Here is a 107,632-nt window from a genome sequence, read left to right as displayed (position 1 = left end):
TACTCCACCACCTTCGCGGCACGCCGGACGGCCCGGCGTACCTGGCGGCGCACCCACGTGAACGGCGAGGAACGCCCGGCCCTCGACGCCTTCGGCCGACCCGACGACACCGACGAAACCGTGATCATCCCCACCTGGCGGTACCACTCCTCCGGCTACACCAACAACGGCGACCGATGGCTCGCATCCATGGCCGCAGACCAAGCCCGGTCACGGAGAGAGGTTGCCCGTGATCATCGTTCGGCGGCGTGAGAGGAGGGGATCGGGAGTGCGTGATGGTGAGATTTCCGTGGCATGGTACACGGTCCGTCAGGTGGCGGACATGCTCGGGTTCGGGCTGAGCAAGACAAAAATGCTGGTCAAGACGGGTGAGCTGCGTTCTCTGAAGGATGGAGGGCATCGGCGCATCCTCCCCGAGTGGGTGGATGAATACGTGGCGCGTCGGGTGGAGGAGGCCGCTGTATGAACGAGTCGAAACAAAAGCGGACTCGCGCGAACGGTGAGGGATCGATTTACCCGTACCGGAATGGCTTCGCCGCGTACGTGTGGGTGACCACACCTGATGGGAAGTCACGGCGGAAGTACGTGTACGGGCAGACCAGGGAGATCGTTCACGAAAAGTGGATCAAACTACACTCGACGGCTCGACAGGGACCCATGCCGACACGATCGGTGACGGTGGCGGTATTCGTTGCTCGGTGGCTGAGTGAGGTGGTGGAGCCGAACCTTGCTCCGCTGACGTACTCGACATACGAGACGCTGGCGAGGCTGTACATCGTTCCGGGTCTGGGTGCCAAGCGGCTCGACCGGCTGACGGTCCGGGACGTACAGAAGTGGGTCAACGGGCTTCAGCGGGCCTGCCAGTGCTGCGCACAGGGCAAGGATGCTCGGCGGCCGGAGAGGCGGCGTCGGTGCTGTGCGCTCGGCCGGTGCTGTGGGCAGACCATCTCCGCCCGGACACTGAAGGACGTTCGGGGCGTGCTGCGGTCCGCGTTGACGCACGCTGGTCGCGAGGAGTTGGTGTCCAAGAACGTTGCCGGCCTGGTCAAGGTTCCGAAGGTCAGGGCGCGACGTCGGAAGGCGTGGACCACGGATGAGGCGCGGATCTTTCTGGAGTCGGCCCGTGGTGATCGGTACTACGCCGCGTACGTCCTGATCGTCGTTCTCGGCTTCCGTAAGGGGGAGGCGCTGGGGCTGCCGGACGTGACCGATGACGGGCCGGAGGAGTTGGCGGTGGAGTGGCAGCTTCAACGGGTCCGGGGGCAGCTTCTGCATCGAGAGACGAAGACGGCGGGATCGGACGCCACGCTGCCCCTGCCGCAGATCTGCCGTACGGCGATCGCTGAGAGGCGGAGGCTGCGGGCGGAGGATCGGAAGGCTGCGGGGGCTGCCTGGCAAGAGTCAGGACTGTTCACCACGGGACGCTTCGGCACCGCGGTGGAGCCTCGGACGTTCGACCGGGCGTTCGCTCTGCGGGTACAGAAGGCGGGGGTGCCTCGGATCACAGTGCACGACGCCCGGCGGACCTGTGCGTCGCTGCTGGTGGATCTCGACGTGCACCCACGGGTGATCATGCGCATCCTGCGGCACGCGAACATCGACGTGACGATGGAGATCTACGCGCAAGCGTCGTCCACGGCCACGCGGGAGGCGTTGAACCGGCTAGGCGAAAGTCTTGATCGGTAGGGCCGTTGCTGTACTTCGCTGCTGTACACGCGTCAGGGGTATGATCCAAACTTGCGGATCATGACCCTGACCTGGGTCGGGGTGGCGGGATTCGAACCCACGACCTCTTCGTCCCGAACGAAGCGCGCTACCAAGCTGCGCCACACCCCGCGACCGAGATGAAGCATACCCGACGGCTCAGTGGTCCGACGGGGTGGGGTCGCCGGCCGGCACCAGGGTGAGCAGGGTCGCCTCCGGCCGGCAGCCGAGGCGCAGCGGCGCGAACGGGGACGTGCCCAGCCCGGACGACACGTGCAGCCAGGACGACCGCCCGTCGACCTCGTGACGGGACAGCCCGCGAACCCGGGCCCGGTCCAGCCCGCAGTTGGTCACGAGCGCCCCGACCCGGGGCAGCCGGATCTGACCCCCGTGCGTGTGCCCCGAAAGGGTGAGCCCCACCCCGTCCGCTGTGAACGCGTCGAGGACCCGCGGTTCCGGGGTGTGCGACAGTCCCAACGCGAGCTCAACGCCGGGCTCCGGGGGGCCGGTCACGACCGCGAGCTGGTCGCGGCGCAGCCGGGCGTCGTCCACGCCACGCAGGTCGATCCGGCGACCGCCGACCTCGATGACCGCCCGCACGTTGGTCAGCTCGGTCCACCCGCTGGCGGCGGCGAGACCACCGGCGAAAGCCGCCCAGTCCAGCGGAGCGCCCCTGGGATGGGCCTCGTCGCCCCGCCGGAGGTAGCGGTGCGGGCTCTTCAGGGTCGGGACGAAGTAGTCGTTGTTCCCCGGTACGAAGACCCCGGGAAACGAGTAGAGCGGCTCCAGCGCGGCGAGCAGGGGATCCCGGGCATCGGCCGCAGACAGCACGTCACCGGTCAGGGCGACCAGGTCGGGGACGAGCCGGGCCAGGTCCCCCAACCAGGCGAGCTTGCCGTACTGACGGGGGGTGACGTGCAGGTCGGAGATGTGCAGCACGCGCAGGGGGCGCGCGCCGGCCAACAGCACCGGGATCCGCACCCTCCGCAGGGTGTACGCCGTGCGCTCGTACAACCCGCCGTAGGCCGACACGAGCGCCCCCACCGCCGCGACACCCACGAGAGTCCTCGCCGCTGTGTGACGTGCGTTCATCGTCCCAGTCTCACCCACCGCGGGCGGGGACCTGCCGCCACCCGGCCCGGTTCCGCGCGCCGCGCCGCGCACCACCGGGCGCCGCGCACCACCGGGCGCCCCGCCGACGGAACCGGCGTGACCACCCTGCCCGCAGACCATAGGCTCCGGTGGTTATGAGCACCCTCAAGGAACGTCTGCGCGCCGATTTGACCGTCGCGATGAAGTCCCGTGACGAGCTGCGGACGTCCACTCTGCGGCTGGCCCTGGCCGCGGTGAAGGATGCGGAGGTGGCCGGCAGCTCCGCGCGGGTCCTCGACGACCCGGAGGTCTCGAAGGTCCTGACCCGCGAGGTGAAGAAGCGCCGGGAGGCGGCCGACGCCTACGCCGCGGCCGGTCGCGGCGACCAGGCGGACCGAGAGCGGGCCGAGGGCGAGGTGCTCGAGGAGTACCTGCCGAAGCAGCTCGGCGACGACGAACTGGCCACGATCATCGACCAGGTACTCGCGGGTCTGGATGTCAGCGGTCCACGAGCGATCGGTCCCGCCATGAAGTCCGTGCAGGCCGCGGTCGGCGGCCGGGCCGACGGCGGCCGGGTCGCCGCACTCGTGAAGGCCCGGTTGGCGGGCGGCTGAACGAGCCGCGTGGCCCGCTCAGCGCCGCCGGCGCCCGCCCTGGCCCCGGCCATCCGTCCCGTCCAACGGCCCCGAGCCGCCTGAAGCGTTCAGCTGCCGACGCAGATCCGTGCCCGGCTGGCCGCCCCCGGCCGGTTGGCCGTCATTCGGCTGGGCGAGCGCTCCGAAGCCGGGTAGCGTCGATCCACCCGGCAGGACGGCCGTGCCGGTCAGCCCCCCGGAGATCTGCAGGGTGACCTCGGTGTTGAGCGAGACCTCGCTGCCCGGGGCGGGCGACATCGCCACGACGGTGCCGGGGGGCGCCGGATGCGGGACCGGCTGCGACCTGACATGGAAGCCCAGCTGGACGAGCGTCTGCTCGGCGACCTGCTGCGGCTGCCCGACCACGTCCGGCAGTGCCTTCGTCGGCACCTCGGGTTGGGTGTCGTCCGGGGTCGGCAGCGGTTCGACCGGTAGTCCGAGACCGGCGATCGTCCGGATCATCGTGCGGGACCACACCTGGGCGGGATATCCGCCACCGAAGACGTTGCGACCCTTCACATTAATCAGGGGATGCGACGTCGGTCCGCGCGGGTCCGCGAGGGTCACCGCCGCGGCGAGCTGGGGGATGTAACCCGCGAAGGAGGCGGTGCTGAACCCCTCCGCGGTGCCGGTCTTGCCGGCGGCCGGCCGGCCGATCTGCCCGTTCCCGCTGGCCGTCCCGTGGTTGATAACCCCCTGCAGCACGGCGCTGACCTTGTCCGCAATCTTCGGGTCGAGCGCCTGCTGGCAGGGAGCGCCGGTGTCGAAGGGAAGCGGCCGGTCCGTCCCGCCCACCCGCTGGGTGATCGCGAGCACGGCCCGCGCGTCGCACTTCCTGCCCCGCGCGGCCAACGTCGCGTAGGCGGTCGCCAGATCGAGGGTGCTGATCTCGTTGGATCCGAGGATGGAGGAGCCGTCGACCCGGGTGATCCCGTCCACCCCCCTGCATTCGGGATCGTTGTTGTTGTGCTGCCGGATCCGGCACGAGGTGACGCCCATACGGCGGGCCACCTCGGCCGTCTTCAGCACGCCCAGCTTCTCGGCGAGCTGGATGTAGTAGGTGTTGACCGATGACCAGGTTGCGGTCGTCAACGAGTAGAAACCGTCCTCGCTGGGATCGGCGTTTCCGTAGCAGTTCTTGCCCTGGGGATCCGGGTTCGGGAAGACGTTCGAGTGGTAGCAGAGGGGGGCGTGCAGCGTCGTGGAAAGCGGTAGTCCCGATTCGAGCGCGGAGATCAGAGTGAACACCTTGTAGGTCGATCCCGGGGAGAACGAGTCCTCGTCGACGGGATAAATCTCCTTGGTGTGGACGAAGTCCGTGGACAGGGCGGCGGGCTGTCCGTCCGCCGTCGGTCCGTAGACCCGGTTGATCGCCAGGGCGAGCACCTGGCCGGTGTTCGGCTGCACCATCGCGACGCTCGCCGCCACCCGGTTCCCGATCGGGATGACCTCGGTCGCGGCCGACTGCGCCGCCTGTTGCGCCACCGGGTCCAGCGTCGTTCTGATCGTGAGGCCGCCCTCGAACAGTAGTCTGCGCGCGTCCTCCTCCGTCGGGGCGAAGGATCTGTCGTTCAGCAGCCGCTGGCGCACGAGGGCGCAGAAGAACGGCGCGGTCGAGTCGGCGCAGGGATCGGCCGAGTGGGGCTGCCGGTTGAGCACCACCTCGCCATCGTGCGCCTGATGAAAGGCCGCCGCGTCGATGTGATGAAGTTCGAACATGCGGTCGAGGACTACGTTGCGCCGTTCCCGTGCCGCCTGCGGATGTATCGCCGGGTTGAAGGCGTTCGGGTTTTTCACCAGGCCGGCCAGCAGCGCGGCCTGCGGCAGGGTGAGCTTGTCGACGTCGACGTTGAAGTAGTGCCGCGCGGCTACCTGGACCCCGTACGCACCATCGCCGAAGTAGGCGATGTTGAGATAACGCTCGAGAATCTCGTCCTTGCTCAGATGGGCTTCGAGGTACAGCGCATAACGCGCCTCCCGAAGCTTGCGCTGGACGGTCTGCTCGGTCGCGGCCTTCTTCGCCTCAGCCGTCGTCGCGGACATCAGAAGAACGTTCTTGACGTACTGCTGGGTCAGGGTCGAGCCGCCCTGGGTGACCTCGCCGTTCTCCCGGTTGGTGAGATACGCCCGGACGAGACCCTTGTAATCCAGCCCGTCGTGCTCGTAGAACCGGGAATCCTCGATGTCGATGATCGCCTGACGCATCACCGGCGGAACCCGGCCCAAGGACACGACCTCACGGTCCTGCTCCCCGCGCAGCACGGCGAGGACGTTCCCCCGCGCGTCGAGGACGCGCGACGCCTGGGCCAGCGGGGGGACCGTCAGGTTGGCCGGCAGGTCGAGGAAGTCGTCCGCGCCGCCCTTGACGGTCAGTCCGGCCGCTCCCACCACCGGCAGGGCCAGCATGCCGACGAGCACCCCCGCCACCACGCTGATCACGCCGGCGCCGAGCAGCCGCGTGGCCACGAACCCCAGCCGGCGGGCCGATGATGCGATGGGACGAGGCTCAGGCCGGTCGACGTCGCCGAAGCGGAGTTCGTCAGGCCCGTACGGGCGCCCCGGTACACGGTCGCGGGCGGAATCCTCGAACCGCCCACGACCGGGCGTGGGGTGCCCAGGGGGCGCGGTCATCCAGGGACCTCCGTCCAGCCAGGCTGGGACACCCGTCGGAGCATACGGGCCAACATTTGATCAACAAGCGCCACCCCCGCCGCCCCGATTTCCACGAACGCCACAAGGCGGCGGCCCATCGCAGCCGATAATGCCGTGAGCTGGGACGCCGCAGTTCCAGCCCCGGCCGGCGACCCTGCCGGTCCCGGGCGCGCCCCGGACGACCGTGACAACCTCCACACCCGCTGCCCCGCCGCCCACGCTCCATACCTCCACTTTCGGGCGTCATCTCAATTCCGGCCCCACATTAGGGCAATCTCGTCAAAACGGAAACGAAGCGATGAAAAACCTACATTATCTCTGAGTCGATACCTCATTGTCACGCAACAGACATACGGAGGTCACAGACCGCACTACCATGGCGATCCGGATCAATGGCCCGGACTAGTCATTTGGACAACCACCCGTGTGGGGTCTGTGCCGTGGCCACGCCACTCCGTACGGTTTCGGGTCAACGCCACGTCACCACCCGCACGGGCCCCCTGACCCGGACTCGAGAAGAAAGGCAGGTGGCATGACCAGAAGCCTGACCTCCACCGTCAGCACGCCACGCCGTGCCAACACGACCCATCTCGTGGGTTCCGCCGTCGACGGCGACTGGACGGCTCACGCCGCCTGTCGCGACCTCGACCCGGATGAGCTGTTCGTCCAGGGCGCCGCCCAGAACCGGGTGAAGACCCGGTGCTTCGGCTGCGCTGTCCGCACCGAGTGCCTCGCGGACGCTCTCGACAACCACGTCGAGTTCGGCGTCTGGGGGGGCATGACCGAACGGGAACGTCGCGCGCTGCTACGTCGCCGCCCAGACGTCACGTCCTGGCGGAAGCTGCTCACGGACGCCCAGGCCGACCACAGATCGGCCTCCGCCGGCTGATTCAGCGGTGGTCCGACCAGTCCCCAAGGCCGATCGGATCCTTCGCCGGCTATCCCCCGCCCGAGGACAACGTCGTCCCGGTCCGGGATCACGCACATCCGCTGTCGACCGCGTTCTCTCACCCGGATGAACCGGGCTCGCCGATCAAGCTGATCAAGCGGTCCGATCCAGCCGTTCGTCACGCGCGAGCGCATCGCCGATCTCCCGCAGTCCGACGAGATCGTGCACGTCTTCCGACAACGCCTCCACCTCCACTATCGGGGTGTCGGGGTGGGCGCTGGTGAACCGCTCCCGCAGCCGCGCCTCCCGGCTCGCCAACCGGACCCGATCGGCGTGGATGCGCAGCACCGCGGCGGCAAGCGGATGCTCCCCGTGCTCCTCGAGGTTCTCGGCGGCGGCAAGGCTGCGCTCGATGTTGAGCGCCTCGGCATCGCTGTGGTGCATCCGGTTCACGACCAGTCCGGCGAGGGGCATCCCCTCCGCATCGAGCCGATCGACGAAGTAGGACGCCTCCCGTAGCGCCGCGGCCTCGGGTGCGGCGACCACGATGAACGAGGTGCCGGGATCGCCGAGCAGGCGGTAGGTCTCCTCCGCCCGCGCCCGGAAGCCACCGAACATCGTCTCCAGCGCCGCCACGAACTGGCTGACGTCGGTCAGCAGCTGGGCGCCGAGCACCTTGGTGAGGACTCGGGTGAACACGCCGAGGCCGGCGCCGAGCACCTTCACGTACGCCCGCCCGCCGGCCTTCGCCGGCGCGAGCAACAGTCGTAGCAGCCTTCCATCGAGGAAGGCCCCGAGCCTCGTCGGAGCATCGAGGAAGTCCAGCGCCGACCGGGTCGGGGGCGTATCGACCACGATCAGATCCCACGTGCCGGTGGCGTCGAGCTGGCCGAGCTTCTCCATCGCCATGTACTCCTGGGTGCCGGCGAAGGAGGACGACAGCGACTGGTAGAAGGGGTTGGCAAGGAGGGCCTCGGCCCGCTCGGAGGTGCTGTGCGCCAGGACGATCTCGTCGAACGTCCGCTTCATGTCCAGCATCATCGCGTCGAGACGACCACCGGCGGCACCGTCGACCCCGGCCACCTCGCGTGGGGTGTTGTCGAGCGCGGTCAGGCCCAGGGCCTGGGCGAGTCGCCGCGCCGGGTCGATCGTCAGGACGACGACGTTGCGCCCGCGCTCGGCCGCCCGCAGCGCGAGCGCCGCGGCCATGGTCGTCTTGCCGACCCCACCCGAGCCACAGCAGACCACGATCCGTTCCGTGTCGAGCATCGCGTCGACGTCGAGCAGTGGCACGCCGGCCGGATGCGGACGCGTCCGGCGCGCTCCCGGCCCGCCGCGACGCGCCGCCGACTGCCGGACGCTCCCCGCTGCCGGCCTTCGCCGCCCGGCGGACGGTGCCCCGGGTTCCCGCCGTGGTGCACCGGGTGACGGGCGCGCGGGGCTCATGCCACCATCTGCTGCGCCCGCAGCATCTCCGCGAACCGGTAGACGGTGCCGAGGTCGACGCCATCCGCGACCAGCGGCACCTCATACACGGGACGACCCAGCCCGGCAATCTCCGCACGCTCAGCCGCCTCCAGCGCGACGCGATCGGCGTGCTGGGCCGCCTCCCAGGCCAGCGCCTCGACCAGCTCAGGGGTGGGCTCCATCCCAGCCTCCTTGATCCCGGCGGCAATCTCCTCCCGGTCCAGCTCCCCGCGCCGGGCCAGACGGGACTCCTTCGCGCGCAGCAGGGGTGGGCGGGTCATGTTGACCACCACACCGCCGAGCGGCAGGCCGGCGCGGGTCAGCTCGGCCACGCCGTCCACCGTCTCCTGCACCGGCATCTCCTCGAGGAGGGTGACCAGATGCACGGCGGCCCGATCGGGCGCCAGCACGGCCATCACGCTGTCGGCCTGGGCCCGGATCGGCCCGACCTTGGCCAGCCCCGCCACCTCCGCGGTGACATTGAGAAACCGGGTGATCCGGCCGGTGGGCGGCGCGTCGAGCACCACCGCGTCGTAGGCCAGCCCTCCCGGGCGGGTGGCGTCGGGCCGGTTGACCGCCTCCTTGACCTTGCCGGTGAGCAGCACGTCGCGAACCCCGGGAGCGATGGTCGTGGCGAAGTCCACCGCGCCGATCCTGTCCAGGGCCCTCCCGGCCCGCCGCAGGTTGTAGAACATCTCCAGATACTCCAGCAGGGCCTCATCCGCGTCGATCGCCAACGCGAACACCTCCCCGCCGCCGGGGGCGCTGGCCACCTTGCGCTCCCGGTAGGGCAACGGAGGGGTGTCGAACAGCTGCGCGATCTGCTGCCGACCCTCGACCTCGGTGAGCAGGACTCGACGACCACCGCTCGCAAGCGCCACGGCCAGCGCGCCGGCCACGGTCGTCTTGCCGGTCCCGCCCTTGCCGGTGACGATGTGCAACCGCCGGTCCCACGGACCGGCCACCTCGCCGCTCGCTTCCTTGATCACGGTGTTCTCGCTGTCGATCACAGCGTTCTCGCTGTCGGTCACGGTGTTCTCGCCGTTCACAAGCTTGACCGTACCCGCGTGCACGGTCCCCACCACGGTGGTGAGCCGGGAGAAAACCCGCGGCGCACCGCGGGGCGAGCCAAGGTAGGGGATGTGGGGAGAGGTGACCGGAACGATGCGGCGGCGAAGGCTCGGGCCCGGTGACACGGGTGTCCGGAACCGTCGGCGCGATGCTCTAAGGTCCGGTGTCATGCAGACGAAGTGGGAGTACGTGACGGCGCCGGTACTGATCCACGCCACCAAGCAGATTCTCGACAACTGGGGTGAGGACGGCTGGGAGCTGGTCCAGATCGTTCCCGGTCCCAACCCCGAGAGCCTCGTCGCCTACTTCAAGCGTCCCAGGAGTCAGTCCTGACATGGCCGCACCGAGCGAACGCCTGGCGGCGCTGGGCCTGACGCTGCCGCCGGTCCCGACCCCGGCCGGCGCCTACCTCCCCGCGGTCCGGGCGGGCAGCCTGATCTGGACGGCCGGTCAGCTTCCGCTGGTGGACGGCCGGCTGGCCCGAACCGGCCTGGTGGGCGCGGGCGCCGAGGTAACCGTCGAGCAGGCCGCGGAGCTCGCCCGGACGGCCGCGCTCAACGCGCTGGCGGCGGCGTCGTCGGTGGCCGGCGGACTCGACGGGATCACCCGGATCATCAAGGTGGTTGGATTCGTCGCGAGCGCCCCCGGCTTCACTGGCCAGCCAACGGTCGTCAACGGGGCGAGTGAGCTGCTCGCAGCGGTCTTCGGCGAGGCCGGTCAGCATGCCCGCTCGGCCGTCGGCGTCTCGGCGCTGCCGCTGGGCGCACCGGTCGAGATCGAACTGGTGCTCGGGGGGTAGGCCAGTCCCGCCGGTGCCGGCCTCGGGGTTGCGGCGGCGCGCCGCGGCCAACAGGACAAACAAACCCCGCCTCGCCACCAACGGCTCTAGCATCTGGGCAATGGTCGACCACAAGGCTGCCCTGATCGCTCGGCTGCGCTGGTCCCCGGCCGACGGAGGCCGCCGCGACGGGGTGACGGCGCGCCATCCGTCCGCGCCGCCCGCAGCGGTGCGCGACGCCTCGACGGTCGTGCTGCTGCGCGACGCGCCGGGTAACCAGGGGATCGAGGCCTACCTGCTGCGCCGGGCGGCGACCATGGCATTCGCCGGTGGGATGTACGCATTCCCAGGTGGACGAGTAGATCCGGCCGATATGGGGCCAGACGTGCCCTGGGCGGGCCCATCGGTCGCCGAGGTCATGCACGCGCTCGACGCCGATCCCGCACTCGCCCGCGCGCTCGTCTGTGCGGCCGTACGGGAGACCTTCGAGGAGTGCGGGATCCTGCTGGCCGGCGCGGTGGCGGGCGAGGACGGCAGGCTCGGCGGCGGCCCGGAGGCGCTCAGCGATCAGGTCCGGGCCGCCGAGCGCCTCGCACTGGAACGGCACGAGCTCGGCCTGAGCGCCCTGCTCCGCAAATACTCCCTCGTGCTGCGGGCCGATCTCCTCGCGCCCTGGGCCAGATGGGTGACGCCCGAGATCGAGCCGCAACGGTACGACACCAGGTTCTTCGTCGCGGCACTTCCCACCGGCCAGCATCCCGGCCAACCCTCCAGCGAGGCGGACCGGATGCAGTGGATACGCCCTGCGGACGCCCTCGAACGCCATAGGGCCGGGACCATGGACATGCTGCCACCCACCGCGTTCACCCTCGCCGAACTATCCGAATACGCCGACGTCGCGGCGGTGCTGGCCGCCGCCCACGCCCGCGACCTGTCGCCGATCATGCCGAGGATTCTGGTCAGCGGCGGCGAAGCACGCCTCCTGCTGCCGCATGACGAGGCGTACGACGACCCGGGAAACCATGACGACCTGCGGGATGCGGGCCCCGCCGACCCGGCGTGGCAATAGCCATGGCCGTGCCCCGACAGATCACTCCCCTGGCCGCCGTGCTTCTCGCTCCGAATCCGGGCCCGATGACGCTCGACGGCACCAACACCTGGATCCTGCGCGCCGCCGGCGAGGAGGGGTGTGTGGTCGTGGACCCCGGCCCGGACCACGCCGGACATCTGGCGACGGTCGCGGCGGCCGGCCGCGTCGATCTGATTCTGCTGACCCACGGCCATGTCGACCACAGTGCCGGCGCGGCCACGTTGCACGATCTCACCGGCGCCCCGGTCCGGGCGCTCGACCCCGTCTTCCGGCTGGGATCGGAGGGGCTCACGGCCGGCGATGTGATCGCCACGGCCGGCGTCGAGCTCCGGGTCCTCCCCACCCCGGGGCACACCGCCGACTCGTTGTCGTTCCTTCTACTCGGGGAAGACAAGCCGCTCGGGGAAGACAAGCACTCCGCGGATTGCCGGGACCGGGCGGAGTCGGGCCCGACCTCCGGCGACCTCCCGCCCGGTCCGGCGGTGCTGACCGGAGACACGATTCTCGGGCGTGGCAGTACCGTGGTCGCTCACCCGGACGGCCGTCTCGGTGACTACCTGGACAGCCTGCGGCTGCTGCGGGAACTCGGCGAGACCACCGTGCTGCCCGGCCACGGCCCCGAACTGCCCGCGGCTGGCCGCGCGGCCGAGCGCTATCTGGCTCACCGCCACAACCGGCTCGACCAGGTGCGGCGTGCTCTGGTGGACGCCGGGGTCGACGCCGCGGAGGCGGACGCGGCCGACGTGGTCCGCCGGGTCTACGCGGACGTCGACCGCGCCCTGTGGTTCGCGGCGGAACTGTCGGTCCGCGCCCAGCTGACCTATCTGCGGGAGCATCCCGACGGCGCCTGATCAGCCCAGTCGACCAGCCGATGGCGAGCGGCACGTCCGTGGCAGCGGTAGCCGGACGGCCGCCTCACGCCACCGAGAGGTTCCGGGAGGCCACTAAGAGATACCGGGCCGATATCACGCAGCGGTATCGCAGCAGCATCGACGCGGCTGCGGTCGGTCATCCGACAAGACGGGATTCGAGGAAGGAGACCCAGGCCACTAAACTCTGGCACGGAGGGAACCGCCCGTGCGCAGGATGACGATTTCGACCAGCCGAAAACCGGGCGACCGGTCCGGCCCCCTACCCACCGGCCACCCGGACGGGAGGCCCCAGCCATGGTGATCACAGCTCCGCACACGGGCCCGCTACGGTGCCCCCGGTGCAGCTCGGCGGCCGTTCCGGGCGGACGATTCTGCTACCACTGCGGCTTGGAGTTCACCTCGGTCGAGAGTCCCGCGGTGGATGCTTCCGAGCGCCGGGTCGTCACCGTTCTGTTCGGTGATCTGTCCGACTTCACCGCCTGGGCGGAGGATCGCGATCCGGAACGCGTCGGGGAGATGACCGATCGGGTCCTCGCCGCCCTCGCCCACGAGATCGACGAGGTCGGCGGCCGCGTCGACAACCTTACCGGTGACGGCATCATGGCCGTCTTCGGGGCTCCCACCGCCCATGAGGACGACCCTGAACGTGCCGTTCGGGCCGCCGCCGCGATGCAGGAGACCGTTCGTCGGCTGGTGCTCACCTCCACGGGGGGTGACGATGACGGCCGGCTCGGCCTGCGGGTGGGCGTCAACACCGGCGAGGTCCTCGCGGGGGTGCAGGCCGCGCTCTCCTACACCGTGATCGGCGATACCGTGAACACCGCCGCCCGATTGTCGGCCGCGGCCACGATCGGCACCGTCTACGCCGGTCGGGAGACCGCGCTCGCCACCCGGTCCGTGGCCACCTGGCGAGAGCTGCCCGACCTGGTCCTCAAGGGCAAGCGGGAGCCCGTCCCAGCCTATGAGCTGGTGAGCCTGCGCCCGTCGAACGTCGCCCGCCCCGGACTCGCCGACGACGCCATGTTCCTCGGCCGGGACGCCGAGCTCGCCTCGCTGACCGATCTGTTCGACCTGGTCGTCGCCAACCAGTCACCCGAGGTGGCACTGATCACCGGGGAGGCCGGGATCGGCAAGACCCGCTTGGCCATCGAGCTCGCCTGTCGGGCGGAGCGGACCCCCGGCACGACGGTGCTCTGGGGACGGACGGTCCGGCACGGTGACGGCCGCGGGCTGGCGCCCCTGGTCGACGTCGTTCGCAACGCGTGCGGGGTGACCGACGGTGACTCTCTCGACCGGGTGGCCAACCGCGTCCGGCGAACTGTGGCGGGGCTGGCGCATCCGCACAGCGGTGCCCGGCTGCCACCCGGCATCGCCGACCGGCTGCTGCTGCTGCTCGGCGTTCCGCTCGACCGGCGGCCCGCCGTCGCCACCGCGGCGGCTCCGGGGGATCCGGCAGCCCGGGCCTCGCACATCGCGGAGGCCGAACAGCGGTCCGTCGACGCGACGGTGGACGCGGTCGCCCTGCTCCTCGGCGCGCTCGCGTCCTCCGGGCCCATCCTGGTCATGATCGACGATCTGGAATGGGCGACCAGCCAGCTCAGCGACGCGATGAGCCGGCTGGCCTCGGCGTTGTCCGGGCCGATTCTGCTTGTGCTGCTGGACCGGACGGGTCCACGGCTCGCCGGACTGCCCCACATCCATCGCATCGCCCTGCGACCGCTGAGCCTCGAGGCCTCCAGCCGCCTGTTGCAGGATCATCTCGGCGGGGTGCAGCTGGAGCCCCGCGGCCGGGCCGATCTGCTCTCCCGGGTGCATGGCAACCCCTTCTTCCTGGTGGAGCTGCTCAACCTGCTGATCGACCGCGGAATGCTGCACCAGTCGGCCGAGACGACCAATGGGGAGTGGCCGGGCTGGGTCCTCGAGGGCTCCCTGACGGAGGCGACTCTTCCCGCCGGGGTGCAGTCGGTGTTGGCCGCCCGCATCGACGATCTCGACCCGGTGGCCAAGGCGGTACTGCGCGCGGCGGCGGTGCTCGGCCCGCGGTTTCCCGCCGAGGCGCTGCCGGTGGTCGACGAACGGCCCGCCGAGGAGGTTACCCGCGCGCTGCGGGTACTGACCGAGCGCCAGCTCGTCCGGCCGCCCCGGGCGACGGAGACGAGGTGGCGGTTCGTCCATCCCATGGCCCGCGACGCCGCCTACGCCGGGCTACCCAAGGTCGAGCGGGCCCGTCGGCATGCCACGGCGGCGCGCTGGGGGGTGACAGCGATGGTCGGCAGCTCGCGGGCCGTCTCCACCTTCGTTGCGAACCACGCCCTGCGGGCCTATGACCTGGCCGCATCGATGAACCTTCCCGTCACCGATCCAGCCTGGTCATCCCGGATGTCCGGGTTCCACGCACATGTCCGGCTGGCGCGCGAGGCGCTAGCCCGAGACGATCATCGAGCTGCCGCCGACCTGCTGGCCAACGCGCGCCGTCTGGGCCGCGGCATCATCGACACGAACGAGGACAACGTCGTGCGGGTGCTGCACGCCGAGGCCCTGGTCGCGCTGCGCCAGCTCGATGAGGCCGAACGCACGCTACGCCCCGCGCTACGCGCCGACGCACCCGTCCGGCGGGCCGCCGCCTTCTCCGTGCTCGGCGAGCTGCGCCAGAAGCAGGGACGCGCCGAGGAGGCGGCGCAGTGCCTGCTCACCGCCCTGGAATCGGCCCAACAGGCCGGTGACGACCGTGCGGAGGCCGCCGCGTTGCGCCGGCTGGGCATGCTCGAATACAACGCTGGCCGTATCGACGCGGCGGAGGAGCGCTACCGCGAGGCCCTCGCGATCGCCCGCCAGGTCGACGATCCCCGCGGGGTCGGTTGGGCGTTGCAGCACCTGGCCTGGAGCGCCACCACCCGGGGGGACTATCCCCGCGCCGAGCGGACGCTGCGCGAGGCGTCCGCGGTGTTCGACCGGCTCGAGGACACCGGCGGCCTCGGCTGGTGCCGGGGCACGGAGGCGCTGGTGCTGCTGCTGTCCGGGCAGCTCACCCGGGCCCGCAAACTCACCCGCGAACTGATCGAGCTAGCCAGTTCCGTGGGCGAGCAGTGGGGGATGGCCGTCTGCCTCACCATCGACGCGATAGCGGCCGCCGAGCTGGGCGACATCGCCACCGCCGAGACCCACGCGGAGCGGGCCGCTGAGCTGTTCACCAGCATCGGCGACGCGTGGGGAACAATGCTGACCCTGGTCGCCCGTGGGCTGGCGGCCCGTGGCACCGGCGAATCGGCCCGCGGGGCGGAGTACCTGGAACAGGCGTGTGCCGAGGCGGCCGCCCGCGGGCACGTCGTCGTCGGCGCGCTGGCCCGGGTGCTGCTCGGGCTGACCTGGCTCGACGCCGGCGAAGTGGACAAGGCTGGGCAGGCCGCCGAGATCGCGCAGGCGGACCTCGCGCAGCTGGAGCTGCGCCCGCATGCCCAGCTCGGGGCAAAGGTACTGGTCGCGCAGATCGCCCGGGCCCGCGGGCGGCTCGATGAGGCGACCGAGCTGTTGCGGGAGGCGTTGTCGGCAAGCGAACCGGCAACCCTGATGTTCCCCCGCCGGCAGGCGTACGCCCATCTCGCCGGCATCCTGTTGGATGCCGGGCAGCCCACCCAGGCTCTCACCGTGGCCCGGCGCGCGGTCAACGTGGATGCCGAGGACGTACGCGCCCAGGTGCTCGGTTACCGCGCGCTCGGCACCGCGCTGGTGGCCAACGGCGATCTGGAAGGCGGTCGTGCCGCCTATCTGCGGGCGCTGGCGGCCGCGACCGCCACGGGGGCTGTCAGCGAGGCGCCGCAGACCCGCAGGCTGCTGGCGAGACTGCCGGTCAGCGGGGCCGCCGACGGCGCGACCATCACTCCCGCGGGCCTGGCCGGGACGGCCGGATGAACCGCTGGAGCGGTCACCTCCCGTGGCCGGGCCTTGCGCGCGTCAACCGGCGCTCGAGGCCCCGGCGGGACCTCGAGCCGGTCGCCGGTCGCCGGTCGCCGGTCTCAGCGTGCGCGGCGGGAGAGGCGTTCGCGATCGAGCAGCACGACCGCGCGGGAGTCCAGGCGCAGCCAGCCCCGGGTGGCGAAGTCGGCGAGCGCCTTGTTCACCGTCTCCCGGGACGCGCCCACCAGCTGGGCCAGTTCCTCCTGCGTGAGTCCGTGCTCGACACGGACACCGGCGGCCTCGTTGCCGGGCTGTGCCGGCTCGCCGAAGCGTTCCGCCAAGTCGAGGAGGGCTTTCGCCACTCGCCCCGGCACATCCGTGAACACCATGTCGGCAACGTTGTCGTTGGTACGCCGCAACCGGCGGGCCAGCTCCCGCAGGAGCATCGCGCCCGCCTCCGGGCGTGATCGCAGCCAGGGACGCAACGCGGTATGTTCCAGCAACAGCAACGATGCATCCGTGACTGCCGTAGCGGTAGCCGTGCGTGGGCCGGGGTCGAACAACGACAGCTCCCCGAACAAGTCTCCGGGACCCATCACGGACAGCAGGTTCTCCCGGCCGTCGGCCGACTGACGTCCTATCTTCACCTTTCCGGACAGGACGATGAAGACCCGGTCCCCGACATCTCCTTCACGGAACAGCACGTCCCCACGGGTGACATCCTGCCGATCAAGATGGTCGGAGAGGGCCATTCGGTCCTGCTCGGACAGCCCTACGAACAGTGGTACACGGGCAAGCAGATCCTCCACGGTCCTGAGCATGCCAGGACTATCGGCAGAGAGCACGGCCAGGGACCCCCAGATGGCCCCGACAGGCCGATCGACAGGGCTCCGACGGGCCGATCGACACGGCCCGACCCGGACCCGACGGGCCGATCGACACGGCCTAGCCCCGCGCGGTCAGGCGGCTCGATGCTTGCCCGGCGGCGGTCGGCGCAGGCGCCGCCGGTAGCGCTCCAACGCGGCGGGGAGGCCCTGATTGACGAAGGTGCTGACCTCGTCCGGCCGGGCGTTGTCGAGGAAGCCCTCGAGGCCCTTACCGGTGTCGGCGGCATTCAACGGACGTTCCACCCGTTCCATCGCCAGCAGAAGGCCGAGAAGCAGCAGGGGAAAGGTGACCGCGGCAATGACAAACATGACCTCTCCATGGTGGCCGACCGGCGACCATCGCATGCGACCGGGGGTGGGTGTGTCGCGCATTGGCCACCTGGCCGGGGCCCGTTCGGACCACCCGGCCGCGGCGCCGGACGGGCGGATCGACCGGCAGATACGCTGCCAGACATGCCCGCAACCGTCGACGCCGCGGCCGAGACCCCGCTCGCGAAGACCCGGCGGGCTCGCCGGATAGTGCGTCTGCTGGGCGATATCCATCCCGACGCCCGCATCGCGTTGCACTTCGACAACGCTCTCGAACTGCTGGTTGCCACCGTCTTGTCGGCCCAGTGCACCGACAAGAAGGTCAACGAGGTCACTCCCGGAGTGTTCGCCCGTTATCGGACCGCAGCTGGCTATGCGGGCGCGGACCGCGCCGAACTCGAGGACATGCTGCGGCCGACCGGGTTCTTCCGTGCCAAGGCGAACTCGCTGATCGGCATCGGCGCGGCCCTGACCGAACGCTTCGACGGTGAGGTTCCACGGTCGCTGGCGGCCCTGGTGACCTTGCCGGGCGTCGGTCGCAAGACGGCGAACGTCGTGCTCGGGCATGCGTTCGACATGCCCGGAATCACCGTCGACACCCACGTCGGGCGGCTGTCCCGCCGCTTTGGGCTGACCACTCAGACCGACCCCGTCAAGGTCGAGTCGGACCTGGCGGCGCTCATCGAACAGCGGGACTGGACCATCGCCTCCGATCGCATGATCTTTCATGGGCGACGGATCTGTCACTCGCGCCGCCCGGCCTGCGGCGCCTGCGGGCTAGCCCGGCTGTGCCCGTCCTTCGGGCTCGGCCCCACCGAGCCTGCCGAGGCGGCCCGGCTGGTCCGGGGAACACGCAGCGACGTCGAAACCCTGCGATGACCGAGCTGCCAGCCAACGCCGACGGCGCCTTCGACACCGACGGGACTACCGTCCCCCCGCCCCCGGCCTGGCTGCGCGCTCTGGCGGAGAAGGCCGGGCAGGCCTTCGTGACCAGCCGGACCCATCCGGGTCATGCAGGCGCGGATGCTCGACCGGCCGCCGTACTCATCCTGTTCGGCGATGATGGCCCGGAGGGGCCGGACATCCTCCTGCTCGAACGGGCGGCCGAGCTGCGCAGCCATGCCAGCCAGCCCGCGTTCCCCGGTGGCGCCACCGACGCGACAGACGAGTCGCGGGTGCACACAGCGCTACGCGAAGCCGAGGAGGAGGTAGGGCTCGACCCCGCGGGGGTCGAGGTGCTCGCCGTCGCATCCCCGCTCTACCTGCACGCCAGTCGTTATCTCGTGACCCCGGTGATCGGCTGGTGGCATACTCCGTGCGCGGTCGTACCCGTCGATCCCGCCGAGACGTCGTCGGTCGCCCGGGTGCCACTCGCGGAGCTGGCCGACCCGGCCAACCGGGTCATGCTGCGCCACCGCACCGGCCTCGCCGGACCCGCCTTCCGGGTCCGCGGCATGCTGGTGTGGGGCTTCACCGCGGGCATCCTCGATGTTCTTCTCCGTCTCGGCGAGTGGGAACGGCCGTGGAACGACACCGAGCTCATCGACTACCCGGTCGCGCGGGCCACGACCAGCGGGACCCCGGTCGTGCCCGCACAGACGACCAGCCCACCGGCACCGTCCCACCCACCGGCACCGTCCCACCCACCGCTACAGTCCGGTCCACTGGACAAGTCCCCGCCACTGGACAAGTCCAGCCCGCCGGCGGCACCGGCATCGCCCTGCGACGAGAGGCACAGCTGATGACCAGCACCGCGGACCGTGACCATGCGGGACCGCGACCGTCCATCCACTCCTCCCGGCAGGGGCGGTCACGACGGCCGGATGGTATCCAGCACCCGCCCGCTCGGGTGGCCTGGATGGACCGGACGGGCTGGACCAGGCGGACAACCCGGCTGGGCCGGCTGGGCCGGCTCACGGTAGCCCTCGGGCTGGCACTCGGTCTGTTCCTGGGCGCCGCGGGTTGCGGAGGCTCGGGCAAGGACGGCACGTCGACGGGGCCCTCCCTCACTCCCACCGAGGGAGCGGGCGGCCTGCAGATCTTCGCCGTCACGGGCCTGCCGAACCTGCACTTCTCCGCGATGGAACTGGTGGCCAGGCCGGGGCGGATCCGCGTCGACTTCTCGGTCGCGCCGCAGTCCCCGCCGCACAACTTCGTCATTCCGCGGATTCCCGAGGCACACACGCGCATCGTCTCCGCGGGAGAGTCACAGAGCATCACCTTCTCCGTGACGGAACCGGGTAGCTACCCGGTGGTCTGCACTCTGCATCCCAACATGACAGCCACACTGAAGATCCTCTGAGTCGAACCGACGCCCGCCGTGCTCAACGTCCTGGACATCGTTCTTCTCCTGCTCGTCGTACTCTTCGCGATCTCCGGGTACCGGCAGGGCTTCCTGGTGGGCGCGCTGTCGTTCGTCGGCTTCCTCGGTGGTGGTGTGCTCGGTGCCAAGGTTGCGAAGCCCTTCGCCGAACTGATCGGCCAGGAGAGCCACGGCGCCATGGTCGGTCTCCTGGCCGTGCTCGGTCTCGCCCTGGTCGGGCAGGTCGCGGGCACCGCGATCGGGGTCGCCAGCCGGGACCGGGTGACCTGGCGCCCCGGCAGGGCCGTCGATGCCGCCGCGGGTGCGGTGCTCTCCGGCTTATCGGTGCTTCTTGTCGCCTGGCTGCTGGCGACGGCCGTCGATCGATCGCCCTTCGAGTCCCTCGCCCACTCGGTCCGGGAATCGCGGATCCTCGCCACCGTGGACGCCGGGATGCCCAACGAGGTCCGCAGTGCATTCGCCGACCTGCGCCAACTGGCTGACGACAACGGCTTCCCCGAGGTCTTCGCCGGGCTCGGCGGCGGGCGCATCGTCGCTGCCGATCCGCCCGATCCCGCTTCCACCCGGACTGCCGGGGTCCGCAACGCGGCGGCGAGCATCGTGAAGATCCGTGGCGTCGCCAGCTCCTGCGACAAACGGGTCGAGGGATCCGGGTTCGTCATCGCCCCGCAGCGCGTGATGACCAACGCGCACGTCGTAGCCGGAGTGCACCGTCCGGTGGTCGTGCTGGCCTCGCGCACCCTGCCTGCCGAGGTCGTCCTGTTCGACCCCGACCGGGACGTCGCCGTGCTCCGCGTGCCGGACCTGCAACGGCCGCCGCTGCGGTTCCGGACAAACCCACCGGCCGCGGCCGAAGACGCCGCAGTGATCGCCGGTTATCCCCAGGACGGGCCATACACCACTGTGGCGGCGCGCGTCCGCAACCATCAGACCGCCCAGGCCCCGGACATCTACTCGCACGGCCTCGTCCTGCGCGACATCTACGCGGTCCGTGGACGGGTGTTGCCGGGAAACTCCGGTGGACCCCTGTTGTCCGAAAGCGGAGACGTCCTGGGCGTCGTGTTCGCCGCGGCCGTCAACGACAGCGACACCGGTTACGCCCTGAGCGCCGCCGAAGTGGCCAGGCCTGCCGCCGCCGGGGTGATCGCCACGGCGGAGGTGAGCACTCAGGGGTGCGACTGACCTCCCGTACTCCCGCACCGGTGGCCGGGCGACGCTCAGGGACGAAGCCAGCCGAGCAGTTCGGCGTTGACGAGGTCGGGGGCCTCCTCATGCGGGAAGTGCCCGATCTCACCGAGCAGACGCCAGGTGTAGGGGCCGCTGACGTAACGCCCGGAGCCCTGGGCGGTGGACGGCAGGAAACAACGGTCCATTTCCCCGTGTATCTGCAGGGTCTCCATCCGCAGCGACCGACGGAGGACACTACCGAAACGCGCCCCATCGGGCCGGAATAACGACCGGAAGATCCACCGGTGGTACTCCAGGGAGCTGTGCGCCACCCCGGGAACGCGCATCGCCGATCGATATCGCCGCTCGGCCTCGGCATCCGGATACCCAGGTCCTCCCCAGCCGCGTAGCAGCGTTGCGACGTGGGCGGCGTCCTCGGCCACCAGGACCCGTTCGGGCCGCCACGGCAGCTGAAAACCGAGCATGTACCGGCTGGCGACACCCTGACCACGAGGATCCGCCGCGATCTGGTGCCGCAGCCGCAACGGATGGGGCATGGCCAGGATCGCGAGTCGACGCACCACCATCGGATGACGGACCGCAGTGGTCCAGCCAAGCAGCCCACCCCAGTCGTGGCCCACGACCGCGGCGTCCGGTTCCCCTAATGCTCTGACCAGACCGGCCACGTCATCGGAGAGGGTGAAGGCGTCATAGCCCCGAGGCGGCTTGTCACTCGCTCCGTAGCCGCGCAGGTCCGGCGCGACGACGCGGTAGCCCGCCGCCGCCAGCGCGGTGAGTTGGTGACGCCAGGCCCACCAGAACTGCGGGAAGCCATGCAGCAGCAGGACGAGCGGGCCGCTCCCCAACTCCGCCACGTGCAGCCGGGTACCGTTGGCAGACACGTCACGGTGCCGCCACGGCCCGTCGACCAGGACGGTGGCGGGCTCGGGAACGGTGTCCTCCATCGCCTGCCAGGATGGCAGACCAGCCCCCGGCCCCGGACCGGCGGTGCTCGTGACGAGCCGGTCGTGGGGTCCGCCGCCGGCCCTCGAACGTCCGCCGCCGGCTCCCTCGCCAGACCCTGTGCCGACCGCGCCTGCAGCTTGGGTACCGGCGAACACCGAACAGGACGTCAGTGCCCGCGCTGGCCCGGGTGGGCGGCCGCACCCGCCGACTCGACCGCGTCTCCCGGTCCGACCGGACCCGCCGACCTGGCTGGGGCGGTCGTCGGATTACGTAGCCAGGTGATGTCGTCGCGCACGGTCTGGATGGTCCGCTCGGGCGGGGAGAGCTTGCGCAACCGCGCCATCGCGAACAGGGCCAGCAGCCCCGCGACGACGAGGTAGAGACCGGCCGTCAGCAGATAGGACCAGAAACGCTCGATGCCGGCCCAGGTGAACAGCTCTCCCAGAAAGATCGTGACGGCGATCAGAGCGCAGAACCCGAGGCCGGCCGCCACCGCCAGAAAACCGATTCCGAGCGCAGCCGACACCGCCTGCTGGGCAAGCTCGGCCTTGGCCAGGTTGATCTCCTGACGAACCAACAACGAGACATCGCGAGTGGCCAGAGCCACCAGCTCACCCAGCGTCGGCTCACGGCCGTCCCGAGCCTTCCCGGCTGCGATCGACACTTCTGGTCCTCCCTCTGGCGGCGACCCGCCCGTGCTGGACGGCGGGACAGTTCGCGCTACCGCCCTGATCCGACATGCACCCTGATCCGACATGCACCCTGATCCGACATGCACCCTGATCCGACAGGGTCCGAACCGGCGGCGGACCGGGAGGCCCCACCGGAGGCCATCCGCCCCGGCCCCCTCCGGTCCATACCGTCAATACCCTCCCGGCCGACCGTCCCCCCATCATGACGCGGTCCGCCGCCCCGGTCCCGCTACGCAGTCTCCCCCGCGCGGAGCCGCCTGGGGGCCCAACGACGCGGCTCAGACCTGTGACTCCTCCTACGGGTCTCACCGTCTTCCCGCTTGGCCCGGCCCGCCTGGCCTGGACGGTCCGACCCCGCACGGCCCAGCCCGCATGGCCCAGCCCGCATGGCGCGGACGGGTAGCGTGCGAGCTGTGAGTCTCCGCCCGTCTGGAACAATCCTCGCCGCCGATCCACTCGCCCGTGTTGCCGCTCTGCCCGGGGTGCGTGAAGCCGCGGACAGCGCCCGATCCGCGGTGGACACGCTTCTGCGCCACCGCGTTCTGCGCCGCCAGAGCGCCGAGGTGACCGCGGAGGCATCGTTGCGGGCCGCCCGCGCCTGCGCCGCCCTCGAGGGATACGAGATCAGCCTGGACGAGTTGCGGGCGCACCTGGCCCGGTCCGGGCCCGAAGGCGTGCTCCCCGGCCCGGAGGAAACGGACGCGTCGAAGGCCGGAGCGGTCACCGACCGCGGTACACGGAACGACGCCGCCATGACCGGATCCGGCCATCCGTTACCTGTCGTCCTCGGCACGGTTCGGCTCTACGCCGAACTGGGCATCCTGGTTCCGGCCTGGGAGCGGGCACCGCGACAGGCCCTGGCCCGCATGCACGTGCTGCTGGGCCGGGGTTTCGTCCCGGACGACGAGCTCGGTCGTCCGCGGGCCGATGCCGGCACCCGGGCGATCCTCGACCCGTTGCGGTTGGGCCCGCCTCCCCACTCGGTGGAGACCTCGGTTCGGCTGGATGGCCTGACCGGACTCCTCGTCGCGCCCACGAGCGCGCCGGCGATCGTGGTGGCCGCCGTGGTGCACGGGGAGCTGCTGGCCCTACGACCGTTCGGCGCCCTCGACGGGGTCATCGCCCGGGCCGCCGCCCGTCTGGTCCTGATCGGCCGGGGCCTCGATCCCAAGGCACTCACGGCGACCGACGTCGGACATCTCGAGATGGGACAGAACCCGGCGAGCATCCTGCGGGTGGACCGCGCGGGGGACGCCCACGCCGGAGAGGCCTACGCCGGGGACGCCTACGCCGGGTACCGCGAGGCCGCCGCGGCCTATGTCGGTGGCGGCGCCGACGGCGTGGCCATCTGGGTACGGCACTGCGCGAAGGCCCTGGAACTCGCCGCGCGGGAGTCCCTCGCCGTCTGCGAGGCGCTCGCCCGAACCTGATCCACACTTACGGAGCGATTGACGCACCTGACGGATCCGCTGCAGGGATGGACCACAACGAACCTGCCCGTATGAACCACTCGGTGCGGACCCCTGCGTGGGCTGCCGCCCCCTCCTGCCACGTGGGCGGCAGCCACGCGTTCCCGGCCTGCGGCCTCGGCAGGTCTCGGCAGGTCGAAACCTCCATCAGAACATCTTCAGGCCCTGTGGAGGGCGGTCATCCACAGGGCCTGTCCCGGCGCATGGTGAGACCACGTCTTCCCCGACCCCGATGGGAACGAGGCCGCCATGTCCCCTGCTCCGCCCCTGCTGACCGCCGCGGAGAACCACGGTCCGGTCGTACGCCCGCTCATCGTCACCGCCATTCCCGACCTGCTCGACGATCTGTTGCGGCTTGCGGCGGCCGCCGGTGTGTCGATGACGGTCGCCGCCGAGATGAGCGCGGTGCGCCGCAACTGGACGTCGGCTCCCCTGGTCATCGTCGGAATGGACGAGGTCGAGCCGTGCATCGCGGCCACGCTGCCCGATCGACGGCATGTAGTCCTGGTCGGGGGACACGTCGACGACGGCCGGGTGTGGGACGCCTCCGTGCGCATCGGCGCCGATCACGTGGTCTTCCTTCCCGAAGCCGAGCCCTGGCTGGTCGACCTCCTCAGCGATCTCGACGGCCTCGATCGGCATCGTTCGGTGACGCTGGGCATCATCGGCGGCCGCGGCGGGACGGGAGCCTCCACCTTGGCCGTCTCGCTGGCCCTGGCCGGGCTGAGGCACGACCTGCGCACGATGCTGATCGACGCGGATCCGCACGGTGGCGGGCTCGCCCCCGCCTTCACCCGCCTCGTGCCGTCCATGTCCGGTGCCTTCCCTGGCGGGGAGACCTCCAGTCTGGCGCCGCTGTTTCCCACGCGCCACGACCAGCATGACCAGATGGACGGGAGCGGCCCGGTCGGACCGATCGCCTGGTCCGACCGGCTGCCCCGCCGGGGTGACCTCTCCGTGGTGTCCTGGGATCCCGCCGTCAGCCCAGCCGTTCCCCCGGCGACGATGGCCACCCTGCTCGCGACCGCTCGTTGCACGTCCGACCTGGTGATCCTGGATCTCCCCGGCCGAGGGAATCCGGCGGCCACCGCAGTCGACGCGGGCACCACCGTGGCCCTGCGGACCTGCCAGACGGTGCTGATCGTCACGCCCGCGGACCTGCCGTCGATCGTGGCGGCCGAACGTGTCTGCTCGGCCGCCATCCGCCGGTCCGCCGATGTGCGCGCCGTCGTCCGGCTGCACCCGTCCGACCGCCTCACCCCGGAGGCAATCGCCACGATGCTCGGCGTGCCACTGGCCGGGGTGATCAGCAGCCGACGGCACCGTTCGGTTCCCACTCGCGACCGCTACGGCGGCTCAGCCGACAGGAACACCATCGATCGCCTCAGCGAGGAGCTGCTGACCCGCCTCTGCGTTCTCGGGCCACGGGTGTGGCCCGATCCGGAGGCCTGGTCATGACCGGGCTCGGCGAGCGACGCAGGTCCCCATTCCCCGCCACAGGTCACACGGCCTCACCGGCTGCCCGAGCGGCCGCGAGGCCCGCGGTCTCCACACGATCTTCACCGCCGTCCGCAATTCCATCGGAACCGCTCGAACCGTCAGAACCGGTGACCGCACCCGCGGAGCCGCCCGGAGCCGGCCCGCTGGATCCCCTCCTCGCTGATCCGCACGTCACCGATGTCCTGGTCAACGGGCCCGGTGAGGTCTGGGTGGAACGCCGGGGCCGGCTCATCCGTACCTCGGTCGCGTTCGCGGACGAGGAAGCGGTGCGGCGCCTGGCCGTTCGTCTCGCCGCGACGGCCGGGCGGCGCCTGGACGCCGCGATGCCCTTCGCTGACGTGCAACTGCGCGACGGAACCCGGTTGCACGCGGTTCTGGCACCGATCGCGGTGCAGGGTACGTGCCTGTCGCTGCGACGGACCCGGCGTCGCCCCTTCACCTTCGACGAACTCGTGCTCGCCGGAACAATGAGCCCGGCGGTGGCGGGCGTGCTGCACGCGGTCCTGAGCGCCCGACTTGCGATCGTGGTGACCGGGGGCACCGGCTCGGGCAAGAGCACACTGCTTGCCGCACTACTGGGAGCGGTGCGCCCCGACGAACGGATCGTGCTGGTGGAGGACACCGCCGAGCTCGTCATGGACCGTCCGGGGATGGTGCGGCTCGAGGCCCGCCCGCCGAACATCGAGGGCGCTGGCGAGGTGACCCAGCGCGATCTGGTCCGCCAGGCGCTGCGCATGCGCCCGGATCGGCTGGTGCTCGGCGAGGTCCGCGGCCCCGAGGTGCTCGATCTCCTCGTCGCCCTCAACACCGGTCACGAGGGCGGGCTGAGCACCGTGCACGCCAACGACACCAGTGCGCTGCCCACCCGCCTGGAGGCTCTCGCCGCCCTCGCCGGGCTGTCCCGCCCCGCGGTCCACAGCCATATCGCGGCAGCGCTCCACACCGCCGTTCATCTTTGCCGGGAGGCCGACGGCCGCCGTCGGGTCTGCGCGATCGGGGTGTTCCGCCAGACGGACAGCGGACTGGTTCAGGTCGTGCCGGCCCTGGTCGTTCCTGCCGCACCTTCCCGGAACGGGCCAGCCCTGCGCGCCTGCGACCCGACGCCGGCGGAGGGTCTGCCGATCCTGCGTGACCTGCTGGACGTGCGCGGTGTCTCGCTTCCAGCCCTGGTTGACGCCGGGTCGCAGGTGCGGAGGCGAGCATGACCGTACTCGAGCGCGTGGGGACCGTCCCGGCAACCATCGCAGTCACCCGGCCGAGGACCGGAACCATGATCGGTTCAGGAATCGGCCTGGTCCTCGGTGCCGTCCTGCTCACGCTGGCCTCCGGACCGGTGGCTGCGGGCGTCATGGCCGTGCTGCTCTGCTGTCTCGCCCGGGCGCGACGGCGGTCACTGGAGCGGCGCAGGCAGGTGGCGGTCCGCCAGTCCGCGGAAGACCTCCTCGCCGCGTTCGCGGCCGAGCTCGACGCCGGCGCACCCCAGCTCGAGGCCCTACGCCGGGCGGCGGGCGGCATCGACGAACTCGTTGCGGCACCGGCGGGACGATCGGCGTGGCTGCCCATCGACCAGCTCGGTGCCGCGCTCGACCGGACGGAGGAGCCCGGTGCGTTGTTGTGCCGCAGTGAGGCGTCATCACTGCGGCAGCTCGGAGTCGCCTACCAGGTCTGCGCGGCCGTCGGCGCAAGGCTGGCGCCCGTCGCGACGATGCTCGCGGCGGTCGCCCGCGCCGACGCGGTGCGGGCGGGCGAGCTGACCTCGGCACTGGCCGGGCCCCGGTCATCCGGACGGCTGGTGGCCTCGCTTCCGCTGGCCGGAATCGTCCTGGGGTCGCTCGCGGGAGCAGCGCCGATTGCGGTGCTGCTGGGCACGCCGGCGGGGATCGGATGCCTGCTCGTGGGCGGGCTCGCCGACCTGGTCGGAGTCCGCTGGCTTCGCCGCTTGGCGGACGGCGTGGAGCGACGGGGAGAGCCGGTGGCCGTGGATGCAACGGGCCTCGCGCCCCCGACCTCCGCCGTGGCGGGGCACAACCGGTTCCTCGCCGACTTTCCCCTGGCCCTGGACCTGATCGCGGCGTGTCTACGCAGCGGGGAAACCATTATGTCGGCGGCGCGGGCCGTCGGCGCCGCCACCGGTGGCGTGTTGGGCGCGGAACTGTGCTCCGTGGGCGATGCACTCGCGGCGGGCGCCACGGTGGGCGCCGCATGCGAGCGACTGGTGGCCGCGAGTCATGCTCCCCGACTCACCGACCGGTTGCCCGGATGGGCTCGCCGCGGCCGCGTGACGCCGCCGTCCCGGCGGGCCAGGATGGTGCGGGCAGCGATCATGGCGCTCGATCGCGCGGAGATGTCCGGGGCGAAGCTCGCCGCCACTCTCACCCGACTGGCCGATCGTGCCAGGGACGAAGCCCACGCGGAGAGCATCGCCGCGGCTCGTCGGGCAGGTGTCCTGGCGGTCGCGCCCCTGGGCCTGTGCTTCCTTCCCGCCTTTCTCCTGCTCGGAGTGGTCCCCATGGTCCTCGGATCCGTCCCCGCGCTGTTGCCGGCCTGAAGTCCCGATCATCCAGCTGCCACCGCGGCGCCAAGCGCCCAGGTCTGACCCATCGCTCGATCCCGATCCTCCCCCGTCCCGGAGGTAGTTCTCATGTTCCTGGCAGCCCGCTCCTCGTGCCGACGCCTGTCGCGATGGCCGGTGTCCCGGCGGCTTCTCAGCGTGTGGCGCCCGGCCGTCCAGGCCCGCGACCACGGCATGTCCACCGCCGAGTACGCGGTCGGCACGCTTGCGGCCGTGGCGTTCGCCGGCGTCCTCTACGCGGTGGTATCGAGCTCCGCGACCCGGTCGCTGGTCTCCTCGGTGGTGCAGCGCGCGCTGACCGTGGCGTTCTGAGCGCGGCCGTGATGCCTGTGCGCTCCTCCCAGCGGCCGCCGCGGCCGGTGACCCACCGACGTGGGAGATCCGTCCGCGGGTCGGACCGCGGCCAGGCCACCGCCGAGCTCGCGATTGGCCTGCCCTCACTGTTCGTCGTCTTCTTCCTGGCTGCCTGGATGCTCGGTGCCGTCGCGGCCCAGACCCGATGCGCCGACGCGGCACGCATCGGCGCCCGCCTGGCCGCCAGGGGGGAGCCGGATTCGGCCGTGCACACCATGGTGATCCAGGCGGCACCCGTCGGCTCCACCGTGACGCTGCACCGCGGCGCGGGTCGGCTCGAGGTACAGGTGTCGGTGCACGTCGGTGGCATCGGCGTCAGCCGGCTGGTTCCCGGCATCGAGGTGGCGGCGCGGGCCGTCACCCCCGTCGAGGCGACGGTCGATCTTCCGTCCGATGCCCCCACCGGATGCCCGGCCCGGATGGTGCCGTGAGCGGGGCGCGCCGGCTGAGGACGCTGCCGACCGTCAAGCCGGGGGTAGCGCCGTCCGTCGCGGCCCCCGATGCGGGGTCCGCGACGGTATGGCTGCTGGCCGTCCTGTTCGCGCTGCTCTCGCTGGTGAGCGTCGCGTTCACCGTGACGGTGATCAGCGCGGTCCGGCAGCGGGCCGCTGGAGCGGCGGATCTCGCCGCCCTCGCGGCCGCTGCGATGCCGCCCGCCGACCAGCGGACGGTGTGCGCGCGGGCCGACGAGGTCAGCGCAGCCAACGGGGCGCGGCTGGCAGCCTGCCGGGTCGACGGCAACGCCGTCGAGGTGACGGTCCTCGCGCGCCTACCGGCGGTACTCGGCCCGCTCCCGGAGCTGTCCGCCCGCGCCCGTGCCGGGCCGTGGGGAGGAGCGGAGGGTGTCTACTTCCCGGTCGGCGTGGACGACCCGGTTCCGGAACGGACGCCCTCGCGAGGTTGGGCGGCGCCGCTCGCCGCATCACCGCCACTGTCACGGCGCCGCAGATCAGCGACGCGGGCGACGATCCGGTCGCCCCGGTGGGGATGGGTGATGATCTGGCCCGAGGACGCCGCGGTGGGGACGGCCGCGGGCATCGGAGCGGCCGCCGGGCGCGCCTCGGGCGGGGCCGTCCGGGTTCGCGCCCCGCCGGTGGCGGCTTCGACGGACCGGGGGCCGCCGGTGGCGGGCGCGGGCGGAGCGGCCGGCGCGGCCGGCGCGGAACGCACCAGCGCCTCCATCTCCCGGGCGCGCTGGCGTTCCATCCGGTGGCGGCGGCGATCCCGCGCGAGGCCCTGCAGGAAGAGCTGCACGCCGGCCGCTACCAGCACTCCCGTGGCCAGGCCGAGGACGAACAGGCCCCAGGTGTCGAACGAGAGTATCTGTCCCATGATCAGGACTTCGGTGTGACCGCTGTTCTCCAACACGAGATCCGCGGTGAGAACTCCAGCCACCAGCAACAGCACGACACCGACGGTTACCACCGAGACCTCCAGAACCATGGACGTTGGTATAAACGACGGAGAAAAGCCGATCTGGTCGACATACCCGGGTCCGGTCGCGGGGGAACCACGCCGCGGCGAAGTGGTCACGGGGCTAGCCGATCATGGCGGTCACCGCGGCGAGGAGCCGCCAGGCAGCCGCCTTGTCGAGCGGCTCATTGCCATTTCCGCATTTGGGCGACTGGACGCACGACGGGCAGCCCGCCGGGCACTCACACGCTTCGATCGCGTCCCGGGTCGCAGCCAGCCAGGCACCGATTCGGAGGAATCCCCGTTCAGCGAAACCCGCCCCGCCGGCGTGTCCGTCGTAGACGAAGACGCTGGTGCGTTCGGTGTCCGGATGGAGCGCGGTCGAGACACCGCCGATATCCCAACGGTCACAGGTCGCGAACAGCGGGAGCAGACCGATCGCCGCGTGTTCGGCGGCGTGGACGGCACCGGGGACATCCGCAGGCTCGATCGCGGCTCGGGCAAGCAGGTCGTCGGACAGCGTGTACCAGACGGCCCGGGTCCGCAGCTGACGCGGCGGCAGATCGAGAGGCTCCTGCCCGAGTACCTCGCCCGTCGCGATCAGCCGCCGCTGGTATCCGACGACCTGGCTGGTGACCTCGACCACGCCGAGGTGCACCTCCACGTCGGGCAGCACCCGGGATCGCGACGACTCCACCACCCTGATGTCGGTGTGGTCACGCGCGGTGGTCGTCCATTCCGGCGCCGACTCGCATACGAACGCGACGGATTCCTCGAGGTCGAGGTCCTCGACCACGAAGCTCGATCCCTGGTGGAGATAGACCGCGCCAGCGTGCACCGTCGTGTGCGAGGTCGCGGCGTCCACGGTGCCCAGAAGCCGACCGGTCCGCGCTTCGACGATGCGAACCGGTGGTCCTCCCGCCCCTCGGATGTCCACATCCGGCCGGGCCCGTTGCGTCCAGAACCAGCCCGTGGGCCGGCGGCGCAGCCGGCCTCGGCGGACCAGGTCGTTGACGGCGAACGCAGCGGTCGGTCCGAACAACGCCAGATCCGCCTCGGTCAGCGCCAGCTCGGCCGCGGCGCACTCCAGGTGCGGAGCGAGCACGTAGGGATTGTCGGGGTCGAAGACGCTGGCCTCCACCGGCCGTCCGAAGACGGCTTCGGGATGATGCACCAGGTAGGTGTCAAGCGGATCGTCCCGGGCGACCAGCACGGCCAGCGATCGCCGGCCATCCCGCCCGGCGCGTCCGGCCTGCTGCCAGAGCGAGGCGAGCGTGCCGGGAAAACCGGCGGTGACGGTGGCGTCCAGCCCGCTGATGTCCACCCCGAGCTCGAGTGCCGACGTCGCGGCCGCCCCGAGCAGGGCGCCCGAGCGGAGATCCTCCTCCAGGGCCCGTCGCTCCTCCGGCAGGTAGCCGGCCCGATACGCCGCCACCCGGTCGGCGAGGTCTGCGGCGATCCGACCGAGTTCGCGGCGGGCGGTCACCGCCACCACCTCGGCGGCCCGTCGCGAGCGGACAAAGACCAGGGTGCGCACACCGTCCGCGACGAGGTCCGTCAGCAGGTCCGCGGACTCGGCGGTCACCGACCGGCGGACGGGGGCGCCGTTCTCGCCCGGGCCGGGCGCGGAGGTCGGGTCCTCCCGGTCCGGCGAGCTCTGCCCGGTCGTGAGCAGCGGAGGTTCGTAGAGCACGAAGTCCAGTGGCCCCCGCGGAGATCCGTCAACGTCGACCACCTCGACCTCCACGCCGGTGAGCCGTGCGGCCGAGACCCCGGGATCGGCGACGGTCGCGGACGCGAGCAGGAACACCGGATCGGTCCCGTAGCGCGCGCAGATCCGCCGCAGCCGGCGGATCACCGCGGCCACGTGTGCGCCGAACACCCCTCGGTAGCCGTGGCACTCGTCGACGACGACGTAACGCAGGCCGCGCAGGAACTGGGTCCACCGCCGGTGGAAGGGCAGGATGCCACGGTGGAGCATGTCGGGGTTGGTCAGGACCAGGCCGGCATGCGCCCGGACCCAGTCCCGTTCGGCCGCCGGCGTGTCCCCGTCGAACGCGGCGGCCCGGATACCGGTGAGCCGCAGCGACCGCACGGCTCTGAGCTGGTCGTGGGCCAGCGCCTTCGTGGGCGCCAGGTAGAGTGCCCGGGCACCGGGCTCGGCGAGCAGCCGGGACAGCACCGGCATCAGATAGCCAAGCGACTTACCCGAGGCCGTGCCGGTCGCCAGCACCACGCTGCGCCCGGCGTATGCGGCCTCGGCGGCAGCCGCCTGGTGGCTCCAGGGGCTCGCGATCCCGGCGGCCGTCCACCGTCCCCGCAGGACCGGATCGATCCAGTCCGGCCATGGCGCCGGGCAGCCGTCCCGAGCCGGGACACGCTCGATGTGCGTCATGCACCGCGCTCGTCGCACGTCGCGGCGCAGCCCGGCAAGGACCGTGTCCGCGCCGTCGACATCCACCGGCGAGCCCACGACGATCGAGGATATGCGTCTCGACGCGGTCACGGCGCCCCTCAGCCGGACGAACCCCCCGAACATCGCCCTCTCGGGCCCCCGGGCCCCCGGGCCGGGGATCATCTCGGCGTGGCTACGGACAGCGAGGCCGATGACAAGACGACAGGCGGACCACGGAGTGTCCCCGCGGGACCAGCTGCGCCGAAACCGCCGATGCAGTCGGTCGACCCCCACACGAGCGCCAAGATCGGGGATACATTTCATCAGACGTCATCAGCCGGCGATGCCGCAACACCGGACCCGCGATCTGTGTCGCGGCACACCGGATTGATCCTCCTCGTGGGAGGGTAATGGCGCCGTGATGTCGGTCGCCCGAAGCACGGGACGGCCGGAAGCACACAAGGAGGATCCGTGGACCTGTCCCTCACGACACGCCAGGAAGGCAACCACACGGTCGTGGTGGTGGGCGGCGAGATCGACGTCTACACCGCGCCGAAGCTTCGCGAGCAGCTCATCGATCTCGTGTCCGGGGGGTCATACCACCTCGTCGTCGACATGGAAGGCGTCGAGTTCCTCGATTCGACGGGCCTCGGGGTCCTCGTCGGCGGGCTCAAGCGGGTGCGTGCGCACGAGGGTTCGCTGCGTCTGGTCTGCACTCAGGAGCGCATCCTGAAGATTTTCCGGATCACCGGCCTGACCAAGGTCTTCCCCATCCACTCCTCCATCGAGGAAGCCCTTGCCGCCAGCGACTGAGCCGGACATCACTCTTTCGCGAAAGGCAGGCCCGCCGTATGCCCACCGTTGAGCTGCGGTTCGCTGCACTGAACGGGCACGTTCGTACCGCCAGGATGATCGCGACGGCGGTCAGCCGGCGCGCGGGAGTTCCGGTCAGCGCGGCCGACGAGATCAAACTTGCGGTGACGGAGGCATGCACCCGAGCGGTGCGCGTCAACCGCAGGCATGCGCCGCAGGCCCCGGTGCATGTCGCGCTCACCGATGGCGCCGATTCCTTCACCATCACGGTGGCCGACTGCGGCCGGACCGGAGACGAGGTCGCCCCCGGTCCGGACGGTGGCCTCGTCACCGCGACCACCCTGCTCGAACTCGGATCCGAGTCGACTCAGCCGCCGGGTTGGGCGGAACCGGCGGACGACGATCCCTCGGCGGACAACTCTGGTTTCCCACCGGGGCTCGGACTCGCCCTCATCGAGGGACTCGTCGACGAGATCGAGATCAGGCGTGGCCCCGACGGCGTGGGTACGGTTGTCGCGATGACCTGGCACACCGGCGCCACATCGGACCCCTGCGAATCCGCGGTGTAGGACCTCTCCGGTCTCCCTGCCTGGGCCCGGCGACTGTTCCAGCCTCCGACCGTGCCGCCATGTGCCCCGCGCCAGGTTCCGAAGGTGGGGCACATGGAACCTGACATGGAGGTGGAGCCACGGCGCCAGTCTGCCATGTCAGTAACAGCACGAGCGATCTTTTTATGCCGAATATTCCTGAATCGATCCGTTTCCGGATTATCGCCGGGGCGGTGAGAGGTACCCGAGAGCACGCGACCCGGGCCGCCGCTGCTGAAAAACGAGCGCACGTCACAGACGTGTGGATAGACTCCGCCGCATCTCATGGACGACTGATCCAACCATCCGTGATTCCCTTGGTGCTCCCCGTGAGACCGGTCAGATGCTTGGAAATGGGAAGAACCGACCGATCTCGCCCAAAGCGCCGCCGGATGCGGCGCGTGGCCGTGACCGTCTCGATGCCGTGGCGACCGCCGAAAGGGCGCCCGAGAGCACCGGCACCCTCACGGAGGGCGCACAGAGCAGACCGGGAGGAGCCATGTCCTCGATCCAAGCCCTACAGGCCGAGGGCTCTGGAATTGACCTTAGCGGCAGAGCCCTCGGCCTGGTCGCCGGTGTGGCGATAGTCGCAGCCCTCGCATTGCTTGTTGCCGGTTATCTGGTTCGTGAGGTATTGGCGGCGAGTCCAGGCACCCCGAGGATGGTGGAGGTCGGCCGGGCGGTCCAGGAGGGCGCCGCCGCCTATCTCAGACGGCAGTTCACCACACTCGCGGGATTCGTCGTCGTCATCCCCTTCGTACTGCTGCTCCTGCCAGCCGAGAACACTGGAGCGAAGATCGGTCGGTCGATCTTCTTCGTGGTCGGTGCGATCTTCTCCGCGTTGGTCGGATTCGTCGGGATGTCGCTGGCGACCCGGGCCAACACCCGCACTGCCGCCGCCGCCATGACCCGAGGGGAACGAGCCGCCGTCCGCATCGCCTTCCGCACCGGGGGGGTGGTGGGGATGTTCACCGTCGGTCTCGGACTCCTGGGGGCGGCGGCCGTGGTCCTCGTCTTCCGGGACACCGCCCCCCAGGTCCTGGAGGGATTCGGATTCGGCGCCGCTCTGCTCGCGATGTTCATGCGAGTAGGCGGAGGGATCTTCACCAAGGCCGCCGATGTCGGGGCGGACCTGGTCGGCAAGGTGGAACAGGGGATTCCCGAGGATGATCCCCGCAACGCCGCGACGATCGCCGACAACGTCGGCGACAACGTCGGCGACTGCGCCGGCATGGCCGCCGACCTGTTCGAATCCTATGCGGTGACGCTCGTCGCGGCGCTGATTCTCGGGGTCGAGGCGTTCGGCGAACGCGGCCTGGTGTTCCCCCTGCTCATCCCGGCGGTCGGGGTTGTGACCGCGGTCATCGGAATCTTCGCGGTGTCGCCGCGGGCCGGTGACCGCACCGGAATGTCCGCCATCAACCGGGGTTTCTTCATCTCCGCGGTGGTGTCCGCGATCGGCGTCGTCGCCGTCTCACTGCTCTACCTCCCGACGAGCTTCGCCGATTTCCCCGGGATGCAGGGAAGCACCCAGTCCGGTAATCCACGAGTGATCGCGATCGGCGCGGTCCTGATCGGGATCGTGCTCGCCGCCGCCATTCAGCTGCTAACCGGGTATTTCACCGAGACCGGCCGCCGGCCGGTGCGGGACATCGCAAAGGCGTCGCTCACCGGACCAGCCACCAACATCCTCGCCGGAATCGGGGTGGGTCTGGAGTCGGCGGTCTATTCTTCGCTGCTCATCGGTGCCGCGATCTTTGGCGCCTACCTGCTCGGCTCCGGCAGCGTCACGATCGCGCTGTTCGCGGTGGCGCTGGCGGGGACCGGTCTGCTGACGACGGTGGGTGTCATCGTCTCGATGGACACCTTCGGGCCGGTGAGCGATAACGCACAGGGCATCGCCGAGATGTCCGGCGACATGGACGAGGCGGGTGCGGCCATCCTCACCTCGCTCGACGCCGTCGGCAACACCACCAAGGCGATCACGAAGGGCATCGCGATCGCCACCGCGGTGCTCGCCGCCTCGGCGCTGTTCGGCTCGTTCACCGACACCGTCACGACGGCTCTCCGCGACGCCGGAGCGCTGCCCGAGGCGGGTCGGGGCATCGTTGGCGGCCTGAACATCGCCTACCCCGACGCGCTGGTCGGGCTCACCATAGGTGCGTCCGTGGTCTTCCTGTTCTCCGGGCTCGCGATCAATGCGGTGGGCCGCGCGGCCGGGCGGGTCGTCCTGGAGGTACGCAACCAGTTCCGGTCCAGGCCTGGAATCATGACCGGCGACGAGAAGCCGGATTACAGTGCGGTCGTCGACATCTGCACCCGCGATTCGCTCCGCGAACTGATTACACCGGGAACGCTGGCGGTTCTCGCCCCAATCGCGGTCGGTTTCGGCCTGGGATACCCGCCACTCGGTGCGTTCCTCGGCGGCGCCATCGCCGGCGGCGTGCTGATGGCCGTGTTCCTCGCGAACTCCGGCGGGGCCTGGGATAACGCGAAGAAGATGGTCGAGGACGGCCACCACGGCGGAAAAGGCTCGGAGGTCCACGCGGCCACGGTGATCGGCGATACCGTGGGAGATCCATTCAAGGACACCGCCGGCCCTTCGATCAACCCGCTGCTCAAGGTGATGAATCTGGTCAGCCTGCTGATCGCTCCGACGGTCGTAAAGTACTCGGTGGGCGCGGACGAGAACACGGGGCTGCGCATCGGTGTCGCCCTCGCCGCCCTCGCCGCCATCGCAGCCGTGATCATCATCTCCAGACGACGGAGCTCAATGATCAACGATGTGCCCGATATGACACAACCGACACCGGCTCCCAGCGAAAAGATCAACGCCTGACCCACATCGCTCCGCCACCGCCGACCCCCGCGGCTCGCACGAGGCCACGCGGGTCGGCGGCGCTGTTTCACACCGATGGAACCTCGAGAACCGATGGAACCTCGGAATCGGGATCGGGTACCGCCCGTGGGCCGGGTGATGCGCCAGCGGACCATCCGTGCCACCCACGTCGGATCGGGGAAGCAGTGGGTGAGCGTCGGGCTACGGTCGCCATACCCGGACGGGAGGATCCGCGAGACGGAATGGCGGCGTACGGTGCTGCGAGGCACCGCTCTCACTCCGACGGCCGCCGCCCGCACGACCACCGTCCGCCGGACACCCGCGCCGCCCCCGCCAGATCCAGTAACGCGCTCCGCCTCCGCAACATCCGCCATGTTCGAGACCTACGCTCCGTAGAAGCAACCTACGCTTTCGCCCCACAGAGCACTAAAACGAGCACGTCGCACCGAGGAGAGAAGTGCCAGCGCGCACGAAGACGACGACACGGGCGACCGCGCGGTCATCCGCACCGGTCGCCGAGCCCACCGAGGCCGGGCTCCCGCCGGAGACCGGCTCGAGCGAGGCATCGGCCGACGTACCCGCCGGCGCCACCAGCCGGACGGCGAACGGGCGAACGGAGGCTGGCCATTCGGCGAACGGCTCAGGCGGAGCCACCGGCGCCCACGGCAGCCGCGCCACCGGCTCCGGCCCGGGCAACCGCCTGGTGATCGTGGAATCGCCGGCGAAGGCGAAGACGATCGCCGGCTATCTCGGTCCGGGGTGGCAGGTCGAATCCAGTATCGGGCACATCCGTGACCTCCCGCGCAGTGCCGCCGATGTCCCGGCCGCGCACAAGGGCAAGCCGTGGGCTCGGCTCGGCGTCGACGTCGACAACGACTTCGAACCGCTCTACATCGTGACGCCGGACAAGAAACCGCAGGTCAGCAAGCTCAAGGCGCTCGTGAAAGACGCCAGCGAGCTCTACCTCGCGACGGACGAGGACCGCGAGGGCGAGGCCATCGCCTGGCATCTGCTCCAGACACTGAAGCCGACGGTGCCGGTCAAGCGGATGGTGTTCCACGAGATCACCCCCCAGGCGATCCAGCGGGCCGTCGACAATCCGCGCGATATCGACAAGAACCTGGTCAACGCTCAGGAAACGCGTCGCATCCTGGACCGTCTCTACGGCTACGAGGTCTCTCCCGTGCTGTGGAAGAAGGTCATGCCGAGGCTGTCGGCGGGCCGGGTCCAGAGCGTGGCGACCCGCATCCTGGTGGAGCGGGAACGTGCCCGGATGCGGTTCCACTCGGCGGAGTACTGGAACATCGAGGGCCTGTTCGGGGCGACCGTCGCCCGCCAGGCGTGGTCGGGCGCGGACGGCACACCGGGATCCGGGCCGGATGGACCCGGCGCCGGGTCCATCCGCGGCGACGGGGTCGAGAAGACCCCGCTCCCGGCAACCCTGATCGCCCTGAACGGCAACCGGATCGCGACGGGTCGTGACTTCTCCCCGACGGGGCAGCTCGTCTCCTCCGGGGTGACGCGGCTGGACGAGGCCACCGCCCGGTCGCTGGCCGAGCGGCTCGCCGACGCCGCATTCACGGTGCGCTCGGTGGAGACCAAGCCCTACCGCCGTTCGCCGTACCCACCGTTCATGACCTCGACGTTGCAGCAGGAGGCCGGCCGCAAACTGCGCTTCTCCAGCCAGCGCACGATGCAGGTGGCGCAGCGGCTGTACGAGAACGGCTACATCACCTACATGCGGACGGACTCGACGAACCTGTCCAAGACCGCCCTGACCGCGGCCCGCGCGCAGGCGGCGAGCCTGTACGGGCCGGAGTACGTGCCGGCACGCCCCCGCACGTACGCCAAGAAGGTCAAGAACGCGCAGGAGGCCCACGAGGCCATCCGACCCGCCGGGGACCACTTCCGGACCCCGGGTGAGGTTCGTGGCGAGCTCGACGTCGACTCCTACCGGCTCTACGAGCTGATCTGGCAGCGGACGGTGGCCAGCCAGATGGCGGACGCCCGCGGCACGAGCGCCACGATCCGGCTCGGCGCGACCTCGTCCGCTGGGGAGGACGCCGAGTTCTCGGCATCGGGGAAGGTCATCACCTTTCCCGGTTTCCTGCGCGCCTACGTCGAGGGCGCCGACGATCCAGACGCGGAACTGGAGGACCGGGAGCGGCGGCTGCCGGACGTACGGCAGGGCGACCCACTGACCACCCGCTCGCTGACCCCCCGCGGGCACACCACCAGTCCGCCGGCGCGCTTCACCGAGGCCAGCCTGGTCAAGACGCTCGAGGAGCTCGGGATCGGTCGGCCGTCCACCTACGCCTCGATCATCGGCACCATCCAGGACCGCGGCTACGTGTGGAAGAAGGGCTCGGCCCTGGTGCCGAGCTTCGTCGCGTTCGCCGTCGTCGGCCTGTTGGAGGACCACTTCACCCGGCTGGTCGACTACCGGTTCACCGCGACGATGGAGGACGACCTCGACGACATCGCCGCCGGCACGGCCGCCTCGACCGACTGGCTGACCCGCTTCTACTTCGGAACCGGCGACGGCACCGACCCGGCCGCCGACGGGCTGAAGCACCTGGTCAATGAGCGGCTCGGAGAGATCGACGCCCGCGAGGTGAACTCGATCCCCCTCGGCGAGACCGACGACGGCACCCTGCTGGTCGTCCGGGTGGGCCGCTACGGCCCCTACGTCCAGCACGGGGAGCGCCGTGCCAGCGTGCCGGACGATCTCGCACCGGACGAACTCACCGTCGACAAAGCGCTGGGGCTGCTGGCCGCGCCCAGTGGCGACCGGATGCTGGGAATCGACCCGGCGTCGGGGGCGACCATCACGGCGAAGGCGGGTCGCTTCGGCCCCTACGTCACCACCGACACTGACCCGCCGCGCACGTCCAGTCTGCTGCGTGGCATGTCGTTGGAGACGCTGACCCTCGACGACGCCGTGCGGTTGCTCACCCTTCCGCGCATTCTGGGTGCGGGGGATGACGGGGAGGAGGTCACCGCCCAGAATGGCCGCTATGGCCCATACGTGAAGAAGGGTGCCGAAAGTCGGTCGTTGGAATCTGAGGATCAGTTGTTCACCGTGACCCTGGACGAGGCCTTGGCGCTGCTCTCCCAGCCCAAGGCCCGCGGTCGGCGCCAGGCCGCGCAGAGCCCGCCGCTGCGCGAGCTCGGGACCGACCCGGCCAGCGGCAAACCGATGGTGGTGCGGGAGGGCCGGTTCGGCCCCTACGTCACCGACGGTGAGACCAACGCCAGTCTGCGCAAGGGCGACACGGTCGAAACGATCACCGATGAGCGTGCCGCGGAGCTGCTGGCAGACCGTCGGGCCCGCGGACCGGCCACCGCGAAGCGTCCTGCCCGGGGCACCGCGAAAGCCGGCACCGCCAAGACCGGCCCGAAAACCACCAAGGCCAAGCCGGGTACGGCGAAGTCCGGCACCGCGAAGTCCGGCACCGCGAAGACCGGCACCGCGAAGACCGGCACCGCGAAGACCGGCACCGCGAAGACCGGCACCGCCAGGTCCAAGACCGCCCGGACGGTGACGGACGACGGCGGCGGCTCCGATGGCTCCGATGACTCCGGTAGCTCGTCGTCCAGTGGCACCCGCCGGACGGACTGATGGCGCTGCCGATCGGTAGGAGCCCTGGAGAACCTGGAGAAGCGGACGCGCCCCGGGTGGTTTCCGAGGTTACGGCGTTCACCATCGGCGACACGGAGACCACATCTGGTAACGCAGAGTCGTCCAATGTGACCGGCAGGTCCACCACCCCGGTCGAGACGTCCGGAGGAGACCCTGTGGCCACCGACCATGCAGCCGGATCTCGGGACGCCGGGCGGCGCCCACCCTGGCCCGTCCGGCGACCGCGGGTCCGCCGCTCGCCGAGCAGGCATCCGGTGACGACGGTTCCCTCGCCGCCAATGCCGTCCACCATCGCCGCCGGAGGCGACAGCGACATCCGGGCCGTCCTGCGGATCCCCGCGTTCCGCCGGATGTGGATTCAGCTCAGCCTGTCCAGCCTGGGTGACTGGATGGGTCTGCTGGCAACCACCGCACTGGTGACCCAGCTCCAGGAGAGCTTCTCCGGGCAGGCGTACGCCATCGGCTCGCTGCTGATCGTCCGGTTGATGCCGGCCCTGATCCTGGGCCCACTCGCCGGTGCCCTCGCCGACAGGCTGGACCGCCGGCTGACCATGGTCGTGACGGACGTCATGCGGTTCGGGCTGTTCATGTCGATCCCGATCATCGGGACGCTCAAGTGGCTGCTCATCGCATCGTTCCTGGTGGAGGCGGTCACCCTGGTGTGGGCGCCGGCGAAGGACGCGAGCGTCCCGCACCTGGTGCCCAAGGAGCGGCTCGCGGCCGCCAACACCCTCAGTCTGATCATGACCTACGGCACGGCCCCGATCGCCGCGACGATCTTCACGATGCTTGCGACGATCTCACGGACGCTCGGCTCCAGCGTGTCGTTCTTCCATGACTCCTCGGTCGACCTCGCGTTGTACTTCAACGCGGCGACGTTCCTCGGCTCGGCAATCGTGATCTGGGGACTGAAGGGCATCGGACGGGCCGCGCGGCCGGAGACCGGCCCCGAGCCCGGGTTCTTGGCCTCCATCACCGAGGGATGGCGCTACGTCGGCCAGGACAAACTGGTCCGCGGACTCGTCGTGGGCATCCTGGGCGGGTTCGCCGGCGCCGGCTGCGTCATCGCCCTCGGCCGGCTCTACGTCGAGATCCTGGGCGGCGGCGACTCCGCGTACGGGGTGCTCTTCGGCGCGGTGTTCGTCGGCCTCGCCGCCGGCATGGCCGCCGGTCCCAAGCTGCTCGGCGACTACAGTCGGACCCGCCTGTTCGGCGTCTGCGTGACCGGGGCGGGTATCACCCTGGTGATCGTCGCGATCATCCCGAACCTGGTCATCGCCTGCATCCTCGTGGTCGCGGTGGGGGCGTTCGCCGGCGTGGCCTGGGTGACCGGATACACCCTGCTCCAGGCCGAGGTCTCCGACGAGCTGCGGGGGCGCACCTTCGCCCTGGTGCAGTCGCTGGTCCGCATCGACCTGCTGCTCGTGCTCGCCGCCGCGCCCGGCCTGGTTGGCCTCATCGGCTCGCACAGGATCCATCTGTGGGGCGACATCAACGTCCGCGCGGACGGCGTCACCGCGGTCCTGCTCGCCGGCGGTCTGCTCGCCGTCGCGGTCGGCCTGTTCTCCTATCGGCAGATGGACGACCCGACCGGAGCCGCGGTCTGGCCCGAGCTGTGGAACGCGCTGCGCGGCCGGCGGCCGGCGGCCACACGTCCCCGCCGCACCGGCCTGTTCATCGCGATCGAGGGCATCGATGGCGCCGGCAAGAGCACACAGGTGGAGCTGCTACGAACGTGGCTCGCCTCCTCCGGCCGGGAGGTGGTGGTGACCTCCGAATCCGGCGGCACCGCGCTGGGAACGGGCCTGCGAGAACTGCTCCTCGACCCGACGGTACGGCTGCACCCCCGGACCGAGGCGCTGCTGACCGCGGCGGACCGCGCCGAACACGTCGCGCAGGTGATCGAACCCGCGCTGGCCCGGGGAGCGATCGTCATCACCGATCGTTACGTCGACTCGTTCATCGCCTTCCAGAGCGTGAGCCAGGCCCTCAGCACCGACGAGCTGTCCGTCCTCACCCAGTGGGCGACGCACGCGCTGCTTCCCGACGTCACGGTCCTGTTGGATCTGCCGGCCGAGATCGTCCTGCGCCGCGCGCGGATGACCGCGTATCCTGATCCGCCGCCGGGGCCGCCGGGGCCGCCGGACGGCCCGGCCGAGGCGGACGACGCCGGGAAGTTGACCTTCCAGGGCCGGGTACGCGACACGTTCCGTCGGCTGGCGCAGAAGGAGCCCGATCGTTACCTTCCGCTAGACGCGACGCGGTCACCGGAGGAGATCCACGCCGAGATCCGCTCGTTCATGGCCAGCCGCATCGATCGGCCAGCCGTCCTGCTCGGTGTGCTCTGACCGACGCGCTCCGGACCGGCGTGGCTCGGGGATGATGGCCCGGTGACGGTCTGGGAGACGCTTGTCGGGCAGGACGCGGTGGTCGCGGCGCTGAGCGCCGCGGCGTCCGCCGCGAGTGCCGGGCTCGCGAGTGGAGGCGGCGCGCCGGCTGCCGCCCGTGCCGGGATGACGCACTCGTGGCTGTTCACCGGACCCGCCGGGGCAGGTCACCAGGACGCGGCGCGCGCCTTCGCCGCAAGCCTCACCTGCGAGAACGAGCCGCCGGGCTGCGGCGAGTGCACCGGCTGCCACACCGTGCTCACCGACACGGCCACCGATCTGCGAACCGTGCAACCGGAGGGGCTCTCGCTCGGTGTGAAGGACGTGCGCGCGCTGGTACGCGACGCCGCCAGCGCCCCGACGGCCGGCCGCTGGCGCATCCTGCTGATCACCGATGCGGACCGGCTCACCGAGGCCGCGGCGAACGCCCTGCTGAAGGCCCTCGAGGAGCCGGCGGATCGGGCGGTGTTCCTGCTCTGCGCCCCCTCCGTGGAGGACGTGCTGCCCACCATCCGTTCCCGCTGCCGGACGGTCGCGCTACGGCTGCCCTCGGCCACGGACGTCCGCGACGCGCTGGTTCGCGAGGGAGTCAACGAGCAGGTCGCCGAGACGGCGGCGCGGGCTTCCCAGGGTCATCTGGCCCTGGCGCGCCGGCTCGCCTCGGATGAGCGGGTCCGGGCCAACCGGGCGGCGGTGTTGCGTATCCCGGCCCGGCTCGGCCGGGTCGGTGACTGCCTGGCCGCGGCGGCCGATCTGGTGAGCGCGGCGAACGCCGACGCGGAGGCCGCGAATGCGGAACGCGACGAGGTGGAGACCGAGGCGCTGAAAACCGCGCTCGGCGTCGGTGCCACGGCGGTCGGCGGGAAGTCCAGGTCCGCGCGGGCCCCGAAGGCGGGGGCCAAGGGCCGGACGATGGTGGTGCGGGGTGCCGCGGGGGCGCTCAAGGAGCTGGAGCGGACCCAGAAGAGCCGAGGTCGCCGCACCGTCCTCGATGCGCTGGATCGGGCCCTGGTGGACCTCGCGGGGCTGTACCGGGATGTCCTGGTCCAACAGCTCGGCGCCGGTGTCGACGCGATTCATCCTGATCACTGCGTCGAGGCCGCCGGATACGCCGCGGCCTGCACTCCGGAACAGACACTGCGCCGGCTGGAGGCTGTCCTCGCGACCCGGGCGTCACTGGCCAGAAATCCCGGCCTCGTCCCACTGCTCGCGGTGGAGTCGCTCACCCTCGCGCTGCGCGACACCTGACAACCGGCGACCGGCGACCGGCGACCGGCGACCGGCGACCGGCGGTGGGGACGAACCGGCGTAATGGCCTGTCTGGGCGGAAGGCCGGGCATATCCTGATCGCGACGCGGACATGCCCTTCGACCAGGTCCGCCCGGGCGGGACCCGGCGGGCGCAGGGAGGTGACCGGTCGGATGCCGATGATGTGCGCGGTGGCGTTCTCCCCACGGGGCAAGCTCTACTATGCCGATCCTGGTTCCTGCAGCCCCCGGGTCGGCGACCGGGTGCTCGTCCCCACCGAGGAGGGCCCCGAGGTCGCCACCTGCATGTGGGCGCCCCAGTGGGTCAGCGACGACATCGGCGACCTGCCGGTGCTCGTCGGGATGGCCGACGCGTCCGACATCCAGCGCGAGCAGGTCTCCCGGCGCCGACGCGCCCGGGCGCGTGTCGCGGCCCGCCGCCTGGCCCGTGAGCATGACCTGCCGATGAAGATCGTCGGTGTTGACCACGTGATGGCCACCGGCGGCTACACGGTCTACTTCAGCGCGGAAGGCCGCGTCGACTTCCGTGAACTGGTGCGGGATCTCAACCGGACGCTGGTGGCGCGGGTCCAGCTGCGGCAACTGTCCGCCCGCGACAGCGCCCGGGTCCAGGGCGGGATCGGTTCCTGCGGCCGCGACCTGTGCTGCGCCACTTTTCTCAACGACTTTGAGCCGGTGAGCCTGCGGATGGCCAAGGAGCAGAACCTCGCCCTCAATCCGATGCGCATCAGCGGGGCATGCGGCCGGCTGATGTGCTGCCTGCGTTACGAACATCCCCTCTACGAGGAGTTCGCCGAAGCCGTGCCCGCGGTCGGAGACCGGGCGACGACCCCACACGGTGCGGGCCGGGTCGTGCGGCACGATGTTCCGCGTCAGCAGGTGGTCGTGGTTCTCGACGGCGGGGGCCGGACCTCGTGCGACCGCGCGGATGTCTGCGCCTCCCGGCGGGTCCACGACACCGCCCACCCCGGTGGCTTGGCGGGATGCTCCCCCCCGGGCAGCACCTCTACAGCCGGCGGGGAAACGACGACAGGAGGGGAAACGACGACAGGAGGGGAAACGACGGCCCTGCGGGAAGGACGTCACGGGTCGAAGCGGTAGCCCATCCCGCGCAGGGTCGTGACCAGCCGGCGCTGCGGTGGACGACCCTCGACCTTGGTTCGTACCCGCCGGACGTGCTCGGTGACGGTGGCGGGGTCCTGGAACCGCGTGCCCCACACCTGCTCGAGGAGTTCCTCCCGGCTGAAGACCCGCCGAGGATGCCGGGCGAGGAAGGCCAGCAGCTCGTACTCGCGCGCGGTCAGATCGATGCGCTCCCCGGCGACGGCGACCTCGCGGGCCCGCAGGTCGATGGAGACGTCTCCGTAGACGAGCGGGTCGCTGCCGTCCCCGGTGCGCTGCGGCGGCGGTTCCGCCGGCCGTCGGCGAAGCCGGGCGCGCACCCTGGCCACCAGTTCTCGCAGCGAGTAGGGCTTCACGACGTAGTCGTCCGCGCCCAACTCGAGGCCGACCACCCGGTCGACCTCCTCGGCCCGCCCGGTGAGCATGATCACCGGAACCTCGCTGGTCTGGCGGAGGCGGCTCAGGACGGCGAAGCCGTCCATCCTGGGCATCGCGACATCCAGCACCACCAGATCGATCTCGGTGGTCTGGAAGAGCCGAAGAGCGGCCTCGCCGTCCGCGGCCTCCAGCACCCGATAACCGAATCTCTCCAGGCTGCGCGCAAGTGCTATGCGAGATGCCTCATCGTCCTCAGCGACGAGGAGCGAGGCTCCTCGCGTCGTCGCTGCTGGTGCAGCGTCTCCGGCCCCGGTCATGGTGCGAAACCCTACGCATCCTCATCGGAACCACTGCGACCGGGGGTGGCGATTTACGGTGTTGCAGCACCCAAAACTAACTAAATGTGACATAAAGAAGATAATTTGCCGACTCAGGGCCATTTTGACGACATAGCACATCCCTCGCCATGACAGCCTGAGACGGAGGCATTCCAGACCGTGCCCGCCACTGGTGGCATCACCGTGGACGGCTGGGATCCGGGGCGACGGCGGGCATCTCGGCCCGCGAACAGCCACCGAACCACCGCCGGGTCGAGCCCGCCCACGCATCTGGCATACTCGACCCGGGCCAGTGCGGTCCTGGCCGTTCGCCGGAGTAGCTCAGTGGCAGAGCAATCGCCTCGTAAGCGATAGGTCGCGGGTTCAATCCCCGCCTCCGGCTCACTCCCCGATTCCGCTCGCACGATCATTACGCGCCAGGTAACCGTCATAGCCGGCACGTCCGGCCCGGCGGCGGGCCGGCTCCCGCCCCGGGCCCATCCCGTGGGTTCCTGAACCTGTCCCACCCCGCTTGGGACGTGGGACAGGTCGTCACGGATACCACAAGCCGGACGGAGGGATCAGGCCGACCTGGGTTCGGCCTCCTGGTCGTGCCCGTCCGCCTCCGCGGCCTCCGCCTCGCGCAGCCGCTTGATGGACGCCAGGATCTCCCGCTCAGCCTCCTTGCGGTCCACCCAGGATGCGCCCTCCACCGACTTACCGGGCTCGAGGTCCTTGTAGACCTCGAAGAAGTGCTGGATCTCCAACCGGTCGAACTCCGGCAGGTGCCGCAGATCCCGCAGGTGCTCCTGCCGGACGTCGGCCACCGGCACGCAGAGAACCTTGTCGTCCGGCCCCTTCTCGTCGGTCATCTCGAACATGCCGATCGTCCGGCACCGCACCAGGCAGCCCGGGAACGTCGGCTCCTCCAGCAGGACGAGGGCGTCCAGCGGATCACCGTCGCGCCCGAGGGTTCCCTCGATGAACCCGTAGTCCGACGGGTAGTGGGTGGAGGTGAACAGCATCCGGTCAAGCCGGATACGGCCGGTGTGGTGATCCATCTCGTACTTGTTGCGCTGCCCCTTGGGGATCTCGATGGTCACATCGAACTCAAGGTCCACTCCGCTCCCTGTCTCCTTCGTCTTCGCCCGGTCCGCACCGGAGCGATCGCCGTTTGTCACATGGTGCTCGTTCGAGCCGTACCGTGCTCGTGGCGCAGTACGTCGTGCTCGTGCCGTACGTCGTGCTCGTGGCGCAGTACGTCGTGCTCGTGCCGTACGTCGTGCTCTGCCAGGCGGTGGACGTGCTCCGCCCGGGGCGCGGGCCACCCACCCCAGTGACCACAACGAGGCGTCACACCCACGACGGCGCACCTAGTGTCGCGGACGCCGCCTCCCACCCGAACCACTCCCACCCGAACCGCACCGGCACCACCACGTTTCCACCGCCGGATCTCCCGGGCACCGAAACCATGCTGGGCACCGGCGACACGCCCGGTGGGGCCTTCTTCGTACCAGCGCCGCCCGCCGACACGACACCTCCGGTGTCCCGTCGCACCCCCGGTGTCCCGTCGCGGCGGGACACCGCCGGGCAGGCCGGCGGCGACGGATCCGGGTTCACCCGCCGCGCCGTCGCCGACCGCCCGCTGGTTGCGTAGTGTCGGTGAGTGACGTCAGCCGCACCGGTCGCCCGGGTAGGGGGGCTCACCGCCCTGGCCGGCGCGCTGCTCGCCGGGTCCCTGTCCGTCGGTCCCACCACCGGATCAGCCGCGGAACTCGCCGGCAGCGGGTCCGACCGCGCGGGCGCTGCGGTGCTCGGCGGTCTCGATTCGGCCGCGCCGATCCCGCAGCCCGCGGCGGTGGCGGCCCGCCTCGCCGGCCCGCTGGGTGATCCCGTTCTGGCGCGGCCCGCGGCCTTCGTCATAGACGCACAGTCGGGTCGGGTGCTCCTCGACGTCCGGTCCCGCATCCCCGTGGCACCGGCCTCCACGTTGAAAACCGCGGTCGCCACGGCCGCGTTGACCACCTTCCCCGACGACCGGCTGCGGACCACCGTGGTCTACAGCCCGCCCGCGGGCGGGAACGCCCGCACATCAGGCGGAACACTGTGGCTCGTCGGCGGCGGAGATCCGACCCTGACCGCCTCCACCGCGCCCGGCGGCTATCCGGCTCTGGCCCGGCTGAGCGATCTCGCCGCTCAGGTCCGGGCCGCGGGTATCACCTCGGCGGCTCGGGTGATCGGCGATGGAGGGCTGTTCGTCGGTCCGGACCGGGCACCGGGATGGCGCGACAACTACGTGACCGACGGGGACGTCGCCCCGGTCTCGGCGCTGGAGGTCGACGCCGGACGGTCGGCACCGGAAGCCGTCGGACCGCGCAGCCCCACCCCGGCCGCCGCCGCGACCACGGCCTTCGCCGCGGCGCTCATGACCGCCGGAGTATCCGTCGGATCGGTGGCCACCGGCCCGGCGGACCCGGCCGCACAACGGGTCGCGGCGGTCTACAGCCCGCCGGTGCGGGTCTTGGTCGAACGCATGCTCACCCAGTCAGACAACGATCTCGCCGAGAGCCTGGGACGGCTCGTCGCCCATCGGCGGGGCCTGCCCGCCTCGTTCACCGGCGCCACCCGCGCGGTGAGGGACGTCCTCGCCGAGGCGGGCCTCCCCGTCGCAGGGATGGCACTGGCCGACGTGAGCGGCCTGTCCATCGCAAACCTGATCATGCCCATGACCCTTGTGGCCATCCTGCGCGCCGCCGTCCTCCCCGGTCGGCCGGCGCTGCGCACCATTCTCACGGGGCTGCCGGTAGCCGGGTTCTCCGGTACGCTAGGTGACCGCTACACCACTGGCGACACCGCCATCGGAGCGGGTGACGTCCGGGCGAAGACCGGCACTCTGCACAACGTCAGCAGCCTCGCGGGCCAGCTCGTCGACGCGGACGGCAGGCTGCTCCTCTTCGCGTTCCTCTCGCCCGCCGAGGAGGCGGGCAGCACCAAGGCCGCCCTCGACCGGGCAGCCGCGGCGCTCACCGGCTGCGGATGCACCCCGGCCCGGTCGACGACCGTGGCGATCCCACCGGCAGCATCGCGCCCACCGGCAGCATCGCGCCCACCGACCTGAGCAGGACCGTCGGCGCCCCGGCGCGTCCCATCCCGTTCTCGGCACGGTTCATGATCGGACCCAGACGACGGGCGAGCCCGGTACGCTCGGATTCGTGGACGCCGAGCTGGTCGACTGGGAACTCGCCGTGACGACGGCGAGGAAACTGGTTCGCCCCGGCCCGCAGATCTCGCGGGAGCAGGCCGGCGAGGTCGTCTCGGAGCTGCGGCGACTGGCCGTCGAGGCCGAGCGGCACGTCGAGGACTACACCCGGCTCACTCCCGCCGGGCCGGCCACCCCCATCACCGTGGTGGACCGGCTGGAGTGGGTCCGCTCCAACGTCGCCGGTCTGCGGGTGCTGACCTCCCCGTTGCTGGGCAAACTGTCCGAACAGCAGCGCGGCAACCTCGCCGCGGCGGTCGGTCGGCGGGTCACCGGGGTCCAGATCGGCACAGCCTTGGCCTATCTGGCCGGCAAGGTGCTGGGCCAGTACGAGGTCTTCCTCCCGCCGGAGGAGTACCAGGCCGGGAGGGACGATCCGGGTCCGCCCGACGTGCCGGGGTCGGTCGGGCGCCTCAGCCTGGTCGCGCCGAACATCGCGCACGCCGAGGCGGCCATGGGGGTCGTGCCGCGAGACTTCCGGATGTGGGTATGCCTGCACGAGCAGACCCATCGCAGTCAGTTCACCGCCGTGCCGTGGCTGCGGACCCACCTGGAGTCCGAGATCACCGCGTTCATTGAGGCCACGGACCTCGATCCGGACGTCCTCGCGGACCGCGTCCGCTCGGCGATGAGCGCGCTGCGCGGGGCGGTGTTCGACCGGGAGGCCGACAGCCCGAGCGTCGTGGAGGCGCTGCAGACCCCGGCCCAGCGAGCGGTTCTCGACCGCCTCCAGGCCATCATGACGTTGTTGGAGGGCCACGCCGACCAGGTGATGGACGCGGTGGGGCCGAAGATCGTACCCACCGTCGCCGACATCCGGACGAAGTTCGAGGGTCGCCGCGGCGGGGGATCGCCGATCGACCGGTTCGTCCGCCGGCTCCTCGGTCTCGATCTCAAGCTGCAGCAGTACCGCCAGGGCGGGGCGTTCGTGCGTGCGGTGGTCGCGCAGGCCGGGGTGACGGGTTTCAACACCGTCTGGGAGTCACCGGCGGCGCTGCCGACCCGCGCCGAGCTGGTCGATCCCACCGCCTGGATGCAACGGGTCCTGGGCAGCCGCCCGCCGATCTCGGCGTGAGCACCATGGTCGTCGGGGCCGCGGGGGTCGTCGGGGCCGCCGACTCCCCGGGCTGTTCCACATCCGCCTTCCGGCCGACGCTGTGACCCCACCGATCGCCGGTGAGGACCACACCGGCCATGCCGGCGACGTCCGACCGGGCGATCCGGCTCCGCGCACGGTTCTCTCGTCGAGATCTCCCACTCCCGCGGTCGCGGCAGTCAGGCTGGCGGTTCGCCGCGCGGTCACCGACCTGCCACCCGGCGGACTAGTGCTGGTCGCCTGCTCCGGCGGCCCGGACTCCCTGGCGCTCGCCGCGGCCCTCGCGTTCGTCGCCCCCCGCCGCGCCCTGCGGGCCGGCATGGTCACGGTCGATCATGGCTGGGACACCGGCTCGACCGAACGGGCGGAGCGCGTCGCCCGCCAGGGTCGGGCCCTCGGCCTGGATCCGGTGGAGGTCCTGACCGAGCACACCGCTCGCTCCGAGGGGATCGCCCGACAGGCACGGCGGGCCGCGATCGCGGCGGCCGCCGACCGGCTCGGCGCCCGGGCGGTGCTTCTCGGCCACACGCTGGACGACCAGGCCGAGACGGTGCTGCTGAGGCTCGCGCGGGGCGCGGGCGCCCGCTCCCTCGGGGGGATGTCGGCTGACGACGGCCTGCTTAGCCGGCCACTGCTCGGGATCCGCCGCGCGGACACCAGGGCCGCTTGCCTCGCCGAGGGGCTCGAGGTGTGGGATGACCCGACGAACCGGGACCCAGCGTTCACCCGGTCCCGGGTGCGTCACACGGTCCTGCCAGTGATGGAGACGGAGCTCGGCCCGGGCATCGCCGAGTCGCTGGCGCGCAGTGCCGATCTGCTGCGGGCCGACGCGGACGCCTTGGACGCCATGGCCGCCGAGGTCTACGGCAAGGTCGTCAGGGCTCGTGGCCGGCCGTGCACCGGCGAGGTCGCCTTCGACGTCGCCGCGCTGGCCGGGCTCACCGCGGCGGTCCGCGGTCGGCTGCTGCGCCGGGCGGCCATCGACGTCGGAGCGTCGGCCTCCGCGCTGCGCGCGGAGCACATCTGGGCGGTGGAGGAGCTGGTGACGCGGTGGCGCGGGCAGAAGCCGGTACCGCTTCCCACCGGCGTGCTTGCCCGGCGATGGGAGAACAGGGTCACGCTGACCGGGCCGGTGGTTCCTCCACCGCCGCCAGCCGGCCCCGCCGCCCGACGGTCGGATGCCGCCCGACGGTCGGATGCCGTCACCGCGCCACACATCAAGGAGGACGACCAGGTGAGTCAGACCGCGACGACGACCCCCGACACCGGAGGCGCCCATGACGGCCCCCGGCACAGCCCGCATCCCGACATCGCCGAGGTCCTGGTCAGCTCGGACGAGATCGCCGCGAAGATCGTTGAGCTCGCGGCCAGGGTGGACGCCGACTACGCCGGCCGGGAGATCCTGCTCGTGGGCGTGCTCAAGGGCGCCGTCATGGTCATGGCGGACCTGTCCCGCGCGCTGACGGTCCCGCTGACCATGGAGTTCATGGCGGTCTCCTCGTACGGGTCGTCAACCTCCTCGTCTGGGGTGGTGCGCATCCTCAAGGATCTGGACCGGTCGATCGAGGGCCGGGACGTCCTGGTGGTCGAGGACATCATCGACTCCGGGCTGACCCTGTCCTGGCTGCTGAAGAACCTGCGCTCACGCGGCCCCGCCTCGCTTGAGGTCCTGGCGCTCTTCCGTAAGCCCGAGGCTGTCACCGTGGATGTGGATGTCCGATATGTCGGCTTCGATCTTCCCGGCGCGTTCGTCGTCGGGTACGGCCTTGACTACTCGGAGTACTATCGAACCCTGCCGTTTGTCGGGACCCTCACGCCCGCGGCGATCGAGAGGGGCGCCCCGGCCTGAGCCCGCTGGCCTTCCGCCCGCTCGGATACGCCCTCGGTCACCGCATCCGCCACGAGCGAAACACCGAACACCATCAGACCGCCACGATCGGAACAGCGCGGGCCGCCGATCCGTTGGTCGGATGTACGCGCGGTGAGATGCGCGCACCGGCGGTACCCTCGGCACAAGGGAATCCCGATCGAGGGCAGCACACACGTCAGGAGGGTGGAGCGCTCGTGTCCGGTGCTCCAGACAGATGACTCCAAGAAGAATCTTCCGCGGCTGGGTGCCACTGCTGCTCCTGGTCCTGTTCGTGATCATTCTCACGACGGGCGTCCTCTCGGGTCCCAGTGAGTACGGCAAGCGAGACCTGAACTTCGTCCAGCAGCAGATCGACGAAGGCCAGGTGGCGAAGGCCAAGATCCAGGATTCGAAGCAGCTCATCCAGATCCAGACGAAGGACGGCCAGAAGTTCGAGTCGTCCTATGTCACCGAACAGGGTGTCGTCCTGGCGAACGAGCTCCGCAACAAGCGGGTCGCCTACGACGTCTCGGTCGACCGTGGAAACATCCTGGTCTCGCTCCTGCTGAACCTGCTGCCCGTACTGCTGGTCGTCCTTCTGCTGTTCTTTTTCATGAACCAGATGCAGGGCGGCGGTAACCGGGTCATGAACTTCGGCAAGTCCAAGGCGAAGCTGGTGAGCAAGGACACGCCGAAGACGACGTTCGCCGACGTGGCCGGTGCGGACGAGGCCATCGAGGAGCTCGAGGAGATCAAGGAGTTCCTCGAAAACCCGGGCAAGTTCCAGGCGATCGGAGCCAAGATTCCCAAGGGGGTCCTGCTCTACGGCCCGCCGGGAACCGGCAAGACGCTGCTGGCCCGGGCCGTCGCGGGTGAGGCCGGGGTGCCCTTCTACTCCATCTCGGGTTCCGACTTCGTCGAGATGTTCGTCGGTGTCGGCGCCAGCCGGGTTCGCGACCTGTTCGAACAGGCCAAGGCCAACGCGCCCGCCATCATCTTCGTTGACGAGATCGACGCCGTGGGCCGCCACCGCGGAGCGGGACTCGGCGGTGGCCACGACGAGCGGGAGCAGACGCTCAACCAGCTCCTGGTCGAGATGGACGGGTTCGACGTCAAGGGCGGGGTCATCCTCATCGCCGCGACGAACCGGCCCGACATCCTCGACCCGGCCCTGCTGCGGCCCGGCCGCTTCGACCGGCAGATCGTCGTGGATCGGCCGGACCTGCTCGGCCGCGAGGCCATCCTGCGGGTGCACGCCAAGGGCAAGCCGATCGGCCCGGACGCCGACATGATGGTCATCGCCCGGCGGACCCCCGGGTTCACCGGTGCCGATCTGGCCAACGTACTGAACGAGGCAGCCCTGCTGGCCGCCCGCTCCAACCTGAAATTCATCTCGTCGGCGCTGCTCGAGGAGTCCATCGACCGCGTGATGGCGGGACCGGAGCGCAAGACCCGCGCGATGAGCGACAAGGAGAAGAAGCGCATCGCTTACCACGAGGGCGGCCACGCCCTCGTGGCGCACGCGCTGCCCAACTCCGACCCGGTGCACAAGGTGACCATCCTGCCCCGGGGGCGCGCGCTCGGGTACACGATGCAGCTTCCCCTGGAGGACAAGTACCTCTCGACCCGCTCGGAGATGCTCGACCGCCTCGCCGTCCTGCTCGGCGGGCGCACCGCCGAGGAGCTGGTGTTCCACGACCCGACCACGGGGGCGAGCGACGACATCGAGAAGGCCACCCAGATCTCGCGAGCAATGATCACCCAGTACGGGATGAGCGACAAGCTCGGCGCGATCAAGTTCGGCACCGAGAACAGCGAGGTCTTCCTCGGCAAGGAGGTCGGCCACCAACGCGACTACTCCGAAGAGGTCGCCAGTGAGATCGACATCGAGGTGCGCCGGCTGATCGAGGCCGCACACGACGAGGCCTGGGAGATCCTGGTGACCTACCGGGACGTACTGGACAACCTCGTGTTGCGGCTGATGGACACCGAGACGCTGAGCAAGGACGAGGTCGCCGAGGTCTTCGCGACGGTCCAGAAACGCCCCGTGCGTGGCATCTACACCGGGGTGGGGCGTCGCGTCCCCTCCGACCGGCCACCGGTGCAGACCCCGGCCGAGCTCGGCCTGCTGACGGCGGATGTCGCCGACCTGGTGAACGACCCGGGCCACGGTAATGGTGCCGCCGGACGCGGACCGGGCGGCAACGGAACCGGGGGCAACAGGGCCGGCGGTCACGGTCAGCCCGCCGGCGTGCCGGGGGCACCAGCGGGCTCGGGCCCCGGGGTCGACCCGTCCGGTCCGGGCGGGGGCGTACCGCACGGCACGGATGTCGGTGGTCCGGGTGGGAATGGCAGCCCCGGGGGGCACGGTTATCCCCAGGGCCAGGGCACGCCGGCGCCCCCCGGAGGCGAGGGTCCGGCCCATGACGGGCCGAGGATCGCCAACCCGTGGGCCCCGCCAAGCTGGCCGAGCGACGACGAGAGGAGACGCCGTTGACGTCTTATTCCGACGAGGCGTCCACTGCCGCGGGCGAACGACGAAGTGAATCATCTCCCGCGGCGGAGGCCCCAGGAATGGACGGTTTCGGCATCCCGGACCCCGACGGCGACGGACCGGCTGCGTCAACCCTGGCGCCGGGCAATGGCAGGCCGCGGCAGGTCCGTCCCTTCGACCACGACCGAGTCGCACGCGCGGTTCGTGAGCTACTGATCGGGATCGGCGAGGACCCGGACCGCGAGGGTCTTCGCAAGACCCCGGACCGGGTCGCGCGGGCGTACCGGGAAGCCGTCGAGGGTCTTGGCCGGGATCCCTCCGAGGTCCTGACCACCGTCTTCGATGAGGGTCACGACGAGATGGTGCTGGTCCGCGACATCGATTTCTCATCGCTGTGCGAACATCATCTGGTCGTGTTCTCCGGCAAGGCGCACGTCGCCTACATCCCCAACAGCAAGGGCCAGATCACGGGCCTGTCGAAGCTTGCCCGGCTGGTCGACCTCTACTCCCGTCGTCCGCAGGTCCAGGAACGGCTGACCTCGCAGATCGCGGACGCCCTCGTCGAGGTGCTCGACCCGCGCGGAGTGATGGTCGTCATCGAGGCGGAGCACCTGTGCATGTCGATGCGCGGTGTGCGCAAGCCCGGGGCCACCACGGTGACATCCGCGGTGCGTGGCCAGTTCCTCAGCACCGCTACCCGCAACGAGGGCATGTCGCTCATCCTGCACAGGTAGCTCCGGGTGGCAGGGATTACAGGCGGCAGGCCTGAATCCCGGAGACGAGGATGCCCCGGGCACCCAGCTCCCAGAGGTCGTCCATCATGCGGTTGACCTCGGCGCGCAGCACCATCGCCCGCACCGCGACCCAGTCCTCGCGCTGCAACGGAGAGATCGTCGGGGACTCGTAGCCCGGCGTGATCTCGCATGCCTTGTCGAGCACGGCCGTCGGAACGTCGTAGTCCATCATCACGTACCGCCGGGCGACCAGAACCCCCTGGATCCGGCGCAGCAGACGCTCATGCGAAGGGGACAGGTCCGCGCCTCTCTTGGCGATCACGATGGCCTCCGAGCGCAGGACCGGCTCGCCGAGCAGCTCCAGACCCGCGGCCTTGAGCGTACGGCCGGTCTCGACCACGTCGGCGACCGCGTCCGCGACACCGAGCCGCACCGCCGTCTCGACCGCACCATCCAGAGTCACGATGTCACCCGGGGTGACCCCCCGGCCGGCAAGGTCGGCTCGGACCAGCGCGGGGAACGACGTCGCGATCCGCTTGCCGGCGAGCTCCGTGATGTCCGCGAGCGTCCCCTCCGGAGAGGCGTAACGAAACGTGGCGAACCCGTATCCAAGCGGAACGAGCTCCTCGGCGGCGGCACTGCTGTCGAGGAGGAGATCACGCCCGGTGATGCCAAGATCGAGACGACCCGACCCGACGTAGACAGCGATATCCCGAGGGCGCAGGAAGAAGAACTCGATGTCGTTCTCGACGTCGGCGATCACCAGCTCGCTCCCCTCGCGCCGCGCGAGGTAGCCGGCATCGGAGAGCAACTGACCGGAGGCGGCCGACAACGCCCCCTTGTTCGGAACCGCGATACGAAGCATCGTCACTACTCAGCGTCTACGAGAAAGGGCAGGACATCGATCACAGATGGGAGTATACGTCGTCCAGCGAAAGGCCTAGAGAAATCATCAGCAGCTGACTCCAGTAGAGCAACTGGGAGATCTCCTCGGCGGCCCTTCCCCGGCCTTCGTGCTCGGCCGCCATCCACGCTTCAGCGGCCTCCTCGACCAGTTTCTTGCCCAGATGGTGGACGCCCTGATCGAGCGCGGCGACAGTTCCCGAGCCGGGTGTCCGACGCCGCCATTTCTCGGCAAGCTCGACGAAGAGTTCGTCGAATGTTTTCAGGTTGGATACATTCGACGAATCGGATGCGCCGACGGATGGCACGGCGGACCGATCGGCAGGGAGCATGCTCGGCATGCTACCCGTCACCGGGCGGACAACCTCCGCGCCGCGGGCCCGCGGTGCGGAGCGGCACACGACGACCACAGACACGCGCTCCGCGGCCAGCCGGCAAGCCGATGCGACGGAGTCCCTGCACCGGAGTCCCTGCACCGGCCGCCATGTTGCTGGTTGACTTGATGACTGTGCTTCCGCCCGCGATCGTCGCCACCGACCTGGACGGGACGCTGATCCGCAGCGACGGCACGGTGTCCGAACGCACCCGCGGGGCGTTGCGCCGGGTGGAACGCGCCGGGGCGACCGTGGTGTTCGTGACGGGACGACCCAGTCGGGTGATGGCCGGCGTCGTCGCCCAGACCGAGGTCTCCGGGCTCGCGATCTGCGCGAACGGCGCGCTGGTCTTCGATCTCGACTCCGGCGAGCCGGTCAGCCAGCGCTGTCTGGAATCGGCCACGGCCCTGCGGCTGGCGGCGGCGATCCGCGCCGCGGTTCCCGACGCGGTGTTCGCGGTCGAGAGCGGCGTGCGCTTCGGCCGGGAACCCGCCTTCGAGGCGATGTGGCCGGATCCCAAGGAGATCGTCGCGGAGTTCTCGGAGCTGCTGGGCGTCCTGCCGGCGACGAAACTGCTTGTCCGGCGGGGGGGCGCTCCGTTCACGGAAGTGTACGACGCCATCGTCGAACTCGCCGGGGTGGACGCCGTCGTCACAACCTCCAGCGCGGACCTTCTCGAGATCGCGGGGCCGGGGGTGTCGAAGGCGGTGGCACTGGCTGAACTCGCCGCCGGGCGGGGGGTGGTCGCCGCCGACGTCATCGCGTTCGGAGATATGCCGAACGATCTACCGATGTTCGCCTGGGCCGGATACGCGGTCGCCGTCGCGAATGCCCATCCCGAAGTACTGGCCGCCGCCGACGAGATCACCGTGTCGAATGATGAGGACGGGGTCGCGATCGTCCTGGAGCGGCTTTTCCCATAACCACGATGATCTTCCTGGGCATTCCGGTCCGTCCCGATCACGATCGGGCCGCATACCGGGCCGGATACTCTCCACGAATACCCTCCGGACGGTTCCCGGTCGACGACGGGGATTCCCGGTGGACCGCCGCGTTGATACCTGCCCGGCCGGATCCGGACACGCATCGCCTCCCGGTCTCGCGCTCCCAGCGCGTCCGCATGCACAGCGTCCGCATGCACAGCGTCCGCATGCCGCCCCGACACCCGGGCATGCCGCCCCGACACCCGTCGCACAGACGGGCCAGGATAGGGACATGGCACCCCTCGTCCAGGACTCGGCCTCATCCGGGCTGCCGGCTCACGAGATCGACGGCGAGTTCCTCGCGCTGCCGCGCACCGCACTCGCCGACGCGGCTCTGCAGACCGCACGTGATCTCGGCGCGACGCACGCCGACATCCGCGTCGAACGGCTCAAGGACTCCTCGCTGTCGTTCCGCGACGCCTCGCTGGAAAGTCGCCATGAAGGCGCGACGCTGGGCTTGGCTGTCCGGGTGGTGCACGGCGGCACCTGGGGTTTCGCCGCCGGCGTCGACCTGACGACGGACGAGGCGGCGCGGCTGGCCCGCGAAGCCGTCGAGATGGCCCGAGTCGCCGCCCCGCTCAACTCCGAACCAGTCGAACTCGCCGCGGAACCGACCCACACCGACGCGGTCTGGGTCTCGGCCTACGCGACCGATCCGTTCGCGGTCGACGCCCGGGACCGGGTCGAACGGGTCGGCGGCCTGTGTCGGACGCTGTTCGCGGCGCACGATGTCGACCATGTCGACGGCCGGTTCAGCGCGGTGATGGAGAACAAGTACTACGCCGACCTGACCGGGACCACGACGACACAGCAACGGGTGCGGGTGATCTGCCAGATCGAGGCGACCCGGGTCGATCCCGCGGGCGGCTTCGAGTCGATGCGCACGATCGCCCCGCCCGTCGGTCGAGGCTGGGAGTGGCTGGTGGCGGGCCCCGCGGCCGGCTGCTGGGACTGGGAGAGCGAGATCGATCTGATCCCGGGTCTGCTCGCCGAGAAGTCCAGGGCCTCCTCAGTCGAACCAGGGCCGTACGACCTGGTCATCGACCCGTCGAACCTGTGGCTGACGATCCACGAGTCGATCGGGCACGCCACCGAGCTCGACCGGGCGCTCGGCTACGAGGCCGCCTACGCCGGTACCTCCTTCGTCACCCTCGACCAGCTGGGCACGCTGCGGTACGGCTCCCCGGCGATGACCGTCACCGGGGACCGCACCGCCCTGCACGGGCTCGCGACCATCGGCTACGACGACGAGGGCGTGCAGACCCGCCGGTTCGACATCGTCCGCGACGGCCAGTTCGTCGGCTATCAGCTCGACCGGGCGATGGCGGCCCGCAATGCCGCCGTGCTCGGGGTCGACCGCTCCAATGGCTGCGCGTTCGCCGACTCCCCCGCCCATGTGCCGATCCAGCGGATGGCGAACGTCTCCCTGCTCCCGGCGCCCGGCGGCCCGTCGACCGAGGAGCTGATCAGCCGGGTCGACCGCGGCATCTACGTCGTCGGGGACAAGAGCTGGTCGATCGACATGCAGCGGTACAACTTCCAGTTCACCGGCCAGCGGTTTTACGAGATCCGCGCTGGTCGCATCGTCGGCCAGCTCCGCGACGTCGCCTACCAGGCGACGACGACCGACTTCTGGGGATCCCTGGAGGCCGTGGGAGGCCCCGAGACCTACGTGCTGGGCGGTGCGTTCAACTGCGGCAAGGGCCAACCCGGCCAGGTCGCGGCCGTCAGCCACGGCTGCCCGTCGGCTCTGTTCCGCGCCACCAACATTCTCAATGCTCGCCGAGAGGCCGGTCGATGAGCCGGCCGGCCGGACCGCAACCAGCCTCAGCCGACGGAGGAAGCACGGTGCGCGAGACCGCCCATGAGATCGTCGAACGCGCCCTGGGCCTGTCGAAGGCGGACGGCTGCGTAGTGATCGCCACCGAGTCCAGCGCGGTGAACCTGCGCTGGGCCAACAACACGTTGACGACCAACGGCGCCAGCCGGGATCGGTCGATCACCGTCATCAGCGTCATCGGCCGCTCGTTCGGGGTGCGGACGGCCTCCACCATCGACTCCCCCGGTTCCGGCGGCCACCCCACCGCGCGTCCCACCAACCTGCCGCATCCCACCGATGCCGACGGCCTCGCGGAACTCGTCCGCGCCGCCGAGGACGCGGCCCGGGACGCCGAGGATGCCGAGGACTACACGGACCTGCTCGGGCTGGACACGACGGACGTCGGCGCGGGTGCGGGGTCGGCGGGTGCGGGGTCGGCGGGTGACGCGGCCGAGGCCTTCACCGATCCGGCCGCCCGGACCAGCACCACGGTGTTCGCCTCCTTCGCCCGGGACCTCGCGGAGGCGTTCGCCGCGGCGCGGGCGGGCGGGCGGCGGTTGTTCGGCTTCGCCGAGCACAATCTGACCACCACGTGGCTCGGGACGTCGACGGGGCTGCGGCTGCGGTACAGCCAGCCGACCGGCAGCGTGGAGTGGAACGCCAAGAGCGGCGTTCCCGGCGGCTCGGTCTGGCACGGCCAGTCGACCCGTGACTTCACCGACGTCGACGTCGCGGGTACCGACGCGGCGCTGCGCGACCGGCTGGCCTGGTGCGAACGGTCGCTGGAACTGCCGGCCGGCCGGTACGAGACGCTGCTGCCGCCCTCCGCGGTGGCGGATTTGATGATCTACATGTACTGGACGGCTGCCGGTCGGGACGCGGCCGAGGGCCGGACGGTCTTCAGCCGGGCCGGCGGCGGCACGCGTCTCGGCGAGGCGATCGGACCGGCGGGACTGCGGCTGGCCAGCGATCCGCACGACCCGGAACTCGCGACGACCCCCTTCGTGACCGCGCAGTCCTCCTCGTCGATGTCCAGCGTCTTCGACAACGGACTGGCGCTGAGGCCCACCGACTGGATCTCGGATGGCACCCTCGCCGCCCTCGTGGAGACCCGCGCGTCCGCCCGTGCCACCGGGGTCCCGACCACCCCGATGATCGACAATCTGATCCTGGACGGCGGAGGCTCCGCGTCGTTGCAGGAGATGATCGCCTCGACGAAACGCGGGCTCCTGCTCACCAGCCTGTGGTATATCCGCGAAGTCGATCCCGAGGTGCTCCTGCTCACCGGCCTCACCCGGGACGGGGTCTACCTGGTGGAGAACGGTGAGGTCACCGGGGCCGTCAACAACTTCCGCTTCAACGAGTCACCGGTCGACCTGCTCGGCCGCCTGGCCGAGATCGGCGCCACCACCCGCACCATGGCGCGGGAATGGGCGGACTGGTTCACGCTCACCCGCATGCCCGCGGTACGGATCCCCGACTTCAACATGTCCTCGGTCAGCCCGGCGAACTGACCGCCGGCCGGGCCGGGGGCATCGAACCATCGATGGTGAACCGCGAGCAGCCATGGCTCCCGGTTCACCATCGCGGGTCGATTCGGGGACGGGTCGATTCGGGGACGGGTCAATGAAAAACGGGTCAGTCAGAGGTAGGCCCCGCGGCCGAACGTCTCGCTGCCGGGCTGCTGCCCGCTCGGCAGGGCCCGTCGGCGCATCTCCTCGAGTTGAGCCTTGGCGGCCATCTGTTGGGCGAACAGCGCGGTCTGCAGGCCGTGGAACAGACCCTCGAGCCAGCCGACCAGTTGTGCCTGGGCGATTCGCAGCTCGGCGTCCGACGGCGTGCGCTCCTCGTCGAACGGCAGCGACAGCCGATCGAGTTCCGAGCGCAGGTCCGGGGCAAGCCCGTCGGAGAGCTCCTGGATGGAACTGCGGTGGATCTCGCGCAGCCGGACTCGGCTCGCGTCGTCCAGCGGGGCGGCCCGGACCTCCTCGAGCAGCTGTTTGATCATGGTACCGATGCGCATCACCTTGTCGGGCTGGGAGACCAGCGCGGCGATGGGGTTGCCGCCGTCCAGCTCCTCCGCGGCCTGCGGCGCCTGGCCACCGTCCGGGGCCAGCGGCCGCACCGGCCGGTCGGGTACCCCCGAGTCCGCGGTCTCGTGCAGCGCGCCGTCAGGCCCGACGACCACGACGCGGGGTTCCGGTTGATCCGTCATGCCCCCTATCCTGCCCCGTGATCCGCCTCCCACGGCACTGGCTTCGCCTCCACGGTCACGCCGGGTGTCACCCATCGAGGGTCATTCCGGGATCGTGAGTACCACCTTTCCGACATGTCCGAAATCAGCCACATGCTGGTGCGCCCGCGCGACCTCGGTGATCGACAGCACCCGATCGATGACCGGCCGGATCGCCCCCGCCTCGATCGCCGGCCAGAAGTCGCCGCGGACACCGGTCACGATGTCGGCCTTCTCCTCGACCGGCCGCCCGCGCAGCGACGCGGCGTGGACCGCCGCCCGCTTGGTGAGCAGGGCGCCGAGGTTGAGCTCCCCTTTCACCCCGCCCTGCAGGCCGATGACGACCAGACGGCCTCCCACGGCCAGCACGGCGACGTTGCGGGCGAGATACGCCGCACCCATGTTGTCGAGGATGACGTCCGCCCCATGGCCGTCGGTGGCCTCGCGGATCCTGGCGACGAAGTCGTCGTCACGGTAGGAGACCGCGATGTGGGCGCCGAGCTCCCGCACCCTGGCCAGTTTGGCCGCGGTGCCGGCGGTGGTCGCGACCAGCGCGTTCGGACGCAGCGCGCGGACCGCCTGGAGCGCGAAGGTCCCGATGCCGGACGCCCCGCCGTGCACGAGGAAGACCTCGCGGTCACGCAGACCGGCGATGCCGAACACCGTGGAGTACACCGTGCAGGCGACCTCGGGCAGAGCGGCCGCCGTGATGAGGTCGACCCCGGCCGGGACCGGCAGCACCTGGCCGACCGGCACGTTCACCCGACTCGCGTAGCCGCCCCCACTGAGCAGCGCGCACACCTCGGCCCCGACCTCAACCCGGTCCACGCCGGCGCCGAGAACCGCCACCCGCCCGGAGCACTCCATCCCGATGATCTCAGAGGCACCGGGCGGCGGCGGGTAGAAACCTTGCCGCTGGAGCAGGTCCGCGCGGTTCACCGCCGTCGCGACCACCTCCAGGGTAACCTCGCCCGGCCCCGGGGCAGGAGGGTCCGCCACCGTCGACCACGTCATGACCTCGGGCCCACCGGGCGCTTTCACCGTCACAGCATGCATCCGTCACACGCTACGGCTCCTCGGCACGCGATGCCGCGGCATCATCCGGCGTGCGGGCATGTTCATGCCGCGGCCGTACGGATGTTCCGGTGGGGTGGACGGACGCCGGCTCGGGCCTCAGACCGGCTCGGGCTCCGGTTGGGGTGCGCCGGGAACCGGCTCGGTGTACGGGGAGGGCTCGTGCGGAGCCGGCGGCAGGTCAGGAGCGTCGGGCAGGAGCGGGCCGGGATCATCCGGGATCGGGGTGTCCGGATCGAGCGGGGGCGGGGGACTCGGGCGATGGGGACGGACGGCCTCGGGCATCACGACAGACGGGGCAACCAGACCAGACCGGGTAAACAGACCAGACCGGGCGGACAGGGCAGCCGGACCAGACAGGGCAGACATAGATTTCGCCGTACCCGGCGGGCGTCGCGGCGGAAACATCGTCCTAGCATCCCATGTCGGCGGCTCGTCCCTCGCCGCGGCCTGGTCGCCGGTCACCCCGCTGGACCGGCGTCGCGCATCCGTGCGCCGCCCCGTCATCGCGGCTGTCCCGTCCGGATCTCGGTTCATCGGCTCGCATCTCCGATCCTATGCCGTCAAGTCCTATGCCCCTATGTCCTATAATGTGGCTGCCTCGGCCGGTCCGAGACGGGTTTGCCCCCGTGGCCGATGTCAACGCGCGCCAGGACCATCACCATGTGTGGCCAGCCCGACATCATCGGACCGAGGGTAAAGCCACTGCTTCGAGCGTATTAACAGTGACCGCCCCACTCGGCATCCAGGTACCACGACGCATACCCGATCGAGTCGCTACCGTCATATGCATATCGCCCTGAACTCATGGTTCTCTGCAACCAGTGACAGACGACCACAGCATCGGCTGTCCGGCCGGCGCCGCGGACGCGCCGGCCTCGACGGGCCCGGGGAGCGTGCCAGTGGAAGCGGTCGCGGCCGACGACGAGCCCGAACATCCCCATACCCAGGCGGAGTTTCATGCCTTCTTCGAGAGACATCACCGCGAGCTGAGCCGGTTTGCGTATCTCCTGACCGGCGATCACGACGTCGCGGACGACATCACCGCGGACGCCCTGACGGCCGCCTGGTCCGCCTGGGACCGGGTCCGCTCCGCGGACCTTCCACTGGCGTATGTCCGGCGGATCGTCGCCAACCTGGCGGCCGACCGGGTCCGGAAGGTCGTCCGCGAGCGACGCGGGCTGCTCTTCCTTGGTCAGCGAGCCGACCAGTCGGCGCGGATACCCGATCTCCCCGCGGTCATGGATCTGCGCTCCGCGCTGATGACACTGCCGCCAGGCAAACGTGCCTGTGTCGTGCTCCGCTACGCCTTCGACCTGTCGGAGATCGAGACGGCTCGCACGCTGGGTATCTCTGTCGGCACGGTGAAGAGCCAGACCGCCAAGGGAGTCGCCGAACTGGAGCGGATTCTCCAGAACACCGAGCTGCCGCCGGCCGGTGCCGCGGAGGTGGCGAGGCCACAGGTATCGTCCGGTCGGCCGGGCACATCACGCGGCGCCACATCCCGATCGGGCAGTTCCCGGATGAATGGCTCCCGGTCGGGCTCGGGTCGCCTGGGACGGCGGCGGGGCAGTGGTCAGTCCGGCAAACCGGCGGGTCCGAGCCCGTCGGCGTTCGCCCGCCTCGGCCGCGTCAAGCTATGGCCCTGGTGGCAGCAGCGAGTCGGCGAGGCATAGATGACGCAGAAGGCGCCCGGGGTTCCAGGAGCTCGATCATGATGCGCAGGGTGGCGCGGCAGCGCGGCGCGGCGAGCCTCCGGCCGATTGCCGTCCCTCCACTCCGGAGACGGGTGACCGCGTGATCAGCGACCACGGAACAGGCGACCGCGAAACCAGCAGCCCGAGCGCGGATGGTCGAGGGTCAGCCGATCGCGTCGGCGAGTTCCGCGGCGGCGACGGTCATGGCGGCGGCCTGGGGGAGCTTCCGTTCCCCGACCGACTCCGCGGCATGCTGAGCGCCGAGATGGGCCGGCACCACCCCGACTCCGATCGCATCCGCGGACGTGTCGCGGCGGCGGTCGATGCTCCCCTGAGCAGCACGATCATCCGCCCCCTCGGCCCGATCGGACCTGTCGGCCCGAGCGGTCCACTCAGCGCTAACGGACCACTCAGACCGCTTGGTTCGATCGGCTCCGGCACCCGGACCGGGGATGGGCGGATCATCACCCGGCAGCACCGCCTGGGCCGTACCGTCGCGAAGACCCCATCGAGCCGACGGCGCCGATCCAGCCGGTCCACCAGCCCCGACCGGCTCCCCCGGTCCCACCACTGGCCCCGTTCCCGGCGGCGCTCGGTCGCCCGACGCGGCACGATCACGGGGGCACTACTCGCCATCATGAGCATCACGGCCCTGACGGCCCTGGCCCTGCTGGGGCCGTCGGGATCGAACTCCCCGGCTCCGCCCACAACGACCGTCACGGCAAAGCCGCGGCCGTCCGCCACGCTGGTCACGACGTCTCCGGTCGTACGGACGCCGGTCACGTCGCCCCAGGCCACTGCGGCGGTTCCACCGGAACCGGCCAGGTCGAGCCCCGCCGGAACATCCGGGGTCAGCGCCGCCGTCCCGGACGCGACGAGCGATGCGAGCGCCGCACGGAGGTCCGCCGGCCCGGACCCGGCGGACCCGGGGTCCGCGAGCGGTGGCGGCGGCGCACCGTCACCGTCCGCGGGACCGTCCACAGGACCGTCCGCGAACCATGGTGACAGCAGATCCTCCCTGCCCGGCGGAACGTTCGCGGGCCTCGGCGGCGGGATCTACACCAGCACCGTCGCCCCCTTCCCCAGTGGATCACGGGTACGGCTTCCGGGCCCCGGCACTCTCGACTGGGTGCTGTTCGGGGGCTCGTGGGACGGTGTGCAGAACCGGGCCGCCATCGTGATGCCGCTGATCGACACCGGCACCCTGCTGGGCACGTCCGTGCCGTCATCCTCGGGATTCGACTGGACGGAGGGCACACCGGTCGCGACCGGTGTGGATGACACCGACCGGCTGTCCCTGCAGGGCTCGGCCCGGCTGACGGTCTTCGTCTCGCAGTCTCCGCTCACCCTGGACGTCCTCCTCGGATCCGGTTCCGGGCGGGTGCAGATCATCGTCACCTCCATCGGCGGCACGCAGACCTTCACCCAGACCCTGCCTTCACCGATCGCCGACGGCTCGGCCGATGGAGTGGTGAGCATCGGGCTGCCTGCCGGAATCGGCACGACGTCGGTCACCATCTCCAGCGGGGGCACATCGGGTTGGACGCTGGCGGCCGCAGTCCTGCGCTGACGGCGCGGGTCTGCGCCGGTTACGGGGGTCTGCACTTGACCATGCGGAACCACAGGCAACCATGCGGAAGAAAAATCTTCACAACGACGGCAACCAATCAACCTCCGTCGGACGACTGACAGATGAACGCCATACCGGCCCCCCGCGCCAGGAGGTCCGGCGGTGTTTCGGCCCGTTCGCTCCCCGGCTAACCCCCCCAGCCCGGCGGACGGGTCGCCAAGCGGCCGTCGACGGCGGCACGCGGGCTGGCCGGCCCGGCCAAGGTCGGCCAGCCCCTCGCGACCTCTCCCACGCCACCCGGCGCCCCGGTCCGAGTGTGAGTCCGGTCCGAGTGTGAGTCCGGTCCGAGTGTGAGTCCGGTCGCGGGAAGGTGCCACGCGCCCTACGCCGACCGGCCGGGGAGAGGTAGCGTCAACCTCGTGCGTCGGCTGCTGTTGTCACCCTCGTGGATCGCGCGTCATCTCCTCGCGCTCCTCTTGATCGCATTCTTCATCCGCATGGGCATCTGGCAGCTGACGAAGGGCGAATCCCCGCAGGGATCGCTGCAAAACCTCTTCTACGGGGTCGAGTGGCCTGTCTTCGCCGCCTTCGTCGTGTACTGGTGGGTGAAGATGATGAAGGAGGATCTGGCACCCAAGGACACCACCGGGCCGCGGTGGGGTGCCCACGGCCGGATCGCCCCCGAGGCGCCCTGGCGACCGGATCTCGACAGGGGCCCCAAAATGCTGACGACCGGCGGCGCCGAGCAGTCCGCCGAGGACGACGAACTCGACGCCTACAACCGCTATCTCGCCTCACTGTACGAGCGTGACGCCCTTCGGGACGCCCTCAAGCACATCAACGGAGCCCGCTGATGACGGCATTGCCCGACCCCACCCGTACGGCCACCACAGGACGTGCCTCCGCGACAGCGATTCGCGCGTCCCTGCTGCGGTACCGGGCCATCGCCTACATCGTCGGCGTAGGGCTAATCGTGCTGGTGTGCATCGGTATGCCGGTGAAGTACATCGGCGGCAGCGACACGATCGTCGCGGCCGTCGGCCCGATCCACGGTGTGCTGTACATGGTGTACCTTGCCGCTTCCTTCGATCTGGCGAATCGTTGCCGGCTGTCCTCGACCCGGACAATCCTGATCATGCTTGCCGGCACCATCCCGTTCCTGTCGTTCTTCGCCGAGCGGCGGGTCACGTTCCTTGTGCGGGAGAGCCAGCTGTCCGCCGCCGCGGCTCCGGTCGGCCCGGCCACCGGGCCCACGAAGTCCGCGAAGCCCGCGTAGCACGCGCAGTCCACGCAGCACGCGCAGAGCGCCGGGAGACGTCGCCTCAGGACACGTCCGAGTCGACTCCGGCCAGGCGGAGCGCCGCCGGTGCGGGTCGGCGGAGACGGGCGGGCACGGCGATCGTCAGGACCTCACCGGCGGTGAGCCGCCGGAGCCGGGCCAACCGGGAGGGCGGAGCGAGTATCTCCGCGGACAGCACCTGGTCAGCCTCGGTACCGAAGGCAAACAGGCGCCCGTCCGACCAGGTGATCAGTTCGTCGGCCGTACTGGCGGGTCGCACGAGGACCAGCTGGGCGCGCCGCGGGTCCCAGACGATCGTCACCGTCCGCGTGGTGGACCGGAGCAACGCCCACTTGCCGCCGCTGCGGTAGGCGGCCGCCAGCATCCGGGCCGTCTCGTTTCCCTCGGGACGGCGAGGTGGACGATCCGCGATCACCACGAGCCCCGCGTCGTCGACCGCGATCGGCGGAGTCGGGTCCGCCCGCAGGTCCGCGGCGGTCACCGCCCCGAATGCTCTGTCGAGGTGGACACCGCGTGCGGCGGGCAGCCCAAACGACGATGAGGCCAGCATGGCGGTCAGGGACGCCCGCCGGACCTCCGCCCCGTCCAGCCGGACCAATCCGCAGACCGTCATCCGTTCCTCCGTCCTCAGCCCGCGATCCGCGATCCGCGATCCGATGACGCACGGCACGGACGGACTCCCGGCCGGATGATCGACACGGTGCGGCGGCGTTCACGGGTACTCCAGCGCTGGAACGTAGCAGTTTCTCGCCCGCCTCACCGGTCCGTTGCACGGAATCGCCGAGTGGTTCCGACCTTCGGTGCCGGGCCTCACCGTCATGATCCGGGCTCGGCCGGGACGGCGGCTCGAAAACACCTCGGCCGCCTACCGGCCGCCGATCGCCCGTGACCAAGACGTCCGGCGGAAACCGGCCGCATGCGGAGGAAGACCGCGGTCACGGGGGAGGACGGACTTAGGCCACGTTGGCGCCCGACGGCTCACGCTCCCGCTTGACCCGACGAGTCGCGATCACCGGATGAGCCGGGCAATCAACCAGATGCTCATCGAAGCCCTGCACCGTCGGCCAGGACTGGTGGCAGGACCCGCAATGGGTCGTGGCCGGATCGGTCCACCGCTCTTCGCAGCCGGCACAACTGGCCGTGACCGGGATATGCGCTGTCTTGTCGGGCTGCCGGCGACGAGAGACCTGGATCGGCAACGCCTGCTGGATGGCTTGTTCATCTGGGGAACGGAGTGTGACGGAAACCGCGCGTGGACGCCGAGGTGGGGTGATGGCGGCCGGGATCGCGCGAGGGGATGTCGACCGACGGGGAGGCACCCGGCCATCCTGTCGCAGACCTGCACAAGCGTCACGCAACCGGCTGTCGAGTGTTCAGGGTGATTGTCCTGCGGCAACGCTTCCGGAGCTCGCGAACCAGAGCGTTCCGCCCGGACGGGTCGTCATCGGCGAAGGCCGACCGCCGGCAGGAACCCGCGCCGGAAACAACCGTGCCGGGCCGAGCGACACCTGGAACATCGCCGGACAGGCAAAAAATAACTACTGACACACAGTAATATCACTAGACTGGCTATGGTCGAACGCAGGACGGACGCCATCGCCAGGGCCGGCGGTGAGGGGATCCCGGGCGTGAGTGCCGGCGCACTGCTGCGAGGGTGGCGGGAGCGACGCCGGATCAGTCAGCTCGGACTGGCGTTGCGAGCCGACAGTTCCGCCTGACGCATCAGTTTCATCGAGACCGGCCGCTCCATTCCGAGTCGCCCGATGGTGCTGCGCGGGCCACGTGCCCGTCGGTGCGGAACCGGATGAGCAGTTCCTGCCTGTCGCCGAGGCCGATGGTGCAGGATCCGTACATCGGATCGGAGTCGACCAGGCCCAGTCCCGCGAAGCAGGCCCAGTCCCGCTCAGAAGGGTTCGGCCTGCGGGCGACTGCGGCCCCCGCGCGACGAGCTTCTCCTGGAGAGAGATTCCCGCTCCTACACGCCCACCCACAAAGTGCGCTTCGTGAGGCGGCTGAAGCGTGGAGGGTCAGTCACGGTTCACGGTCTCCACACCGTCGCTCACCCTCCACATTTCCCGCCGGGCCCGCATCCGCCGGGCCCGCTCGACAGCCATTACAGGGACGCTATATGTCCACCTGCTGCGCTCAGCGAGGCAGAAGGCAGCGGGGACGGTGGCTGTGATCCCCGGTCACGTCCCAGCGTGCCCATTTCGTGCCCACAAGGATCTTCAGGTGTTCCAGGCTGATCGTCGCCAGCTGTCTCCGGCGACAAAAAGCCTGGCAAAGCGGAGGGCGTGGGATTCGAACCCACGACGAGGATCACTCCCCGTAGCGGTTTTCAAGACCGCCGCCATCGGCCACTAGGCGAGCCCTCCCAGCCTGCGACTTTAACCTTATCGTAACATTTTTCCTCCGGCTCGATACAGGCACGGTACAGAAACGCCGAAGGACGCCCGGTAGGCGCCCTCACGCCTCCCATTCTAGCCGTCCGCCCGCCGTGCGGCAGCGAGCCGACGCACCGCATCCTGCTCCCCTCCGTCGAGCAACCGCGCATACGTCCGCCAGATCACGGCAGGGCTGTTACCCGCCCGCTCCGCAGCCTGCTGCACGCTGACCCCGTCCATCAGCCAGCCCGAGATGCAGCTGTGACACAGGGAACTGTCTTACCTCATGCTGTCAGACAGGGTGGCCGGCTACTCAAGGTCACTGATAGCGGCGCGGTGCGATCTCGCCGAAGCCCTGGATATAACGTCAGACCTATCCGGAGAGACATCAGAACCGCGAACACTGAGCAAGGTAGCCGCGTGCCCAGTCAGAACATCGCCGTCGGGCCCTCGTCGGCGCGCGAGTCTCTCCGCGGGCCGCGCCCGTGACTGTTCTCCCCGTCCCCGTCGGTCACCGACACACGCCCACAATCAGACCAAGGTTCTGCGAATGAAGCGCAAGCGACCGTCACCTCGTGGCTCGGAAGGCGACTTCTCCGTCGTCTACAGTGCTCTGGTAGCGGCAGCCCTGACCGCACTCTGTACAGTGGCCGCCATCCTTCTCGTCGCCCCGCACGCCCGGCGCGCTGTTGCCGTGTGCGGCCTCGTCGCGGCGGTCACGGTCGGCCTGGCCTGCGCCGAGATCCGCCGCCGCGGGCACGAGATCGTCCATCTGCGCCGTCGGCAGGCCGCCACCGAGCAGGAACTCATGCACCGCCTGGAGATACAGGAGGCCGAGACCAGCCGCCTCGCCGTCGAGGTGCTGCCCGCCGCGATCAGTCGGCTGCACCGCGGCGACTCGGTCGAGGAGGCGCTGTCCGGCTCGAGCCAGTCGCCCGCCCTCGGCGCCGCGTTCATCAAGGCGCACGACGACGTGGTCCGCTCGGTCCTCGAAGCGGTCAAGGCGGAAGAGGACCTGCGCGACTCCTCGCAGCGCGCGTTCGTCAACGTCGCCCGTCGCGTCCAGGCCATCGTGCACCAGCAGTTCCAGGATCTGCGCGAGATGGAGGAGCGGCACGGCGGGAACCCCGATGTCTTCGACGACCTGCTCCGCCTCGACCACGGCACCGCGCTGATCGGCCGGCTCGCCGACTCGCTCGCCGTGCTCGGCGGATCCCGCCCCGGCCGGCAGTGGCAGCATCCGGTGCCGCTGTTCAACGTGCTGCGCGGCGCGATGTCCCGGATCATCGGCTACCAACGCGTCGAACTGCACTCGGTGGTCGAGGTCGCCATCTCAGGACCCACCGTCGAACCGCTCATCCACGCGCTCGCCGAGCTGCTGGACAACGCCACCCGGTACTCGCCGCCGCAGACCCGCGTGCACATGACCGCGGTCGAGGTGCAGTCCGGGATCGCGGTCGAGATCGAAGACGGCGGCGTCGGCCTCGGCGAGGAGGCCCGGCTGCGCGCCGAGCGGGTGCTCGCCGAGGTCAAGTCGGGCCTCGACCTCGCTGACCTCGGCGGGAACCCGCGCCTCGGCCTGTCCGTGGTCGGTCGGCTCGCGCAGACCCACCGCTTTCAGGTCTCGCTGCGGCCCTCGGCGTACGGCGGCGTGCGCGCCGTGCTGATCATCCCACGTGACCTGGCCACCGCCGTGCCGCTGTCCGCGGCCAGCCCGGGCGCCGCGGTCCGGCCGAACCCGAACACGCCGATGCCCGCCATCGCCCTGGAGTCGGAGGAGCCGCAGCGCATAAAGATCAACAACAACGGCCTGCCGCAGCGCAGGCGCGGCGTCACCGCCCCGCTCAACGGGAGCGGCAGCCAGCGGAGCCTGACCGCGCCGCGCGGGCCGCAGTCCGCCGCCCCGCCCCCGCCCGTGTCGAGTAACGCATCCGCTCCCGCCGCCCCGCCCCCGCCGCCCGGGCTGTGGCTTGCCGCGTTCCAGAACGCGGTCTCCGGCGAAAGCACGAGCACCCAGCACGCTTTGACTGACGATGCGTCGAGTAAGGAAAGCGAGTAGCCGATGGACCACCTGCGGCCCAGCATGGACTGGATGCTCAAGGACCTTGCGGAGAGCGTGCCAGGCACCCGGCATATCATCGTCCTGACCGCGGACGGCCTGCGCATGGCCCAGTACAACACGGATGTGGACACCGCCGACCGCCTCGCGGCCGCGTGCGCCGGACTGCAGAGCCTGTCCGCCGCCGTCGGCGCCGAGTTCCCGCAGGGGGACAAGCGGATGCGGCTCGTGGTGATCGAGGTGGGCGGGGGATTCTTCTACCTCATGGCGGCCGGCGCGCGCGCATACCTCGCGGTGCTGGCCGACGAAGGGGTGGACGCGGGGTTGATGGGACAGCAGATGCGCAACCTGGTCGCACGTATCGGTGAGCATCTCACCAGTCCGCCGCGGATGGAGGAGAGGACGGCCGGGTGACCCCGTCCCCGATCAACGACGCGTCCTGCGCCTGGGAGCAGGGCGGTCCCGAGCGCCTGTACGTCCTCACCGGCGGGCGCGGCGCCTCGGGCCGCCGGGCCGACATCGACCTGGTCACCCTCGTGGTGGCGCGGGCCGCGGGCCGGCCCGAGATGCAGCCGGAACACGCGTCCATCCTGCGCATGTGTTACTGGCCCCTGTCCATGGCGGAGATCTCGGCCTACCTCAAGCTGCCGTTCAGCGTGGTCGCCATCCTGGTCTCCGACCTGCTCAGGGACTCGCTCGTCGAGGTGCGCGCCTCGGTGCGCATGGAAGGAATCGGCGATCCTGAACTGCTCAAGGCGGTGATGAATGGACTCCAGAGGCTCTGAGTTGGCCGTCGGACCGGCGCGCGAGGACGCGCTGCCCGCCTCGGCCGCCACCGCGGTCAAGATTGTCGTGGTCGGCGGGTTCGGCGTCGGCAAGACGACCCTGGTCGGCTCCGTCAGCGAGATCAGACCGCTGACGACCGAGGAGACGATGACCGAGGTCAGCATCGGGGTAGACGACGTCCGCGGGGTCGAGCAGAAGGATGCGACCACCGTGGCCATGGACTTCGGCCGGATCACCATCAACGAGCAACTGGTGCTCTACCTGTTCGGCACGCCCGGACAGCAGCGCTTCTGGTTTCTGTGGACAGGCCTGTTCGAGGGAGCCCTTGGCGCGGTCGTGCTGGTCGACACCCGGCGGCTCGAGGCCAGCTTCGACGTCATCGGGCGGCTCGAGGACGGCGGCGTGCCGTTCATCGTGGCCGTCAACGTCTTCCCGGACGCCCCGAACCACCCGCTGGACGAGGTCCGTGCCGCGTTGGATCTGCCGGCCGCCGTGCCGATCGTCGCGTGCGACGCGCGCAGCCGGGCCTCGAGCCGGGACACCCTGCTGGCCCTCATGCGCTACCTGTACTGGCTGTCCACCCAACCCGCGGCCCCGGTGGCCGCCTCGGCCGCCACGGAGTAAGTGTGTCAACACCCATTCCCGAAGCAGGCGCGGAATCAGGCGCTGCGATCCCGCCGCCGGGGTGTCCGGCGCACGCGGCCTTCGCGCAGGATGCCGTACGGACCGCGCTCTACGGCCCGGAAGCGCAGCACGATCCCGGCGCGGTCTACGAGAAGCTCCGCGCGGAACACGGCGGGATCGCCCCGGTGGAACTCGAGGGTGGCGTCCCGGCCTGGCTGGTGCTCGGCTACCGGGAGAACATGGAGGTCGCTCGCACCCCGAGCCGGTTCACCCGGGACGCCCGGCTCTGGCGGGACTGGAACGAGGGCAGGATCGCCGCGGACGACCCGCTGCTCCCGCTCATCGGATGGCGTCCCGACGTCGTGTCCTACGATGGCGAGGAACATGCGCGGCTGCGCGCCGCGGTCAACGAGTGCCTGACCAGGTTCGACCGGCACGGCACCCGGCGGCACGTCCAGCGCTACGCGAACCAGCTGATCGACGGCTTTGTCGAGGACGGCCGCGCGGACCTGGTGACCCAGTTCGCCGTTTACCTTCCGATGCTCGTGCTGAGCCGGCTGGTCGGCCTGAGCGAGGGGTACGGCCGGAAACTGGTCGAGGCCATCGTCGGCATGGTCAGCGGCGGCGAGGATGCATACGCGCACAACCAGTACATCATCGGCACCCTGCGGTCGCTGACCGAGGAGCGGCGCAGGGCCCCCGCGCACGACCTGGCGTCCTGGTTCGTTCAGCACCCCTCGGGGCTGAACGACGAGGAGGTACTCAACCACCTGCGCCTCGTGATCGTGCTGGGCTACGAGGCCACGGCGAACCTGGTCTCGAACACGCTGCGGATGGTGCTGACCGACCCCCGCTTCCGCGCGTCGCTCGCTGGCGGGCTCATGACGCTGCCGGACGCGGTCGAGCAGATGCTGTGGGACGATCCGCCGCTACTGGTCTGCCCGGCGCGGTTCGCCACGCACGACATGCATTTCGCCGACAAGGAGATCCGTGAGGGCGACATGCTGCTGCTCGGCATCGCGGCAGGCAACGCGGATCCGGAGATCCGTCCGGATCTCGGCGCGCCGATGCACGGCAACCGCTCGCACCTGGCGTTCAGCCGGGGCCCGCACGAGTGCTCGGGACAGGAGATCGCCCGCGCCATCACCGACACCGGCGTCGACGTGCTGCTCAACCGGCTACCCGACCTGCACCTCACGGTGCCGGAGGAGCAGCTGACCTGGACCGCCTCGACCTGGTCCCGGCACCTTGACGCGCTCCCGGTCAAGTTCGCCCCGCAGTGCCGCCCCGTCCCGCAGTCTGCGCCAGCCGCCCCGGCGTTCTCCGCCCCGGTGGTCGAGCCGAGCGCCGCGAAGGACGCGCTGGCGGCGGTGGCCGAGGCCGACGCACAGGCCAGAGCGGACACCCGCCGCGGCTTCTGGGCTTCGCTGGGCGGCATGTTCCGCGGTCGACGCTAAGGGTTCACGGTCGGCTGACGTACCGCCGAGTGGCGCCCGGGAATCGCTCCCGGGCGCCGCTCTTTTGTTTCCGACACGCCGTCAGACCGCCTGCGGCGAGGTCAGCATGCGAGAGATCTCCTCGCGCGGCGGATCCGTGTCCATCAACAGTTCGTTGACCGCCGCCCACGCCTGGTAACCCCAGTTCCAGTCGTCGACGATCCTCGCACCCATCCGGGCCTGGGCGCGTTCTGTGTCGGTGAAATGCAGCACGTCGAAGGCCGTGTCAAGGCGCTGCTTTGTGGTGTGTATCGACTGGTCGAGCGTCCGCATCTCCTGCTCGCAACGGGCTCTTGCCTCCTGCCAATCGCAGCCGTCCTGGTCTCGGATGATCGAGATCAGATTGCGCGGGTCGTCGCGCTTCGCGTCGCGGACCGAGGAGTAGACGTCGTTGCAGTACACGATGATGTCGCTGGCTAACCTGCGCAGCAGTCGCAGCTGGGTACAGTGGTGGATGTGCGGCGCCAGATAGGTGAAATTCATCTTCTCGCCGAACACCAGGCACAGCGGCACCGCGCCGTTTCCCAGGCGTAGTTCCAAGTACTCTTCGACCGTCGTGTCCATCCGCCGGTCCCGCATCGCCGCGTAAGTGGCCTGCGTGTTGAAGTACCATTCCCAGTGCTCGCTGACCCGAGCCACCCACTGGTCCGGCGAGCTGACGATCTGCCGCGCCCACAGGTCATGGAAGATCATCCCCATGAGGGACTTCGCGGGTCTCCCGTAGAGAATCCCGGTGAGCTCCGCGCTGATGACGTTGATGCGGCTGATGTCCGCCGCAAGGTCGTCGGTGAAGTCGTCGTAGATCCGGAAGAAGGCGTGGATGTCGTAAGCGAGTTCCAGCTCCGGCAGCGGGGCCAGAGGGTACACCCAGGCCGAAAGCGTGGCGTACCTCTCGGCCCGGGGCGTGCAGACCTGGAAGCGGGTGAGCCATTCGACGGTGTGCGCCAGGGCTTCGGCAGCGTTCTCGTTCGGCTGCCAGGAGCGCGCAGCTTCGTGCACTGTGAGGATCTGCTCGCCATTCATCGCGTCTCGGCCTGTCTCCTGGCAAAGATGGTGATCATGGATCGCGAGCATCTGGCAGTTTCGGACACTTCTGCGCCTCCAGGTCAGGGGAACCACGTCCTATCAGATCCAGGTACCACGATGATCCCAGAAGTGCGAAGTATCATGTCGCGGATTCGGGCCGTTATGGAGGGCACCTCGGTCGTGGTCCGTTGGAGGGTCCTCAGGTGGTGCCGTTGCGACCGATCACGCTGCCGAAGACATGAGTGTGCCCGATCCTACCGCCAGAGGTTCTGTGCCGCCCAGCTTCGGGACCTGCTTACAGCTGGGAGGTCCAAGGGTTGACGAGTGGGACGTCCATGGCGGCGAAGTCGGCCTCGTTGCGGGTGACGAGCGTGAGGCTGTGCACCTGGGCCGTGGCGGCGATGAGCGCATCGTGGGCTGGGCGCCGGTCGGGCACGTGAAGTCGCGCCGCCGAGCCGGCGACGATCTGATCGACGTCGAGCAGCCGGCCTGCGTATGCCGGGAGCACGTTCTGATCGAGCCATGAGTCCAGGACGGCCGCCTGGCGGGCATCGCGCCATCGCTTGTTCTCAATGCCAGCCCGCAGCTCTAGCAGGGTGATGACGGAGAGGAAGGTATCCGATGGTGACAGGCTCGCGGCCCAGCCGTTGAAGCGGTCATCGCGGCGTTTCGCGGGCTTACGGAGCTCGGAGATGACGTTGGTGTCGAGTAGGAAGCTCACAGGTCGACCTCGCGCAGCGAGTCCCGCGGCCGTAGGGGCTCGAAGTCGATCTCCTCCTCCAGAACGAACGCGTCTCCCAGGCTGCCCGCGGTTCCGGTGAGCCGCTGGTAGTCGGCGAACGACAGCAGGACGTGTGACGGCCGACCGTGATCCGTGATGATCACCGGACCGCTGGCGGCGGCCCGCTTGACCGCGCTCACGTCACGGTTGAACTCTCGCGATGAGACCATGGTCACCACGACCACCCCCCTGGTAGGTACGTACCTACAATATGCGCCGAACGTCGTTCGCGCGGCCAACCGCTGAAGCCAGCTCGCGCCCTTCGATGTGGCCAGGGTCGCGTGGCCAGGGTCGCGTGGCCGGGCGACCGGCTTGCTCACCAGACCTGGTGACCATCCAGGATGAACCCTCGTCGCCGGCAAGGTCGGCCTGAGCAGTCGTCCCTTGAATTTCTCACTCCAGATATCACAGACTTCAAGTGGTACCGTATTTGAAGGCTGGAGCCAGGCATGGCCCCTGGAGTCAGGCATGGTCCCGCGGATCGAGATCGACGACGAGGTCTTCAAGTGCCTGCAGGATCAGACTGCGCCCTTCGTCGACACCCCGAATGATGTCCTGCGTCGCGTCTTGGGGCTCTCCGCTCCAGCGGTGGCCAAAGAGCCGGGCGCGGCCCGTCCGCCTGGCAATCTCGCGAAGCTTGTGAACGCCGGGCTCGTGAAGCCCGGGGGGACGGACTGACGCATGTCCGCAAGTGAAGCGGCGCGACCTACCAGGGGCTCCGACGCGGTGCATCCGTCGCCGTCCACCTGGACGACATCGACTTCACCAACGCAACTCTCACCCTCCGCTGGCAGTTCGTCCAGATCGGCTACGCCACCCAACTCGCCAAGCCGAAATCCGACGCCGGGGACCGTGTCATCTCCCTCGGCCCCGACACCCTCGCCGTCCTGAAAGCCTGCCGCACCCGCCAACACGCCAACCGGCTCGCCGCCGGAACCACCCGGCCGAACAACGGCCTCGCGTTCACCCACCCCGACGGCACTCCCATCCACCCCGAACACCTCACCAACCGCTTCCACACCCTCATCCAGGAAGCCGACCTACCCCCATCACCATCCGCGGCCTCCGCCACGGCGCCGCCACCCTCGCCCTCGCCGCCACCCTCGCCCTCGCCGCCGGCGCCGACCTCAAAGCAGTCCAAGAACTCCTCGGCCACTCCACGATCATGATCACCACCGACACCTACACCCACATCCTCCCCGACCTCGCCGCCGAGATCGCCCGCAACACCGCCCGCCTCATCCCCCGCACCCGCAGCCCCCAGGAGTACCCCCGACACACCACCACGATCGACTAACCCGGCACCGCCCGTCCGCCCCATCGGGGCGGACGGGCAGCCACGAGCCACGAGCCACGAGCCACGAGCCACCACAACCCGCCCACCCCACCAGCCGACGCCCCATCCACACCCCCACAAACCGCACCGACACCCCGACCACCACCCCGAGGACACACAGTTCGGTATCATGACTCTCGCAGGGCCGTTAGCTCAATTGGCAGAGCAGCCGGCTTTTAACCGGCGAGTTCAGGGTTCGAGTCCCTGACGGCCCACACTGGTGGATTTTTCGTACATTTCTGAAGAGCTTATCAGACTCACATTGTCGAGCTTTTGAAGCTCCGGTAATTCGTGGATCCTGTACCAGCTCGATCTCTGGATGTATCCATTCAGGGTACAGGTTCCAGCACCCCTGAATGGATACCTGCCCGTCAGAGTCACGGAGGCGGCCCGGTGGTTCTCGTGGTCGTTCCCGGCGTGCGCGCGCACGCCTGTCGTGGTCGTTCCCGGCGCGAGGCGGCAGGTCGGTGTGACCCGACACCGCCGGGGCATCCCGTCAGGGTGAGCAGACACACCCGCCGGGGTCGAACCGACAGCAGTCAAACCGACGGCAGTCGGGCTGACGGCAGTCGGGCTGACGGCAGTCGGGCTGACGGCAGTCGAACTGACCGGATGAGCGGGAATCGTCCGGCCGGGGGCCGCCGAGAGGACGACCGCACGCAGCCCGACCTCGACGACACGACCGCTGACGCGGTTGGCAAGCTCAGCGAGGCGCTGGAGTGGGTTGAACGGGCCCGCGGGGCGCTCTACGAATTCCATCAACTCTCCGGACGGGCCGATCTGATCCTCGCGGAGGCGATTAGCGGTCTGGAAGACGCCGGCCACCCCCAGCTGGCCGCCTATGTGCGCCGGGAGCTGCACGGACGCAACGTCCTCGACGGGCGGTGGACCTTCCAGATCATCGAGGAGTACGACGACATCTACTACCGCCCCTTCGTTGCCGTGGACGAACAGGTCCGGCTGCGGCTCACCGGTGGGAGGCGCCACGTCCACGAGGCTCGCATGAAGGCTCAGGAGCGGGCCCGCGCCGGTCGGGACCTGTGGGGCCCGGGCGCCTGACCTACGGTCCACCGAGCGTCCACATCAGGACGACCGGTGGACCGCGGCTCCGGGCCTGAAGGCAACCTGCCGGTGAGTTCAGGCATTCCGATGATCACAGATAGTCAGATGATCACGGCTTCAGAGCTCACGCCGACGGAGATCGCACCGCCGGCGGGCTCAGGCGTCCCGACGCTTGGCCAGGACGAGCCCGATGGCGAACAGGCCGAGGCAGATCGCGGCGAAGTACACCAGGGAGCCCCAGGGGCCGAAGGGCATCCCCTTCACCACGGGCGGCCCGTCGGAATGCTCCACCTGCCCGGCGACGATGAAGTTATCGCCGTTGACAAACGGCAGCCAGTGCTGGATGTGGCGACCGACCCGGGGGATCGCCGGCAACAGGCTCTCCGCCAGGAACAGGTAGACGAGCATGATCACGATCGCGCCCGCCGACTGCCGGATGATCAGACCCAGAGCCAAGGCAAAGATCGCCGCGAACAGGTAGACCAGACCGACACCGAAGACGTTGCGGTACTCCTGCGCCGTGTCCAGGGCCAGGGGGGCATCCGGCCTGATCAGCTTGGCGACGCCCCAGGAAGCGAAGGCGGTGAGCTCGCCGACGGTCCCCGCGAGCAGGGCGACGACGACGGCCTTCGCGAGCAGTGCCGGCGTCCGGGTGGGCACCGCGAGGAACGTGGACCGGATCGTGCTGAAGCGGTACTCGGTGGTGACCGCCAGCGCGGCCATCACCATCATCACCACGAGGCCGAAGTTGTAGGCGAACTGGGTGACGTTCGGGGTGAGGTCGGCGAGGTCGTTATCGCTGGTCGCCGCCGCGAAGATCGAGGTCAGCCCCACGGTGAGCGCGGTCGCCAGGATCATGCACCACCACGGTGAGCGGGTCGAGAACAGCTTGATCCGCTCGACGGTGAGCAGTGTCATCGTCCAGTCCCTCCTCGTGCCGCCTCGGCCGAGGCCGACGAACCGCCCCCGACACCCACGCCACCGGCATCCACGCCACCGTCAACCGACTGGCGGGGTGTCCCGGCCAGTGGACCGGCGGCAGTTCCCGCCGGCACGGGCCCCGGCGGAGCACCTGTCGCCGACCGGCTGTCGCCAGGCCCCGGCGTCCCGGCGTGGTACTCCACCTCGCCGCCGGTCAGTTGGATGAACGCCTGCTCCAACGAGCCGCGCTGCGCCGCCAGCTCGTGCAGGACGAGCCCGATCCGACCGGCCAGCTCGCCGACCTGCTCGGTGCTGCTGTTCGACACGAGGAACGCCGCCGGACCACCGTCGCCGGCGGCGACGTCTCGAACCGCGAGGCCCTGACCGGTCAGCACGCCACGCAGCCGCTCCATCTCCGGCCCGCGGACCCGGACCGCCGACTCGGACGCCATGTCGATGAACGCATGGGTACTGGTCTGGGCGATCAGCCGCCCGCGACCGATGACGACGAGCTCCTGGGCGGTCAGCGCCATCTCGGACAGCAGATGACTAGAGACGAAGATCGTCCGCCCCTCGTCCGCAAGTCGATGCATGAACTGACGAATCCAGAGGATTCCTTCCGGGTCCAGCCCATTCACGGGCTCGTCGAAGAGAAGGACCTGCGGGTCACCCAGCAGGGCCGTCGCGATCCCGAGACGCTGTGCCATCCCGAGCGAGAAGCCACCCGCCCGCTTGCCGGCGACCGAGGTGAGCCCGACGATCTCCAGGACCTCGTCGACCCGCTTCCCGGGAATTCGGTTCGCCGCGGCCATCCACCGCAGGTGCGAGCGGGCGGAGCGGTTGGGATGCACCCATTTCGCTTCCAGCAGCGCTCCGACCTGGCGGAGTGGTTCCTTCAGCTCGGCATATCGCTTACCGTCGATACGGACCTGGCCTGCGCTCGGATTGTCGAGCCCCAGGATCATCCGCATTGTAGTGGACTTTCCCGCACCATTCGGCCCCAGGAAACCGGTCACCTTGCCTGGCTGCACCGTGAAGGACAGGTCGTTGACGGCGACCGTACGTCCGTACCGCTTGGTGAGCCCTTGCGCCTCGATCATTCCCCTCCTTTCCGTGGAACATCACTATGTCGGGATGACGGACCGGACCCGGGCTGCTGCCCGCTCGGTAGGACCCGCCGACGGCAGGACCCGCCGACGGCAGGTAGGTAGGTAGGTAGGTAGGTAGTTGCACCGACCGGCCGCGCCTCCCCCGGTTGGCATCATCGTCGCGGAGTACCCACCATCGAGCCAGCCGCTATCGGCCAGCGGAGTGTCATCCTGCCGACAGGAAACAGGCCGTGAACCCGCAGCAGACTTTCCAGCACCGCGCCGAAATGCACGGTGACGTCACGCTCACCGTCGGTCCAGGCCCGCGGCTTGCCCGAGGCGACGTTCAGTATGCTAACCGATCGCCCAGGGCGGACCGTCGGCGATGGACCGGCTACCAGCCGAGGTGGCACCCGCTCGGCTCGCCGGCGGATCAGCCGGATCAGCCGGATCAGCCGACGATGACCGGCGCCAGCCGGGCCCACTGCTCGCGCGGGAGCCGGGTGGGAGTGGAGGTCAGCACCTGGATGGCCACGTGATCGGCACCGGCCTCATGGTGCTCGGCGACCCTGGCTAGCACGGAGTCCACATCGCCCCAGGCCACCACGGCATCGACGAGGCGCTGCGAGCCGGCACCCGTCAGATCGTCCTCGGTGAAGCCGAGACGGCGCAGGTTGTTCACGTAGTTCGGCAGCTTCAGGTAGAACGCGAGGGTGTCGTGCGCGACCGCCCGGGCCTGAGCCGGATCGGTGTCGAGGATGACCATCTGCTCGGGCGCGAGTAGTGCGTCCGGGCCAAGCAGCTCCCGGGCGCGCCGGGTGTGCTCGGGGGTGGTGAGGTAGGGCAGGGCACCCGCGGTGCGCTGCGCGGCGATCCCCAGCACGCGGGGACCGAGAGCGGCCAGCGCCCGGCCGGCCCGCGGGACGCCCAGCTCGTCGAGGGTGTCGAGATAGTCGACGAGGACGTCAACGGGACGCTCGTAGCGACGGTCGATCCTCTTCTCTACCAGCTCCTTGTGGCCGGCACCGAGCCCGAGCAGGATCCGGTCGGGGTGCGCCTTCGCCAGCATGGCGTAATGATCGGCGACGACGTCCGCCGGTTCGGTCCAGATGTTGAGGATGCTGGTACCGACCACCAACCGATCCGTGTTGTCCAGGATCGCGGCCGCGAGCTCAAGATCGCCACTGGCCGCGCCGATCCATACCGTCGGGACGCCGAGGGCCTCCACCTCGGCCGCGATCTCCGCCCGGGCCGGGACATCCTTCGGCCACTGCCGCTCGGTTGCCCACAACCCGATCCTGCCGACCTCTGCTACCACGACGAGCCCCTTCCGCGCAGGGAACTGCCACTGTCCGTGCCATTACCCCATCACGTCTGCTACCCCGTACGCACGCCCGGCATGTCGGCCGGTTCGTTGAATCTGTGGATCGGTAGTTCAGTGGATGGGCGGATCAGGGGATACAGGGGATTCAGGAACCGGAATGATCACGCGGACAGAGGGAGGTCGGGCACCGCGGTGGTCTGCGACACGGCGGCCTGCGGCCGCAGCTCGTCGAGGGACAGCTGGTGAACCGGCGGCCCGTCCAACACGATCCGAGAGGTCACGGTGAGATCGGCGGCCACATGCAGCAGCTCCCCGCTCTCCATCAACCGCCACCGAGGGTCCTCGTCCATCCGCTCGCTCTCGACCACGACCGCGGGCTTGGTGAGCAGGTCGAGAGAGCGGACCCGGATCTCGCTGAACGGACTCGCGTGATCAAGGTGGCGTTCGTTGCGCCCACCCGGGCCACGCCGAAGGACGTACAGGCCATTGGTGTCCGGATACCGCAGAGCCCAGAGGTCCCGCTCCGTGATGAGAATCATGTTGATGGAGTACAGCGGCAGGTTCTCGGCGGCCCAACGAGCGGCGGATGCGATTCCCTCGCCGACGTCCCCGTCACAGGCGTCGATCTCGCGGGTGACGAGGGCGAAGAAGCGTTCCGAGTCGGTGTCACCGAGGACCGGGAGACCGCCCGTGCCGAGCTCGGCGTCCAGCTTGTCCAGCCCCTCGATCACGCCGTTGTGCGCGAAGATCCGCCCGTTTCGAACGAACGGATGGGTGTTGTCCTCGCAGGCCCGGCCGGTGGAGGCGTGCCGGACATGCGCGACGAACGTCGAGGAGGTGACGTGCTGCGGCTCCTGGGCGAATGCCGTGTCGGCCCGGTTCCGAATGGCCTGTTTGACCACCCACGCGGTGCCATCGGCGTCGAATCCGCCGAGACCAGCCCCCTCCGGGGTCCGCAACGTCGCCGCCCGGGGACTGTCCGGCGCATCCAACAGCCAGAAAGTCGCCTGCACCCTCGTCGGCCCGCTGCTCATCGCGAACAGATGACACATCTACGCCCTCCCTCGCCGATCTCAACGGCTCCGGTACTGTGCCGGCCAGGACGCTACTGGTTCCCGCGTCCCAGACGCGGGTCCACCGAGCGGTGGCCGGGTCGATTCCCCGAAGCGAAAGGGGCAACGTTACCCCCGCCCCGGCGCCCGCGACATGCCGACGAATCTGCACGCGAATCCGCTTTCGTCAACCCGTCAAGGGCCTGCTGGCGCATCGGTCCCGCCGTGAGGGCTGCCGTGAGGGCTGCCGTGAGGGCTGCCGAGCAGAGGTCGCACGGCACCCGGACCCCGTCCGGGCACTGGCCGGGTGCCCGCCGGGACGCTGCATGGTGCCGACGGGCAAGGCGGTGTTCCCCGCGCCCCGCCGGCCCCGCCGTGATCAACCTTCCGAGTCGTCACCCGACAACCGCCTGGGACCACTAACGGTGACACATCCGGATCGAAGCGACCATTGCATCCCGTTTTTTCCGTAAATTTGCATCACATCACGTGATCAGAAGGGCTGTCAGACCGCACGATGATCAACCCTTACCTGACCGTCGGATCCTGCTCGGGCGACAACCGCAACCGTGTCCGGCCACCCGTACGACCGCCGCCCCGGGCACCGACCGGGATGCCCGTACCAATTCGTTACCTTAAGTTTCCCTCGATCCCCCCGGAACCGCGGGACCATGAAGACGTCACTCCCCCTCCCTGGAGTAACGTATTTACGCTATTAGTCTTACTCTCCCGTTACGGCACGGCAGAATCGGGGACACGTGGCGGAGTCATTGGGATCTTTCCAGGCGCTGTGCATTCTCTTCTTCTGCGAGCAGTACCCGCCCGTCGTCTGGGACGGCGCGGGCACCTACACCGCGGCGCTGGCCACGGCACTCGCGAAGCTCGGCCACGACGTCCACGTCCTGTGCGCCCAAGGGCGTCATGTCGTCGACTCGGTGGAGGACGGGGTGCACGTCCACCGGCGCCCGTTACTACGGGTGCCGGTCAGCCGCGGGCTGGGAAAGCTCGGCGCCCAACTCCGGGGACCCCTGTACCCGCGTGACTCGCTGGCGCTGCGGGCCAGCCTCCCGCTGTCCTATAGCTTGTGGATGCGTCAACTCGGACTCAGACCAGACGTGATCGAGACCCAGGACGGGGAAACCCGCGGCCTGATCCAGGCCATACGTCGCTCCACGCCGCTCGCCATCCACCTCCACTGCCCGACCATGCTCACGGTCAGGCTTTCCGGCCAGCCGGTCGGGTTGAAGGGCCTGGTCGCCGACCGGCTGGACCGGACATCGGCGAGCCTGGCCGCCGTGGTCACCTCACCGTCGCAGCTGCTCGTCGACACGCTGCGGGAGCAAGGCTGGTTGGGTGACCGTGAGGTGGAGGTGATTCCCAATCCGTTCGACGCCGAGCCGTGGCTCGACATACCCGACGTCGCCGACACCACGCCGACAGTCGCCGTCGTGGGTCGACTCGAGGCCTACAAGGGCGTGGACGTGCTGCTCGACGCGTCGGCCCGCCTTCGTGGCGCGGGGGTGGCGCACCGGCTGGTGCTCGCGGGACGCTCGGCGGGTGAGATCAACGGGGTGCCCTCGGGCGAGTGGCTGGCCCGCCGGGCCCGCCAGCTTGAGCTGGACGTCGAGTTCACCGGGCACCTGTCCGGTTCTCAGATCCGCGACGTCTACCGGCGGGCCCGTGTCGTCGCCGTGCCGAGCCGCTTCGAGAGCTTCTCGATCGCGGCCGTCGAGGCGATGGCGGCCGGCCGGCCGGTGGTGACCACGACCCGGGCCGGAGTCGCGCCCTTCGTCGAGCGGTGGGAGGCCGGATCCTCGGTACCGGCCGGCGATCCGGTGGCGCTGGCGGATGCGCTGGCGCCGTTCCTGCTTGACCCCGCGCGGGCGAGCGCGTTCGGGGCACGGGGGCGCCTCGGCGTGGTCGAGATCGAGCCCTCGGCCATCGCTCGCCGCAAGGTCGAGGCGTACCAGCGCGGCATCGCCCACTTCGACACCCGCAACCGGCAGCAACACCCCCGGCCGAGCCACGCGGCCGCCGATTTATACCCCGACCTGTCCCGGGAACGGCGCCGCCACCGGCACTGGCCCGCAGCCCGGCCCTGAGGTGGCACCCGGCCCTGAGGTGGCGCTCGCAGGCTGACTACCGGCTGCCCCGTACCTGGTGACCGGCCCGCCACGGCCGCTCGAAGTCGAGGTGCCGCAGCGCCCCCGCGGCGACGTAGACCTCGTACGGACTCCCCAGGGTCGCGAGCAGGGAGCCGGTCACCGGGGTGGCGGCGTCGGACGCCGCGTCGTCCTCCCCCACCTGGGTGGCGTGCTCCGCGAGGGCCCTGCGCTGCCGCGCCCGGAAACCGCGGGCGTCCACGAGCAGCGGGCGGCGTTCCCGCAACCGGCGGACCGGCTGGACGAACAGACGCTCAGCCGACCAGCCCGCCGTCCCGTAACCCAAGGTCCAGGGCCAGTGCGTCCAGAACCAGACGGTGTATTCGAGCACCTGGCCGCGATAACCGGTGGTGGCGACCGCTCGGCGCACCGCCTCGTTGGTCGCGTCGTGGTCCGGGTGCCCCTCGCACGAGGTCGGCGCCAAGATCTGCTCGGGCGCGAGGGTCTCGATGAGCTCGGTGAGCCGCGCGGCGATGGCGTCGATCCGGTCGGAGAGCTCGGCGTCGGGGAAACCAAGAAAGCGCACGTCGGACTCGTCAACGTCCAGCAGGGTGCAGGCCCGGCGAGTCTCCGCCTTGCGCACCTCGATCAACTCCGCTGGCGGGAGCGTCACCGGCTCCGCGCGGGAGCCGTCGCTGACAATCACCACCGTGACCGGGGTGCCGGCGGCCCGCTTACGCATGATGGCCACCGCGCAGCCCAGCGTCTCGTCGTCGGGGTGTGGTGCGACGACGAGACACGACCTCGTCGTCATGGACGAGGTGATGTCGATGCCTCGCCGGGTCCAGGCCCGGCGCCACAGCGACCGCGCCGGCACCATCACCCGGTCGCGCACCGTCTCCGGATCACCCGGGATCACCCGCCGGACCACCTTCGCCACGTTCATCCCGTCGACCTCCCGTATGGCGGCGAACACCGGCCAGCGGACGCGATCCGAGATCGACGCCGTGGCCGCGCTCACTGTAGCGACCGCCACCGACATTCCGCCCTCGGGTGGTGTTCCCGCAGGTCCTCGCCATGTTCGTTCACGAGACGCCGATGGGCGCAGGGCAGTTCTTCGCCGGGTTCGGCCCCAGCAGACATGGCGAAAAGACCTGGTCAGACCCCGTCTGACACACGTCTCCCAGAGTGGAGCGGGCGACGGGAATCGAACCCGCGTTGCAAGCTTGGGAAGCTCGTGTTCTGCCTCTGAACTACGCCCGCGTAGCGCATTCGCATCGTACCGGACGGACCGGGTCGGGTGGGGCCCCGGGCTGTCCGGCGCGTCCGGCGCGTCCGGCGCGTCCGGAGTCAGCCGTCGATGCTGTTGACGGAACCGCTAGGGCCGGTAGGACCGATACGGCCGCCGGTCCCGGGCAGGCGCAGGAAGCGCAGCGGCTCCCGGCCCGAGGGCTGCTTCGGCCGTTCCAGGACGGGCGTCGGCGGGACCTCCATGCTGACCGGCTGGCCGGGAACCACCCGGACGGTCTTGCCGTGGTGCAGCAACGTCATCGCCGGCCCCGCGGGGACGGTGTAGACGGCCGTCGAGTCGGAGACCTCCACCCGCAGGTGCCGCCCGCGGACACAGAGCCCGAAGGCCAGCCTGGTCAGTCCCTCGGGCAACCGCGGCGCGAACGAGATCACCTCACCGCCGTCACGCAGCCCACCGAAGCCCTCGACGAGGGCGATCCAGCTTCCCGCGAGGGAGGCCATGTGCAGCCCATCTCCGGTGTTGTGCTCGATGTCATGCAGATCCATCAGGGCGGCTTCGCGCAGGTAGTCATGGGCGAGCGACAGGTGCCCACACTCAGCGGCCAGCACCGCCTGGGAGCATGCCGACAGTGACGAGTCCCGAACCGTCAGAGCTTCGTAGTAGGCGAAGTTGCGGATCTTCTCGTCCATCGTGAAGGCGTCACCCCGGCGCTGCATCGCCAGGACCAGGTCCGCCTGCTTGATGACCTGCTTGCGGTAGAGGTCGAAGTACGGGAAGTGCAGCAGCAGAGGGTACTGCTCGGGCGCGGTGTTCGCGAAGTCCCAGACCTGGTGTTCGGTGAATCCCTCGGACTGCGGATGGACGCCGAGATGGGGGTCGTAGGGGATGAACATGTTCTCGGCCGCGTCCCGCCAGGACGCCGTGACCTCGGCGTCCACGCCCAGCTCGGCGGCCCGGTCGGGATGGCGGCGGGCGGCGTCCGCCGCGGCCACGAGGTTCCGCTGCGCCATCAGGTTCGTGTAGACGTTGTTGTCGGCGATGGCCGAGTACTCGTCCGGGCCCGTGACACCGTCGATCCGGAAGCGGCCGTCGAGGTCGTGATGTCCCAGCGACCGCCACAGCCGGGCGGTCTCGATCAGGATCTCCAGCCCCACCGTGCGCTCGAACCGCTCGTCCCCGGTGATGGTGACGTAGCGGGCGACCGCGTCGGCGATGTCGGCGTTGACGTGGAAGGCGGCCGTCCCGGCTGGCCAGTATCCGGAGCACTCCTCTCCGTGGATGGTGCGCCAGGGGAAGACGGCGCCCTTCAGATTGAGCAGATCGGCTCGTTCCCTGGCCAGCGGCAGAGTCGCGTACCGCCAGCGCAGCGCGTCGGCGGCCGCGTCGGGCGCGGTGTACGTCAGGACGGGGAGCACGTACGACTCGGAGTCCCAGAAGGCGTGCCCGTCGTAGCCGGGGCCGGTCAGGCCCTTGGCCGGGATCGCCCGCCGCTCGGCCCGCGATCCGGCCTGCAGGACGTGGAACAGCGCGAAGCGAACGGCCTGCTGCACCTCCGGATCGCCGTCGACCTCGACGTCGGCCCGCTTCCAGAAGGCATCCAGGTACTGCCGCTGCTCGGCGACGAGACCGGGCCACCCGGTCTGCCGCGCTGCGACCAGCGCCGCGGCCGCTTGGTCTCTGAGGGCCGGCAGGGACCGTTGCTCCGACCAGCCGTAGGCGATGAACTTGACCATCCGCAGCTTCTCGCCCGGGGCGAGTACCGCCGTGGCCGTCACCCGGCCGGCGTCCGGCTCGCTCTCCGAGGAGACACCCAGCGAGTCCGGCCCGGCAAACTCGTGGTCCATGGCCGCGGCGACACGGATCTCGCTGCGGTGGGTGATGTGGACGAGCTCAACCATCGTGCCGCTCGCCCGATGGCGCTCGGATCGCAGCGGCGACTCCAGCGCGGACGCGGCCCGCGGGTCACCGTGCCAGGCCGGCAGCTGCTCGTTGGCCACCAGCTCCGACTGGATGACGACCCGCGCCGGGTCGCCCACCGGCTCGATCTCGTAGTACACGGCCGCGATGGAACGCTGCGAGAACGACACCAGCCGCTCGGAGTGCACCCGGATAGTCTGCCCCGCCGGCGAGACCCATTCCACGTCCCGCCGGAGCACGCCCTCCCGGAAGTCGATCGCCCGCTGATGCGACCGCAGATCGCCATAGCGGATGTCAAACGGCTCGTCGTCGACAAGTAGACGGATCACCTTGCCGTTGGTGACGTTGATGACCGTCTGGCCGGACTCTGGATATCCGTAGCCGGCCTCGGCATAGGGCAGGGGCCGCAGCTCGTGGACCGAGTTCAGGTAGGTGCCCGGCAGGCCGTGCGGATCGCCCTCGTCGAGGTTTCCCCGGAGCCCGATATGGCCGTTGGACAGGGCGAACAATGACTCGGAGCGGCCCAGATCGGAGATGTCGAGACCGGACTCCTGGATGGACCACGACTCGATCAGATAGGACGCTTTGTCGATCATTCGGGGCCGGGCCCGGAGCCGTGGCCGAGCAGGTCCGCCAGGTCGTTCACCACGATGTCGGCCCCGTGGGCGCGCAACGCGGCGGCGTGCCCCACCCGGTCGATCCCCACGACCCAGCCGAACCCGCCGGCCCGCCCCGCCTCGACGCCGGCCAGGGCGTCCTCGAACACCGCCGCCCGCCGCGGCGGCACCCCGAGCAGCCGGGCGCCGGCGAGGAAGGTGTCGGGCGCGGGCTTTCCGGCGAGGTGGTCACGGGCGGCAACGAGGCCGTCCACCGCTCCGTCAACGAGGGCGTCAAGCCCAGTCGCCTTCAACACCTCGGCGCAGTTGGCGCTGGAGGAGACGACCACGCGGGGGATCCCCCGCGTGGCCAGTTCCCGCAGATACGTCACCGAGCCGGGATAGATGTCCACGCTGTCCCTCCGAATCCGTTCCAGCAGGAGGAAGTTCTTCCGGTTGGACAGCCCATGCACGGTGAGCGCGGACGGCGGGTCGTCCGGTGTTCCGTCGGGAAGCCTGATGTGACGGGCGTCGAGAAAGGCTCGCACACCGTCGATCCTGGGCCGGCCGTCAACGTACTCGACATAGTCATGCTCGAGGTCGAAGGGGACGAACGGCTCTCCCGACCGCTTGGCCCAGTTCTCCAGGAAATCGTCGAACGTCTCTTTCCACGCGGCCGCGTGGATCGTCGCGGTGTTCGTCAGCACGCCATCCAGGTCGAACAGACATGCCTCGATGTGATCGGGTAGCCCGAGCATCCGTCCCGCCTGTCCCTTCCGCCCCAGCCTTCCCCGGGGGCACCCGTCCGACCGGGTATTCATCGACCGGCCACGTGCCTCCTACCCGGGTCACGCTCCGTCTCACTCTTCCACGCGGCCCCATCCTCCTCCGGGTGGACGGTGAAGATCGACCGCTCATGCTCTAACGTCCGGGACGTGCTGTTGTCCGACCGGGACATCCGGACCGAGATCGCCACGGGCCGGATCCGTCTCGACCCCCACGACCCTGGCCTCATCCAGCCGTCCAGCATCGATCTACGGCTGGACCGCTGGTTCCGGGTCTTCGCCAACCACCGGTACAGCCACATTGATCCCTCTCTTGAGCAGGAGGATCTCACCGAGCTCATCGCCCCGGAGGGCGACGAGCCGTTCGTCCTGCATCCGGGCGAGTTCGTCCTCGGCTCGACGCTGGAGATCGTCACCCTGCCCGACGATCTCGCCGGCCGGCTGGAAGGGAAGTCGAGTCTCGGCCGGCTCGGGCTGCTCACGCACTCGACGGCGGGCTTCATCGACCCCGGCTTCTCCGGGCACGTCACGCTGGAACTGTCGAACGTGGCGACGCTGCCGATCAAACTCTGGCCCGGCATGAAGATCGGCCAGCTCTGCCTGTTCCGGCTGTCCTCGCCGGCCGAGCACTCGTACGGCTCGACCATCTACGGTTCGCGCTACCAGGGTCAGCGCGGCCCGACCCCGTCGAGGGCCTACCGGGACTTCACCCGCGCACCGGTCCCGAACGGGGAGATCCCCCCAGGCTGACTTCCTTGTCTTTCAGCTTCCTCGCCTTTCCAGAGGGTTTTATGTCCGATTTATCCCTCTGGAAAGGCAGGGACGCAATTTAGCCGACAGGCTCGGCGGACGCCTCGGTCGGAGCCGCTGGCGCCGACGGCGCCAGCGAACGGGCCAGGAGCTGGGAGACGTCGAGTACCTCGACACCGTCCTTCGCCTCGCCGCTCAGCTTCTTCTCGGTGACGGCATCGGTGAGCATCACGATGCAGAACGGGCAGGCGGTGGACACGACGTCCGGGTCGAGGCCGAGGGCCTCCTCCATCCGGTCCACGTTGACCCGCTTACCGATCTTCTCCTCCATCCACATCCGCGCGCCGCCGGCACCGCAGCAGAAGCCGCGGTCCTTGCAGCGGTGCATCTCCTGGCCCCGGATGCCCGGAATCGCCGCCAGGATCTCCCGCGGCGGGGTGTAGACCTTGTTGTGCCGCCCGAGGAAGCAGGGGTCGTGGTAGGTGACCGACGACTCCACCCGGGTCACCGGTACCAGCTTGCGCTCCTCGACCAGTTTGCCGAGCAGCTGGGTGTGGTGGACGACCTCGTACTGACCGCCGAGGGCCGAGTATTCCCGGGCGAGGCTGTTGAAGCAGTGCGGGCAGGTGGCAACGATCTTCTTGACGCCCGTGGCGTTCAGCAGCTCGATGTTCGCCTTGGCCATCTCCTGGTACAGGTACTCGTTGCCGAGCCGGCGCGCCGGGTCCCCGGTGCAGGACTCGTTCGTACCGAGGATCGCGAACTCGACCCCGGCAGTGTGCAGGAGCTCCGCGAAGGCCCGCGCGACCTTTTTGGCGCGGTCCTCGATCGCCCCGGCGCAGCCGACCCAGTACAGGTACTCGACGTCGTCGGGGATCTGCTCACCGTCGCCGAGGACACGCACCTCGAAGGGCAGGCCCTCGGTCCACTCGGTGCGGGTCCGCGGCGAGACGCCCCACGGGTTGCCGTTGTTCTCAAGGTTGCGCAGCATGACGCCGGCCTCGGACGGGAACGCCGACTCGATCATCACCTGGTAGCGACGCATGTCGACGATGTGGTCGACATGCTCGATGTCCACCGGACACTGTTCGACGCACGCGCCGCAGTTGGTGCACGACCACAGGACGTCGGGATCGATGACCCCGCCCTCCTCCTCGGTGCCGACCAGCGGCCGGTCGACCTGCGGCTGACCGGGCTGCGGCACCCGGCCGAAGCCGGACTCGGGCACGTGGTGCACGGTGTGGGAGGCGGAGGCGTCCTCGGCGATCCCGGTGACCGCCTTCGGCGCCTCCTCACCCTCCGCCGCGCCTTCGGTGGACAGCAGGTAGGGCGCCTTGGCGAAGAGGTGGTCACGCAGATCCATGATCAACAACTTCGGCGACAGCGGCTTGCCTGTGTTCCACGCCGGGCACTGGCTCTGGCACCGCCCGCACTCGGTGCAGGTGGCGAAGTCGAGCATGGCCTTCCAGGAGAAGTCCTCGACCTTGCCGACGCCGACGACCGGCTCGTCCTCCTCCATCAGCTTCTCGATGTCGGGAGTGGTGGCCAGCGGGCCGAGGGCCACCGGCTGGCGCTTGAGCACGACGTTGATCGGGGCCAGGCCGATGTGCAGGTGCTTCGAGTAGACCACCAGCACCGAGAAGCCCATGATCACCGCGATGTTGAGCAGCAGGAAGGCCGTCTCGATGCCCTCGTTCACATCGTGGGAGAGACCGGAGAAGATGCGGCTCACAGCGTAGGACGCGAAGGCCCACTTCGTCTGGCCCTGCGGGAGGTTGCCGGTGTTGTACTGGGCACCACGGTAGAGCAGCAGCGTCACGATAACGGCGGTGATCAGGCCGAGGATGACCCAGGCCGGCCCGGTGTGCGAGCCGTAGAATCGCGACTTGCGCTCCAGCCGCGCCGGGGCGTTCTTCAACCGGATGATCGTGAAGGCGACCAGGCCGGCGAGGACCGCCACGGCGAAGAAGTCCTCGAGGAAGCCGATGGCCGCCCAGTGCCCGAATCCCGGGATGTGGAAGTCGTCGTCGAACAGGCCGCCGTAGGCCTCGATGACGGTCAGCAGCAGGATCGTGAAGCCCCAGAAGGTGAAGAAGTGGGCCGCCCCGGGCACCGACCACTTCAGCAGCTTGCGCTGCCCCCCGACCTCGCTGATCTCCGTCCAGACGCGGGTCGGCAGGTCGTCGAGCCGGCCCTCGGCCGGCTGGCCGGACCCGATCAGCCGGAACAGCCAGAAAACCCGACGCCCGGCAACCGCGAGAGCAATCAGCGTGATCGCTCCACCGATCGCAATTCTCACAGCATCCTCCATCTGGCACCCACTATCGCGGGCGAGCCTGCTCGTACCGACCAGCAACGTATGGGACGAGTGGCTCACGCCACCCGGACAAGTGGCCCGCGCCACCGTATGGGCGGGTCCGGTCCCAACCTCCCGGCCAACCCGTCTGTCCGGGTCCCCACCCCGGACGTAGGGGCACTATGAGGCCGACAGCGAACCCGCTCACCGTCGACCCTGCCACGACGTGGTCCGAGCGGCCCGATATAGGGGGTCCGAAGGCCCGATCGTCCGCGCGAGGTGCACGGGACTGCTACGTTCAGCGGCAGATGCCCAACCGACACGCAACGCCTCGCACCGTCACGACTACCACGGCGCCCCGGATCCCGCCATCCCGGAACGTCGCTCCCCCGCCGGGAGCCTCCCGGGCCGACGAGGTCAACCCTTGTGCCGGCAGGTGCTTCGACGCACCATAAGGACAGCCTTCGCCCACGGTGACCGGGCGATCGTGTGTCCCGCGGTGCTCGCCACCTTCACGTTGTGCCTGGGCCCGGTGCCAGCGCTGCCGCGACGACGCCCGGCGTGCTCCGGCGGACGGGCCCTACCGACGTTGACGACCCCGCGAACGACAACTCCGCGAACGACAACTCCGCGAACGACGACCCTGCGAACATGGTGGGCACGATGGCGACGATCACCCGGCCGACGATGACCCGAGTCGGCCGCCCTGGACACTCCCTGCAGACGGAGTACCTCCGGGCCAGGGAAAACCAGGCACTCGTGCGGCGGGACAAGCTGAGCCGCGAGGTACCCCGCACCGCGGTGCGCTCGGCCCTGGTAGGACTCGCTCTCGCCCTCGTCATCGGCTTCGGCCTAGGGCTGCCCACGGTCGCGGTCGTCGTGTTCCTGCTGGTCTTCATCGCCTGGCCGGCCGGGATCGTGATCGCCTCGTTCGGGACCGCCCCCGACGTCGAGTCGCTGCGCGAGGGGGCCGAGGCGGAGCGCAGGACCGCGCGCGCCATCGCCCGGCTGCGCCGCCAAGGGTACGTCATCCTGCACGACCGGGCCGTCCCCTACTCCGAGGCGACCATCGGTCACCTCCTGGTCGGGCCCGGCGGGGTGATGGTGCTCAGCAGCGACAACAACAAGGGCACCGTGCGGTACAAGAAGGGTGGGGCGACCTGTGACGGAGAGTCACTCAAACCCCCGATCGACCGCACCGCCTGGTTGGGTGGCGAGGTCCGCAACCAGATCCGCGCGGCACTGCCGATGCTTAAGATCCCGATAAGTCCGATCCTGGTGATGGTCGAGGCCAACGTCCTGTGGAGCGACGGCGCCCTCGACGGAGTGACGATCATCAGCATCAAGGACGTCGTCAACTACATCCGGCGCAAGCCCGGCCGACTCAACCCCGGTGAGGTCCAGCAGATCGTCGCCGCCACGGAACGGCTGTTTCCGGCCTACTCGGCCAACCGCCTCGCCGAACAGATCACCGTCGGTCGGGACCAGTGGCTGACCCTGATGGATGCGCTGCGCACGATCCGTGAGCGCGACGGGGACGCTTCCGAGATGCTCGACCGGCTCGCCCAGATCGAGTCCGACCTGGGCCGGCAGGCCGACCTCATCAACCGGACCGGAATGCCACTCGCGGTTCCCGGCCGGGCGGGCGCCGGCGAGGCCACGAGCGGCGGGCCGGACGGTCCGTCGGCTGCCGGCATGGGGCCGGTTCCCCGGCTCGGATCACGCGCGGGCGGACGGCCACGCCCGGGGGCCCGCCGCGGGCGCATCCTGGCCGCCGTCCGACCGCCCCGGGAGACGACGGACCCCGACGCCGGCCAGGCGCCCGGCGACGGTGCCGCGGGTGGCGACGATGCCGCGGGTGGCTCGGCCCCGCAGCCACCCGCCGGAAGCTGACGCTCTCCCGTTCCACCTCCCATTCCACGCCCTGCCGGCTCCTCCCGCCGGCTCCCCTTCCGGTCCCGCCCGGCGACGCTGGCGGGAATTTCCCGGCCACACATAAAGTTGAGCGTGTCAGGCTCACCTCTGTCGGGCTATGATGGGAGCCGTCATCATGAGTCAGAGCGACTCAATACACCGACCTGACTTAACGTTGGCGGAACCGAGGCTTCCCGGAGTGATCCTCAAGCCTCGGTTCACCGACAGGTTCCATCCCCACGAGGTCGGTGCGCCCGTCTGATCGGCGCCACCGACATGATCGAAAGGCACACAGACATGGCACGAGCGGTCGGTATCGACCTCGGCACCACGAACTCCGTCGTGAGCGTGCTCGAGGGCGGCGAACCCACGGTGATCGCCAACGCCGAGGGCTCCCGGACGACCCCGTCGGTCGTGGCTTTCGCGAAGAACGGCGAGGTCCTGGTCGGCGAGGTCGCCAAGCGTCAGGCGGTGACGAACGTCGAGCGCACCATCCGGTCGGTCAAACGCCACATGGGCACCGACTGGAAGATGAAGGTCGACGCGAAGGATCTCACGCCCCAGGAGATCAGCGCGTTCATCCTGCAGAAGCTGAAGCGGGACGCCGAGTCCTACCTCGGTGAGACGGTTACGGACGCGGTCATCACCGTCCCGGCGTACTTCGACGACGCCCAGCGTCAGGCCACCACCGAGGCGGGCACGATCGCCGGGCTCAACGTCCTGCGGATTGTCAACGAGCCGACCGCCGCGGCCCTCGCCTACGGGTTGGACAAGGGCGAGAAGGAGCAGACCATCCTGGTCTTCGACCTCGGTGGCGGCACCTTCGACGTCTCCCTGCTGGAGATCGGCGACGGTGTCGTCGAGGTGAAGTCCACCTCCGGTGACACCCACCTCGGTGGTGACGACTGGGATCAGCGCATCACCGACCACCTGATCAAGACCTTCAACGGCCAGCACGGGGTCGACCTCGGCAAGGACAAGATGGCCCTGCAGCGGCTGCGGGAGGCCGCCGAGAAGGCGAAGATCGAGCTTTCGCAGTCCACCCAGACCGCGATCAACCTGCCCTACATCACCGCGTCGGCCGAGGGTCCCCTGCACCTCGACGTCTCGCTGTCGCGCGCCGAGTTCCAGCGGATGACCTCCGACCTCATCGACCGCTGCAGGCACCCCTTCCAGCAGGCGGTGAAGGACGCGGGGATCAAGGTCAGCGACATTGACCACGTCGTCCTCGTCGGTGGTTCCACCCGGATGCCCGCCGTCGTCGAGCTGGTCCGCGAGCTGACCGGGGGCAAGGAGCCGAACAAGGGCGTCAACCCGGACGAGGTCGTCGCCGTCGGCGCCTCGCTGCAGGCCGGCGTGCTCAAGGGCGAAGTCAAGGACGTCCTGCTCCTCGACGTCACCCCGCTCTCGCTCGGCATCGAGACGAAGGGGGGGATCATGACCAAGCTCATCGAGCGCAACACCACGATCCCCACCAAGCGCTCGGAGATCTTCACCACCGCCGAGGACAGCCAGCCCTCCGTGCAGATCCAGGTCTTCCAGGGCGAGCGCGAGATGGCCGCCTACAACAAGAAGCTCGGCATGTTCGAGCTGACCGGCCTGCCGCCCGCCCCGCGGGGCATGCCCCAGATCGAGGTCACCTTCGACATCGACGCGAACGGCATCGTGCACGTGTCCGCGAAGGACCTGGGCACCGGCAAGGAGCAGTCGATGACCATCACCGGCGGCTCGGCGCTGCCGAAGGACGACATCGACCGCATGGTCCGCGACGCCGAGCAGTACGCCGAGGAGGACCGCAGGCGCCGGGAGGAGGCCGAGACCCGCAACAAGGCCGAGACGCTCGTCTACTCGACCGAGCGGTTCCTCGCCGAGAACGGCGAAAAGATCGACGCCGCGGTGAAGAGCGACGTGGAGGAGAAGCTCGGCACGCTGCGGGGCGCCGTCGCCGGCACCGACACGGCGGCGATCCGCGAGGCGGCCGACGCGCTGGCCGCGGCGAGCCAGGCGATGGGCCAGGCCATGTACGCGCAGGCCGCCCAGGAGGGCGCGGGTGCCTCCGGCGGCGCCGGAGCAGCCGACGACGACGTGGTCGACGCGGAGATCGTGGATGAGGAGGACAAGAAGTGACCTCAGGCCAGGCCGCGGACTGGTGGGGTTCGTCTCGGCCCGACGGCCGGGACGAGGCCGAAGAGCCCCCGGTGGTGGTGCGGGACCGGCGCCGGATCGATCCGGAGAGCGGCGAGGTCCGGCCGGAGGCGGCCGCGCCTCCCGGCCCGACGGCCACGGAGGTTCCACCCGCCGGAGTCCCGGCGGGTGAGGGTGACGGTGAGCTCGTGGCGTCGCTGCGCCAGCAGGTCACCGAGCGGACCGCGGACCTGCAGCGCCTGAAGGCCGAGTTCGACAACTACCGTCGGCGGGTCGAGCGAGACCGTCAGCAGATCGGCGAGCAGGCGACGGCGAAACTGCTGGCGAGTCTGCTGTCGACCCTCGACGACATCGGCCGGGCTCGTGACCACGGCGATCTGGAAGGCCCGTTCAAGGCGATCGCGGAGGCCCTGGAGGCGGCCCTGGAGGCGACCGGGCTGGAGCGCTACGGGGCGAAGGGCGACGAGTTCGACCCGTCGGTCCACGAGGCCCTGATGCACTCCTACCGGTCGGACGTGAGCGGGCCGACCTGCGTGGACGTCTTCCGGGCGGGTTACCTGCACGCGGGCAAGGTGTTGCGGCCCGCGCAGGTGTCGGTCGCGGAACCGTCGGGCGAGGTGGACGAGATCGTCGATCAGCCGGTCGAGGCGGAGGTCGTCGCCGGGGCCGGCGAGGTGCCGGGGAGCGGCCCGGGCCAGGCAGGCGGACCGCCGGATCGGCCGACATCGGTCCCCGATGACACGGGCAGTGTGCCCGGCCCGGACAACGGCGGGCCCACTGTCAGCGCCGGCTGAAAAGGGGAGCCAGGTCCGTCCGGCCGTCCGCGAGCCGGGGTCTGACGGACACGGCGGGCCACCGCCTCGCGCGGACGACATCATGAGGGAAGGAGGGGCGCCGTGAGTGTTCGCGACATGGTCGAGAAGGACTATTACGCCGCTCTCGGCGTTCCAAAGGACGCCTCGGCGACCGACATCAAGAAGGCGTACCGCGGGCTGGCCCGTGAGCTGCACCCCGACAAGAACCCGGGGGACGCCAAGGCCGAGGCGCGCTTCAAGGAGGTCTCCGAGGCCTACGACGTTCTCTCGGACGAGGGCCGTCGACGGGAGTACGACGAGGCCCGCGCGCTGTTCGCGGCCGGCGGTCGTCCCGGCGGCGGCTTCGGCGGGCCTGGCCGAGCCGGGGGTTACGGCGGGTTCGGCGCGCCCGGCACGGGCTACGGCAGCGGGCCGAACCTCAACCTCGACGACCTTCTCGGGGGGGCGAACGGCGGCCTCGGCGGCATCTTCGACAACCTGTTCCAGCGGTCGTCACCCGGACGCGGTCCGCGTCGGGGTGCCGACATCGAGGCCGAGGTCACGATCCCCTTCGAGAAGTCGCTGACCGGCCTGGAGGCGTCGGTCCGGCTTCCCGGGGCCGCGACCTGTACCACCTGCACCGGCAGCGGGGCGCGTCCCGGCACGACGCCGCGCACCTGCCCGACCTGCCGTGGGCTAGGTGTGGTCTCCCGCTCCCAGGGTGGCTTCGCGCTCTCCGAGCCCTGCCGCGACTGCCTGGGCAAGGGCACCCTGATCGACCATCCCTGCCCGGACTGCCGGGGCACCGGCCGGCGTGAGCGTGAGCAGCGCATCCGCATCCCAGCCGGGGTGAGCGACGGACAGCGGCTGCGGGTCCGGGGGCGTGGTATACCCGGCGAACGGGGCGGACCGGCCGGCGACCTCGAGGTGACGGTGCACGTGCTGCGCCATCCGGTGTTCGAGCGGGAGGGGAGCAACCTGGCGATTACTCTCCCCGTGACGATCACCGAGGCCGCGCTCGGCGCATCGATACGGGTGCCGACCCTGGACGGTGCTCCGCTCACGATGAAGGTGCCGGCGGGGACCTCCAGCGGTCGACGCCTGCGGGCCCGCGGGCGGGGTGTCCCCACAGCCGGAGGCGGGAACGGGGACCTCATCGTCACCCTCGAGGTGACGGTACCGAAGCCGAGTGATCTCTCGCCACGGGCACGTACGGCGTTGCTGGAGTTCGCCCAGGCCCATCCCGAGGACCCACGGGCGCCGTTGATGGAACGGATGGAGGCAGGCGGATGACCGGGCGGCCGAACCGCACATCCGACCCGCCGCCCGCCCGGCGTGGGCGAGCGACGGGAACAGGGCGAACAATGGGGGCAGGGCGAACAGGGGAACGGCAGCTCCAGCGGGGGCCGGCGGCGTCCCCCACCGAGGTTCGGCCGGACACCGAGGTTCGACCGGAGGGCTACTACCCCGCCGGCCCGCTGCCGGGTCCGGCCCACGACGAGGACGCACCGGTCTACGTCATCTCGATCGCCGCGCAGCTCGCCGGGATGCATCCCCAGACCCTGCGGTCCTACGACCGGCTCGGGCTGGTCACGCCTGGGCGCACGGCCGGGCGGGGGCGTCGTTACTCCGCCCGGGATGTGGCGTTGCTGCGCGAGGTGCAGCGACTGTCCCAGGAGGAAGGCGTCAACCTGGAGGGGGTCAAGCAGATCCTCCGGTTGAGCGCCCAGGTGATGGCGCTGCAGGCGCAGGTGCGTCAGCTCACCGAGGAGCTCGCCCGGTCCCGCGCCGACGCGGACCGCGCGGTGGCCGAGGCGCATGCCAGTCACCGGCGTGACCTCGTCCCGGTGGATCGCGGCGCGCTCGTGGTCTGGCGGCCGCTGCCCCGCCGCTGACCGGCCGGGGCGGAGCCGGCGAACGGATGCGGGAGGTTCATCGCGGCGCGCCCGCAGGGTTGAGTGGGAACGACTCAGGTATGCTGAGCGTTGAAAAAGCGACGGTGCACGCCATCCGACCATCTGGGATCCGCCATGAACGCTGAACGCCTCACCGCCCGGTCGCAGGAGGCACTCTCCGCAGCGATCAGTCGAGCCACCGCCGACGGGTCACCCCTCGTCGACCCCCTCCACCTGCTCAACGCCCTGCTCGAAGCGTCCGACGGGGTCGGCGCGGCACTGCTGGCGTCCGCGGGCACCTCGGTCGACACGGTGCGCTCCCGAGCCGAGGCCGCGGTGACGCGGCTGCCCCGCGCGACGGGCCTGAGCGTGTCCCCGCCGCAGCTGTCCCGCCAGCTCATCGCGGTGCTGAACAACGCCGAGCGGCAGGCCGGTCAGCTGGGTGACGAATACACTTCGGTCGAGCATCTGGTCGTGGCACTCGCCGAGGAGGGGGGCGAGGCCGGGCGGATCCTCACCTCCGCCGGCGCCACGCCCGACGCGCTGCGCGGCGCCTTCGAGAAGGTGCGCGGCGGCGCCCGGCGGGTGACCAGCCGGGACCCGGAGGGCTCCTACCGCGCGTTGGAGAAGTACTCCATCGACCTCACCGAGCGTGCGCAGCAGGGCAAGCTGGACCCGGTGATCGGCCGCGACGCCGAGATCCGCCGCGTCATCCAGGTGCTGTCGCGGCGGACGAAGAACAACCCGGTCCTCATCGGCGAGCCCGGGGTCGGCAAGACGGCCATCGTCGAAGGGCTCGCGCTGCGGGTCGTCGCGGGTGACGTGCCCGAGTCGCTGCGCGGCCGGCGCATCGTCTCGCTCGACCTCGGTTCGATGGTTGCCGGCTCCAAGCTGCGCGGCGAGTTCGAGGAGCGGCTGACCTCTGTCCTCAACGAGATCCGCGAGGCCGAGGGTCAGATCATCACCTTCATCGACGAGCTGCACACCGTCGTCGGCGCCGGTGCGGCGGAAGGAGCGATGGACGCCGGCAACATGCTCAAGCCGATGCTCGCCCGCGGCGAGCTGCGCATGATCGGCGCCACCACCCTGGAGGAGTACCGCACCCGGATCGAGAAGGACCCGGCGCTGGAGCGTCGCTTCCAGCCGGTCCTCGTCGGCGAGCCGACGGTCGAGGACACCATCGGCATCCTGCGCGGGCTCAAGGAACGCTACGAGGTGCACCACGGCGTGCGCATCACCGACACCGCGCTGGTCGCCGCGGCCACCCTGTCCGACCGCTACGTCACCGCGCGCTTCCTGCCGGACAAGGCGATCGACCTGGTCGACGAGGCCGCGTCCCGGCTCCGCATGGAGATCGACAGCCGGCCGGTGGCGATCGACGAACTCGAACGCGCCGTGCGCCGCCTGGAGATCGAGGACATGGCGCTGTCCAAGGAGAACGACGAGGCCTCCCGCGAGCGGCGGGGGCGCCTGCAGCGCGAGCTCGCCGACCGGCGTGAGGAGCTGTCGAGCCTGACGGCCCGCTGGCACCGGGAGAAGGATTCGATCTCCGAGGTTCAGAAGATCAAGGAGGAGCTGGAGAACGCGCGGCGCGCCGTGGAGCTCGCCGAGCGCGACCTCGACCTCGCCAAGGCCGGGGAGCTGCGGTACGGCACCATCCCGACGTTGGAGAAGCGGCTGTCGGCGGCAACCGACGCGCTGGCCGGCGCGGACTCCCCCGGTGGGGCGATGCTCAACGAGGAGGTCGGCCCGGACGACGTCGCCGAGGTCGTCGCCGCCTGGACCGGGATCCCGGCCGGTCGCCTCCTCGAAGGCGAGACGGCGAAGCTGCTGCGTATGGAGTCCGCGCTGCACGCGCGGGTCATCGGCCAGGACGACGCGGTGCGGGCCGTCTCCGACGCGGTCCGCCGGGCCAGGGCCGGGATCGCCGACCCGGACCGGCCGACCGGCTCCTTCCTCTTCCTCGGGCCCACCGGGGTCGGGAAGACCGAGCTCGCGAAGGCGCTCGCCGATTTCCTCTTCGACGACGAGCGGGCGATCGTGCGCATCGACATGAGCGAGTACGCCGAGAAGCACTCGGTGGCCCGTCTGATCGGCGCCCCACCCGGGTACGTCGGGTTCGAGTCCGGCGGTCAGCTCACCGAGGCGATCCGCCGCCGGCCATACAGTGTCATCCTGTTGGACGAGGTCGAGAAGGCCCATCCGGACGTCTTTGACGTCCTGCTGCAGGTTCTCGACGACGGGCGGCTCACCGACGGCCAGGGCCGCACGGTGGACTTCCGCAACACGATCCTCATCCTGACCTCGAACCTCGGGTCGCAGTTCATCGCGGACCCCACGCTCAGCCCGCAGGTGCGCCGCGAGTCGGTGATGGTCGCCGTGCGCGACGCCTTCAAGCCGGAGTTCCTCAACCGCCTCGACGACGTCCTCGTCTTCGACCAGCTGGGCCGGGACGAGCTGACCCGCATCGTCGATCTCCAGCTCGATCGGCTGCGGGCCCGGCTGCTCGACCGGAGGATCACCCTCAACGTCACCGACGCCGCCAAGGGATGGCTCTCCGACGTCGGCTACGACCCGGTGTTCGGGGCCCGTCCGCTGCGGCGGCTGGTCCAGACGGCGATCGGCGACCAGCTCGCCAAGGAACTGCTCGGCGGGCAGATCCGGGACGGCGACGAGGTGCTCGTCAACACCGCGCCGGACCGCTCGGGTCTGACGGTCAAGGCCGCCACCGTCAAGTCCCTCTGACGGGCCTCCCGGCGAATCGCCGCAGACCGGGCGAGGACCATCGTGGGGACGGCACGCCGTCGGTTCCTCGACCGATTCGGGCCGGACGTAGCGGATGTGCGACTTATCGTTGCGGAATGCACGACGCTCTTCTGCCGGATCCCGCGCAGTGGCGGGTCCTGCCACCGGGCCTACGGCGGCTTCGACGGGCGCTCCTGATCGTGGGAGCCGTCCCGGTGGTGGCGCTCACCCTGCTGATCACGGCGGCGTTCGGCGGCTGGCCCTGGATACTGATCACGGTGGCGCCAATCCTCGTGACGGGCTGGCTCTGGCGCTCGATCGGCCTCCGCTGGCAGGCCTGGCGCTATGCCGAGCGGGAGGACGATCTCCTGATCAGCCGCGGGGTGCTGACGCGTCGCCTGATCGTGGTGCCGTATGGCCGGATGCAGCTCGTCGACGTCACCGCCGGACCACTGGCGCGCCGCTTCGGCATCGCCAAGGTGCAGCTGCACACCGCGGCCGCGGACAGCGATGCCATCATCCCCGGCCTGGCCCCGGACGAGGCCGCGCGGCTGCGTGACGCGCTCACCGAACGCGGTGAAGCCCGGTCGGCCGGGCTGTGACGATCGAGCGGGGGTCCACCACCGGCGAAGCGCCGGCTCGGGCGACACGCCCCGGCCAGGACGGGTTTCACCGGCTGCATCCGCTCACCCCGTTCCTGCGCGGCTGGGTAATCGTCGTGGCGTTCATGGCGACGGTCGGCAGAAACCTCGCCGACGACGTCACCCCCCGCATCATCGGGCTCACCCTGATCTTCCTGATTCCCGCCGCCGGCACCTACGGATACTGCGCCTGGCGATTCACCCGCTACCGGGTCGAACGCGACAATCTTCGGCTCGATACCGGGCTCTTGGTCCGACGGACCCGCCATGTCCGGCTGGATCGGTTACAGTCGGTGGACATCGCTCAACCACTTCTCGCCCGGGTCACGGGGCTCGCCATCCTCCGGATCGATCTCGCCGGTAGGGAACGCTCCGAACTGGACACCGACTCCGGGTCCGACCTGCGGTACCTGTCGGTGGGTCACGCCCAGCGGCTGCGGGCCGAGCTGCTGGCCACCGCCGCGGGACTCGCGCCGGACGTGGGCGAGGCACCGCAGCGCCCACTCGCCGAGGTGCCGCCACGGCGGTTGGTGGCCGCGATCGCGCTGTCCCCCGCGCCGTGGGTGGCGTTGTTCGGCGCGGCCGCGATCGCCACGCCCGCCCTGCTGACCGGTACCCTCACCGGCGCCCTCGGCGCCGTTCCGATGCTCGGCAGCCTCTGGCACACGACGTTTCGCCGGTTCGCGGCCGGCTACCCCTACACCGTCTCCGAGTCACCCGACGGGCTGCGCATCAACAGCGGTCTGCTCAACCGCACCCACGCCACGGTCCCGCCGGGACGGGTCCAGGCGATCAGCATCGGCGAACCGGCGCTGTGGCGCTGGTCGGGCTGGGTGACGCTCCGGATGAACGTGGCCGGCGGCGGGCCCTCCGTGCTGCTACCGGTGGCTCGCCGGGCGGATGCGCTGGCCCTGATCGGCCGGCTACTGCCCGGAGTGGATGTCGCGGCGGTGGCGATGACCCGGCCGCCACGCCGGGCCGCCTGGCTCGCCCCGCTCCACTGGCGGCGGCTGTCCTGCGGAGCGGACGACACGGTCTTCGTCGTACGCCGGGGAATCGTCCGGCGGCACACCGATCTCATCCCCCACGGTAAGGTGCAGAGCATCCGGATCGTGCAGAATCCGCTGGCCAGACTGCTACGGTTGGCCGACATGCACCTCGATACCACCGGCGGCCCGGTGACGGTGCGGGCCGGCCTGCGCGACGCCGACGAGGCGGTCTCGCTCGCCGCCGCACAGGCCGAACGATCCCGGATCGGTCGGCGCCACGCCGTACGGACCGCTGGATGAGCCGGGGCGCCGGGTAAACGGAGCCCCCGCCCTCAGCCGAACGTGGGGAACTCCGGCCCGAAGAGGGAACCCCACAGATTCACGGCCTCCTCGTGATCGCCGGCCTGTTCCGCGTCCACCGCCTTCGCCGAGTAGATCCGGGCGAGCCGGACACTCTCGGCCAACGCCTCGATGTCCTCGGCGCGTAGATACGACGACAGGTCCCCGCCGACGTCGGCCGGGTCGGCCACGGTGAGGCCGACATCGTCCAGATGCCGGAAGACCTCGGCGAGCCCCTGCCGGGTGTTGAGCCCGCGGCCGGCGAGGACCTGCCCGGCGAGCGCCTCGATGTGGAAGGAGCGCAGGTGGCTGCCGCGTACCCGGTTCCACGCCTTGAGCAGGCGGACCGCCGAGATCACCCGGGGGCCGAGGTCCGCCGTCCAGCTCGTGTGCCGCTCCGGCCGGGTCGGCAGCCAGCCACCGACCCGATCGGGTATGACGTACCCGGCACGCGGATGATCGAAGGCCGGCACCAGATGGACGTCCGGAGGGGCGTCGTAGACGATGCGCAGCGCCTGGCCGCGGCTACCGATCGTCTGGATTCGATCTCCGCCGATGGCGTTGCGCACGCAGAGCAGCAGGTCGCGGGAGTCCCAGCGGAAACGCTTCCAGGCGCTGTTGGCCGCCGAGAAGACCGCGAAGATGTCCACCTCGTCGAGCGGACGGATCATGGTGTCCCGACCCGCCGAGCCGATCGTGGCGACCCCGACCAGCGGCAGCGCGCAACGAGGCGGGAAGATCGCGCGCAGCGCCCGCTCCGCCTCGTCGCGGCGAGCCGCGACGACGGCACGGTCCTCGGCACCGAGACGGATCAGGTCGTCGAGTTTCGCGAAGGCACGCGCCGTGGTGCCGACCAGCAGCGGGCCCGTCAACGGACCCGTCAACGGACCGGTTGTCGGGTTGATCGGCGACGTCGAGCCGGCCGCGGCAGGCTCGGCGCGGGGGCCTCCCTCGGAGGGGAACAGAGCGTTGAGCGTCCCCGGCGCCGACTCCTTCGGCCGACGCCAGTCCGGCGGAATGATCAGATGATCGTACGTGACCTCGCTCGGCCGGACTCCGGCCGGTGTTCCCCGAGGGGTATCCACACTCATGGTGCTGACCTCCCAGGCGCAGGTGGCGCCGGACCGTTCGGGCTCCCCTCCCCGGGCACGCGACGGCCCTCCCACGGACCCCCACGGACGCCCCGCCCAGCTTCGGCCCGTCGGCCATTGGTCGCGACATCGCCTTACATGGTGCCCCAGGGCATCACAGTCTGAACAGGGGGCTGTCTGCGCGGCGTGTTCACCACTCTCCTCGTGACGGCGAAAAAATGAGCCGGGAGCTGTCACCCAGCCGACAACACAGCATGGTAACGGTACCGTCACAATGACCTTCCGCCACACCGCGAAAGGCGGCTGGACATGGGTTTTGCCCGTTCGGGCCGGATGACGGCCGAATCCGGACGGTACCGGAACGGTCGGCGGTGACTCGCGACGTCAGGCCCAGGCGAAGCCCGACGCCCGATAACGTTGCGTGACAAACCTCAATGGTCAACTTGGCGGCGGACGCAGCCAGATCCGCCACCAATCGGCGACCAACACACTCGTTGGCACGAACGAGGTCGCCTGCGCGAGACGCTTCCCCACGCTGTCCCCGCGCCGGATCCGCGTCTCCACCAGAGCGCCGCGGTATTCGAACCATCCCGCGACCGCGCGGATCGCCTCGGTGGCGTAGCCGCTGCGCCGGCAGCCGAGCGCGATCGACACCCCGACCACCACCCGCCGGCCGTGGGTCTCCGCCGCGAGCAGGCCCACCGCCGCCGATCCTGGCTGGCGACCCGGCTGGCGACCCGGCTGGCGACGCAGCACCCAGGTCAGGACCATGTGGCCGGCGCTCGCCCGACGGCGTAGTTCGCGCCGCAGCGCCCCCGCCGGATCGTCGGGATCGGGCGCCCCCGCGGCAGGATCGGTCCCGACGATTCCGCCGAAGGGGCCGGATCCGTCACCGGAGGCGCCACGCGTGCCTGATCGCGGGGGGATGACCGTGAACGCCAGCGAGGGCGCGAGCTCCTCGGCGACGTATCCCGCGTTCCAAATGGTGAGCGGGAGTGCGAGTAGTCGGGAGGTGGTGAGTGTAGGGCCCTCACCCACGACGGGACGGCTCCCGGACCCCGAGCAGACCCCGTTCCCGGAGCCAGGACTCGGTGCGGTTCATGCCCTCGGGCAGCCGCACGACCGGCGACCATCCCGTCCGGGCCCGGATCTTCTCGATGGAGAGGCCCGCGTCGCGGGTCAGGGCGCGCACGGTGAGCGGACCGAGGTCCACCCGGGCGCGGGGATCGACTCCGGCCACCAGACGGGCACCTACACCGCGGATCAGGCCCGGTCCCCGCCGCGACGTCGCCGAGTTCACCGGAACGGCCGGGGCCGCCGGGGCCGCCGAGCCCGCTGGCCGCACCGAGGTCGTCGAGACCGCCGGGACCGGGTGGGTGGGGAGGGGTGGCGTCTCGGCCGCGGAATCGTCCACACCTCGCCTTCGGTAACCCTCCGCGAACGAACAGACACGATCAATCGCGTCGACCGCTCCGAAGACCCTGGCCGGTACGGAGCGGGGCGCCGCGATCGCGAGCATCTGACAGTAAAAGGTGAAGAAGTCGGCGGCAGACACCGACTCCCCCCCGGTCACGTGCAGCACCTCACCGGCGACCGCCGACCGGTCCGCACCGGCGACGGTGGTCACCGCCGTGACCACGTCGTCGACATGCACGGGGCTGAGCACACCCCAGCCGCCGTCGACGAGGACGAACCGCCCGGCCCGCATCAGCAGCACCGGCCAGAGGGTCCAGCGACCGGCCCGGGGACCGTAGGCATCCCCGATCCGTAGGACGGTCGCGCCGAGTCCGTGCGCAGCGGCCGACCCGACCGCCTGTTCCGCGGCGGCCATGGCGTCGGCGCGGACGTCGCCGGTCAGTCCGATCGGCGTGGTCTCGTCCAATGATCGGCCGACGGCTCGCGCGGGCCTGCGGTCCCCGGTCCCGCCGGGGACCGGGCCACTCGTCCGGGCAAGCACGTCCACGCAGGAGAGATGGACGAAGCGGTCGACCCCGGCCCGACCCGCGGCGTCGAGCAACGCCGCCGTGGCGCCGAGGGTCACCCGCCGGATCTCGGCGTCGGACACCCGTACCGGCGCTCCGGCTCGGCCGGGACGCACCGGGGTCAGTTCCGCGACGCCACCGGTCCCGATGGCGGCGGCATGGATCACCAGCTCCGTGCCGTAAAAGGCCTTCTCCCACTCACCGGGACGGCTGACGTCGGCCTGCATGACACCCGGCGCGCGCCGGATGTCGATGGCGACAACGTCGTCACCGCGCCGCCGCAGCGCGTGGGCCAGCGCTCCGCCGAGGAAGCCGGCCGCGCCGGTGACCACCGCCCGAACCAAGGTCGCTCCTCCTGCCAGGATCACCCTCGCCGACGGCGCTGCCGCGCGGCCCGCCGGCCCGTCCACCGGCTGGGTCCGCGGGTTTTACCACGCTCGCTGCCGTGCTCGCTGCCGTCGGCGACGACCCGACCCTACGGGATCGACTACTGATCAGGACCGGGACATCCCCGCGAGTCGGGAGGATCG

At 70.2% G+C, this 107,632-nt stretch carries 91 protein-coding genes and 5 tRNA genes; 62 read left to right on the top strand and 34 right to left on the bottom strand.

The genetic code is table 11. From position 1 onward, the window contains the following. The 3 genes from BMG523DRAFT_RS09275 to xerC form a co-directional block, all read left to right on the top strand. Positions 1-252: replication initiator (locus BMG523DRAFT_RS09275; protein ID WP_043590889.1), on the top strand; the 252-nt coding region annotated here is incomplete at its 5' end. A 31-nt stretch (positions 253-283) separates the two neighbouring features. Beyond that, positions 284-466: an excisionase family DNA-binding protein gene (locus tag BMG523DRAFT_RS09270; protein ID WP_368671092.1), complete on the top strand. Its 183-nt coding sequence runs from the start codon at positions 284-286 to the stop codon at positions 464-466. Then, complete coding sequence (xerC, locus tag BMG523DRAFT_RS09265) at positions 463-1,686, top strand: tyrosine recombinase XerC (RefSeq protein ID WP_011438628.1); 1,224 nt, start codon at positions 463-465, stop codon at positions 1,684-1,686. Before BMG523DRAFT_RS09270 ends, xerC begins: the two co-directional genes overlap by 4 nt. A 76-nt stretch (positions 1,687-1,762) precedes the next feature. On the opposite strand, the gene BMG523DRAFT_RS09260 is transcribed toward xerC, so the two are convergent. Then, positions 1,763-1,836: transfer RNA gene (locus BMG523DRAFT_RS09260), tRNA-Pro, on the bottom strand. Positions 1,837-1,863: 27 nt separating this feature from the next. Next, positions 1,864-2,796: a metallophosphoesterase gene (locus BMG523DRAFT_RS09255; RefSeq protein ID WP_011438629.1), complete on the bottom strand. Its 933-nt coding sequence runs from the start codon at positions 2,794-2,796 to the stop codon at positions 1,864-1,866. A gap of 155 nt (positions 2,797-2,951) precedes the next feature. Here BMG523DRAFT_RS09255 and BMG523DRAFT_RS09250 point away from each other — a divergent pair, with 155 nt between their 5' ends. Continuing rightward, positions 2,952-3,410 carry a GatB/YqeY domain-containing protein gene (locus tag BMG523DRAFT_RS09250; RefSeq protein WP_011438630.1) on the top strand — a complete coding sequence of 153 codons (459 nt, stop codon included), beginning with the start codon at positions 2,952-2,954 and terminating at the stop codon, positions 3,408-3,410. An 18-nt stretch (positions 3,411-3,428) separates the two neighbouring features. Here the strand turns inward: BMG523DRAFT_RS09250 and BMG523DRAFT_RS09245 are convergent, their stop codons facing one another. Further along, positions 3,429-6,062, bottom strand: a complete 2,634-nt coding sequence (locus tag BMG523DRAFT_RS09245; RefSeq protein WP_035908661.1) for a penicillin-binding protein — start codon at positions 6,060-6,062, stop codon at positions 3,429-3,431. Between the two features lie 553 nt (positions 6,063-6,615). Between BMG523DRAFT_RS09245 and BMG523DRAFT_RS09240 the strand changes: the two genes are divergently transcribed. Continuing rightward, positions 6,616-6,972, top strand: a complete 357-nt coding sequence (locus tag BMG523DRAFT_RS09240) for a WhiB family transcriptional regulator (RefSeq protein WP_011438632.1) — start codon at positions 6,616-6,618, stop codon at positions 6,970-6,972. A gap of 153 nt (positions 6,973-7,125) precedes the next feature. Here BMG523DRAFT_RS09240 and BMG523DRAFT_RS09235 read toward each other — a convergent pair whose 3' ends face one another. Both BMG523DRAFT_RS09235 and BMG523DRAFT_RS09230 read right to left on the bottom strand, forming a co-directional pair. Further along, the gene (locus BMG523DRAFT_RS09235; RefSeq protein WP_011438633.1) at positions 7,126-8,418 is read right to left on the bottom strand and encodes an ArsA family ATPase; all 1,293 of its coding nucleotides are present in this window, start codon (positions 8,416-8,418) and stop codon (positions 7,126-7,128) included. Next, the gene (locus BMG523DRAFT_RS09230) at positions 8,415-9,449 is read right to left on the bottom strand and encodes an ArsA-related P-loop ATPase (RefSeq protein WP_304413232.1); all 1,035 of its coding nucleotides are present in this window, start codon (positions 9,447-9,449) and stop codon (positions 8,415-8,417) included. Before BMG523DRAFT_RS09230 ends, BMG523DRAFT_RS09235 begins: the two co-directional genes overlap by 4 nt. A gap of 229 nt (positions 9,450-9,678) precedes the next feature. Here BMG523DRAFT_RS09230 and BMG523DRAFT_RS24390 point away from each other — a divergent pair, with 229 nt between their 5' ends. From BMG523DRAFT_RS24390 to BMG523DRAFT_RS09210, 5 genes are all read left to right on the top strand, one after another. After that, the gene (locus tag BMG523DRAFT_RS24390; RefSeq protein ID WP_023840716.1) at positions 9,679-9,843 is read left to right on the top strand and encodes a DUF4177 domain-containing protein; all 165 of its coding nucleotides are present in this window, start codon (positions 9,679-9,681) and stop codon (positions 9,841-9,843) included. Position 9,844: 1 nt separating this feature from the next. Continuing rightward, the gene (locus tag BMG523DRAFT_RS09225) at positions 9,845-10,309 is read left to right on the top strand and encodes a RidA family protein (protein WP_011438636.1); all 465 of its coding nucleotides are present in this window, start codon (positions 9,845-9,847) and stop codon (positions 10,307-10,309) included. 100 nt (positions 10,310-10,409) lie between these two features. Continuing rightward, the gene (locus BMG523DRAFT_RS09220) at positions 10,410-11,357 is read left to right on the top strand and encodes an NUDIX hydrolase (protein WP_011438637.1); all 948 of its coding nucleotides are present in this window, start codon (positions 10,410-10,412) and stop codon (positions 11,355-11,357) included. Positions 11,358-11,359: 2 nt separating this feature from the next. Continuing rightward, complete coding sequence (locus BMG523DRAFT_RS09215; protein WP_011438638.1) at positions 11,360-12,229, top strand: MBL fold metallo-hydrolase; 870 nt, start codon at positions 11,360-11,362, stop codon at positions 12,227-12,229. A 315-nt stretch (positions 12,230-12,544) separates the two neighbouring features. Further along, positions 12,545-16,159, top strand: a complete 3,615-nt coding sequence (locus tag BMG523DRAFT_RS09210; protein WP_043590886.1) for a tetratricopeptide repeat protein — start codon at positions 12,545-12,547, stop codon at positions 16,157-16,159. 104 nt (positions 16,160-16,263) lie between these two features. On the opposite strand, the gene BMG523DRAFT_RS09205 is transcribed toward BMG523DRAFT_RS09210, so the two are convergent. Further along, complete coding sequence (locus BMG523DRAFT_RS09205; protein WP_035729396.1) at positions 16,264-16,953, bottom strand: Crp/Fnr family transcriptional regulator; 690 nt, start codon at positions 16,951-16,953, stop codon at positions 16,264-16,266. Positions 16,954-17,103: 150 nt separating this feature from the next. Continuing rightward, complete coding sequence (locus BMG523DRAFT_RS09200) at positions 17,104-17,340, bottom strand: hypothetical protein (RefSeq protein WP_023840719.1); 237 nt, start codon at positions 17,338-17,340, stop codon at positions 17,104-17,106. Positions 17,341-17,484: 144 nt separating this feature from the next. Here BMG523DRAFT_RS09200 and nth point away from each other — a divergent pair, with 144 nt between their 5' ends. The 4 genes from nth to BMG523DRAFT_RS09180 are packed head-to-tail and all read left to right on the top strand — an operon-like array spanning position 17,485 to position 20,845. Then, complete coding sequence (nth, locus tag BMG523DRAFT_RS09195; protein ID WP_023840720.1) at positions 17,485-18,219, top strand: endonuclease III; 735 nt, start codon at positions 17,485-17,487, stop codon at positions 18,217-18,219. Further along, positions 18,216-19,082 (top strand): CoA pyrophosphatase, encoded by an 867-nt coding sequence (locus BMG523DRAFT_RS09190; RefSeq protein WP_043590884.1) that lies wholly within the window; start codon positions 18,216-18,218, stop codon positions 19,080-19,082. Before nth ends, BMG523DRAFT_RS09190 begins: the two co-directional genes overlap by 4 nt. After that, positions 19,082-19,642, top strand: a complete 561-nt coding sequence (locus BMG523DRAFT_RS09185) for a hypothetical protein (RefSeq protein ID WP_347272517.1) — start codon at positions 19,082-19,084, stop codon at positions 19,640-19,642. The genes BMG523DRAFT_RS09190 and BMG523DRAFT_RS09185 overlap by 1 nt, the downstream gene beginning before the upstream one ends. Positions 19,643-19,660: 18 nt before the next feature. Further along, the gene (locus BMG523DRAFT_RS09180) at positions 19,661-20,845 is read left to right on the top strand and encodes a MarP family serine protease (RefSeq protein WP_011438646.1); all 1,185 of its coding nucleotides are present in this window, start codon (positions 19,661-19,663) and stop codon (positions 20,843-20,845) included. A 35-nt stretch (positions 20,846-20,880) separates the two neighbouring features. On the opposite strand, the gene BMG523DRAFT_RS09175 is transcribed toward BMG523DRAFT_RS09180, so the two are convergent. Beyond that, entirely contained in the window at positions 20,881-21,795 is a 915-nt protein-coding gene (locus BMG523DRAFT_RS09175) for an alpha/beta fold hydrolase (protein ID WP_011438647.1), read from the bottom strand. A 167-nt stretch (positions 21,796-21,962) separates the two neighbouring features. After that, positions 21,963-22,460 (bottom strand): phage holin family protein, encoded by a 498-nt coding sequence (locus BMG523DRAFT_RS09170; protein ID WP_023840723.1) that lies wholly within the window; start codon positions 22,458-22,460, stop codon positions 21,963-21,965. 441 nt (positions 22,461-22,901) lie between these two features. Between BMG523DRAFT_RS09170 and BMG523DRAFT_RS09165 the strand changes: the two genes are divergently transcribed. The 7 genes from BMG523DRAFT_RS09165 to BMG523DRAFT_RS25875 all read left to right on the top strand — a co-directional run bounded on the left by BMG523DRAFT_RS09165 (position 22,902) and on the right by BMG523DRAFT_RS25875 (position 29,734). Further along, positions 22,902-23,918 (top strand): hypothetical protein, encoded by a 1,017-nt coding sequence (locus tag BMG523DRAFT_RS09165; RefSeq protein ID WP_235463018.1) that lies wholly within the window; start codon positions 22,902-22,904, stop codon positions 23,916-23,918. 288 nt (positions 23,919-24,206) lie between these two features. Then, complete coding sequence (ssd, locus tag BMG523DRAFT_RS09160; RefSeq protein ID WP_011438650.1) at positions 24,207-25,415, top strand: septum site-determining protein Ssd; 1,209 nt, start codon at positions 24,207-24,209, stop codon at positions 25,413-25,415. Beyond that, positions 25,412-26,662, top strand: coding sequence for a TadA family conjugal transfer-associated ATPase (locus BMG523DRAFT_RS09155; protein WP_043590894.1), 1,251 nt, complete (start codon positions 25,412-25,414; stop codon positions 26,660-26,662). Before ssd ends, BMG523DRAFT_RS09155 begins: the two co-directional genes overlap by 4 nt. Positions 26,663-26,727: 65 nt before the next feature. Continuing rightward, on the top strand, positions 26,728-28,005 hold the full coding sequence (locus BMG523DRAFT_RS09150; RefSeq protein ID WP_235186875.1) for a type II secretion system F family protein: 1,278 nt from the start codon (positions 26,728-26,730) through the stop codon (positions 28,003-28,005). 93 nt (positions 28,006-28,098) lie between these two features. Continuing rightward, positions 28,099-28,341, top strand: a complete 243-nt coding sequence (locus BMG523DRAFT_RS09145) for a DUF4244 domain-containing protein (RefSeq protein ID WP_023840725.1) — start codon at positions 28,099-28,101, stop codon at positions 28,339-28,341. Between the two features lie 11 nt (positions 28,342-28,352). Then, entirely contained in the window at positions 28,353-28,814 is a 462-nt protein-coding gene (locus BMG523DRAFT_RS09140) for a TadE family protein (protein ID WP_023840726.1), read from the top strand. Further along, positions 28,811-29,734 carry an Rv3654c family TadE-like protein gene (locus BMG523DRAFT_RS25875; protein ID WP_235463008.1) on the top strand — a complete coding sequence of 308 codons (924 nt, stop codon included), beginning with the start codon at positions 28,811-28,813 and terminating at the stop codon, positions 29,732-29,734. The genes BMG523DRAFT_RS09140 and BMG523DRAFT_RS25875 overlap by 4 nt, the downstream gene beginning before the upstream one ends. Before the next feature lie 186 nt (positions 29,735-29,920). Here the strand turns inward: BMG523DRAFT_RS25875 and BMG523DRAFT_RS09130 are convergent, their stop codons facing one another. Further along, positions 29,921-32,191, bottom strand: coding sequence for a DEAD/DEAH box helicase (locus BMG523DRAFT_RS09130; protein WP_349256647.1), 2,271 nt, complete (start codon positions 32,189-32,191; stop codon positions 29,921-29,923). 471 nt (positions 32,192-32,662) lie between these two features. On the opposite strand from BMG523DRAFT_RS09130, the gene BMG523DRAFT_RS09125 reads away from it, so the two are divergent. From BMG523DRAFT_RS09125 to BMG523DRAFT_RS09095, 7 genes are all read left to right on the top strand, one after another. Then, positions 32,663-33,004, top strand: a complete 342-nt coding sequence (locus BMG523DRAFT_RS09125; protein ID WP_011438656.1) for an STAS domain-containing protein — start codon at positions 32,663-32,665, stop codon at positions 33,002-33,004. Between the two features lie 38 nt (positions 33,005-33,042). Further along, positions 33,043-33,573, top strand: a complete 531-nt coding sequence (locus tag BMG523DRAFT_RS09120; RefSeq protein ID WP_011438657.1) for an ATP-binding protein — start codon at positions 33,043-33,045, stop codon at positions 33,571-33,573. A gap of 517 nt (positions 33,574-34,090) precedes the next feature. After that, on the top strand, positions 34,091-36,430 hold the full coding sequence (locus BMG523DRAFT_RS09115; RefSeq protein ID WP_011438658.1) for a sodium-translocating pyrophosphatase: 2,340 nt from the start codon (positions 34,091-34,093) through the stop codon (positions 36,428-36,430). 457 nt (positions 36,431-36,887) lie between these two features. Further along, entirely contained in the window at positions 36,888-40,052 is a 3,165-nt protein-coding gene (gene topA, locus BMG523DRAFT_RS09110) for a type I DNA topoisomerase (protein WP_043590880.1), read from the top strand. A gap of 299 nt (positions 40,053-40,351) precedes the next feature. After that, the gene (tmk, locus tag BMG523DRAFT_RS09105; protein WP_308726856.1) at positions 40,352-42,421 is read left to right on the top strand and encodes a dTMP kinase; all 2,070 of its coding nucleotides are present in this window, start codon (positions 40,352-40,354) and stop codon (positions 42,419-42,421) included. Between the two features lie 42 nt (positions 42,422-42,463). Further along, positions 42,464-43,708: a DNA polymerase III subunit delta' gene (locus BMG523DRAFT_RS09100; RefSeq protein ID WP_011438661.1), complete on the top strand. Its 1,245-nt coding sequence runs from the start codon at positions 42,464-42,466 to the stop codon at positions 43,706-43,708. A gap of 173 nt (positions 43,709-43,881) precedes the next feature. After that, complete coding sequence (locus BMG523DRAFT_RS09095; protein ID WP_011438662.1) at positions 43,882-44,829, top strand: regulatory iron-sulfur-containing complex subunit RicT; 948 nt, start codon at positions 43,882-43,884, stop codon at positions 44,827-44,829. On the opposite strand, the gene BMG523DRAFT_RS09090 is transcribed toward BMG523DRAFT_RS09095, so the two are convergent. Next, positions 44,811-45,545 (bottom strand): response regulator transcription factor, encoded by a 735-nt coding sequence (locus tag BMG523DRAFT_RS09090; protein WP_011438663.1) that lies wholly within the window; start codon positions 45,543-45,545, stop codon positions 44,811-44,813. The genes BMG523DRAFT_RS09095 and BMG523DRAFT_RS09090 overlap by 19 nt on opposite strands. A gap of 331 nt (positions 45,546-45,876) precedes the next feature. On the opposite strand from BMG523DRAFT_RS09090, the gene BMG523DRAFT_RS09085 reads away from it, so the two are divergent. Then, a tRNA-Thr gene (locus BMG523DRAFT_RS09085) sits at positions 45,877-45,948 on the top strand. 178 nt (positions 45,949-46,126) lie between these two features. Here the strand turns inward: BMG523DRAFT_RS09085 and BMG523DRAFT_RS09080 are convergent. After that, on the bottom strand, positions 46,127-46,666 hold the full coding sequence (locus BMG523DRAFT_RS09080) for an inorganic diphosphatase (RefSeq protein ID WP_011438664.1): 540 nt from the start codon (positions 46,664-46,666) through the stop codon (positions 46,127-46,129). An 83-nt stretch (positions 46,667-46,749) separates the two neighbouring features. Here BMG523DRAFT_RS09080 and BMG523DRAFT_RS24385 point away from each other — a divergent pair, with 83 nt between their 5' ends. The 6 genes from BMG523DRAFT_RS24385 to folE all read left to right on the top strand — a co-directional run bounded on the left by BMG523DRAFT_RS24385 (position 46,750) and on the right by folE (position 54,977). Continuing rightward, the gene (locus BMG523DRAFT_RS24385; RefSeq protein ID WP_043590878.1) at positions 46,750-47,202 is read left to right on the top strand and encodes a hypothetical protein; all 453 of its coding nucleotides are present in this window, start codon (positions 46,750-46,752) and stop codon (positions 47,200-47,202) included. Positions 47,203-47,211: 9 nt separating this feature from the next. Continuing rightward, positions 47,212-48,663 (top strand): D-alanyl-D-alanine carboxypeptidase/D-alanyl-D-alanine-endopeptidase, encoded by a 1,452-nt coding sequence (gene dacB / locus BMG523DRAFT_RS09070; protein WP_011438665.1) that lies wholly within the window; start codon positions 47,212-47,214, stop codon positions 48,661-48,663. A gap of 94 nt (positions 48,664-48,757) precedes the next feature. Beyond that, positions 48,758-49,879: a zinc-dependent metalloprotease gene (locus BMG523DRAFT_RS09065; protein ID WP_011438666.1), complete on the top strand. Its 1,122-nt coding sequence runs from the start codon at positions 48,758-48,760 to the stop codon at positions 49,877-49,879. 205 nt (positions 49,880-50,084) lie between these two features. Further along, positions 50,085-51,749: a hypoxanthine phosphoribosyltransferase gene (gene hpt, locus BMG523DRAFT_RS09060; RefSeq protein ID WP_235463020.1), complete on the top strand. Its 1,665-nt coding sequence runs from the start codon at positions 50,085-50,087 to the stop codon at positions 51,747-51,749. 235 nt (positions 51,750-51,984) lie between these two features. Beyond that, positions 51,985-54,246 carry an ATP-dependent zinc metalloprotease FtsH gene (ftsH, locus tag BMG523DRAFT_RS09055; RefSeq protein WP_011438668.1) on the top strand — a complete coding sequence of 754 codons (2,262 nt, stop codon included), beginning with the start codon at positions 51,985-51,987 and terminating at the stop codon, positions 54,244-54,246. Beyond that, complete coding sequence (gene folE / locus BMG523DRAFT_RS09050; RefSeq protein WP_035729386.1) at positions 54,243-54,977, top strand: GTP cyclohydrolase I FolE; 735 nt, start codon at positions 54,243-54,245, stop codon at positions 54,975-54,977. The genes ftsH and folE overlap by 4 nt, the downstream gene beginning before the upstream one ends. Before the next feature lie 16 nt (positions 54,978-54,993). Here the strand turns inward: folE and hisG are convergent, their stop codons facing one another. Continuing rightward, positions 54,994-55,842, bottom strand: a complete 849-nt coding sequence (hisG, locus tag BMG523DRAFT_RS09045; RefSeq protein WP_035729385.1) for an ATP phosphoribosyltransferase — start codon at positions 55,840-55,842, stop codon at positions 54,994-54,996. Positions 55,843-55,882: 40 nt separating this feature from the next. Then, on the bottom strand, positions 55,883-56,212 hold the full coding sequence (locus BMG523DRAFT_RS09040; protein WP_241882770.1) for a phosphoribosyl-ATP diphosphatase: 330 nt from the start codon (positions 56,210-56,212) through the stop codon (positions 55,883-55,885). Positions 56,213-56,382: 170 nt separating this feature from the next. On the opposite strand from BMG523DRAFT_RS09040, the gene BMG523DRAFT_RS09035 reads away from it, so the two are divergent. The 3 genes from BMG523DRAFT_RS09035 (at position 56,383) to BMG523DRAFT_RS09025 (ending at position 60,570) form a co-directional block, all read left to right on the top strand. Next, a complete protein-coding gene (locus BMG523DRAFT_RS09035) occupies positions 56,383-57,177 on the top strand; it encodes a Cof-type HAD-IIB family hydrolase (RefSeq protein WP_011438672.1) in 795 nt (264 codons plus the stop codon). A 328-nt stretch (positions 57,178-57,505) separates the two neighbouring features. Beyond that, complete coding sequence (locus tag BMG523DRAFT_RS09030) at positions 57,506-59,038, top strand: TldD/PmbA family protein (protein WP_043590892.1); 1,533 nt, start codon at positions 57,506-57,508, stop codon at positions 59,036-59,038. Continuing rightward, the gene (locus tag BMG523DRAFT_RS09025; protein WP_083494776.1) at positions 59,035-60,570 is read left to right on the top strand and encodes a metallopeptidase TldD-related protein; all 1,536 of its coding nucleotides are present in this window, start codon (positions 59,035-59,037) and stop codon (positions 60,568-60,570) included. Before BMG523DRAFT_RS09030 ends, BMG523DRAFT_RS09025 begins: the two co-directional genes overlap by 4 nt. Before the next feature lie 128 nt (positions 60,571-60,698). On the opposite strand, the gene BMG523DRAFT_RS09020 is transcribed toward BMG523DRAFT_RS09025, so the two are convergent. After that, positions 60,699-61,271 (bottom strand): bacterial proteasome activator family protein, encoded by a 573-nt coding sequence (locus BMG523DRAFT_RS09020; protein ID WP_011438675.1) that lies wholly within the window; start codon positions 61,269-61,271, stop codon positions 60,699-60,701. Between the two features lie 81 nt (positions 61,272-61,352). Next, positions 61,353-62,345, bottom strand: a complete 993-nt coding sequence (locus tag BMG523DRAFT_RS09015; protein WP_082456674.1) for an NAD(P)H-quinone oxidoreductase — start codon at positions 62,343-62,345, stop codon at positions 61,353-61,355. A 914-nt stretch (positions 62,346-63,259) separates the two neighbouring features. Between BMG523DRAFT_RS09015 and BMG523DRAFT_RS09005 the strand changes: the two genes are divergently transcribed. The 4 genes from BMG523DRAFT_RS09005 to BMG523DRAFT_RS08990 all read left to right on the top strand — a co-directional run bounded on the left by BMG523DRAFT_RS09005 (position 63,260) and on the right by BMG523DRAFT_RS08990 (position 66,906). Beyond that, a complete protein-coding gene (locus tag BMG523DRAFT_RS09005) occupies positions 63,260-64,039 on the top strand; it encodes a SigE family RNA polymerase sigma factor (protein ID WP_235463006.1) in 780 nt (259 codons plus the stop codon). A 658-nt stretch (positions 64,040-64,697) separates the two neighbouring features. Continuing rightward, entirely contained in the window at positions 64,698-65,630 is a 933-nt protein-coding gene (locus BMG523DRAFT_RS24380; protein ID WP_023840741.1) for a hypothetical protein, read from the top strand. 350 nt (positions 65,631-65,980) lie between these two features. After that, complete coding sequence (locus BMG523DRAFT_RS08995; RefSeq protein ID WP_232234822.1) at positions 65,981-66,484, top strand: hypothetical protein; 504 nt, start codon at positions 65,981-65,983, stop codon at positions 66,482-66,484. Positions 66,485-66,543: 59 nt separating this feature from the next. Beyond that, positions 66,544-66,906 carry a DUF3817 domain-containing protein gene (locus BMG523DRAFT_RS08990; protein WP_049761145.1) on the top strand — a complete coding sequence of 121 codons (363 nt, stop codon included), beginning with the start codon at positions 66,544-66,546 and terminating at the stop codon, positions 66,904-66,906. A gap of 46 nt (positions 66,907-66,952) precedes the next feature. On the opposite strand, the gene BMG523DRAFT_RS08985 is transcribed toward BMG523DRAFT_RS08990, so the two are convergent. Beyond that, entirely contained in the window at positions 66,953-67,543 is a 591-nt protein-coding gene (locus BMG523DRAFT_RS08985; RefSeq protein WP_023840742.1) for a hypothetical protein, read from the bottom strand. A gap of 958 nt (positions 67,544-68,501) precedes the next feature. Here BMG523DRAFT_RS08985 and BMG523DRAFT_RS26355 point away from each other — a divergent pair. Continuing rightward, positions 68,502-68,648, top strand: coding sequence for a hypothetical protein (locus tag BMG523DRAFT_RS26355; protein WP_198030930.1), 147 nt, complete (start codon positions 68,502-68,504; stop codon positions 68,646-68,648). 568 nt (positions 68,649-69,216) lie between these two features. Here BMG523DRAFT_RS26355 and BMG523DRAFT_RS08980 read toward each other — a convergent pair. Beyond that, positions 69,217-69,305: transfer RNA gene (locus BMG523DRAFT_RS08980), tRNA-Ser, on the bottom strand. 105 nt (positions 69,306-69,410) lie between these two features. Continuing rightward, positions 69,411-69,539 carry a hypothetical protein gene (locus BMG523DRAFT_RS26990; protein ID WP_255353867.1) on the bottom strand — a complete coding sequence of 43 codons (129 nt, stop codon included), beginning with the start codon at positions 69,537-69,539 and terminating at the stop codon, positions 69,411-69,413. 325 nt (positions 69,540-69,864) lie between these two features. On the opposite strand from BMG523DRAFT_RS26990, the gene BMG523DRAFT_RS08975 reads away from it, so the two are divergent. Genes BMG523DRAFT_RS08975 through BMG523DRAFT_RS08955 form a run of 5 tightly spaced genes read left to right on the top strand, consistent with a single transcriptional unit; the run spans position 69,865 to position 74,240 of the window. Further along, positions 69,865-71,373 (top strand): ATP-binding protein, encoded by a 1,509-nt coding sequence (locus BMG523DRAFT_RS08975; protein ID WP_043590875.1) that lies wholly within the window; start codon positions 69,865-69,867, stop codon positions 71,371-71,373. Between the two features lie 3 nt (positions 71,374-71,376). Next, complete coding sequence (locus BMG523DRAFT_RS08970) at positions 71,377-71,787, top strand: roadblock/LC7 domain-containing protein (RefSeq protein WP_023840687.1); 411 nt, start codon at positions 71,377-71,379, stop codon at positions 71,785-71,787. Then, positions 71,784-72,158, top strand: coding sequence for a DUF742 domain-containing protein (locus tag BMG523DRAFT_RS08965; protein ID WP_011438686.1), 375 nt, complete (start codon positions 71,784-71,786; stop codon positions 72,156-72,158). Before BMG523DRAFT_RS08970 ends, BMG523DRAFT_RS08965 begins: the two co-directional genes overlap by 4 nt. Next, positions 72,139-72,783: an ATP/GTP-binding protein gene (locus BMG523DRAFT_RS08960; protein WP_011438687.1), complete on the top strand. Its 645-nt coding sequence runs from the start codon at positions 72,139-72,141 to the stop codon at positions 72,781-72,783. The genes BMG523DRAFT_RS08965 and BMG523DRAFT_RS08960 overlap by 20 nt, the downstream gene beginning before the upstream one ends. A 2-nt stretch (positions 72,784-72,785) precedes the next feature. After that, a complete protein-coding gene (locus BMG523DRAFT_RS08955) occupies positions 72,786-74,240 on the top strand; it encodes a cytochrome P450 (protein ID WP_011438688.1) in 1,455 nt (484 codons plus the stop codon). A gap of 81 nt (positions 74,241-74,321) precedes the next feature. Here BMG523DRAFT_RS08955 and BMG523DRAFT_RS08950 read toward each other — a convergent pair whose 3' ends face one another. The 3 genes from BMG523DRAFT_RS08950 to BMG523DRAFT_RS08940 form a co-directional block, all read right to left on the bottom strand. Beyond that, complete coding sequence (locus BMG523DRAFT_RS08950; RefSeq protein WP_235463004.1) at positions 74,322-75,278, bottom strand: terpene synthase family protein; 957 nt, start codon at positions 75,276-75,278, stop codon at positions 74,322-74,324. 322 nt (positions 75,279-75,600) lie between these two features. Then, positions 75,601-76,026, bottom strand: coding sequence for a type II toxin-antitoxin system VapC family toxin (locus BMG523DRAFT_RS08945; RefSeq protein WP_011438690.1), 426 nt, complete (start codon positions 76,024-76,026; stop codon positions 75,601-75,603). After that, positions 76,023-76,256, bottom strand: a complete 234-nt coding sequence (locus tag BMG523DRAFT_RS08940) for a type II toxin-antitoxin system Phd/YefM family antitoxin (RefSeq protein WP_011438691.1) — start codon at positions 76,254-76,256, stop codon at positions 76,023-76,025. The genes BMG523DRAFT_RS08945 and BMG523DRAFT_RS08940 overlap by 4 nt, the downstream gene beginning before the upstream one ends. Before the next feature lie 298 nt (positions 76,257-76,554). On the opposite strand from BMG523DRAFT_RS08940, the gene BMG523DRAFT_RS08935 reads away from it, so the two are divergent. The 4 genes from BMG523DRAFT_RS08935 (at position 76,555) to BMG523DRAFT_RS08920 (ending at position 78,481) form a co-directional block, all read left to right on the top strand. Then, positions 76,555-76,764 (top strand): negative regulator of replication initiation SeqA, encoded by a 210-nt coding sequence (locus BMG523DRAFT_RS08935; protein WP_023840683.1) that lies wholly within the window; start codon positions 76,555-76,557, stop codon positions 76,762-76,764. A gap of 487 nt (positions 76,765-77,251) precedes the next feature. Continuing rightward, positions 77,252-77,383, top strand: coding sequence for a hypothetical protein (locus tag BMG523DRAFT_RS26985; protein WP_255353866.1), 132 nt, complete (start codon positions 77,252-77,254; stop codon positions 77,381-77,383). A 181-nt stretch (positions 77,384-77,564) separates the two neighbouring features. Further along, positions 77,565-77,637 (top strand) — tRNA-Lys (locus tag BMG523DRAFT_RS08925). Positions 77,638-78,034: 397 nt separating this feature from the next. Beyond that, positions 78,035-78,481 (top strand): hypothetical protein, encoded by a 447-nt coding sequence (locus tag BMG523DRAFT_RS08920; RefSeq protein ID WP_023840681.1) that lies wholly within the window; start codon positions 78,035-78,037, stop codon positions 78,479-78,481. Between the two features lie 159 nt (positions 78,482-78,640). On the opposite strand, the gene BMG523DRAFT_RS08915 is transcribed toward BMG523DRAFT_RS08920, so the two are convergent. The 4 genes from BMG523DRAFT_RS08915 to BMG523DRAFT_RS08895 form a co-directional block, all read right to left on the bottom strand. Beyond that, a complete protein-coding gene (locus tag BMG523DRAFT_RS08915) occupies positions 78,641-79,402 on the bottom strand; it encodes an ABC transporter permease (protein ID WP_011438694.1) in 762 nt (253 codons plus the stop codon). Next, on the bottom strand, positions 79,399-80,505 hold the full coding sequence (locus BMG523DRAFT_RS08910) for an ABC transporter ATP-binding protein (protein ID WP_011438695.1): 1,107 nt from the start codon (positions 80,503-80,505) through the stop codon (positions 79,399-79,401). Before BMG523DRAFT_RS08910 ends, BMG523DRAFT_RS08915 begins: the two co-directional genes overlap by 4 nt. 439 nt (positions 80,506-80,944) lie before the next feature. Then, on the bottom strand, positions 80,945-81,811 hold the full coding sequence (locus BMG523DRAFT_RS08900; protein ID WP_011438697.1) for an LLM class F420-dependent oxidoreductase: 867 nt from the start codon (positions 81,809-81,811) through the stop codon (positions 80,945-80,947). A gap of 167 nt (positions 81,812-81,978) precedes the next feature. Then, on the bottom strand, positions 81,979-82,869 hold the full coding sequence (locus tag BMG523DRAFT_RS08895; RefSeq protein ID WP_011438698.1) for a class II glutamine amidotransferase: 891 nt from the start codon (positions 82,867-82,869) through the stop codon (positions 81,979-81,981). A 758-nt stretch (positions 82,870-83,627) separates the two neighbouring features. Between BMG523DRAFT_RS08895 and BMG523DRAFT_RS08890 the strand changes: the two genes are divergently transcribed. Beyond that, entirely contained in the window at positions 83,628-84,971 is a 1,344-nt protein-coding gene (locus BMG523DRAFT_RS08890; protein WP_011438699.1) for a glycosyltransferase family 4 protein, read from the top strand. Between the two features lie 37 nt (positions 84,972-85,008). Here the strand turns inward: BMG523DRAFT_RS08890 and BMG523DRAFT_RS08885 are convergent, their stop codons facing one another. The 4 genes from BMG523DRAFT_RS08885 to BMG523DRAFT_RS08870 form a co-directional block, all read right to left on the bottom strand. Continuing rightward, a complete protein-coding gene (locus BMG523DRAFT_RS08885) occupies positions 85,009-86,007 on the bottom strand; it encodes a PIG-L deacetylase family protein (RefSeq protein ID WP_232234820.1) in 999 nt (332 codons plus the stop codon). Positions 86,008-86,160: 153 nt separating this feature from the next. Continuing rightward, positions 86,161-86,234, bottom strand: a tRNA-Gly gene (locus BMG523DRAFT_RS08880). Between the two features lie 87 nt (positions 86,235-86,321). After that, positions 86,322-88,736: a glycoside hydrolase family 65 protein gene (locus BMG523DRAFT_RS08875; protein ID WP_011438701.1), complete on the bottom strand. Its 2,415-nt coding sequence runs from the start codon at positions 88,734-88,736 to the stop codon at positions 86,322-86,324. Continuing rightward, complete coding sequence (locus BMG523DRAFT_RS08870) at positions 88,733-89,494, bottom strand: beta-phosphoglucomutase family hydrolase (RefSeq protein WP_011438702.1); 762 nt, start codon at positions 89,492-89,494, stop codon at positions 88,733-88,735. Before BMG523DRAFT_RS08870 ends, BMG523DRAFT_RS08875 begins: the two co-directional genes overlap by 4 nt. A gap of 177 nt (positions 89,495-89,671) precedes the next feature. Between BMG523DRAFT_RS08870 and dcd the strand changes: the two genes are divergently transcribed. After that, complete coding sequence (gene dcd, locus BMG523DRAFT_RS08865; protein ID WP_011438703.1) at positions 89,672-90,271, top strand: dCTP deaminase; 600 nt, start codon at positions 89,672-89,674, stop codon at positions 90,269-90,271. A 79-nt stretch (positions 90,272-90,350) separates the two neighbouring features. On the opposite strand, the gene BMG523DRAFT_RS08860 is transcribed toward dcd, so the two are convergent. After that, positions 90,351-92,570, bottom strand: coding sequence for a (Fe-S)-binding protein (locus tag BMG523DRAFT_RS08860; protein WP_023840678.1), 2,220 nt, complete (start codon positions 92,568-92,570; stop codon positions 90,351-90,353). Between the two features lie 660 nt (positions 92,571-93,230). Here BMG523DRAFT_RS08860 and BMG523DRAFT_RS08855 point away from each other — a divergent pair. From BMG523DRAFT_RS08855 to BMG523DRAFT_RS08820, 8 genes are all read left to right on the top strand, one after another. Next, complete coding sequence (locus BMG523DRAFT_RS08855; protein WP_035729369.1) at positions 93,231-94,460, top strand: nuclease-related domain-containing protein; 1,230 nt, start codon at positions 93,231-93,233, stop codon at positions 94,458-94,460. A 318-nt stretch (positions 94,461-94,778) separates the two neighbouring features. Then, positions 94,779-96,608 carry a molecular chaperone DnaK gene (gene dnaK / locus BMG523DRAFT_RS08850; protein ID WP_023840676.1) on the top strand — a complete coding sequence of 610 codons (1,830 nt, stop codon included), beginning with the start codon at positions 94,779-94,781 and terminating at the stop codon, positions 96,606-96,608. Further along, the gene (grpE, locus tag BMG523DRAFT_RS08845; protein WP_011438707.1) at positions 96,605-97,420 is read left to right on the top strand and encodes a nucleotide exchange factor GrpE; all 816 of its coding nucleotides are present in this window, start codon (positions 96,605-96,607) and stop codon (positions 97,418-97,420) included. Before dnaK ends, grpE begins: the two co-directional genes overlap by 4 nt. Before the next feature lie 102 nt (positions 97,421-97,522). Continuing rightward, positions 97,523-98,713, top strand: a complete 1,191-nt coding sequence (gene dnaJ / locus BMG523DRAFT_RS08840; RefSeq protein ID WP_011438708.1) for a molecular chaperone DnaJ — start codon at positions 97,523-97,525, stop codon at positions 98,711-98,713. Continuing rightward, on the top strand, positions 98,710-99,315 hold the full coding sequence (locus BMG523DRAFT_RS08835) for a heat shock protein transcriptional repressor HspR (protein WP_011438709.1): 606 nt from the start codon (positions 98,710-98,712) through the stop codon (positions 99,313-99,315). Before dnaJ ends, BMG523DRAFT_RS08835 begins: the two co-directional genes overlap by 4 nt. 135 nt (positions 99,316-99,450) lie before the next feature. After that, positions 99,451-102,060 carry an ATP-dependent chaperone ClpB gene (clpB, locus tag BMG523DRAFT_RS08830; protein ID WP_011438710.1) on the top strand — a complete coding sequence of 870 codons (2,610 nt, stop codon included), beginning with the start codon at positions 99,451-99,453 and terminating at the stop codon, positions 102,058-102,060. A gap of 116 nt (positions 102,061-102,176) precedes the next feature. Next, positions 102,177-102,662 (top strand): PH domain-containing protein, encoded by a 486-nt coding sequence (locus BMG523DRAFT_RS08825; protein WP_011438711.1) that lies wholly within the window; start codon positions 102,177-102,179, stop codon positions 102,660-102,662. Next, positions 102,659-103,990 (top strand): PH domain-containing protein, encoded by a 1,332-nt coding sequence (locus BMG523DRAFT_RS08820; protein WP_134350969.1) that lies wholly within the window; start codon positions 102,659-102,661, stop codon positions 103,988-103,990. The genes BMG523DRAFT_RS08825 and BMG523DRAFT_RS08820 overlap by 4 nt, the downstream gene beginning before the upstream one ends. Positions 103,991-104,022: 32 nt before the next feature. On the opposite strand, the gene BMG523DRAFT_RS08815 is transcribed toward BMG523DRAFT_RS08820, so the two are convergent. The 3 genes from BMG523DRAFT_RS08815 to BMG523DRAFT_RS08805 form a co-directional block, all read right to left on the bottom strand. After that, positions 104,023-105,120, bottom strand: coding sequence for a nucleotidyltransferase (locus tag BMG523DRAFT_RS08815; RefSeq protein WP_011438713.1), 1,098 nt, complete (start codon positions 105,118-105,120; stop codon positions 104,023-104,025). Positions 105,121-105,558: 438 nt separating this feature from the next. Further along, positions 105,559-106,158, bottom strand: a complete 600-nt coding sequence (locus BMG523DRAFT_RS08810; protein ID WP_011438714.1) for a hypothetical protein — start codon at positions 106,156-106,158, stop codon at positions 105,559-105,561. After that, positions 106,151-107,446 (bottom strand): NAD(P)-dependent oxidoreductase, encoded by a 1,296-nt coding sequence (locus BMG523DRAFT_RS08805; RefSeq protein ID WP_011438715.1) that lies wholly within the window; start codon positions 107,444-107,446, stop codon positions 106,151-106,153. Before BMG523DRAFT_RS08805 ends, BMG523DRAFT_RS08810 begins: the two co-directional genes overlap by 8 nt. Positions 107,447-107,632 lie beyond the last annotated feature (186 nt).

Origin of the sequence: Frankia sp. BMG5.23 (assembly GCF_000685765.2) — a bacterium.
GTDB classification, from domain to species: Bacteria; Actinomycetota; Actinomycetes; order Frankiales; family Frankiaceae; genus Frankia; species Frankia casuarinae.
This window is presented reverse-complemented; position numbering and strand designations above follow the sequence as displayed.

Excerpts from the sequence above, each read along its gene's own strand:
- xerC (WP_011438628.1), top strand. The coding sequence starts at position 463 with ATGAACGAGTCGAAACAAAAGCGGACTCGCGCGAACGGTGAGGGATCG.
- BMG523DRAFT_RS09255 (WP_011438629.1), bottom strand. The coding sequence starts at position 2,796 with ATGAACGCACGTCACACAGCGGCGAGGACTCTCGTGGGTGTCGCGGCG.
- BMG523DRAFT_RS09250 (WP_011438630.1), top strand. The coding sequence starts at position 2,952 with ATGAGCACCCTCAAGGAACGTCTGCGCGCCGATTTGACCGTCGCGATG.
- BMG523DRAFT_RS09245 (WP_035908661.1), bottom strand. The coding sequence starts at position 6,062 with ATGACCGCGCCCCCTGGGCACCCCACGCCCGGTCGTGGGCGGTTCGAG.
- BMG523DRAFT_RS09240 (WP_011438632.1), top strand. The coding sequence starts at position 6,616 with ATGACCAGAAGCCTGACCTCCACCGTCAGCACGCCACGCCGTGCCAAC.
- BMG523DRAFT_RS09235 (WP_011438633.1), bottom strand. The coding sequence starts at position 8,418 with ATGAGCCCCGCGCGCCCGTCACCCGGTGCACCACGGCGGGAACCCGGG.
- BMG523DRAFT_RS24390 (WP_023840716.1), top strand. The coding sequence starts at position 9,679 with ATGCAGACGAAGTGGGAGTACGTGACGGCGCCGGTACTGATCCACGCC.
- BMG523DRAFT_RS09225 (WP_011438636.1), top strand. The coding sequence starts at position 9,845 with ATGGCCGCACCGAGCGAACGCCTGGCGGCGCTGGGCCTGACGCTGCCG.
- BMG523DRAFT_RS09220 (WP_011438637.1), top strand. The coding sequence starts at position 10,410 with ATGGTCGACCACAAGGCTGCCCTGATCGCTCGGCTGCGCTGGTCCCCG.
- BMG523DRAFT_RS09215 (WP_011438638.1), top strand. The coding sequence starts at position 11,360 with ATGGCCGTGCCCCGACAGATCACTCCCCTGGCCGCCGTGCTTCTCGCT.
- BMG523DRAFT_RS09210 (WP_043590886.1), top strand. The coding sequence starts at position 12,545 with ATGGTGATCACAGCTCCGCACACGGGCCCGCTACGGTGCCCCCGGTGC.
- BMG523DRAFT_RS09200 (WP_023840719.1), bottom strand. The coding sequence starts at position 17,340 with ATGTTTGTCATTGCCGCGGTCACCTTTCCCCTGCTGCTTCTCGGCCTT.
- nth (WP_023840720.1), top strand. The coding sequence starts at position 17,485 with ATGCCCGCAACCGTCGACGCCGCGGCCGAGACCCCGCTCGCGAAGACC.
- BMG523DRAFT_RS09190 (WP_043590884.1), top strand. The coding sequence starts at position 18,216 with ATGACCGAGCTGCCAGCCAACGCCGACGGCGCCTTCGACACCGACGGG.
- BMG523DRAFT_RS09185 (WP_347272517.1), top strand. The coding sequence starts at position 19,082 with ATGACCAGCACCGCGGACCGTGACCATGCGGGACCGCGACCGTCCATC.
- BMG523DRAFT_RS09175 (WP_011438647.1), bottom strand. The coding sequence starts at position 21,795 with ATGGAGGACACCGTTCCCGAGCCCGCCACCGTCCTGGTCGACGGGCCG.
- ssd (WP_011438650.1), top strand. The coding sequence starts at position 24,207 with ATGTCCCCTGCTCCGCCCCTGCTGACCGCCGCGGAGAACCACGGTCCG.
- BMG523DRAFT_RS09155 (WP_043590894.1), top strand. The coding sequence starts at position 25,412 with ATGACCGGGCTCGGCGAGCGACGCAGGTCCCCATTCCCCGCCACAGGT.
- BMG523DRAFT_RS09150 (WP_235186875.1), top strand. The coding sequence starts at position 26,728 with ATGATCGGTTCAGGAATCGGCCTGGTCCTCGGTGCCGTCCTGCTCACG.
- BMG523DRAFT_RS09145 (WP_023840725.1), top strand. The coding sequence starts at position 28,099 with ATGTTCCTGGCAGCCCGCTCCTCGTGCCGACGCCTGTCGCGATGGCCG.
- BMG523DRAFT_RS09140 (WP_023840726.1), top strand. The coding sequence starts at position 28,353 with ATGCCTGTGCGCTCCTCCCAGCGGCCGCCGCGGCCGGTGACCCACCGA.
- BMG523DRAFT_RS09130 (WP_349256647.1), bottom strand. The coding sequence starts at position 32,191 with ATGACGCACATCGAGCGTGTCCCGGCTCGGGACGGCTGCCCGGCGCCA.
- BMG523DRAFT_RS09120 (WP_011438657.1), top strand. The coding sequence starts at position 33,043 with ATGCCCACCGTTGAGCTGCGGTTCGCTGCACTGAACGGGCACGTTCGT.
- BMG523DRAFT_RS09115 (WP_011438658.1), top strand. The coding sequence starts at position 34,091 with ATGTCCTCGATCCAAGCCCTACAGGCCGAGGGCTCTGGAATTGACCTT.
- tmk (WP_308726856.1), top strand. The coding sequence starts at position 40,352 with ATGCCGTCCACCATCGCCGCCGGAGGCGACAGCGACATCCGGGCCGTC.
- BMG523DRAFT_RS09095 (WP_011438662.1), top strand. The coding sequence starts at position 43,882 with ATGCCGATGATGTGCGCGGTGGCGTTCTCCCCACGGGGCAAGCTCTAC.
- BMG523DRAFT_RS09090 (WP_011438663.1), bottom strand. The coding sequence starts at position 45,545 with ATGACCGGGGCCGGAGACGCTGCACCAGCAGCGACGACGCGAGGAGCC.
- ftsH (WP_011438668.1), top strand. The coding sequence starts at position 51,985 with ATGACTCCAAGAAGAATCTTCCGCGGCTGGGTGCCACTGCTGCTCCTG.
- hisG (WP_035729385.1), bottom strand. The coding sequence starts at position 55,842 with ATGCTTCGTATCGCGGTTCCGAACAAGGGGGCGTTGTCGGCCGCCTCC.
- BMG523DRAFT_RS09040 (WP_241882770.1), bottom strand. The coding sequence starts at position 56,212 with ATGCTCCCTGCCGATCGGTCCGCCGTGCCATCCGTCGGCGCATCCGAT.
- BMG523DRAFT_RS09035 (WP_011438672.1), top strand. The coding sequence starts at position 56,383 with ATGACTGTGCTTCCGCCCGCGATCGTCGCCACCGACCTGGACGGGACG.
- BMG523DRAFT_RS09025 (WP_083494776.1), top strand. The coding sequence starts at position 59,035 with ATGAGCCGGCCGGCCGGACCGCAACCAGCCTCAGCCGACGGAGGAAGC.
- BMG523DRAFT_RS09020 (WP_011438675.1), bottom strand. The coding sequence starts at position 61,271 with ATGACGGATCAACCGGAACCCCGCGTCGTGGTCGTCGGGCCTGACGGC.
- BMG523DRAFT_RS09015 (WP_082456674.1), bottom strand. The coding sequence starts at position 62,345 with ATGCATGCTGTGACGGTGAAAGCGCCCGGTGGGCCCGAGGTCATGACG.
- BMG523DRAFT_RS24380 (WP_023840741.1), top strand. The coding sequence starts at position 64,698 with ATGAGCATCACGGCCCTGACGGCCCTGGCCCTGCTGGGGCCGTCGGGA.
- BMG523DRAFT_RS08985 (WP_023840742.1), bottom strand. The coding sequence starts at position 67,543 with ATGACGGTCTGCGGATTGGTCCGGCTGGACGGGGCGGAGGTCCGGCGG.
- BMG523DRAFT_RS26355 (WP_198030930.1), top strand. The coding sequence starts at position 68,502 with ATGGTCGAACGCAGGACGGACGCCATCGCCAGGGCCGGCGGTGAGGGG.
- BMG523DRAFT_RS08975 (WP_043590875.1), top strand. The coding sequence starts at position 69,865 with ATGAAGCGCAAGCGACCGTCACCTCGTGGCTCGGAAGGCGACTTCTCC.
- BMG523DRAFT_RS08970 (WP_023840687.1), top strand. The coding sequence starts at position 71,377 with ATGGACCACCTGCGGCCCAGCATGGACTGGATGCTCAAGGACCTTGCG.
- BMG523DRAFT_RS08960 (WP_011438687.1), top strand. The coding sequence starts at position 72,139 with ATGGACTCCAGAGGCTCTGAGTTGGCCGTCGGACCGGCGCGCGAGGAC.
- BMG523DRAFT_RS08940 (WP_011438691.1), bottom strand. The coding sequence starts at position 76,256 with ATGGTCTCATCGCGAGAGTTCAACCGTGACGTGAGCGCGGTCAAGCGG.
- BMG523DRAFT_RS08935 (WP_023840683.1), top strand. The coding sequence starts at position 76,555 with ATGGTCCCGCGGATCGAGATCGACGACGAGGTCTTCAAGTGCCTGCAG.
- BMG523DRAFT_RS26985 (WP_255353866.1), top strand. The coding sequence starts at position 77,252 with ATGATCACCACCGACACCTACACCCACATCCTCCCCGACCTCGCCGCC.
- BMG523DRAFT_RS08920 (WP_023840681.1), top strand. The coding sequence starts at position 78,035 with ATGAGCGGGAATCGTCCGGCCGGGGGCCGCCGAGAGGACGACCGCACG.
- BMG523DRAFT_RS08915 (WP_011438694.1), bottom strand. The coding sequence starts at position 79,402 with ATGACACTGCTCACCGTCGAGCGGATCAAGCTGTTCTCGACCCGCTCA.
- BMG523DRAFT_RS08910 (WP_011438695.1), bottom strand. The coding sequence starts at position 80,505 with ATGATCGAGGCGCAAGGGCTCACCAAGCGGTACGGACGTACGGTCGCC.
- BMG523DRAFT_RS08895 (WP_011438698.1), bottom strand. The coding sequence starts at position 82,869 with ATGTGTCATCTGTTCGCGATGAGCAGCGGGCCGACGAGGGTGCAGGCG.
- BMG523DRAFT_RS08875 (WP_011438701.1), bottom strand. The coding sequence starts at position 88,736 with ATGATCGACAAAGCGTCCTATCTGATCGAGTCGTGGTCCATCCAGGAG.
- BMG523DRAFT_RS08870 (WP_011438702.1), bottom strand. The coding sequence starts at position 89,494 with ATGCTCGGGCTACCCGATCACATCGAGGCATGTCTGTTCGACCTGGAT.
- BMG523DRAFT_RS08855 (WP_035729369.1), top strand. The coding sequence starts at position 93,231 with ATGGCGACGATCACCCGGCCGACGATGACCCGAGTCGGCCGCCCTGGA.
- dnaK (WP_023840676.1), top strand. The coding sequence starts at position 94,779 with ATGGCACGAGCGGTCGGTATCGACCTCGGCACCACGAACTCCGTCGTG.
- BMG523DRAFT_RS08835 (WP_011438709.1), top strand. The coding sequence starts at position 98,710 with ATGACCGGGCGGCCGAACCGCACATCCGACCCGCCGCCCGCCCGGCGT.
- clpB (WP_011438710.1), top strand. The coding sequence starts at position 99,451 with ATGAACGCTGAACGCCTCACCGCCCGGTCGCAGGAGGCACTCTCCGCA.
- BMG523DRAFT_RS08825 (WP_011438711.1), top strand. The coding sequence starts at position 102,177 with ATGCACGACGCTCTTCTGCCGGATCCCGCGCAGTGGCGGGTCCTGCCA.
- BMG523DRAFT_RS08815 (WP_011438713.1), bottom strand. The coding sequence starts at position 105,120 with ATGAGTGTGGATACCCCTCGGGGAACACCGGCCGGAGTCCGGCCGAGC.